The 109,956-nt window shown below is 71.6% G+C and carries 106 protein-coding genes, 1 rRNA gene and 3 pseudogenes (1 of these 110 only partly in view); 69 read left to right on the top strand and 41 right to left on the bottom strand.

The features are described from left to right. The 5 genes from BMY19_RS10905 to BMY19_RS10885 form a co-directional block, all read left to right on the top strand. A protein-coding gene (locus BMY19_RS10905; protein WP_100251716.1) for a VOC family protein crosses the window boundary here: on the top strand, nt 1–551 show its 3' portion. 241 nt of this gene lie to the left of the window's left edge; only the last 551 of its 792 coding nucleotides appear in the window; its start codon lies off the left edge, out of view; it ends in the stop codon at nt 549–551. Between the two features lie 13 nt (nt 552–564). After that, on the top strand, nt 565–1,065 hold the full coding sequence (locus tag BMY19_RS10900) for a VOC family protein (protein WP_100251715.1): 501 nt from the start codon (nt 565–567) through the stop codon (nt 1,063–1,065). Further along, nucleotides 1,058–1,723 carry a dihydrofolate reductase family protein gene (locus BMY19_RS10895; protein WP_100251714.1) on the top strand — a complete coding sequence of 222 codons (666 nt, stop codon included), beginning with the start codon at nt 1,058–1,060 and terminating at the stop codon, nt 1,721–1,723. Before BMY19_RS10900 ends, BMY19_RS10895 begins: the two co-directional genes overlap by 8 nt. Nucleotides 1,724–1,980: 257 nt before the next feature. After that, nucleotides 1,981–2,517 carry a glyoxalase superfamily protein gene (locus BMY19_RS10890; RefSeq protein ID WP_042670241.1) on the top strand — a complete coding sequence of 179 codons (537 nt, stop codon included), beginning with the start codon at nt 1,981–1,983 and terminating at the stop codon, nt 2,515–2,517. Between the two features lie 458 nt (nt 2,518–2,975). Continuing rightward, nucleotides 2,976–3,950, top strand: a complete 975-nt coding sequence (locus BMY19_RS10885; RefSeq protein ID WP_100251713.1) for a sterol desaturase family protein — start codon at nt 2,976–2,978, stop codon at nt 3,948–3,950. Between the two features lie 287 nt (nt 3,951–4,237). Here BMY19_RS10885 and BMY19_RS31310 read toward each other — a convergent pair. Continuing rightward, nucleotides 4,238–4,399, bottom strand: a pseudogene (locus BMY19_RS31310) (transposase); the annotation flags it as partial. A gap of 139 nt (nt 4,400–4,538) precedes the next feature. On the opposite strand from BMY19_RS31310, the gene BMY19_RS10875 reads away from it, so the two are divergent. Then, nucleotides 4,539–4,880 carry an MmcQ/YjbR family DNA-binding protein gene (locus BMY19_RS10875; protein WP_100251712.1) on the top strand — a complete coding sequence of 114 codons (342 nt, stop codon included), beginning with the start codon at nt 4,539–4,541 and terminating at the stop codon, nt 4,878–4,880. 84 nt (nt 4,881–4,964) lie between these two features. Here BMY19_RS10875 and BMY19_RS10870 read toward each other — a convergent pair whose 3' ends face one another. The 3 genes from BMY19_RS10870 to BMY19_RS10860 all read right to left on the bottom strand — a co-directional run bounded on the left by BMY19_RS10870 (nt 4,965) and on the right by BMY19_RS10860 (nt 7,137). Next, a complete protein-coding gene (locus tag BMY19_RS10870; RefSeq protein WP_100251711.1) occupies nt 4,965–5,444 on the bottom strand; it encodes a YidB family protein in 480 nt (159 codons plus the stop codon). 126 nt (nt 5,445–5,570) lie between these two features. After that, nucleotides 5,571–5,975: a nuclear transport factor 2 family protein gene (locus BMY19_RS10865; protein ID WP_244534892.1), complete on the bottom strand. Its 405-nt coding sequence runs from the start codon at nt 5,973–5,975 to the stop codon at nt 5,571–5,573. A 145-nt stretch (nt 5,976–6,120) separates the two neighbouring features. Continuing rightward, nucleotides 6,121–7,137, bottom strand: coding sequence for an LLM class flavin-dependent oxidoreductase (locus BMY19_RS10860; RefSeq protein ID WP_100251710.1), 1,017 nt, complete (start codon nt 7,135–7,137; stop codon nt 6,121–6,123). A gap of 226 nt (nt 7,138–7,363) precedes the next feature. Between BMY19_RS10860 and BMY19_RS10855 the strand changes: the two genes are divergently transcribed. Further along, nucleotides 7,364–8,650 (top strand): hydantoinase/carbamoylase family amidase, encoded by a 1,287-nt coding sequence (locus BMY19_RS10855; RefSeq protein ID WP_100251709.1) that lies wholly within the window; start codon nt 7,364–7,366, stop codon nt 8,648–8,650. Between the two features lie 192 nt (nt 8,651–8,842). Here BMY19_RS10855 and BMY19_RS31305 read toward each other — a convergent pair whose 3' ends face one another. Together BMY19_RS31305 and BMY19_RS31775 are read right to left on the bottom strand one after the other, a co-directional pair. Then, nucleotides 8,843–9,310, bottom strand: a complete 468-nt coding sequence (locus tag BMY19_RS31305) for a hypothetical protein (protein WP_244534891.1) — start codon at nt 9,308–9,310, stop codon at nt 8,843–8,845. A 17-nt stretch (nt 9,311–9,327) separates the two neighbouring features. Continuing rightward, nucleotides 9,328–9,888: pseudogene (locus tag BMY19_RS31775) on the bottom strand (glycosyltransferase). 69 nt (nt 9,889–9,957) lie between these two features. Here BMY19_RS31775 and BMY19_RS31770 point away from each other — a divergent pair. Further along, a pseudogene (locus BMY19_RS31770) lies at nt 9,958–11,115 on the top strand (acyltransferase). 141 nt (nt 11,116–11,256) lie between these two features. On the opposite strand, the gene BMY19_RS10830 reads toward BMY19_RS31770, so the two are convergent. The 5 genes from BMY19_RS10830 to BMY19_RS10810 form a co-directional block, all read right to left on the bottom strand. Further along, nucleotides 11,257–12,423: a M24 family metallopeptidase gene (locus BMY19_RS10830; protein ID WP_091978604.1), complete on the bottom strand. Its 1,167-nt coding sequence runs from the start codon at nt 12,421–12,423 to the stop codon at nt 11,257–11,259. A 37-nt stretch (nt 12,424–12,460) separates the two neighbouring features. Continuing rightward, nucleotides 12,461–13,141: a GntR family transcriptional regulator gene (locus BMY19_RS10825; RefSeq protein WP_100251706.1), complete on the bottom strand. Its 681-nt coding sequence runs from the start codon at nt 13,139–13,141 to the stop codon at nt 12,461–12,463. Nucleotides 13,142–13,208: 67 nt separating this feature from the next. Next, on the bottom strand, nt 13,209–14,018 hold the full coding sequence (locus BMY19_RS10820; protein ID WP_020094491.1) for a transporter substrate-binding domain-containing protein: 810 nt from the start codon (nt 14,016–14,018) through the stop codon (nt 13,209–13,211). Between the two features lie 64 nt (nt 14,019–14,082). After that, a complete protein-coding gene (locus BMY19_RS10815) occupies nt 14,083–14,766 on the bottom strand; it encodes an amino acid ABC transporter permease (RefSeq protein WP_100251705.1) in 684 nt (227 codons plus the stop codon). Between the two features lie 34 nt (nt 14,767–14,800). Beyond that, nucleotides 14,801–15,607 carry an amino acid ABC transporter ATP-binding protein gene (locus BMY19_RS10810; RefSeq protein ID WP_100251704.1) on the bottom strand — a complete coding sequence of 269 codons (807 nt, stop codon included), beginning with the start codon at nt 15,605–15,607 and terminating at the stop codon, nt 14,801–14,803. Between the two features lie 323 nt (nt 15,608–15,930). Between BMY19_RS10810 and BMY19_RS10805 the strand changes: the two genes are divergently transcribed. The 5 genes from BMY19_RS10805 to BMY19_RS10785 are packed head-to-tail and all read left to right on the top strand — an operon-like array spanning nt 15,931 to nt 20,204. Next, complete coding sequence (locus BMY19_RS10805; protein ID WP_100251703.1) at nt 15,931–17,187, top strand: Zn-dependent hydrolase; 1,257 nt, start codon at nt 15,931–15,933, stop codon at nt 17,185–17,187. A 26-nt stretch (nt 17,188–17,213) separates the two neighbouring features. Continuing rightward, nucleotides 17,214–17,987 (top strand): LamB/YcsF family protein, encoded by a 774-nt coding sequence (locus tag BMY19_RS10800; protein ID WP_100251702.1) that lies wholly within the window; start codon nt 17,214–17,216, stop codon nt 17,985–17,987. Further along, nucleotides 17,980–18,714, top strand: coding sequence for a 5-oxoprolinase subunit PxpB (gene pxpB, locus BMY19_RS10795; RefSeq protein WP_100251701.1), 735 nt, complete (start codon nt 17,980–17,982; stop codon nt 18,712–18,714). Before BMY19_RS10800 ends, pxpB begins: the two co-directional genes overlap by 8 nt. Next, nucleotides 18,707–19,741 (top strand): 5-oxoprolinase subunit C family protein, encoded by a 1,035-nt coding sequence (locus tag BMY19_RS10790; RefSeq protein WP_100251700.1) that lies wholly within the window; start codon nt 18,707–18,709, stop codon nt 19,739–19,741. Before pxpB ends, BMY19_RS10790 begins: the two co-directional genes overlap by 8 nt. Before the next feature lie 49 nt (nt 19,742–19,790). After that, nucleotides 19,791–20,204, top strand: coding sequence for a VOC family protein (locus BMY19_RS10785; RefSeq protein ID WP_020094484.1), 414 nt, complete (start codon nt 19,791–19,793; stop codon nt 20,202–20,204). 81 nt (nt 20,205–20,285) lie between these two features. On the opposite strand, the gene BMY19_RS10780 is transcribed toward BMY19_RS10785, so the two are convergent. The 10 genes from BMY19_RS10780 to BMY19_RS10735 all read right to left on the bottom strand — a co-directional run bounded on the left by BMY19_RS10780 (nt 20,286) and on the right by BMY19_RS10735 (nt 30,130). Further along, complete coding sequence (locus BMY19_RS10780) at nt 20,286–21,863, bottom strand: ABC transporter substrate-binding protein (RefSeq protein WP_100251699.1); 1,578 nt, start codon at nt 21,861–21,863, stop codon at nt 20,286–20,288. 132 nt (nt 21,864–21,995) lie between these two features. Continuing rightward, the gene (locus BMY19_RS10775; protein ID WP_100251814.1) at nt 21,996–23,519 is read right to left on the bottom strand and encodes a class I adenylate-forming enzyme family protein; all 1,524 of its coding nucleotides are present in this window, start codon (nt 23,517–23,519) and stop codon (nt 21,996–21,998) included. Next, nucleotides 23,516–24,325: a VOC family protein gene (locus tag BMY19_RS10770; RefSeq protein ID WP_100251698.1), complete on the bottom strand. Its 810-nt coding sequence runs from the start codon at nt 24,323–24,325 to the stop codon at nt 23,516–23,518. Before BMY19_RS10770 ends, BMY19_RS10775 begins: the two co-directional genes overlap by 4 nt. After that, nucleotides 24,322–24,741 (bottom strand): PaaI family thioesterase, encoded by a 420-nt coding sequence (locus tag BMY19_RS10765; protein WP_100251697.1) that lies wholly within the window; start codon nt 24,739–24,741, stop codon nt 24,322–24,324. The genes BMY19_RS10770 and BMY19_RS10765 overlap by 4 nt, the downstream gene beginning before the upstream one ends. A gap of 65 nt (nt 24,742–24,806) precedes the next feature. Further along, nucleotides 24,807–25,823: a quinone oxidoreductase family protein gene (locus BMY19_RS10760; RefSeq protein ID WP_100251696.1), complete on the bottom strand. Its 1,017-nt coding sequence runs from the start codon at nt 25,821–25,823 to the stop codon at nt 24,807–24,809. Between the two features lie 31 nt (nt 25,824–25,854). Next, complete coding sequence (locus BMY19_RS10755) at nt 25,855–26,835, bottom strand: ABC transporter substrate-binding protein (protein WP_100251695.1); 981 nt, start codon at nt 26,833–26,835, stop codon at nt 25,855–25,857. A 64-nt stretch (nt 26,836–26,899) separates the two neighbouring features. Further along, the gene (locus BMY19_RS10750) at nt 26,900–27,715 is read right to left on the bottom strand and encodes an ABC transporter permease (RefSeq protein WP_020094477.1); all 816 of its coding nucleotides are present in this window, start codon (nt 27,713–27,715) and stop codon (nt 26,900–26,902) included. Continuing rightward, nucleotides 27,706–28,476, bottom strand: a complete 771-nt coding sequence (locus BMY19_RS10745) for an ABC transporter ATP-binding protein (RefSeq protein WP_029358136.1) — start codon at nt 28,474–28,476, stop codon at nt 27,706–27,708. Before BMY19_RS10745 ends, BMY19_RS10750 begins: the two co-directional genes overlap by 10 nt. Next, nucleotides 28,473–29,237, bottom strand: a complete 765-nt coding sequence (locus BMY19_RS10740; RefSeq protein WP_100251694.1) for a GntR family transcriptional regulator — start codon at nt 29,235–29,237, stop codon at nt 28,473–28,475. The genes BMY19_RS10745 and BMY19_RS10740 overlap by 4 nt, the downstream gene beginning before the upstream one ends. 365 nt (nt 29,238–29,602) lie before the next feature. After that, nucleotides 29,603–30,130: a MarR family winged helix-turn-helix transcriptional regulator gene (locus BMY19_RS10735; RefSeq protein WP_244534889.1), complete on the bottom strand. Its 528-nt coding sequence runs from the start codon at nt 30,128–30,130 to the stop codon at nt 29,603–29,605. A 121-nt stretch (nt 30,131–30,251) separates the two neighbouring features. Here BMY19_RS10735 and BMY19_RS10730 point away from each other — a divergent pair, with 121 nt between their 5' ends. From BMY19_RS10730 to BMY19_RS10665, 13 genes are all read left to right on the top strand, one after another. Then, entirely contained in the window at nt 30,252–31,535 is a 1,284-nt protein-coding gene (locus BMY19_RS10730) for an amidohydrolase/deacetylase family metallohydrolase (protein ID WP_100251693.1), read from the top strand. A gap of 10 nt (nt 31,536–31,545) precedes the next feature. Continuing rightward, nucleotides 31,546–32,415, top strand: a complete 870-nt coding sequence (locus tag BMY19_RS10725; RefSeq protein WP_100251812.1) for an alpha/beta hydrolase — start codon at nt 31,546–31,548, stop codon at nt 32,413–32,415. Then, complete coding sequence (locus tag BMY19_RS10720; protein ID WP_100251692.1) at nt 32,412–34,766, top strand: xanthine dehydrogenase family protein molybdopterin-binding subunit; 2,355 nt, start codon at nt 32,412–32,414, stop codon at nt 34,764–34,766. The genes BMY19_RS10725 and BMY19_RS10720 overlap by 4 nt, the downstream gene beginning before the upstream one ends. After that, nucleotides 34,763–35,635, top strand: coding sequence for an FAD binding domain-containing protein (locus BMY19_RS10715; protein ID WP_100251691.1), 873 nt, complete (start codon nt 34,763–34,765; stop codon nt 35,633–35,635). Before BMY19_RS10720 ends, BMY19_RS10715 begins: the two co-directional genes overlap by 4 nt. Continuing rightward, complete coding sequence (locus tag BMY19_RS10710; RefSeq protein WP_100251690.1) at nt 35,632–36,825, top strand: xanthine dehydrogenase family Fe-S subunit; 1,194 nt, start codon at nt 35,632–35,634, stop codon at nt 36,823–36,825. Before BMY19_RS10715 ends, BMY19_RS10710 begins: the two co-directional genes overlap by 4 nt. Before the next feature lie 34 nt (nt 36,826–36,859). Further along, nucleotides 36,860–38,008 carry an ABC transporter substrate-binding protein gene (locus tag BMY19_RS10705; RefSeq protein ID WP_020094468.1) on the top strand — a complete coding sequence of 383 codons (1,149 nt, stop codon included), beginning with the start codon at nt 36,860–36,862 and terminating at the stop codon, nt 38,006–38,008. A gap of 83 nt (nt 38,009–38,091) precedes the next feature. Then, complete coding sequence (locus BMY19_RS10700; protein ID WP_100251689.1) at nt 38,092–38,964, top strand: branched-chain amino acid ABC transporter permease; 873 nt, start codon at nt 38,092–38,094, stop codon at nt 38,962–38,964. Beyond that, nucleotides 38,961–39,995 carry a branched-chain amino acid ABC transporter permease gene (locus BMY19_RS10695; RefSeq protein ID WP_100251688.1) on the top strand — a complete coding sequence of 345 codons (1,035 nt, stop codon included), beginning with the start codon at nt 38,961–38,963 and terminating at the stop codon, nt 39,993–39,995. Before BMY19_RS10700 ends, BMY19_RS10695 begins: the two co-directional genes overlap by 4 nt. Further along, entirely contained in the window at nt 39,992–40,810 is an 819-nt protein-coding gene (locus BMY19_RS10690; protein ID WP_100251687.1) for an ABC transporter ATP-binding protein, read from the top strand. Before BMY19_RS10695 ends, BMY19_RS10690 begins: the two co-directional genes overlap by 4 nt. Beyond that, nucleotides 40,803–41,507, top strand: a complete 705-nt coding sequence (locus tag BMY19_RS10685; RefSeq protein ID WP_100251686.1) for an ABC transporter ATP-binding protein — start codon at nt 40,803–40,805, stop codon at nt 41,505–41,507. The genes BMY19_RS10690 and BMY19_RS10685 overlap by 8 nt, the downstream gene beginning before the upstream one ends. Continuing rightward, the gene (locus tag BMY19_RS10680) at nt 41,500–41,898 is read left to right on the top strand and encodes a Rieske (2Fe-2S) protein (RefSeq protein WP_100251685.1); all 399 of its coding nucleotides are present in this window, start codon (nt 41,500–41,502) and stop codon (nt 41,896–41,898) included. The genes BMY19_RS10685 and BMY19_RS10680 overlap by 8 nt, the downstream gene beginning before the upstream one ends. A 665-nt stretch (nt 41,899–42,563) precedes the next feature. Then, complete coding sequence (locus tag BMY19_RS10670; RefSeq protein ID WP_056527077.1) at nt 42,564–43,160, top strand: response regulator; 597 nt, start codon at nt 42,564–42,566, stop codon at nt 43,158–43,160. Then, a complete protein-coding gene (locus BMY19_RS10665; protein WP_100251683.1) occupies nt 43,157–44,998 on the top strand; it encodes an ATP-binding response regulator in 1,842 nt (613 codons plus the stop codon). The genes BMY19_RS10670 and BMY19_RS10665 overlap by 4 nt, the downstream gene beginning before the upstream one ends. 81 nt (nt 44,999–45,079) lie before the next feature. On the opposite strand, the gene BMY19_RS10660 is transcribed toward BMY19_RS10665, so the two are convergent. Further along, entirely contained in the window at nt 45,080–45,523 is a 444-nt protein-coding gene (locus BMY19_RS10660) for a PACE efflux transporter (protein ID WP_020094459.1), read from the bottom strand. 89 nt (nt 45,524–45,612) lie between these two features. On the opposite strand from BMY19_RS10660, the gene BMY19_RS10655 reads away from it, so the two are divergent. After that, complete coding sequence (locus BMY19_RS10655; RefSeq protein ID WP_100251682.1) at nt 45,613–46,512, top strand: LysR family transcriptional regulator; 900 nt, start codon at nt 45,613–45,615, stop codon at nt 46,510–46,512. Between the two features lie 167 nt (nt 46,513–46,679). Continuing rightward, nucleotides 46,680–47,582: a LysR family transcriptional regulator gene (locus BMY19_RS10650; protein WP_100251681.1), complete on the top strand. Its 903-nt coding sequence runs from the start codon at nt 46,680–46,682 to the stop codon at nt 47,580–47,582. Nucleotides 47,583–47,763: 181 nt separating this feature from the next. Here the strand turns inward: BMY19_RS10650 and BMY19_RS10645 are convergent, their stop codons facing one another. From BMY19_RS10645 to BMY19_RS10635, 3 genes are all read right to left on the bottom strand, one after another. Further along, on the bottom strand, nt 47,764–48,456 hold the full coding sequence (locus tag BMY19_RS10645; RefSeq protein WP_100251680.1) for a helix-turn-helix domain-containing protein: 693 nt from the start codon (nt 48,454–48,456) through the stop codon (nt 47,764–47,766). Nucleotides 48,457–48,612: 156 nt separating this feature from the next. Then, on the bottom strand, nt 48,613–48,951 hold the full coding sequence (locus BMY19_RS10640; protein WP_091978655.1) for an SPW repeat domain-containing protein: 339 nt from the start codon (nt 48,949–48,951) through the stop codon (nt 48,613–48,615). A gap of 344 nt (nt 48,952–49,295) precedes the next feature. After that, nucleotides 49,296–50,969 (bottom strand): methyl-accepting chemotaxis protein, encoded by a 1,674-nt coding sequence (locus tag BMY19_RS10635; RefSeq protein ID WP_170862945.1) that lies wholly within the window; start codon nt 50,967–50,969, stop codon nt 49,296–49,298. Between the two features lie 408 nt (nt 50,970–51,377). Here BMY19_RS10635 and BMY19_RS10630 point away from each other — a divergent pair, with 408 nt between their 5' ends. The 9 genes from BMY19_RS10630 to BMY19_RS10590 all read left to right on the top strand — a co-directional run bounded on the left by BMY19_RS10630 (nt 51,378) and on the right by BMY19_RS10590 (nt 60,071). Beyond that, nucleotides 51,378–51,800 carry a response regulator transcription factor gene (locus BMY19_RS10630; protein ID WP_100251678.1) on the top strand — a complete coding sequence of 141 codons (423 nt, stop codon included), beginning with the start codon at nt 51,378–51,380 and terminating at the stop codon, nt 51,798–51,800. 249 nt (nt 51,801–52,049) lie between these two features. Continuing rightward, nucleotides 52,050–53,213 (top strand): allantoinase PuuE, encoded by a 1,164-nt coding sequence (gene puuE / locus BMY19_RS10625; protein WP_100251677.1) that lies wholly within the window; start codon nt 52,050–52,052, stop codon nt 53,211–53,213. A gap of 178 nt (nt 53,214–53,391) precedes the next feature. Beyond that, complete coding sequence (locus BMY19_RS10620) at nt 53,392–54,888, top strand: NCS1 family nucleobase:cation symporter-1 (protein WP_020094451.1); 1,497 nt, start codon at nt 53,392–53,394, stop codon at nt 54,886–54,888. Nucleotides 54,889–55,065: 177 nt separating this feature from the next. Then, nucleotides 55,066–55,803, top strand: coding sequence for an aspartate/glutamate racemase family protein (locus tag BMY19_RS10615; RefSeq protein ID WP_100251676.1), 738 nt, complete (start codon nt 55,066–55,068; stop codon nt 55,801–55,803). A 99-nt stretch (nt 55,804–55,902) separates the two neighbouring features. Then, nucleotides 55,903–57,270, top strand: a complete 1,368-nt coding sequence (locus BMY19_RS10610; protein WP_091682436.1) for an MFS transporter — start codon at nt 55,903–55,905, stop codon at nt 57,268–57,270. A 25-nt stretch (nt 57,271–57,295) separates the two neighbouring features. Then, nucleotides 57,296–57,850, top strand: coding sequence for a hydroxyisourate hydrolase (gene uraH, locus BMY19_RS10605; RefSeq protein WP_100251675.1), 555 nt, complete (start codon nt 57,296–57,298; stop codon nt 57,848–57,850). Nucleotides 57,851–57,885: 35 nt separating this feature from the next. Next, nucleotides 57,886–58,239, top strand: a complete 354-nt coding sequence (gene uraH, locus BMY19_RS10600; protein ID WP_100251674.1) for a hydroxyisourate hydrolase — start codon at nt 57,886–57,888, stop codon at nt 58,237–58,239. A gap of 5 nt (nt 58,240–58,244) precedes the next feature. Then, nucleotides 58,245–58,757, top strand: coding sequence for a 2-oxo-4-hydroxy-4-carboxy-5-ureidoimidazoline decarboxylase (gene uraD, locus BMY19_RS10595; RefSeq protein ID WP_100251673.1), 513 nt, complete (start codon nt 58,245–58,247; stop codon nt 58,755–58,757). Between the two features lie 93 nt (nt 58,758–58,850). Then, a complete protein-coding gene (locus tag BMY19_RS10590) occupies nt 58,851–60,071 on the top strand; it encodes an FAD binding domain-containing protein (RefSeq protein ID WP_100251672.1) in 1,221 nt (406 codons plus the stop codon). On the opposite strand, the gene BMY19_RS10585 is transcribed toward BMY19_RS10590, so the two are convergent. Then, nucleotides 60,068–60,496: a cupin domain-containing protein gene (locus BMY19_RS10585; protein ID WP_100251671.1), complete on the bottom strand. Its 429-nt coding sequence runs from the start codon at nt 60,494–60,496 to the stop codon at nt 60,068–60,070. The genes BMY19_RS10590 and BMY19_RS10585 overlap by 4 nt on opposite strands. A gap of 123 nt (nt 60,497–60,619) precedes the next feature. Then, on the bottom strand, nt 60,620–61,312 hold the full coding sequence (locus tag BMY19_RS10580) for a TetR/AcrR family transcriptional regulator (RefSeq protein WP_100251670.1): 693 nt from the start codon (nt 61,310–61,312) through the stop codon (nt 60,620–60,622). Nucleotides 61,313–61,410: 98 nt separating this feature from the next. On the opposite strand from BMY19_RS10580, the gene BMY19_RS10575 reads away from it, so the two are divergent. From BMY19_RS10575 to BMY19_RS10535, 9 genes are all read left to right on the top strand, one after another. After that, nucleotides 61,411–62,295 (top strand): FAD binding domain-containing protein, encoded by an 885-nt coding sequence (locus BMY19_RS10575; protein ID WP_100251669.1) that lies wholly within the window; start codon nt 61,411–61,413, stop codon nt 62,293–62,295. Beyond that, nucleotides 62,285–62,824 carry a (2Fe-2S)-binding protein gene (locus tag BMY19_RS10570; RefSeq protein WP_100251668.1) on the top strand — a complete coding sequence of 180 codons (540 nt, stop codon included), beginning with the start codon at nt 62,285–62,287 and terminating at the stop codon, nt 62,822–62,824. Before BMY19_RS10575 ends, BMY19_RS10570 begins: the two co-directional genes overlap by 11 nt. Continuing rightward, the gene (locus BMY19_RS10565) at nt 62,821–65,205 is read left to right on the top strand and encodes a xanthine dehydrogenase family protein molybdopterin-binding subunit (RefSeq protein WP_100251667.1); all 2,385 of its coding nucleotides are present in this window, start codon (nt 62,821–62,823) and stop codon (nt 65,203–65,205) included. The genes BMY19_RS10570 and BMY19_RS10565 overlap by 4 nt, the downstream gene beginning before the upstream one ends. A 218-nt stretch (nt 65,206–65,423) precedes the next feature. Beyond that, nucleotides 65,424–66,671: an ABC transporter substrate-binding protein gene (locus tag BMY19_RS10560; RefSeq protein ID WP_100251666.1), complete on the top strand. Its 1,248-nt coding sequence runs from the start codon at nt 65,424–65,426 to the stop codon at nt 66,669–66,671. 34 nt (nt 66,672–66,705) lie between these two features. Beyond that, nucleotides 66,706–67,605 carry a branched-chain amino acid ABC transporter permease gene (locus BMY19_RS10555; RefSeq protein WP_100251665.1) on the top strand — a complete coding sequence of 300 codons (900 nt, stop codon included), beginning with the start codon at nt 66,706–66,708 and terminating at the stop codon, nt 67,603–67,605. Next, entirely contained in the window at nt 67,602–68,642 is a 1,041-nt protein-coding gene (locus tag BMY19_RS10550; protein WP_100251664.1) for a branched-chain amino acid ABC transporter permease, read from the top strand. The genes BMY19_RS10555 and BMY19_RS10550 overlap by 4 nt, the downstream gene beginning before the upstream one ends. Next, complete coding sequence (locus BMY19_RS10545) at nt 68,636–69,454, top strand: ABC transporter ATP-binding protein (RefSeq protein WP_100251663.1); 819 nt, start codon at nt 68,636–68,638, stop codon at nt 69,452–69,454. The genes BMY19_RS10550 and BMY19_RS10545 overlap by 7 nt, the downstream gene beginning before the upstream one ends. Further along, nucleotides 69,451–70,203 (top strand): ABC transporter ATP-binding protein, encoded by a 753-nt coding sequence (locus BMY19_RS10540; RefSeq protein WP_100251662.1) that lies wholly within the window; start codon nt 69,451–69,453, stop codon nt 70,201–70,203. Before BMY19_RS10545 ends, BMY19_RS10540 begins: the two co-directional genes overlap by 4 nt. Nucleotides 70,204–70,250: 47 nt before the next feature. Beyond that, complete coding sequence (locus BMY19_RS10535; RefSeq protein ID WP_100251661.1) at nt 70,251–70,727, top strand: SRPBCC family protein; 477 nt, start codon at nt 70,251–70,253, stop codon at nt 70,725–70,727. A 76-nt stretch (nt 70,728–70,803) separates the two neighbouring features. On the opposite strand, the gene BMY19_RS10530 is transcribed toward BMY19_RS10535, so the two are convergent. The 3 genes from BMY19_RS10530 to BMY19_RS10520 all read right to left on the bottom strand — a co-directional run bounded on the left by BMY19_RS10530 (nt 70,804) and on the right by BMY19_RS10520 (nt 74,263). Beyond that, entirely contained in the window at nt 70,804–71,943 is a 1,140-nt protein-coding gene (locus tag BMY19_RS10530) for a hypothetical protein (protein WP_244534888.1), read from the bottom strand. 324 nt (nt 71,944–72,267) lie between these two features. Then, nucleotides 72,268–73,614 (bottom strand): MFS transporter, encoded by a 1,347-nt coding sequence (locus tag BMY19_RS10525; RefSeq protein ID WP_100251659.1) that lies wholly within the window; start codon nt 73,612–73,614, stop codon nt 72,268–72,270. 199 nt (nt 73,615–73,813) lie between these two features. Next, nucleotides 73,814–74,263: a winged helix-turn-helix transcriptional regulator gene (locus tag BMY19_RS10520; protein WP_100251658.1), complete on the bottom strand. Its 450-nt coding sequence runs from the start codon at nt 74,261–74,263 to the stop codon at nt 73,814–73,816. 101 nt (nt 74,264–74,364) lie between these two features. Here BMY19_RS10520 and BMY19_RS10515 point away from each other — a divergent pair, with 101 nt between their 5' ends. From BMY19_RS10515 to BMY19_RS10490, 6 genes are all read left to right on the top strand, one after another. After that, nucleotides 74,365–75,135 (top strand): SDR family oxidoreductase, encoded by a 771-nt coding sequence (locus tag BMY19_RS10515; protein WP_100251657.1) that lies wholly within the window; start codon nt 74,365–74,367, stop codon nt 75,133–75,135. An 85-nt stretch (nt 75,136–75,220) separates the two neighbouring features. Next, nucleotides 75,221–75,454 carry a tautomerase family protein gene (locus BMY19_RS10510; protein WP_020094429.1) on the top strand — a complete coding sequence of 78 codons (234 nt, stop codon included), beginning with the start codon at nt 75,221–75,223 and terminating at the stop codon, nt 75,452–75,454. 170 nt (nt 75,455–75,624) lie between these two features. After that, a complete protein-coding gene (soxC, locus tag BMY19_RS10505; RefSeq protein ID WP_100251656.1) occupies nt 75,625–76,869 on the top strand; it encodes a sulfite dehydrogenase in 1,245 nt (414 codons plus the stop codon). After that, nucleotides 76,856–77,398: a c-type cytochrome gene (locus tag BMY19_RS10500; RefSeq protein ID WP_244534887.1), complete on the top strand. Its 543-nt coding sequence runs from the start codon at nt 76,856–76,858 to the stop codon at nt 77,396–77,398. Before soxC ends, BMY19_RS10500 begins: the two co-directional genes overlap by 14 nt. Nucleotides 77,399–77,946: 548 nt before the next feature. Further along, nucleotides 77,947–80,064, top strand: a complete 2,118-nt coding sequence (locus BMY19_RS10495; protein ID WP_170862943.1) for a TonB-dependent siderophore receptor — start codon at nt 77,947–77,949, stop codon at nt 80,062–80,064. A gap of 186 nt (nt 80,065–80,250) precedes the next feature. Then, the gene (locus BMY19_RS10490; protein WP_091981621.1) at nt 80,251–81,315 is read left to right on the top strand and encodes a HoxN/HupN/NixA family nickel/cobalt transporter; all 1,065 of its coding nucleotides are present in this window, start codon (nt 80,251–80,253) and stop codon (nt 81,313–81,315) included. A gap of 88 nt (nt 81,316–81,403) precedes the next feature. Here BMY19_RS10490 and BMY19_RS10485 read toward each other — a convergent pair whose 3' ends face one another. Continuing rightward, complete coding sequence (locus BMY19_RS10485; RefSeq protein WP_100251654.1) at nt 81,404–81,652, bottom strand: DUF6894 family protein; 249 nt, start codon at nt 81,650–81,652, stop codon at nt 81,404–81,406. A 1,287-nt stretch (nt 81,653–82,939) separates the two neighbouring features. Here BMY19_RS10485 and BMY19_RS10475 point away from each other — a divergent pair. Beyond that, entirely contained in the window at nt 82,940–83,206 is a 267-nt protein-coding gene (locus BMY19_RS10475; RefSeq protein WP_100251652.1) for a GNAT family N-acetyltransferase, read from the top strand. Between the two features lie 58 nt (nt 83,207–83,264). On the opposite strand, the gene BMY19_RS10470 is transcribed toward BMY19_RS10475, so the two are convergent. Together BMY19_RS10470 and BMY19_RS10465 are read right to left on the bottom strand one after the other, a co-directional pair. After that, nucleotides 83,265–84,557, bottom strand: a complete 1,293-nt coding sequence (locus BMY19_RS10470; RefSeq protein WP_244534886.1) for a TAXI family TRAP transporter solute-binding subunit — start codon at nt 84,555–84,557, stop codon at nt 83,265–83,267. A 120-nt stretch (nt 84,558–84,677) separates the two neighbouring features. Continuing rightward, on the bottom strand, nt 84,678–85,175 hold the full coding sequence (locus BMY19_RS10465; protein WP_348529855.1) for a PAS domain-containing protein: 498 nt from the start codon (nt 85,173–85,175) through the stop codon (nt 84,678–84,680). 325 nt (nt 85,176–85,500) lie between these two features. On the opposite strand from BMY19_RS10465, the gene BMY19_RS10460 reads away from it, so the two are divergent. Both BMY19_RS10460 and BMY19_RS10455 read left to right on the top strand, forming a co-directional pair. Then, nucleotides 85,501–85,740, top strand: coding sequence for a type II toxin-antitoxin system Phd/YefM family antitoxin (locus BMY19_RS10460; protein WP_026605131.1), 240 nt, complete (start codon nt 85,501–85,503; stop codon nt 85,738–85,740). Nucleotides 85,741–85,744: 4 nt separating this feature from the next. Beyond that, nucleotides 85,745–86,191, top strand: a complete 447-nt coding sequence (locus tag BMY19_RS10455; RefSeq protein ID WP_100251649.1) for a type II toxin-antitoxin system VapC family toxin — start codon at nt 85,745–85,747, stop codon at nt 86,189–86,191. Between the two features lie 53 nt (nt 86,192–86,244). On the opposite strand, the gene BMY19_RS10450 is transcribed toward BMY19_RS10455, so the two are convergent. Then, nucleotides 86,245–86,856, bottom strand: a complete 612-nt coding sequence (locus tag BMY19_RS10450) for a TetR/AcrR family transcriptional regulator (protein WP_100251648.1) — start codon at nt 86,854–86,856, stop codon at nt 86,245–86,247. Nucleotides 86,857–87,215: 359 nt separating this feature from the next. Here BMY19_RS10450 and BMY19_RS31625 point away from each other — a divergent pair, with 359 nt between their 5' ends. Continuing rightward, nucleotides 87,216–88,238, top strand: a complete 1,023-nt coding sequence (locus BMY19_RS31625) for an alpha/beta hydrolase family protein (RefSeq protein ID WP_280141617.1) — start codon at nt 87,216–87,218, stop codon at nt 88,236–88,238. An 85-nt stretch (nt 88,239–88,323) separates the two neighbouring features. On the opposite strand, the gene BMY19_RS10440 is transcribed toward BMY19_RS31625, so the two are convergent. After that, the gene (locus BMY19_RS10440) at nt 88,324–88,887 is read right to left on the bottom strand and encodes a TetR/AcrR family transcriptional regulator (protein WP_026605129.1); all 564 of its coding nucleotides are present in this window, start codon (nt 88,885–88,887) and stop codon (nt 88,324–88,326) included. A gap of 102 nt (nt 88,888–88,989) precedes the next feature. On the opposite strand from BMY19_RS10440, the gene BMY19_RS10435 reads away from it, so the two are divergent. Continuing rightward, the gene (locus BMY19_RS10435; protein WP_100251646.1) at nt 88,990–90,195 is read left to right on the top strand and encodes an MFS transporter; all 1,206 of its coding nucleotides are present in this window, start codon (nt 88,990–88,992) and stop codon (nt 90,193–90,195) included. Between the two features lie 230 nt (nt 90,196–90,425). Beyond that, the gene (locus BMY19_RS10430; RefSeq protein WP_056531084.1) at nt 90,426–91,556 is read left to right on the top strand and encodes an epoxide hydrolase family protein; all 1,131 of its coding nucleotides are present in this window, start codon (nt 90,426–90,428) and stop codon (nt 91,554–91,556) included. A gap of 58 nt (nt 91,557–91,614) precedes the next feature. On the opposite strand, the gene BMY19_RS10425 is transcribed toward BMY19_RS10430, so the two are convergent. Further along, nucleotides 91,615–92,526, bottom strand: coding sequence for an MBL fold metallo-hydrolase (locus BMY19_RS10425; RefSeq protein WP_100251645.1), 912 nt, complete (start codon nt 92,524–92,526; stop codon nt 91,615–91,617). Nucleotides 92,527–92,704: 178 nt separating this feature from the next. Here BMY19_RS10425 and BMY19_RS10420 point away from each other — a divergent pair, with 178 nt between their 5' ends. From BMY19_RS10420 to BMY19_RS10385, 8 genes are all read left to right on the top strand, one after another. Further along, nucleotides 92,705–94,045 (top strand): sensor histidine kinase, encoded by a 1,341-nt coding sequence (locus tag BMY19_RS10420; RefSeq protein WP_100251644.1) that lies wholly within the window; start codon nt 92,705–92,707, stop codon nt 94,043–94,045. 8 nt (nt 94,046–94,053) lie between these two features. Beyond that, entirely contained in the window at nt 94,054–94,713 is a 660-nt protein-coding gene (locus tag BMY19_RS10415; RefSeq protein ID WP_100251643.1) for a response regulator transcription factor, read from the top strand. A gap of 411 nt (nt 94,714–95,124) precedes the next feature. Further along, on the top strand, nt 95,125–95,367 hold the full coding sequence (locus BMY19_RS10410) for a hypothetical protein (protein WP_020094409.1): 243 nt from the start codon (nt 95,125–95,127) through the stop codon (nt 95,365–95,367). Nucleotides 95,368–95,422: 55 nt separating this feature from the next. Next, nucleotides 95,423–96,313 carry an SMP-30/gluconolactonase/LRE family protein gene (locus tag BMY19_RS10405; protein ID WP_056531092.1) on the top strand — a complete coding sequence of 297 codons (891 nt, stop codon included), beginning with the start codon at nt 95,423–95,425 and terminating at the stop codon, nt 96,311–96,313. A gap of 77 nt (nt 96,314–96,390) precedes the next feature. Then, entirely contained in the window at nt 96,391–98,220 is a 1,830-nt protein-coding gene (locus BMY19_RS10400) for a glycoside hydrolase family 15 protein (RefSeq protein WP_100251642.1), read from the top strand. Nucleotides 98,221–98,279: 59 nt separating this feature from the next. Next, nucleotides 98,280–98,792, top strand: a complete 513-nt coding sequence (locus BMY19_RS10395) for a hypothetical protein (protein ID WP_100251641.1) — start codon at nt 98,280–98,282, stop codon at nt 98,790–98,792. 315 nt (nt 98,793–99,107) lie between these two features. Beyond that, the gene (locus tag BMY19_RS10390) at nt 99,108–99,332 is read left to right on the top strand and encodes a hypothetical protein (protein ID WP_244534885.1); all 225 of its coding nucleotides are present in this window, start codon (nt 99,108–99,110) and stop codon (nt 99,330–99,332) included. Nucleotides 99,333–99,801: 469 nt separating this feature from the next. After that, nucleotides 99,802–100,152, top strand: coding sequence for a hypothetical protein (locus BMY19_RS10385; protein WP_056531099.1), 351 nt, complete (start codon nt 99,802–99,804; stop codon nt 100,150–100,152). A gap of 95 nt (nt 100,153–100,247) precedes the next feature. Here BMY19_RS10385 and BMY19_RS10380 read toward each other — a convergent pair whose 3' ends face one another. Together BMY19_RS10380 and BMY19_RS10375 are read right to left on the bottom strand one after the other, a co-directional pair. Continuing rightward, nucleotides 100,248–100,541, bottom strand: coding sequence for a hypothetical protein (locus tag BMY19_RS10380; protein WP_020094403.1), 294 nt, complete (start codon nt 100,539–100,541; stop codon nt 100,248–100,250). A 129-nt stretch (nt 100,542–100,670) separates the two neighbouring features. Next, nucleotides 100,671–101,255, bottom strand: a complete 585-nt coding sequence (locus tag BMY19_RS10375) for a hypothetical protein (protein ID WP_100251640.1) — start codon at nt 101,253–101,255, stop codon at nt 100,671–100,673. 515 nt (nt 101,256–101,770) lie between these two features. Here BMY19_RS10375 and BMY19_RS10370 point away from each other — a divergent pair. Beyond that, the gene (locus BMY19_RS10370; RefSeq protein WP_100251639.1) at nt 101,771–102,967 is read left to right on the top strand and encodes an FAD-dependent monooxygenase; all 1,197 of its coding nucleotides are present in this window, start codon (nt 101,771–101,773) and stop codon (nt 102,965–102,967) included. A 193-nt stretch (nt 102,968–103,160) separates the two neighbouring features. Here the strand turns inward: BMY19_RS10370 and BMY19_RS10365 are convergent, their stop codons facing one another. Next, a complete protein-coding gene (locus BMY19_RS10365; protein ID WP_100251638.1) occupies nt 103,161–103,916 on the bottom strand; it encodes a DUF72 domain-containing protein in 756 nt (251 codons plus the stop codon). A gap of 66 nt (nt 103,917–103,982) precedes the next feature. On the opposite strand from BMY19_RS10365, the gene BMY19_RS10360 reads away from it, so the two are divergent. After that, complete coding sequence (locus BMY19_RS10360; RefSeq protein ID WP_100251637.1) at nt 103,983–104,345, top strand: DUF4186 domain-containing protein; 363 nt, start codon at nt 103,983–103,985, stop codon at nt 104,343–104,345. Nucleotides 104,346–104,440: 95 nt separating this feature from the next. Here BMY19_RS10360 and BMY19_RS10355 read toward each other — a convergent pair whose 3' ends face one another. After that, nucleotides 104,441–106,825 (bottom strand): type IA DNA topoisomerase, encoded by a 2,385-nt coding sequence (locus BMY19_RS10355; RefSeq protein WP_100251636.1) that lies wholly within the window; start codon nt 106,823–106,825, stop codon nt 104,441–104,443. A gap of 375 nt (nt 106,826–107,200) precedes the next feature. Further along, on the bottom strand, nt 107,201–108,967 hold the full coding sequence (locus BMY19_RS10350; protein WP_100251635.1) for a monovalent cation:proton antiporter-2 (CPA2) family protein: 1,767 nt from the start codon (nt 108,965–108,967) through the stop codon (nt 107,201–107,203). Between the two features lie 672 nt (nt 108,968–109,639). Between BMY19_RS10350 and BMY19_RS10345 the strand changes: the two genes are divergently transcribed. Further along, nucleotides 109,640–109,956: ribosomal RNA gene (locus BMY19_RS10345) — 16S ribosomal RNA — on the top strand; the annotation flags it as partial.

Genomic DNA, 109,956 nt, shown 5'->3' with positions numbered 1-109,956 from the left:
CCCTGGCTTCCCGCGCGGTCGATCTCGGCGGCGCGGTCCGGTTCGGGCCCGTCGACATCCCCCATGTCGGCCGCTTCGCCATGGTGAGCGACCCGCAGGGCGTGGTCTTCGCCGCGATGAATCCGGCCCATGCCGGCGCGAGCCGGGCCTTCGGGCCGGTGCCGCTCGAGACGGAGCGGACGCGCGGCCACGGCGTCTGGATCGAGCTCGCCACCCCCGATCCCGCGGCGGCCCTCGCCTTCTACGGGGCGCTGTTCGGCTGGGAGAAGCTCGGTGCCATGCCGATGGGCGACTTGGGCGAGTACGCCTTCATCGGGCGGGGCGACCTGCGCCCCGGTGCGGTGATGTCGAGCGCGGCCACCGGCGCGCCGGCCCGCTGGAACTGGTACATCCACGTCGCCGACATCGACGCCGCGCTCGCGACCGTCCTGGCGGCGGGCGGCACGGTCCTCCAGGGACCCGACCCGATCCCCGGCGGCAGCTACGCGGCCAACATCGCCGATCCGGCGGGCCACCAGCTCGGCCTCGCCGGCCCGCGGCAAGCCACGTGAGGAGCGTCCGGCCATGACGAGCGACAAGCTGACGACCTGCCTGTGGTTCGATCGCGGCGAGGCCCGCAAGGCCGCGGAATTCTACGCCGCGACCTTCCCCGACAGCCATGTCGGCGCGCCCATGAACGCCCCCTCGGATTTCCCCGGCGGGTCCGCGGGAGACGAACTCACGGTCGCGTTCACCGTCCTCGGCCGTCCGTTCGTCGGCCTGAACGGCGGCCCGGCCTTCCGGGCCAACCAGGCGGTCAGCTTCATGGTGCTGACCGACGATCAAGCGGAGACCGACCGCTACTGGGACGCCGTCGTGGGCCACGGCGGCGCGGAGAGCGCGTGCGGCTGGTGCACGGACCGCTGGGGCTTCTCCTGGCAGATCACGCCGCGCGCGCTCCTGCACGCCAACAGCCACCCCGACCGGGCTGCGGCCCGGCGCGCGTTCGAGGCCATGATGACCATGCGCAAGATCGACATCGCCCGGATCGAGGCTGCCCTCCGCGGGGACTCCGCCCATGCGTAAGATCACCGGCTCCCTCTTCCAGTCCCTCGACGGCGTGATCCAGGCACCGGGCGGTCCGGAGGAGGATCAGACCGGCTTCGCGCACGGCGGCTGGACCTTCCCTTACTTCGACGCGTCGCTCGCCGGGCCGATGGGCAAGCTGCTCGGCGGCGATTACGAGCTGCTGCTCGGCCGGCGCACCTACGAGATCTTCGCCGCCTACTGGCCGCACAACGCCGAGCAGCCGATCGGCGCGACCTTCAACGCGATCCGCAAGCATGTCGTCACCGGAAGCGACGCCGCGCTCGACTGGAACAACAGCCGCCGCCTCGCCGGCGACCCCGTCGCGGCGGTCACCCGCCTCAAGGAGAGCGAGGGCCCCGACCTCCTCATCCAGGGCAGCAGCAGGCTCTATCCGGCGCTGCTTCCGGCGGGCCTCATCGACCGGCTCGTCCTGATCACCTTCCCGGTCATGCTCGGCCGCGGCAAGCGCTGGTACGCGGACGACCCGGCGGCGGCCCGCACCTGGACGCTGGTCGAGCAGAGCCACTCGCCGAAGGGCGTCCACGTCGCGGTGCTCGCGCGGGACGGGGCGGTCCAGACCGGCAGTTTCGCCAGCAAACCACCCAGCGCGGACGAGATCGCGCTCCGCGAGCGCCAGGCGGCGGGTCGCTGGTAGACCGCCGCCTGCGGCAGCGACCGGCCGGCCGCGCGCGGCACGGGGTCGTGACCCGTCGGAAGCCGGCAGGTCCCGTGTCAGCCCTCCCCTCCCTTCACCCCTCTTGGCGGCCGCGCCGCGGCCGGGGTAGCCTGCCGCTCGCCCCGGAACCGGGATGGTGAACGCATCGCGGACGACCCACCCCCACCGTGTCCCTGACCGGCGCCGGGTCGGCAATGCGGGCACCGACGGACCGACGCCGGCTCGGGGAGAGGACCATGACGACCGTCGATCAGGCCAAGACCATGGCCAAGCGGCTGCGCGCCGCGCTGGCAGCCCGCGACCTCGCCGTCCCGCACGCGGCCGCCCTCGAACTCGTCGCCGCCGGGCTGGGCTACGACGACTGGAACACCGCCTGCGCCGTCCTGGACCGGGACGCGGATGACGGCCCCCGTTTCTTGGAGGCGGTGCCGGTTCTGCGCATCTTCGACGAGGCCAAGGCGCGCGCGTTCTACTGCGGCTTTCTCGGCTTCACGCCCGGGTTCGAGCACCGGTTCGAGCCGGGTCTGCCGCTCTACATGGAGGTCGCCCGCGCGGGATTGCGGTTGCACCTGACCGAGCACCACGGCGACGCCACCCCCGGCTCGACCGTGTTCGTGCCGATGCGCGGCATCCGGGCCTATCACCGGGCGCTCACCGACCAGCGCTACGGCTATGCCCGGCCCGGCATCGAGCAGGCGCCCTGGGGCGAGGTGCTGGAGGTGGCGGATCCGTTCGGGAACCGGTTGCGATTCTGCGAGCGCCGAACCGGGTGACCGGTCGGGCGGGCGGTCCGATCCGCCGCCGACCCAGCATCTGGACTCGATCGGCACCTGACGGCGACGACGGCGTTCAGAGCGACGCCCGAGGCGTGGTGTTGCCCTCGATCGCGAAGGCGGCCTGTGGGGAAAGGCCGATCCCGGGCGCATCCCCATCGCCGGCCGGGTCCCGATGCCGCCGGCGTGCTGGGCCCGCCTCCAGTCCGAAAGCGGATCGTAGGTGCCGGCCCGGAGCCCGTGCTGCAGCGCTCTCACCGCGACGGAGCCGCACGCTCGTATGGGTGCTCCCATAACGACCTTGACGTGGGTTAATAGGGGCGATCTGAAAAACTTATTGAACATAGACGCTGGGTCTAATATCTGACAATTTTTAGATCAATATTGGGAGAGTCGGCCACATCGCTTTGGTGCGCGCCTGCCTTTATGGAATCGATTGAATTGCGTTGGAGGGAGCAATGACTGATTTTTTCAAGCAAATCATTCATGCGCCACAGTTACTTATTACCTGGACAATGTTTTTCGGGTTCGGACTGGCATTTTATGTAGCTTATATTGCAAAGAACCGCGCGAAATTCTCATTCCGTGGACTTGCAAAGCACTGCGTGCCGTTCAATGTCCTCACGGAAAAAAGCTTCCACACAGATGTAAAAATATACATCATTGGAAAATTGACAGGCAGTTTCATCGTGATACCTGCCATATTTCTCACTGCTGTTTGCTGCAATGCATATAGTTCTCTCGCGCATCTAATTTTCCCGGATTTCAAGAACCTCGAGTTTAGTATTTTTTATGCCAGTATTTGCACGATCGTCGTGTTCGTTGTCGTAGAATTCTCGGATTTTATCTGCCATTATGTTGAGCATAAAGTGCCGTTCCTGTGGGAGCTTCATAAAGTCCATCATTCGGCGCAAACTCTGAACCCTCTGACATCGAAGCGAGGCCATCCCGTGGGGATGGCGCTCGAAGCCATCGTTCGAGGGCTTCTGACTGCCGTGCCCGGTGGCTTGTTCATGTTCCTGTTCGGTCTCAGCGTCATTGAGGCAACGTCACTATCTTGGGTCGCATCGAAAGTTTTTATTCTTCTCACTCTCGATCCGCTGAAGCATTCGCATCTTCCGATAAGCTTGGGGTTCTTCGATAAATTCCTGATCAGCCCGCATATGCACCAGATACATCACAGCAAGGTGCAGGCGCATTGGGACAAAAATTTCGGTACAAATTTGTCTATATTCGATTGGATGTTCGGGACTGCCTACAGACCGAGTCGGAACGAGATGCCGGTATTCGGCATCTCTGGCCTCAAAGAAGAAACGTTGATGAAATACAACTCTCTGTACGGGTCCTATGTCGCGCCTCTGACCAGGAGCTACAGAAAGATCCGGAAAATGTTCAATCATGAAACAGGCTCAACCGAGCGATCGGCATCCTAGCTGGGGGCTCATTCAGGCCCATGCGATGACACGGGAGACGAGCGCGACGGCGGCGAGATGATCATGGGTCAAGCGATCGTGGTGGGTTGTGACGGGCCGCCAGTTTCTGAGGTGTCCGCAAAGGCCCGCGATTCGATTGCGCCGCCGGTCGGCGATCCGGCTGTGCTTGTAGGGCACCGTCCGCGTGGCCGTGGACGGGATGGTGGCGATCAGTTCGGTGGCTCTTGAGCCAATCCCCCAGGCTCTGCGCGTCGCAGGCTCTGTCGGCCGTCAGAGCCCGCGATGAGCCACCTGTTGTAGCGGTTGTGGATCGTCGTGTGGGTGCCGTGGGCGGAGGGCGTGTCCTGCCAGCGGCAGCCGACCTTCGGGATGTGCCGGATGCCGCTGATCACCCGCCTGTCATCGATCCGAGGTTTACCCGGTTCGCCATGCGGCAGAAGCGGCTCGATCCGCGCCCAGGCGTCGTCCGAGAGCTAGAACAACCGCGCCATCGCGATCCTCTCGCGCGGAGAACTCCACAATCAGGAAGAGGACGCGAGCGGACGCAGATCGTTGTATGAGTGCCCGAACCAGAGGAGGAGGGCCGCGATGGGCGTCGATATCGCGCGCGTGAAGGCGCTCATCGCGACGTTGGAGGCGGTGACCTCCGCCCCCCATTTTCACAGGACGGCCTTCCGGACGCCGCGCAAGACCTTCGCGACGCTGGACGAGGTGGGCCACGACATCAACCTGATGTTCGACCCGGACCTGCGCGACTTCTTCTGCGAGCAGGTGCCGGCGGCTTTCAGCCCCGTTCCGGGCGGCTGGGGGCGGATGGGCGCGACGCGGTGCGACCTCGCGATCGTCGACGAGGCGACCCTGATGTCGGCCCTGACGGCGGCCCACCGGCTCGCCGCGCCGAAGCCGCGCACGCGGCGCGGCGGCGCCTGAGACCGGCGCCCGTCGCCCACGCCCCGCCGACTGTGACGGTCCCGACCCCCAAGGTTGGGCCGGGATCCGTCCGCCGGCCAGACCTCAGGCCGGGATCCGTCCGTCGGGCGTGTAGCGGTCGACGGCCCGGGGGAGCTCGCGGGACAGCCGGGAGAGCAGCTCATCGCGGGACAGTCCCGTCCGCTGGGTGAGAGCCGTGAGGACGTCGGGTCCGATCGCCTGTTCCAGGTGGTGCGGCGCGATTTCCTGGTTCGGTCCCGTCTTGACCCAGGACTGGGCGGCCGTCCCGTGACCGGCCTGCTGGAAGCGGTCCAGCATCTCGCCGAGGCCGCTGTGCAGGAACCCGCCGGGAGCCTCGCCGCGCCTGTCGCCCAGCAGGCCGCCGAGGAGACCGCCCAGGCCGGCACCGGAGCCGCTGTTGGAGCCGTCGGCTGGGCCGCCGGGGCCCGCCGGCGCGGTCTGACCGGCGCCGCCCAGCAGTTCCTCGAGCTTGTCGCGGTTCTGGTAGCCTGCCAGGGCGAGGAGGCCCAGGAGCGCCGTCATCGAAGGGTAGCCATCACTCATGGTTCGTCTCCCGCTGCGGGCAGCGGGCCCGCGCCCGTTCGCCACGCGACGCCAACCAACGCGCACGGACCCGATTGCGATGCGGGCGGCCCCGCCGAGGCCGGCGCGGCCGCATCGCGAACGGCTCTAGCCCGCCGCGGCACCGACGGGGTTGTCGACGCCGATCGGGTAGGTGCCGTGCCCCGCCCGCACGCGGCCGTCCTCGAAGACGAGCACCTCGCTGACGCTCACACCCTTCTGATTGCGATACTGGATCACCAGCGTGTCGATGCCCGCGAAGACCTGCTCCACCGCAAAGTGGAGGTCCGGGATCCGCCGCAGGGCCTCCGTCCAGTAGGCGCGCAGCGCATCCTTGCCCCGCACCGTTCCGCCCGAAGCGGGAACGATCCGCGCGGCGCCCGGCGAGGTGAACACGGCGTCGTCGTGGAAATGGGCCAGCACCCGCTCGACATCGTGCGCGTTCCAGGCGGCGCACCACGCATCGGCGAACGCGTTCCAGTCCAACGGGCGCGGCATCCCGGTGATCTCCATGCAAGTGCCGGACTCGGGCACCGCATGACGGGCCGACGGGAGGCTACCGCACGCTCGCGGCGATGGGTAGGCCGACGGGCCCCGGGACAGGACCGGCCGAGGGGCTGCATGCCCTCGGCGCCGGCGAACCCGGCCGGAGGTCGGCTCAGCGCCACCCGAGCGCGGGGGCCACGTGCGTGAGCAGGCTCTCGATGAGGTGGGCGTTGTAGGCGACGCCCAGCTGGTTCGGGACCGTCAGCAGCAGGGTGTCGGCCTCCGCGATCGCCGCGTCGGCGCGCAACTCGTCGACCAGCCGGTCCGGCTCCGCGGCGTAGGAGCGGCCGAAGACCGCCCGCATGTTGTCGATGATGCCGACCTGGTCGCTGCTCGTTCCGCGCCCGAAATAGGCGCGGTCGAGGTCGTTCACGAGCGCGAAGATCGAGCGCGAGACCGAGACCCGCGGCGTGCGGGCGTGCCCCGCATCCTGCCACGCCTGCCGGTAGCGGCGGATCTGCCTGGCCTGCTGGACGTGGAACGGCTCGCCGGTCTCGTCCGCCTTCAGGGTCGAGCTCTGCAGGTTCATGCCCTGCTCCGCCGCCCAGATCGCGGTCGCGTCGGAGGCCGATCCCCACCAGATGCGGTCCCGCAACCCCTCGGAATGCGGCTCCAGGCGCAGGAGTCCCGGCGGGTTGGCGAACATCGGCCGCGGGTTGGGCTCGGCGAACCCCGTTCCCTTCAGGAGGTCGAGGAAGACCTCGGTGTGCCGGCGCCCCATATCGGCGTCCGTCTCGCCCTCGGCCGGGGCGAAGCCGAAGTGCCGCCAGCCGTCGATGACCTGCTCGGGCGAGCCGCGGCTGAGCCCGAGCTGCAGGCGTCCGCCCGCGATGAGGTCCGCCGCGCCGGCATTCTCGACCATGGAGAACGGGTTCTCGTAGCGCATGTCGATGACGCCGGTGCCGATCTCGATGCGCTTCGTCCGGGCGCCGACTGCCGCCAGCAGCGGGAAGGGCGAGGCGAGCTGGCGCGCGAAATGGTGGACCCGGAAATAGGCGCCGTCCGCCCCGAGCTCCTCCGCGGCGACCGCGAGGTCGATCGACTGGAGGAGTGTGTCGGCCGCATTGCGCGTCGCCGACCCGCCGTTCGGCGACCAGTGCCCGAAGGACAGGAACCCGATCGTCTTCATTTGCAGAACCTCTGCGCGCCCGCCTGCCGGGACCGGCGATAGCCGCCGGAATCCGGCCGGGCAAAGATCCCGCGCCGCGGGGCTGACCCGCGCGGCTGGCCGCGCGCCCGGCGATCCGGCAGACTCGGTCCCGGTGACCGGGCCCGGTGATCCGGCGGGCCGGCACGAAAGTGGCAGGGGCACCGGCGGGCCCGTCCCGGGGACCGGCGCTCGGGGAGGCGTAGCGATGGACCGCGTGTCCGCCATCTCAGCAGCTGTGCGCGCGCAGCGCGGCCGGGTCGAGGCCCTGTTCACGGAGCTAGCCCGGTGCGGCCGGACGGAGCCCGGGTTCACCCGGCCCTCCTACAGCTCGGAGGAGACCGCGGCGCACGCGGCGGTGGCGCGCTGCGCCTCCGATCTCGGCCTCGCGATCGCCCGGGACGCTGCCGCCAACACCGCCATGACGCTGCCGGGGCGGGACCGAACCCTGCCTCCGATTCTGATCGGCTCCCACCTCGACACCGTGGCCCAGGGCGGCAACTTCGACGGCGCCGCTGGCGTGGTGGCCGGGCTCGCCGCCGTCGCGGCCATCCGCCAACTCGGCCTGGAGCCGGAGCGGGACATCTCTGTCCTGGGCATCCGCGCCGAGGAGAGCGTCTGGTTCCAGGTCTCGTATATCGGGAGCCGTGCGGCGCTCGGAGCCCTGCCGGACGGGGCGCTCGACGCGGCCCGGATCGACACGGGCCTCAGCCTCGCCGACCACATCGCCCGGGAGGGTGGCGACCCGGACGCGTTCGCCCGCGGCCCGGCGGCCTTCGACGCAGCCGCGATCCACGCTTTCCTGGAGGTGCATATCGAGCAGGCGCCGAGCCTCGAGGAGGCCGGGATCCCGGTCGGACTGTGCACCGGGATCCCCGGCAACGTCCGCTATCCCGACGTCCGCATCGCCGGCCGCTACGACCATGTCGGGACGCCGCGCCGCTTCCGGCGCGACGCGGCCATGGCCGGGGCCGAGATCGCCCTGGCGCTGGACCGGGTCTGGGCGGGGCGCGAGGCGGCCGGGTGCGCGATGGCCGTCACCTTCGGCCGGTTCCACACCGACGCCGCGGCGCACGGCCTGACCACGGTCCCGGGCGAGTTCCGGTTCAGCCTCGACATGCGGGCCTACGCGGCCGCGGTGCTGGCGGAACTGGAGGCGGCGTTCCTGGCAGCGGTGGCGGAGGTGTCCGACCGCCGCGGCGTGACGGTGACGCTGGGTCCGCGCGCCGAGGCGGGCGTCGGCGCCGTCGCGCCGCGGATCCGTGACGAGTTCGCGGCGGCCGCGGACGCCCTCGGCATCGCGACGCGGCCCCTCGGGAGCCCGGCCTCTCACGACGCCGCCGCCTTTGCGAAGGCCGGCGTGCCGATGGCGATGCTGCTCGTGCGCAACGCCAACGGCAGCCACAATCCCCGCGAGGCTATGGCGATCGACGACCTGCTCGACGCAGTGGCGATCCTCACCGCGTGGCTCGTGGCGGAGACCTGCGGCGCCTGACCGGATGCGCGTCGACCGGCGAAGTGCTCGTCGGGTCCGCCACCGCACCGACAGGTCCGAGGCTCCGCAGGACGTTCGCGGAGCGCCGGGAGGCGCCGCGCTGTACGCGGCGGGCCGTCCGATGCGGGCCCAGTCGTCTGGCCGGGCCGGCGATGAGGCCCGCTAGACCTGCCACACGGTCGGCGCGGGCCGTCAGCGTCGGACCAGCGTGAACGTGAGGTCCTTTGCGACCGACCACCAACGGATGTTGCCGTCGTGGACGGCCCGGTAGGTCCCGGAGGTCACCAGAGCGCAGAGGCGCTTGAGCGCCTCGAGGCGCGAGGCCGACCTGTAGACGGCTTCCCGCTCGTCGAGCTGGTGCAGCGCGCGCTGCAGCGACCCGACCGCGCGGTCCCGATCGAAGAGCGGGAAGGCTCCCGCGGTCGCGTCCGGCAGACGTATGACGATCCGGATCATCGCGGCGGTCGCGTACCGGGAGGGATCCGATCCGCCGGCCGCGCTCCTGGGCCTGGGATGCCGCACGCGCGTCCCGTCGCCGAACAGGTTGTTGCCGTGCTGGCGGTAGCGGACGAGCGGGACATCGATCTCCACGACTTGCCCGACGACTTGCCCGACGACTTGCCCGACGACTTGCCCGACGACTTGCGCGAGGAACGTCACCCACCGATCGTGCGCGATCATCGCGCTCGGCACGATGAAATCGATGAAGCGGTCTTCGATATCCCATAGGTCAGGAGATCGCGGCGGAAGACGATCGAGAAGCCGAAGAACGTCAGCCAGGGATCGTAGCTCAGCGGCGGCTTCACGCCATCGCGCTGGATCCCCTGCGAGAATAACCGGAGCGCGCGGTTGCCCGCGTCGACGCTCAGGGCTGTGTGGGCGATCATGGACACGGCGCGATCATCGATGTGGCGCGAGCAAAGCTCGATCTTCCTCGGGTCCCAGATGTCGTCCTGATCGCAGAAGGCCACGAAATGCCCGCGTGCGCGCAGCGCTTCGCACAAGAAACTGTCCCGAAAGCCCAGTGCGGGCGAGTTTCGGAATATTCGAATTGAAATCTTGCTTGAGGGCACAAATTATTGAACAATTTCAAGGGTATTCTCGGTCAATTTGTGGTCTGAGAGGATGATTTCCAGCGGGCGCACGGTTTGCGCGACGAGGCTGTGCAGCTGCTCGCGGAGGAACGCGGAACCATTATGTGTTGCGATGACGACCGATATACTGTGTTCGTATCGCATCATACCCTTTCAGATCGGAGAGCAAAGCAGTATCACCAAGTGATGAGGATAATATTGCCGCCACTGTGACTGCGCCTTCGAGCCTGCGCGACGGCAGAGAATGCGCTCCCGGGCTCGACCGCGCCATCGCCCGCTGACAAAGTTGAACATTGCGCGGCTCTGGACGGCACACGCGGTCTGTCCGCTCTCTACGTGCGCCTCTTTCATACCGGGCACTGGCTGGATGTGCCGTGGCTCGCCGTCAATGGAGGACTTTCCGTCGATACGTTCTTCACGTTGAGCGGCTTCGTCCTTGCCCGTGCTTACAAGGATCGAAGGGACCGGCTGTCCAACATGGACTTCCTTTTGCAGCGTCTCGTCCGGTTGATGCCCGTCATCGCGCTCTCGCTCCTCATCAGCGCGCCGTATGTCGCGCTGCGAAATTCCATGACGTCCGGCGCCACCTACGCCAGCCAGATCGTCGTCGCCGTCCTTCTCGCGCTCCTCAACATCCCCTACTTCCATGCCCCGCCGCGGATCGGCGGTCCTCAGGTCTTTCCATTAAACGGCCCACAGGTCTCGCTGTTCTTCGAGATCGTGGCCAACGCGTTCTGGTGGTCGATCCGATACCTCAAACCGGTTTACGCGTCGGCATCTCTCTACATCGTGTCCGCTTGCTTCGTCATGACCGTGTGAATCGACGGCGATCAGACGGATAACTTCATGGGCGGATTCGGCCACGTCGGGTGGTCCTTCTTCGTCGGTGTCTTCTGCTACCAGATCAAGGATCTGCTCGCTCGGCGGGCCAACCTGACGCCGGTCTTCTACGTCCTGCTCGTCGTGATGGTGATCATCTTCACCATGCCGTACGAACTGAACCACACGCAGCGGATGCTCTGGAAGCTGCTGCTGGCCCCCCTGCTCGTCGTCGGCGGATCGTCCAGCACCCTGTCGGACCCGCTGAAAGACCTCTCGACCCTCGGCGGAGACCTATCGTATCCGATCTACGCCCTGCATTTTCCGATCTTCTCGTGGATCCACGGCCTGTACCAGAAGCTGAGCGGCGGGAAGTCGGCCGCGATCGAGGCCGCAACGCTCTTCGCAGCGACGTTGATCTTGAGCTACCTGGCGCTGCGCTTATACGACCGGCCGATACGCACCTATCTCACGCGCCTGCTCAAGGCGTCCCGAAAGCCGATCATCCCCCGGATCGATCGCCGGTGTCGAGAGCGGCCTGATGGCCTCTGAAGGGGATCATCGTGGCTGCGGCGCAGGGCGCGGCGTGGCGGAAGCGCCGGTCACCTCCGGCGTGATCGAACGCGCGCCGCGTCCCTGAATACGGTCCCTCCCTTCGGACCGTCCCTGCAGGCCGCGGTTATCCGCGACGCCTCACCGCACCGACAGGGTGCGCGGCAGGTCGGACAGGGGCTCGACCCCGTCTGCGGTGACGATGACGGTCTCCGAGGCGCCGACCGTCCAGGCGCCGTAGCGGCGCAGGGTGGCCGGCAGGTGGAAGACCATGCCGGGCTCGATCGGCCGGTCCTGTCCGGTGAAGAGCGAGAGCAGGGCACCCTCCCCCCAGTCCGGCGCGAAGGCGACGCCCATCGAGTAGCCGATCCGCTTGCGGAAGGCCGGGCCGTAGCCCGCCGCGTCGATCACGGCCTGCGCCGCCGCGTGCGGGGCGGCGCAGGGATGGCCGGGCCGGATCGCGGCGAGCGCCGCGTCGAGAGCGCGCAGGGCGCAGTCCATCATCCGCGACGCCTCGATCGGCGGCGGACCGATCCAGACGCTGCGCATCAGCGCCGCGTGGTAGCGGGCGTGGCTGCCAGCGAGCTCGAGGAAGACCGCGTCGCCCGGCTCCAGCCGGCGCCGCCGCCACGTCATGTGCGGCAGACCGCTGCGCGGTCCCGACGCGACCAGGGGCTCCATCGCCATGGCCTCGGACCCGGCGACCGTCGCGGCCGCCAGCATGGCGGCGGCGACGGCGTTCTCGTCGGTGCCGGCCGCGCAGGCGTCGAGCCCCGCGGCGAGACCGGCCTGCGCGTACCGGGCGGCGGCCCGGATCGCCGCCAGTTCGGCCGCCGACTTCACTGCCCGCAGGGGCGCGAGCAGTCCGGATCCGTCGGGCAGCGGGCCGCTTCCGAGGGCGGCGTCGATCCGCGCCGCGAGCGCCGGCGCGACGAACCAGCCGTCCCGCTCCAGGGCCGGCCGGGCGACCCCGCGCCCGCGCACGAGGGCCGCCAGGGCCGCGGCCGGGTCGGCGCCGTCCGGGTAGGCCCGGATGTCGTCGAGCCACGTGTTGGCGGCCGCGCCCGGCAGTTCGAGCTGCCGGACCAGGAGGGCCGGGTCGCCGTCCACGGGCACGAGGAGCGCCTGGAAGGCGAAGTAGCCCGCCGTCTGGCGGCCGGTCAGCCAGTAGATCGTCTCCGGGCCGGTCACCACGAGGGCGTCGTGGCCGGCACCCGCGATGGCGGCCCGGGCCGCCGCCTGCCGGGCGGCGAACTCCGCCTCCGGGAAGGCCGCCTCGCGGCCGCGCAGCTCCGTGAACTCGTGCATCGCGCCGCCCTCGTCCCAGACTTCGCTCAGACTTCGCTCAGACTTCGCTCAGGCGCCGGATGATGCCCTGCTTGAAATTCTCGAGATGGGCCGCGATCGCGTCCGCCGCCGCCGCCGCGTCCTTGGCCCGCAGGGCGGCGACCACCGCGAGGTGCTCGCGATGGACCGCCTCGAACCGCTCGGGCATCCGGCTCAGGTTGAACATCTGCGTCTTGAGCCGCAGGTCCTTGATCGTCTTGGCGAGGGTCGCGTTCTGGCTGTGCTCCGCGATCAGGTCGTGGAAGCGCCGGTCGACCTCCCAGTTGCCCGGCGCGTCCGGGTCGCCCGCCGCCAAGAGTGCCTCCATCTGACGCTGCAGGTCCGCCAGCACCGCGTCGGCGATGCGGCCGGTGGCCAGCGAGACGCTCTCCCGCTCCAGCAGGCGGCGGACATGCAGGATCTCGATCAGCTCGCGCAGGGAGAATTCCTTGACCACGAGCATCCCGCCGGGTTGCCGCTCGATCAGCCCCTCGGTCTCCAGCCGCGACATCGCCTCGCGGGTCGGGGTCCTGGAGATGTCGAGCATCTCGGCGAGGCGGCGCTCGTGCAGCACGGTGCCGGCCGGAAGGTCGCGGCGGACGAGCATGTCGAGCAGGCGGTCGTAGGCCATCTGGCCGAGGCTCTGCTCGCGCCGTGCACTGAGCGCCGTCGTGTACGACGCGGCGTCGAGGGTCTTCATGGTGTCCTCCCGGAGCGGCCGGCTCAGCCGCTCCCCATTCTTGTTCTCGCGCGTCCGCCGTGCCCGCTCACATGGCGGGCGTGCGGATCGGCTCCTTCGGGGCCGGATCATAGCCGATCAGCGGGGTGACGAGCTTGGCGTAGGTACCGTCCGCGACCATCTCGCCGAGCGCCTTGTTGACGGCGGCGTGCAGGTTCGGCTTGCCCTTCTTGATAGCGAAGCCCTTCTGGACCGTGCTCAGCGGGGTCTCGATCATCACCAGGGGCAGCTTGCGCGCCTTGATGGCGTAGTTGCCGGCCACCGCGTCGTTGATCACCGCGTCGATGTTGCCGCCGACGAGGTCCTGCATGGCGTCCGCGGCCGTCTTGTAGCTCTTCAGGGTGGCGCCGTTCTCCTCGGCGAGCTTGCCGAAGGTCGAGGCCGAGAGGGCGCCGACGTTGCGGCCCTTGAGATCCGCCGGCCCCTTGATGCCGGTATCCTTGCGGGTGACGATCCGCGCGCCGGATTCGAGCCACCCGTCCGCGAAGGCGACCTGCTTCTGTCGGGCGGGGGTGATGTCCATCGACTCGCTGGTGATGTCGTACTGGTCGGCCATCAGGCCCACCAGCAGGGCGTCGAACTTGATGTTGACCGGGCTGTACTCGAGCCCGAGCCGGCGGCAGACCTCGCGCATGACCCGGACCTCCAGCCCGTCGAGCTCGCCGCTCGGCGTGCGCATGCTGAAGGGCGCGAAGGTGCTGTCCGTCGCCACGATCAGCTTGCCGGGCTCGATCAGCTCCAGCTTGCCCTCGGCCGCGCGGGTCGCGGGGGCGGCGAGGATCCCTGCGCCGAGGCTGGCGCAGAGGGCGGCGAGGGCGAGGACGTGGCGGCGGTTCATGGCGGTCTCCGGTCTCGGGACGGGGCGGGAAGGATCGGCCGCGGCCCGTCCCGCGGCGGGGGGCTCAGGACAGGCGGGCGTAGCGCCGCTCGAAATAGGCCGAGAGCTGCGACAGGATCGACGTGAGGCCGAGGTAGATCAGCGCCGCCGCGATGTAGAAATCGAACGGCCGGAAGGTCGTGGCGATCATGAGCTGCGCGTAGAGCGTCAGCTCCACCACCGTGATCGTCGACAGCAGCGAGGTGTTCTTCACCGCCGAGATCGCCTCGTTGGTCAGCGATGGCAGGATCATGCGGAAGACCTGCGGCAGGACGATGCGCACCATCATGATCCGCGGGTTCATGCCGAGCGCCAGCGCCGACTCGATCTGGCCCCTCGGGATCGCCGCGAGGCCGGCCCGGATGGTCTCGGCCACGTAGGCGCCGCTGCTGACGCCCAGCGCGATGATGCCGGCGGTCACGGGCGAGAGCTTCACCCCGATCTGCGGCATGCCGAAATACACGATGAAGACTTGCACGAGGGTCGGCGTGCCGCGGATGAACCAGACGTAGAAGCTCGCCAGCGCCCGGAAGGGCGCGAAGGACGAGCGCTTGCCCAGCGCCCCGAGCAGGCCGCAGGCCCAGCTCACCAGGATGCTCGCCACCGTGACGCCGAGCACCACTAGGGTCGCCGAGAGGAAGCCGGGGCCGTAGGTGACGACCTCGTCCGAGAGGGTGATCCACCACTCCTGCAACGCCGCGACGCTCATCGCTGTCCCTTCTCCCCGGTGATGGGCCGGCGGCTCACGCCGTCTGTCCCGGCGCGGCGGGCTGGTGCAGGACGCGCCGGAGGAACTGGCGCAGCCGCTCGCTCCGGGGCGCGCTGATGATGGCGTCGGGCGGCCCGTCCTCGGCGATCACGCCGCCGTCGAAGAACAGGGTGCGGGTGCCGACATCCCGGGCGAAGGCCATCTCGTGGGTGACGAGCAGCATCGTCATCCCGTCCGCCGCGAGGGAGCCCATCAGCGCCAGCACCTCGCCGACCAGCTCCGGATCGAGGGCCGAGGTCACCTCGTCGAACAGCATCACCTTGGGCGCCATCGCCAGGGCGCGCACGATCGCCACGCGCTGCTGCTGCCCGCCTGAGAGCTTCGACGGGTAGGCGTGCCGCTTCTCGTAGAGGCCGATGCGCTGGAGCAGCGCCTCCGCCTCCGCGACGGCCTGCCGGCGCGGCATCCGCCGCACCCGGATCGGCGCCTCGATGACGTTCTCCAGCACGGTCATGTGCGGCCAGAGATTGTAGCTCTGGAAGACCATGCCGATCCGCGCCCGCAGCTCGCAGAGCTGCTGCGGCGTCGGCTGGCGGCGGGCGCCCTGCTCGTAGTCGAAGGCGAAGCGCTCGAAATCCATGAAGCCGGAGGTCGGCGTCTCCATGAGGTTCAGGCAGCGCAGGAACGTGCTCTTGCCCGAGCCGCTCGCACCGATGATCGACACGACCTCGCCCTCGTGGATGTCGAGGGAGATGCCCTTCAGGACCTCGTTGGTGCCGTAGCTCTTGTGCAGTTTCCTGATCTTCAGGAGCGGGGGCGCGGCCGTCTCGATCTGAGCCATCGTCGAACCTGATATCGTGCGATCACGGCGCAGATCAATGCTTCGATCAGCGTGCAGAACGCGTTACGTGACTGTGTTATTGTGCATCAAATCTCTCAATGTGGAGATTTAATTTTTCATCCGGCGACGTTTTACATTGCCAAGCTGGATGGGATGCCTTAGCAGAGCCGGTATACCGCCGGCATTCAAGCGGTATTTTTGAGCATGGCTGCCTCCGACATGGTCATCGAGCTTCCGGACCCCGGTATTCCCTTCGCGACCGCGCCGGGCGCGTGCCTCATTGTTCAGCCGATGGACCGGGTCGGACCCGCGCGGCAGCCGGCATGACCCGGCTCGCGATCGATTCGGATCTCTGCGCGGGCCTGTTCGCCGAGCTCCTGAGCTTCAGCCAGGACGCGCCGGGCGTGACGCGGGCGGCCTACGGCGTCGGCGAGGAGCGCGCCCACGCCCTGATGCGAGCCACCGGGCTGGCACTCGGGCTCGCCGCCGAGACCGACGCGGCCGGCAACCTGTTCCTGACGATGGCGGGCCGCGACCCGGCACTGGCGCCCTGGATGGTCGGCTCGCACGTCGACACGGTGCCCCACGGGGGCAATTTCGACGGCGCGGCGGGCGTGATCGGCGGCCTCGCGGCCGTGGAGGCCCTGCGCCGGGCTGGGATCGTGCCGGCGCGTCCCGTGACGGTGGCGGTGTTCCGGGCCGAGGAGAGCGTGTGGTTCCCGGCCTCCTACGTCGGCAGCCGGGCCGCGCTCGGCCTGCTGCCGCCGGAGGTGCTCGACCTGCCCCGCGCCGATACCGGCCGGAGCCTGCGCGACCACATGGCCGAACTCGGCCTGTGGCCGGGGGCGGTGGCGCGGGGCGAGCGGCTCCTCGATCCGGCGCGGATCCACGGCTTCGTCGAGATGCACATCGAGCAGGGCCCGGCGCTGGAGGCGGCCGGGCTCCCCGTGGGCTTCGTCACGGCGATCAGCGGCAGCTTCCGCTACCGCAAGGCGGCCTGCTTCGGCCGCTACGGCCATTCCGGCGCCGTGGCGCGGGGCGAGCGCAGCGACGCCGTCTTCGCCCTCGCCGACCTGATCACCGGCCTGGACGCGCTCTGGGGCGCGCTCGAGGCGGAGGGATGCCCGGCCACGATCACGCTGGGCGAGGTCGCCACCGACCCGGTCCAGCACGCCTTCGCCAAGATCCCCGGCGAGGTCCGCTTCTGCCTCGACGTGCGCAGCACCGAGCCGGCCGTTCTCGACCGGGTCGAGGCGGCGCTCGCCGAGCATATCGCCGACATCGAGGCCGCCCGCTCGGTACGCTTCGTGCTGGGCGAGCGCACCGGCAGCACGCCGGCGCGGATGAGCGCCGCGCTGGTCGAGGCCCTGTCGGGCCACGCGCGCCGGCTCGGGACGCCGTTCCGCACGATGGCGAGCGGGGCGGGGCACGACACCGCGACGCTGGCCGGCCAGGGCGTGCCGAGCACGATGATCTTCATCCGCAACCAGAACGGCAGCCACAACCCCGACGAGGCGATGCGGATCGAGGATCTCCGCGCGGCCGCGACCCTGGTGGCCCACCTCGTCGCCGAAGCCTGACCCCGCGCGCGAGAAAGGATGCACCGATGATCGTCGATCTGAACTGCGACATGGGCGAGGGCTTCGGCGTCTACCGCCTGGGCGACGATTCCGAGATGCTGACCGTGGCGACCTCGGCCAACATCGCCTGCGGCTTCCACGCCGGCGACCCGCTGGTGATGCACGAGACCCTGAGCCGTGCCGCCGCGAACGGCGTGCAGGCGGGCGCCCACCCGAGCTTCCTCGACCTCTGGGGCTTCGGCCGGCGGCCGATCCACGGCGAGCGCCCGGCCGACATCGAGAAGGCGGTCCTCTACCAGGTCGGCGCCCTCCTGGCGCTGGCGCAGGATGCCGGCTGCCCGGTGCGCCACGTGAAGACCCACGGGGCCATGGGCAACATGGCCAACGAGGATGCCGACCTCGCCCTGGCGGTGGCCCGGGCGATCCGCACCCTCGACCGCGACCTGATCTTCGTGGTCATGCCCGGCCTGGAGACCGAGCGGGCCGGCGAGAAGCTCGGGCTGCCGATCGCGCGCGAGATCTACGCCGACCGCGCCTACGCGGATGACGGCACTCTGGTCTCGCGCAAGCTCCCCGGCGCCGTGCTGCACGATCCCGAATCCGTCTCGGCGCGCGTGGCGCGGATGCTGGAGGACGGGGCGATCACCTGCCTGTCCGGGCGGCGCATCCCGACGCGGATCGACACGGTCTGCGTCCACGGCGACACGCCCGGCGCCGTCGCCATGGCGCGCCGCCTGCGCGATGACTGCGCCGCCAAGGGGATCGCCCTGCGCCCGATGGCCGAGGTGCTCGATGTCTGAGGCCGGCTACCGCCTCCTCGATAGCGGCGACCGGGCGCTGACGGTGGAACTCGGCCGCGCGGTCGACCCGGCCGTCAACGCGCGGGTCATCGCCCTCGACGCGGCGCTCCGCGGCGCCGCCCGCCCCGGCCTCCTGGAGACCGTGCCGACCTACCGCTCGCTCCTCGTCCTCTACGATCCGGACCTGCTGCCCCGGGACGACCTCGTCGCGCTGATCGCCGCGCACTGGCCGCCACCGGACGGGGCGGCGGGGGCGCTGCGCCGCTGGCGGGTGCCGGTCCATTACGGCGACGAGCACGGCGCCGACCTCGCCGACCTCGCCGCCGGGGCCGGACTCAGCCCCGAGGAGGTGGTCGCGCTCCATGCCGGCCGCGACTACCGCGTCTACATGATCGGGTTCGCCCCCGGCTTCGCCTATCTCGGCGGCCTCGATCCCCGGCTCCACGCGAGCCGGCGCACCGATCCCCGGCCCAAGACCCCGGCGGGCAGCGTCTCGATCGGCGGCAACCAGACCGGCGTCTCGCCGCCCCTGGAGCTGCCGAGCGGCTGGCAGCTCATCGGCCGCACGCCCGCGCGCTCCTACGATCCGGCCCGGGCCGAGCCGTTCCTGTTCGCGGCCGGCGACCTGATCCGGTTCGAGCCGATCGACCGCGCCGCCTTCGACGCCCTCAGCGAGGCCGCCCGCGCCGGCGAGACCGTCGCGACCCTGGAGCGGATCGATGCCTGAGGGCCTGCGCGTCATCGCCCCCGGCGTGGCCTCGACCCTGCAGGATGCCGGGCGGCCGGGCTACCTGCGCTACGGCATCTCGGGGTCCGGCGCGATGGATCCCGACCTGCTGGCCCTGGCCAACGGCCTCGTCGGCAACCCGCTCGACGCCGCGGTGATCGAGATGGCGATGGTCGGTCCGACCCTCGCCTGCGAGACGGATATCTGCCGCGTCGCCCTCGCCGGCGCGCCCTTCGCGATGAGCCTGAACGGCCGCGCCCTCGACCCGTTCACCGCCCACGACCTGCGGCGGGGCGACCGGCTCGTCCTGGGCGGACCGCGGCAGGGCCTGCGCGCCTGCCTCGCGGTCGCCGGGGGCTTCGCCGTCGCGCCGATGCTCGGCAGCGTGGCGACGCACACCCGCACCCGCCTCGGCGGCCTCGACGGTCATCCCCTGGCCGCGGGCGACCTGCTGCCCCTCGCGGCGCCCGCGCCCCGCGACCGTCCGCTGACCCTGCCGCCGGCCCACCGGCCGACCTTCGGTGGCCCGATCCGGGTGGTGCTCGGGCCGCAGGCCGACGGCTTCACCGAGGACGGCCTGCGGACGTTCCTCTCCGAGCCTTACACCCTCACGGCGCGGGCGGACCGGATGGGCTGCCACCTCGACGGGCCGCCGATCGCCCACGCGGACGGTTTCAACATCGTCTCGGACGGGATCGTGAACGGCTCGATCCAGGTGCCCGGTCACGGGCGCCCGCTGATCCTGCTGGCCGACCGCCACACCACCGGCGGTTACCCGAAGATCGCCACCGTGATCTCGGCGGATCTCGGCCGCCTCGCGCAGGTGCGGCCGGGGGAGACGATCCGGTTCGCGGCCGTCGCTGTCGCGGAGGCCCACGCCATCGCCCACGCCGCGCGAAGCGCTCTGGCCGCGCGGCTGACGGCGCTGGTGCCGGCCGGCGGCGGCGATCTCGACAGCGCGTTCCTGCTGTCCTGCAACCTCGTCGGCGGCGTCGTCTCGGCGCGTGCCCCCGATCCGGCGCCCTGACGGCGCCGCAACCCCCTCTCAACCGAGCCCAGCAAGCAAGAGACCGTCGATGCTCACGCCGTTCCACCTCGCCTACCACGTCACCGACCTCGACGCGGCGCGCCGCTTTTACGGGGGCGTCCTCGGCTGCCAGGAGGGCCGCAGCACCGAGACCTGGGTCGATTTCGACTTCTTCGGCCATCAGCTGTCGCTGCACCTGGGCGAGCCCTTCGCCACCACCCGGAGCGGGAAGGTCGGCGACCACACGGTGATGATGCCGCATCTGGGCGTGGTGCTGCCGCTCGACGCCTGGGAGGCGCTCGCCGGCCGCGTCGAGGCGGCCGGCATCGCCTTCGACATCCCGCCCGTCGTCCGCTTCGCCGGCGAGCCCGGCGAGCAACGCACGATGTTCTTCTTCGACCCGAGCGGCAACCCGATCGAGGTCAAGGGTTTCCGGGATCTGGCCGGCGTCTTCGCGCACTGAGGCGCGTATCCGCGAAGCGGCCCGCCGCCGGAGCGGCGACGGGCGGCCAGGACGCGACGCCCGTCAGGCGCGGCGGGCGTTTTAGAAGACGAACTGGCCGTCGACCACGTCCCGGAGGTCGCGCCGGAAGGCCGTCCGGTAGAAGTACTGGCCGGTCGGCAGGTACGGCACGTCGCGCATCGCCAGGGTCTGCATCCGGGCCGCGATCGCCTGGCGCGCGGCCTGGTCCGGCGCCTCGATCCAGGCCTCGCGCAGGCTCTCCAGTTCGGGCAGGTCCGGCCAGCCGAAGAAGCCCTTCGGTCCGCCGCAGCGCAGGACCTGCTCCACGACCGGGTTCGCCATGTCGAGGCCGGTCCAAGTCGTGGTGAAGATGTTCCAGCCGCCCTGGTCGGGGGGCGCCTTGCTGGCGCGGCGGGTGACCAGCGTGCCCCAGTCGGACACGACGTACTGCACGTTCATCCCGAGGCGCTGGAGCAGGTCGTGCATGATCTCGCCGAGGGCGCCGAGCACGGGGTTCTCGCTCGTCGACATGAGCACGACGCGCTCGCCCTGGTAGCCGGCCGCCACGAGGTCGCGCTTGGCCTTGGCGAGATCGCGCGGCCGGGTGAGCACGTCGAGCCCGGCATCGGTGGCCATCGCGGTCCCCGGCGTGAACAGGCCGACATCCTTGCGCCACAGCTTGGGATCGTCGCCGGCGGCCGCCGCCATGAAGTCCGCCTGGGACAGGGCCTCGAGGACCACGCGCCGGACCGCGGGCTTGTCGAAGGGCGGGTGGAGATGATTCATCACGCCGGTGCCGAGATTGCCGAGCGGCGAGGCGAGCTGCGTGGCGATCTGCGGGTGCGCCTGAAGCGTCGGCACGAGATCGCTGATCGGGTTCTCCCACCAGTCGACCTCGCCGTTCTGGAGGGCGGCCGCGGCGGTGCCGGGGTCGGGCATGACCTGCCACTCGACCCGCTCGAAATGGACCCGCTTCGGCCCCGCCACCCAGGAGACCGGGCCGTCCTCGCGGGGCCGGTAGTCCGGGTTGCGGTCGTAGACCACGCGGGCGCCGACGAGCCGCTCCTTGGTGTTGAACCGGAACGGCCCGGAGCCGATCAGCTCGGGGATCTGCTGGGCCGGGTCGGTGGCGGCGAGGCGCTCGGGCATGATGACGAGGACCGGCGGACCGAGCTTCGCCAGCGTCTCGAGCATCAGCCCGTAGGGCCGCTTCAACCGGATGACGAAGGTGCGGTCGTCCGGCGCCTCCAGGGCGTCCGTGCGCGCCATCAGGGCCTGCCCGAGGCTGTCGCGTTGCGCCCACCGCCGGATCGACGCGACGCAGTCGCGGCCCCGCACCGGCTCGCCGTCGTGGAATCTCAGGCCCTCGCGCAGCCGGAAGGTCCAGCGCCGCCCGTCCTCCTCGACCGTGTGGCCCTCGACCATCTGCGGCTGCGGCGTGAACTGCGCGTCGAGGCCGTAGAGCTGGTCGAAGACCATCAACGCGTGGTTGCGCGTGACGTAGGCCGTGGTCGTCACCGGATCGACGATGGTGAGGTCGGATTGCGGCACGAAGCGCAGGACGCTCGCCCGGCCGCCCTGGGCGAGGGCCGGGCGGGCCGGAAGGAAGGGCGCGGCGGCCGCGACGGCGGCACCGCCGAGGAAGGTTCGTCGCAGCATGGGGTCACTCCTGGCGTTCCGGGGCAGGCGGGCGGGGACGGGTGCGCCGGGCGGGATCCCTAGCGAGGATGCCTTCTGCGGGCGCGCATTCCGCAGGAACACAACCTGCAAGCGCCATTCCGCCCGGCTCGGTCACGGGACGCGGACGGCCTCTTCGGCCCGCCGGCGCAGGGCCGCGCGGTCGATCTTGCCGGTCGAGGCGAGCGGCAGCGCCTCGACGAACCAGACCCGACGCGGGTGCTGGTAGGCCGGCGCGTGTTCGAGCGCGTAATCCTTGAGAGCGGCCTCGTCGACGGTGGCGCCGGGCCGGCGGACCACGAAGGCGACCGGCTTGGTGCCCTTGATGGCGTCGTCCACCGGCACCACGCAGGCTTGGAGCACCGCGGGGTGGCGCTCCAGCACCAGCTCGACCTCGCCCGGAAAGATGTTCTCGCCGCCGGAGACGAACATGTCGTCGGTCCGCCCGAGGAAGTAGAAGAACCCGTCCGCGTCGCGGCGGAAGACGTCGCCGGTGTCGTAGAACCCGTCCGCGGTGATCGGGACGGGCACGTCCGGCCGGTTGTGGTAGCCGAGCATGATCGCGGGGCTGCGCATCTGCAGGATCCCGGTCTCCGGGGCGTCCGGTCCGACGAGGCGCACCGCCACCTGGGGATGCGGCACGCCGACCGACGCGACCGGCGTCGGCAGGCCGTCCGGATGGTCGCCGAACACGACCGGGCCGCCCTCGGTGGTCCCGTAGGCGTTGAGGATGCGGGCGTTCGGCAGGAGGGCGCGTATCTGCCGGGCGAGGGTGTCGTTGACCGGCGCCGAGCCCATCCGGACCGTCCGCACGCCGGTGAGGTCGGCTTCCGCGAGGAGATCCGGCTCCCGCAGCATCATGGCGATCATCGGCGGCACGGCGGTGAGCCACGTGCAGCGGTACCGGTCGATCGCCGCGATGTAGGCCCGCGCCTCGAATTGCGGCAGCAGCACCATCGTGGCGCCGGCCGCGCAGACGAGGAGCGCCAGGGCGAGCGCATTCATGTGGTAGAGCGGCGCCGCCACGAGCAGCCGGTCGTCGCGCAGGTCCGTCTCCGCGGCGCGGGTCCGCGCCACCCAGAGGTGGCTGGCATGGCTCAGCCGCACGCCCTTCGGCCGGCCCGTCGAGCCGGACGTGTAGAGGAACAGGGCCGCCTCGTCGGGCTCGGGCACGACCGGCACGAACGGACCGGGGTCGAGCCAGGCCGCGAAGCCCTCCGGCCCGTCATCGTCGAACCCGGCGATCCGGATATCGGGGCCGAGATCGGCCAGCAGCGCCCGGCGCGGGCCGTCGCAGAGCACGAGCCGCGCCCCGCAATCGGCGAGCACGGCGGCGATCGTGGCCGGCGGGAACTTGTGATTGACCGGGACCGGGACCACGCCGGCGCGCATCGCCCCGAGCAGCGCCGCGATCGTGTCGGGCCGGTTGGCCGCGAGGATCGCGACCCGCGCGCCGCGGGCGATCCCGCCGCGCAGCAGGCCGCGGGCGAAGGCGTCGGCCCGGGCGTCGAGGCCGGCGCGGGTCATCACCGCGGGCTCGCCATCCGGGCCGACGCCGATGATCCGCGGCCTGTCCGGCGGCCCGGACCGGTCGACGAGGTCGCCAAGATTGGTCGGCCCCTTGGACACGCGCGTCATGGGGCCGCCCTGCACACGAGACGGAGGTCGAGGGCCGGTAGCGTCAGCGTGGCCGCGTCCGGCCCGTGCCGAACCCAGGCCGCCTCCGGGAGCGCGCCCGCGCGGGCTTCGAGGGCGTCGAGGTCGCGGAAGCGCAACGCCAGGGCGGAGAAGCGGGCGGCCGGCCCCGGCGCGATCGCGACCCGCGTCTCCCCGAGCCGGAGGGTCCAGCCGTCACCCACGGCCTCGGCCGGCGCACCGCTCGCGGCGGCGTAGAGACGGGCGTCGGCCTCCGGTGCCGGGCTCTCGATCGTCAGCGCGTCGAGCCCCGTGAAGCCGTTCGGATGGTCGAGCCATTCGGGGCGCCAGACGAGATCCGGGGTCAGGTGCTCGCAATGGTAGAGGCGCCCCGCCGGGAACCGGTCGGCCGGCACCCGCACCGTGCGGAACCGGGCCGTCGCCTCGCGGCCGTCGACGGTGACCGGGCGCGAGAAGGCGACGGGCGGTCCGGCCGCTAGCCCCAGAGCGGCCAGCCGCGCGTGGGTCGCGTCGGCGTCCCGGCTGGCGACGACGAGCCCGTTCAGGCCGAACGGGCTGTCCAGGACGTCCTGCCGCTGCGGACCGGTCTCGGGCACGCCCACGAGCTCCAGGTAGGGGCCCGCCGTCATCATCAGGTGGTTGATGGAGCCGAGCGAGTGGTGGCCGCGGGGCGTCAGCCGGAAGCCGAGGGCGGCGAACAGGTCCGCCGCCTCGTCCATCCGCCGCAGCACGTTGATCACGACGTGGTCGAGGGCCCCGTCCGCCGGGGCGACGGGGTGCGCGCTCATTTCGCCGGCGCGGTCATGTAGACGCCGCGGCCGCTCGCGAGCAGGCGTCCCGCGTCGTCGAGGATCTGCGCCTCCGCCACCGAGAGCTGGTTGCCGAACTTCACCACGGTGCCGCGGCAGGTGAGATCGCCCTGCATCGCGGCCCGGTGGTAGTCGACCCGCAGGTCCACGGTGGGGACGCCGCGGCCGGTCTTGGAGACCAGCGCCCAATCGGCGGTGAGGTCGACCAGCGTCGCCAGGATGCCGCCGTGGACGTAGCCGCGCTCGGCGTTGACGACCCATTCCGGCCGCCACGTCGCCTTCAGCTCGATCGTCCCATCGCCGACGGCGACGACGGAGAGGCCGAGCCACTGGTGGAACGGGCCGCGCAGCAGCAGCGCCTCGACCTGCTCCTTGGTAAGGGGGGTGTCGGACATGGCTTCGAGATCTCCTCGGGCGGGGCTGGGGGCGTGGACGCGCGGCGGACCGGCCTCGGGCGGTGTCAGGGGGTGACGACGATCTTGCCCATGACCTCGCGGTCGCGGATCATCCGCAGGCCCTCGGCGGCCTCCTCGAGGGGCAGGAGCTTGTCGATGGTCGGCTTCAGCGTGCCGGCCTGGATCATGTCCATCAGGGCCGACAGGTTGTCGTCGTAGAAGCTGTTCGAGCCGATCACCTTGAGCTCGAAGCTCCAGATGTAGCGGAGATCCTCCTTGGGATCGTGCCCCGCGGTGGCGCCGCAGACCAGCAGCGTGCCGCCGCGCTTCAGGCACTTGAGCGAGGGCACCCAGGTGTCGCCGCCGGTGAAGTTGATCACCACGTCGACCCCGCCCTCGTAGGTCCGGCGCTGCGGCTTGCCGTACTGCTGGATCGCCCACTTGGAGAAGTCGGTCTCGCGGTAGTTGACGACGTGGTCGGCCCCGAGGGCCGTCAGCGCCGCCATCTTCTCCGCGCTGCCCGCGCAGGCGATCACCTCGGCGCCGAGCTGCTTGGCCAGCATCACGCAGCCGGTGCCGACGCCGCCGCTGGCGCCCAGGATCAGGACCTTGTCGCCGGCCTTCACGGTGTTGTGGGTGATCAGCATGCGGTGGGCCGTGCCGTAGGCCACTGGCAGGGAGGCCGCGTCCGCGTAGCTCACGTCCGGCGGCATCGCGATGAGCTGGTCCGTCGAGACCCGGCAATACTCGGCCATGCCGCCGTCGAGCATCTCGCCCATCAGGCCCTTGGCCTTGTTGAGCGGGTTGACCAGCACCCGGTCGCCGACGCGCCACTCCGCGACGCCTTCGCCAAGCTCGACGATCTGCCCGGCCATGTCGAGGCCGATCACCACCGGCATCGGCACCTTGATGCCGGGCATGCCCTTCACGGTGAACACGTCGTGGTAGTTGAACGAGGACGCGCCGACGCGGATCAGGACCTCGCCCGGGCCGGGGGACGGCCTCGGATAGTCGTCGACCACCTTCAGCGTGTCGATGTCGCCGTGCGCCTCCAGCACGAGCGCCTTCATCGTCTGAGCCATCGTGGAAACCCTCTTCTGCAGGTCGGAAAGGCTACGGGATCGACTTCGACCGCTCGTAGGGGCCGGGGACCAGGGCCGTGTCCGGCAGGCTGCCCTGGACGGCGCCGACCGCCTTGAACACGTCGAATTCCCGCTTCAGCGAGGCGATGTCGGCGGGCTCCAGGCTGACCGTGTAGATGCCGTCCCAGAGGCCCGCGTAGGCCGCGGCGTCGGCGTCGCTCAGGTTCGCGGCCGCCTTCAGGATCTTGGCCACGCCGGGCTTGTCGGCCTGGCCGAAGGCGTAGGCCTTGCGCATCGCGGCCACGACCTTGGCGGGCGCGTCCGGATTCTGCGTCATCCAGGCATTGCGCATCAGGCCGACGCCGAGGACCGGCGGCGCGTCCTGCTTGGTGAGGCGCTTCCACTCCTCCCGGAAGGTGCCGAGCCGGCGCAGCTTCACGTCCGGCAGGAGCGCGAGGGTCACGGTGCGCAGGGCCGCGGCGTCGATGTCCTTCTGGACGAGGAATTGCGCCAGCCGGGAATCGTTGCCGGGGACGGCCTGGTAGTCGGCGGGCTTGAGGCCGTGATTGGTCTCCAGGATCGCCGCCGCGATGGCGGCGGTGCCGCTGCCGGCCGGCGAGGTGCCGATCTTCCTGCCCTTGAGGTCGGCCATCGCCTTGATCGGCGAGTCCTCCGGGACGACGAAGTCGAGGTCGGCCACCTGGGTCGCCAGGACGATGCTCATCGGCAGTCCATCGGCGGTGACGCTCAGCGCCGTGCCGGCGCTCGCCGCGATCGCGAAATCGATCGCCCCGGCGGCCATGGCCTTGGTCGGCGCGTTCACGTCCGGGAACTTGACGTACTCGGCCGTCAGGCCCTCCTTCTCCATGAACTTGCCGGCCTCCAGCACGGCGCCGAAGCCGAGGCTGATGCCCGAGCTCCAGTAGCCGATGCGCACCGTCTCGGCGCGCGCGAGGCCGGGCAGGCCGACCGCGCAGAGCGCGGCGACGGCGAAGGCGCGGATTCGTTTCAAGGCGTTCTCCAGGAGCTGCGATGGGAGGACGTGCGGCGGGCGTGTCCCCGGCTGGCGCCGGCCGTCACGGCTGCGCCACCTTCTTCCAGGCGAACAGGCGCTGCTCGGCCGGCTTCAGGACGAGCGTCTCGAGCCCGATCATCAGGGCGACGAGGGTGAGGGTCCAGGCGAAGACCTGGTCGGTCTGGACGAGGTCGGCCGCCTGCCGCAGGCGGTAGCCGATGCCGCTGCTCGCCCCGAGCGATTCCGCCACGAGGACGACCCGCGCCCCGAAGCCGATGGCGAGGCGCGCGCCCGCGAAGAAGGCGGGCAGGATCGTCGGCAGGTAGATCTTGGTCAGCACCTTGCGGCGCGGCATCCGGAAGGTCCGGGCGAGCTCGAGATGCTCGGCGCTGACCGTGCGCGTGCCCTGCCAGACGTTGGTCAGGATCAGCGGCATCGCGGTCATGAACACTACGAAGATCGTGGTCCAGTTCGAGAGGCCGAACCAGATCAGCGCGAAGATCGCCCAGATCGCGGAGGAGACGGTGTTGGTCACCGTCAGCACCGGCTCGAAGAAGCGCCCGAGGCGCGGGCTCGCGCCGAGCAGCAGGCCGAGCGGCAGCCCCACGAGGGCCGCGAAGGCGAGGCCGGCGCCGATCCGGCCCAGCGTGATGCCGAGATCGGCGGCGAAGCTCGGCGTGGCGACGAGGCCGAGCCACGTGTGCCAGACCCGCGCGGGGCTCGGCAGGACGAAGCTCGGCGCGTGCAGCGATCCGAGCTGCCACGCGGCCAGCGCCAGGGCGAGCAGGGCGAGCCGCTGGAGCAGCACGCCCGCCCGGCGGCCGGCACCGGACGTCCGCGTCCGCCGGATCAGGCGCGGCGGGGTCTTCACGAGCATCGCGCGCTCGCCGCGGAGAGGCTGATGCGCAGGCGCCGGACCTCCTCGGCGACCTCCGTCGAGAGCGGGTCGCGGGGGTACGGCAGATCGATCGCCCGGACGGTGCCGATCCGGCCCGGCCGCGGGTGCAGGACGACCACTTGGCTCGCCAGCACCACCGCCTCCTCGACGTCGTGCGTGACGAAGACCAGGGTCATCGCCCGCAGGCCGGCGATGCGCAGCAGCTCCGCGTGCATCTGCGCGCGGATCTCGGGATCGAGCTTCGAGAACGGCTCGTCGAGGAGCAGGATCTTGGGCTCGGTCACGAGGCTGCGCGCGAGCGCCACCCGGCTGCGCATGCCCCCCGACAATTCGTGCGGGTAGGCGTCGCGGAAGGCCTCCAGCCCGACGAGCCGCAGGGTCTCGTCGACCCGCCGCGCCCGCTCCGCCCGGCCCATGCGCCCGGCCTCGAGGCCGAAGGCGACGTTCTGGGCGGCCGTGCGCCAGGGCAGTAAGCGGTCCTCCTGGAACATGTAGGTCATGGCCCGCCAGTCGCGGAAGGCGTGCGACGGGATGCCGTTCAGGAGGACGGCGCCCTGGTCGGGCTCGACCAGCCCGGCGATCATGTTGAGGAGGGTGCTCTTTCCGCAGCCCGACGCGCCCAGGATCGCGACGATCGCGTGCTGCGGGATCGCGATGTCGACGGTGTCGAGGACGTGGAGCGGCCCGCCCTCGCGCCGGTCGAACCACTTGCTGACATGGTCGAGCTCGACGGCGTTCACGGCTCGCCCCCGTCGACCCGGGCCGGCCGCACCGGCGCCACCACCGCGGTGTCGCGCAGGCTGGCGATGACCTTCTCCAGCGTCATGTCGCGGAACGTCTCGACGTGGCGGCGGGCCACCAGGGCGGCGCTGTCGGCGTCGCCCGCCACCAGATGCTCGATCAGCGCGGTGTGGTCGTTCTCGATGTTCGGCCGCACCCCCTGCACGCCGAAGCCGAGGGCGACGAGGCGGGTCATCTCGTCGAGGAGGCCCGACAGCGTCCGGTACAGGCGCCCGTTCCCCGCGGCCGCGGCGATCGCGAGGTGGAAGCCCCGGTTGGCCTCCAGGAAGAAGTCGATCTGGTTGCCCATCTCCACCGTGATCTTGCGGCGGCAGGCCTGCTCCAGGCGCTCCAGATGCGCCCGGTTCACGCGGCCGGCGGCGCCCCGCGCCGCGAGGGGCTCGAGCTCCATCCGGAGGGCGAAGACCTCGTCGACATCCTTCACGGTCACCGGGCTGACCCGGTAGCCGTGCCGCGGCATCGAGCTGACGAAGCCTTCCTGGGCCAGGCGCTGGAGCGCGATCCGGCAGCTCGCCTTGCCGATCTCGAACCGCTCCATCACCTCGGCCTCGGTGAAGCGCGTGCCGGGCAGGAGGCGGCAGGCGACGATCTCGCGGCGCATCAGGTCGTAGGCCTGGTTGCCCTTGCGCGTGGCGTCGGGGACGGCGAGCACCGTCGTGGTCGGGCGAGCGGGTCGGGACCTGTCATCGCGGGTCGTCATCGCACCTCGCTGTTCGGGCATTGAGGCTCCCACAGCATGCTGTGAGCTGCTCACCGCACGCAGGACATGTGCCAACCCCGCGCCGGCCCGCCCGCGCGCGGCGCGCATCGGCGGGCGGAACGATGGTCGGGTGCCGGCATTCGTCGCGCGGTGGGAAGCTCAGATGCGACGCGTGATCAGCTCAGCGCGCGCTGTGGGCATTCCATGCCGTATTTATGCGCAACGTCTCCGCGTTCTGTAAATGGAATGCGCGTCCAATTTTCGCGAAGATATTGGAAGAAAGAGCTTTTCGCGGCGCTCCGACGCAGAACGATCTGTGTTTTCTTTGAGCAGTGAGGCGTTCTGCCTGCCGCGTCGGCGACGCCCTACAGGATGTCGGGCTGGCCGCGCCGGTGCTCGTGCCCCGCGATGACGCGGCGCAGGAGCCGGGTCAGGGTGTCCTGCTCCGCCGGGGTGAGGGCCTCGACGGTCGCGGCGTGCGCGGCCCGCGCCGCCGGCTCCATCGCGCCGTGGAGCGCGGCGCCCTCGTCCGTCAGCCGGCAGACCTGCGCGCGGCGGTCGAGGGGCGAGGTCGTGCGGCTCACCAGACCGCGGGCCGCTAGGCGCTTCAGGGCGCCGGTCGTCGTCGTCCGGTCGAGGGCGACCGCGCTCGCGAGCGTCGTCTGATCGGCCTCCCCTAGATCGCGCAGCAGCGAGAGCAGGCTGTACTGGAGCGGGGTGACGCGAAACGCGGCACAGCGTTCGGCGAAGAGGCTGACGTGGATCTGGTGCATGCGGCGGGCGAGGAAGCCCGGGCGCTCGGCCAGGGGCCAGTGCCGGGCGTCCGCCGCCCCTGACGCGGTCCCCGCTTCCGCCAATCCCGCCGCGCAGCCGGCATCCGGGACCTCATCCATCGTCCGCCTCCGCAGAACGGTTCCAGCCTTGGCACGCGGTGTGCAACGCCGGAATACGAAGCATGCTTCGCTTTTGGCAAGGGCGAGGCCGGCGCGCGCCGGCCGGGACCACGAGGTCGACATGGACAATCGCCGCTATGATCTGGTTCTGCGGGGCGGGCGGGTGATCTGCCCCGCCTCCGGCATCGACGGCATCCGTGACGTGGCGGTGCAGGACGGGCGCATCGCCGCCGTGGCGGAGACGATCCTGCCCTCGGCCGCCGCCGAGGTGGTCGACGTCGCGGGCAAGCTCGTCCTGCCCGGCATGATCGACACCCACGCCCACGTCTACCAGTACGTCACCGGCCGGTTCGGCCTGAACCCCGACATGGTCGGCGTGCGCTCGGGCGTGACGACGGTGGTGGACCAGGGCGGCCCGTCCTGCATGACCCTGCCGGGCTTCCGCCACTTCATCGCCGAGCGCTCGGAGACGCAGGTCCTCGCCTTCCTGTCGGCCTACCTCGTCGGCGGCCTGGAGGGGCATTTCTACCCGAACCTCTACAGCCCGGACGGCGTCGACATCGACGCCACCGTGAAGTCGGCCACCGAGAACCGCGACCTCGTGCGCGGCATCAAGGGCCACGCCGAGATCGGCGGCTTCGCCCGCTGGGGCATCAAGGTGATGGAGATGGCCGCCGAGATCAGCCGGCGCGCCGACCTGCCGCTCTACGTGCATTTCGGCCAGCTCTGGGGCCTGCCGGAATCGGGCGCCAACGGCGAGGATGCCGACACCATCGTCGAGCGGGTGATCCCGCTGCTGCGGCCCGGCGACGTGCTGGCCCATCCCTTCACCCGCCACCCGGGCGGCTTCATCAACGAGCAGGGCGAGGTCCACCACATCATCCGCCGGGCCATGGAGGCCGGGCTGAAGGTCGATGTCGGCCACGGCAGCCACTTCTCCTACCGCGTGGCCCGGGCGTCCCTGCCGGCCGGCGTGATCCCCTACACGCTCGGCGCCGACATGCACGGCTACAACACCGAGGTGCCCGAGGTGACGAAGCCCGCCGGCACTCCGGACGAGCACCACGACGACGAGAACCACCCCTTCCTCGGCCAGGCCCGGTTCAGCCTGACCCAGGCGATGAGCTCGATGATGGCGCTCGGCATCCCGCTGGAGGAGGTGGTGCCGATGGTGACGTCGCACCCGGCCGAGATGCTGCGCATGGGCGACCGGATCGGCGCCCTCAAGGTCGGCTACGCGGCCGACGTCTCGGTGCTGCACGACGATCGCGGCCGCTTCCTGCTGCGCGACAACGAGGACACGCGGGTGATCGCCGACCGCCTGCTGCGCCCGGCCTTCTGCCTGCGCGCGGGGAAGCGCTTCGAGGCCGACTCGCCGATCCTGCCCCAGGCGATCGCGGCCTGAGGTGGCGCCGGTGAACGCCTTCGTCCTCGACGACCCGACCCCGCCGGACCCGCGCCGCCGCTGGGACAGCCTGGACTTCGCGGCCCGGGGTGCCTGCTACGACAACAACGCGGGCGTGCCCGACAGCGCCGCGCAGGTCGCGGCCCGCAACGCGGCCTCCGCGACCTACCGCGCGGCGCACCCGGCCGGGCTCGACATCCCGTATGCCGCGGGGGACCGCACCGCCTTCGATCTCTACCCGGCAGCGGACGCGCGGGCCCCGTGCCTCGTCTTCGTCCACGGCGGCTACTGGCAGCGCAACGCCCGGGCCGACTTCGCCTGCTTCGCGGAGGGTCTGAACGCCGCCGGCTGGTCGGTGGCGATGCCGGGCTACACCCTGGCGCCCGAGGCGAGCCTCACCGGCATCGTCGCCGAGATCGGGGCCGCCCTCGACTGGCTCGCCGCGCACGGGGCGGCGCGCGGGATCGGCGGCCCGATCGTCCTCGCCGGCTGGTCCGCGGGGGCGCAGCTCGCCGCGCTCCATCTCGGGCATCCCGCCGTGGCCGCGGTCCTGGCGATCTCCGGCGTCTACGACCTCGCGCCGCTCCGCGAGACCTACCTGAACGAGAAGCTCGGCCTGACCGACGCGGAGATCGAGACCCTGTCGCCGCTGCGGCTGCCGGTCACGCCGAAGCCCATGACGGTCGCCTACGGCAGCCGCGAGCTGCCCGCCCTCGTCCGCGACGCGCGCAACCTCCACGCCCTGCGCAGCGCCGCCCACGCGCCGGGCGCTCTGCTGCCGGTGCCGGGCGCCGACCACTTCTCGATCCTCGACGGGTTCCGCCGGCCCGACGGCCTCCTGGTCCGCGCCGCGCAGGATGCTCTCGGAGGCGCCCGATGAGCCGCGAGGGTGTCGGGGCCTCCCTGCCCCGCAAGGAGGACGACCGCCTGATGCGCGGGCGCGGCCAGTATGTCGGCGATCTCCGCCTGCCCGGCATGCAGGACGTGGCATTCGTGCGCAGCCCGCTCGCCCATGCCCGGATCCGCGCCGTCCACGTGCCGGAGGCCTACCGCGACCGTGTCTTCACCGCCGCCGACCTCGACGGCGTGCTGCCGATCCGGGCGGTCTCGGGGCTGCCCGGCTTCAAGGTGTCCGAGCAGCCGGTGCTCGCCACCGGCAAGGTCCGGCAGGTCGGCGAATTGGTGGCGATGTGCGTCGCCCCGACCCGCGCGGAGGCCGAGGACATCGCCGCCGCCGTCGTGCTCGACTTGGAGGAGCTGCCCGCAATCCACGACATGCTGGCTGCCCGCGCGCCGGGCTCCGCCCTCGTCCACGAGCACTGGGGCGACAACGTCTTCCTGGAGACCCTGGTCGATATCGGCATCGAGAGTGCCCTCGACGCGCCGATCAAGGTGAGCCGCACCATCTCGACGGGCCGCCAGTGCATGGCGCCGATCGAGGGCCGCGGCACCGTGGTGAGCCTCGATCACCGCCTCGACCAGCTCGTCGTCCACACCGCGAGCCAGATGCCGCACATCGTGCGCAACGGCCTCTCCGAATGCCTCGGGATCGAGCAGGGCCGCATCCGCATCGTCTCGCCGGATGTCGGCGGCGGGTTCGGCTACAAGGCGATCCTGCTCGCCGAGGACGTGGCGCTGGCGTGGCTCGCGCTCCGCTGCGGCCACCCTGTCCGCTGGCTGGAGGACCGGCGCGAGCACCTGACCGCCAACGCCAATTGCCGCGAGCACCATTACCGCATCACGGCCTACGCGGAGCGGGACGGGACGCTGCGCGGCATCGACTGCGAGGCCACCGTCGATTCCGGCGCCTACTCGGCCTACCCGTTCTCGGCCTGCCTGGAGGCCGCGCAGGTCGCCAGCATCCTGCCCGGCCCCTACGACTTCCCGGCCTATCGCTGCCGCACGTGGTCGGTGGCGACCAACAAGTGCCCGATCCTGCCCTACCGGGGCGTCGCGCGCACCGGCGTCTGCTTCGCCCTGGAACTGGTGCTCGACGCCGTCGCCCGCGCGGCGGGGGTCGCACCCGAGACCGTGCGCGAGAAGAACCTCGTGCGGCCTGAGCAGATGCCGTTCGAGAACATCACCAGGAAGCACTTCGACAGCGGCGACTACCCGGAGGCGCTGGCCCGGGCGCTGAAGGCCGTCGACGTGGCGGCAATCCGCGCCCGCCAGCGTGAGGGCGAGGCGGACGGGCGCCGGATCGGCCTCGGCCTCGCGATCTACTGCGAGCAGGCCGCGCACGGCACCTCGGTCTATTCCGGCTGGGGCATCCCGATGGTCCCCGGCCACGAGCAGGCGAGCGCCCGCCTCACCCCGGACGGCGGCCTGGAATTGCGGATCGGCGCCCATTCCCACGGCCAGGGCCTGGAGACGACGCTGGCCCAGGTCGCCCACGAGATCCTGGGCGTCCCGGTGGCGCGCACCCGCCTCGTCCACGGCGACACCGCCATGACCCCCTACTCCACCGGCTCCTGGGGCTCCCGCGTGATGGTGATGGCCGGCGGCGCGGTCGCGGCGGCCTGCGAGGAGTTGCGCACCCGGGCCGTGCGGATCGGCGCCCACCTGCTCCAGGCGCGGCCCGAGGAATGCCGGTTCGAAGGTGGCCACGTCGTCGGCCCCTCCGGCGATGTCCCGCTCGAGGCGATCGCCCGCACCTGGTACCGCCGCCCGCAGGACCTCGCGCCCGACACCGATCCCGGCGGGCTCGAAGTCACCGCCGGCTACAAGCCGGTGCGCGATTCCGGCACCTTCTCGTACGCGGCGCACGCGGCCGTGGTGGCGGTCGATCCCGATCTCGGGGCGGTGGAGATTCTCGACTACGTCATCGTCGAGGACGGCGGCACGCTGGTGAATCCCCTCGTGGTCGACGGCCAGATCTACGGCGGCCTCGCGCAGGGGATCGGCACGGCCCTGTTCGAGGAGATGCGCTTCGACGCCCGCGGCCAGCCGCTGGCCTCGACGTTGGCCGACTACCTCCTGCCCGGCGCCGCCGACGTGCCGATGGCGCGCATCGACCACATGGAGACGCCCTCGCCCTACACGCGCTTCGGCCAGAAGGGCATCGGCGAGGGCGGCGCGATCGCGCCGCCGGCGGCGCTCGCCAACGCCGTGAACGACGCCCTCGCGCCGCTGGGCGTCGAGCTGCTGCACTCGCCCCTCACCCCCCGGCGGATCGTGGAGGCGGTGCTCGCCGCCCGTGATCCCGCCGAGACCGCGCGGGAGGCCGCATGAAGCCCGCCGCCTTCGCCTGGGAGCGCCCCGACAGCCTGCCCGCGCTGCTGGCACGCCTCGCCGAAGCCCCCGCGGGCGTGAAGCTGATCGCGGGCGGCCAGTCCCTCGGGCCGATGCTGAACCTGCGCCTCGTCGAGCCCACCCTGATCCTCGACATCACCGGCATCCCCGAACTCCGGGACGCGCGGGTCGAGGGCGACACGCTCGTCCTCGGGGCCTGCGTGACCCACGCCGATATCGAGGACGGGCGCGTCCCGGACCTCACCGGCGGCGCGCTGCGGCGGGTCGCGGCCGCCATCGCCTACCGGCCGGTGCGCAACCGCGGCACGATCGGCGGCAGCCTCGTCCACGCCGACCCGGCCGCCGACTGGGTGAGCGCCCTGACCGCCCTCGGCGCCGAGGTCGAGATCGCGGGGCGCAACGGCCGCCGCACCCTGCCGGTGGAGCATTTCGTGATCGGCGCCCTCGAAGTGGCGCTCGGCGCGGACGAGATCCTGGTCGCGGTGCGCGTCCCGGCGCTGCCGGCGGGCGCGGCCTGGGGCTACGTCAAGCACTGCGCGAAGATCGGCGAGTTCGCCCACGCCATCGGGGCCGTGCGCCTCGAGCCCGGCGCGGGCCGGGGCCGGGCCGTGATCGGCGCGGTCGAGGGGCCGCCCGTGCTCCTGGCCGATGCCCGCCCGCTCTTCGGCGGCCGCATCGGCGCCGACTTCGCCGCGCGCTTCGACCCCCGGGCCGCCGACCTCGCGCTGCGGGAGGCCGGGATGGCCGACGCGGTCGAGCGGCACATCCACGTCACCGTCCTGAGCCGTGCGGTGGCTGCGGCGGCTGCGCCCGATCCCCGATCCGACACCCTTCCGGAGGCCGCATGAGCGCTGCGCTGGCCGAACCCGGGCCGTCCCGCCTGGCGCTGACGGTGAACGGCCGCGCCGTACGGGTCGCGGCCGAGCCGCGCAGCCATCTCGGCGACGTGCTGCGCGACGGGCTCGACCTCACCGGCACGCATCTCGGCTGCGAGCACGGCGTCTGCGGCGCCTGCACCGTGCTTCTCGACGGCGAGCCGGCCCGCGCCTGCCTGACCTTCGCGGGTACCTGCGCGGGCGCCGCGGTCACGACGATCGAGGGCCTCGACGCGGACGCGATCGCGGGCGAGCTGCGGGCCGCCTTCAACCGCGAGCACGCGCTCCAGTGCGGCTACTGCACGCCCGGGATGCTGGTGGCCGCCCGCGACCTGGTCCTGCGGCTGCCCGAGGCCGACGAGCGGCGGATCCGCGTCGGCCTGTCGGGCAACCTGTGCCGCTGCACCGGCTATGCCGGCATCGTCCGGGCCGTGATGGCGGTGATCGCGGACCGGCGCGGGCGCGGCATCCCGCCCGAGACCGGCGCGGAGCGCGCCCTCGGCCCAGTCGGCGCCCGGGTCGGCGCGGCGCCGGTCGCGCCCCTAGAATCGCCGGCGGATCGGATCGCCCCGGCGGCGCCCGCGGCCGTCGCGGACCTGTCCGACGCGTTCACCCCGGCCCACGGCTTCACGCAGGTGCTCGACCTCCCCCACCCGCCGGAGGCCGTCTTCGCCCTGCTGGGCGACCTCGCGGCGGTCGCCGCCTGCCTGCCGGGCGCGGTGCTGACGGCGCGGCCCACCCCCGACACGGTCGAGGGCGGCCTGCAGGTGCGGATCGGGCCGATCGCCGCGACGTTTCGCGGCCGCGCCCGCCTCGAACGCGACGAGGCCGCGCGGACCGGGGCGGTCCACGGGGCCGGCAACGACGCGGGTGGCCGCTCGGCGACCGAGGGCCGGATCCGCTACCGGGTCGAGGCCGGGCCGACGCCCGGCACCGCCCGGGTCGACCTCGACGTCGGCTACACCCTGACCGGGCCGCTCGCGCAGTTCGGCCGGCCCGGCCTCGTGCGCGACCTCGCCGGCCGCATCGCCGCGGAGTTCACCCGCAACCTCGATGCCCGGCTCTCGGGCGTCGCGGCGCCGGCGCCCGCCGGCCTCAACCCGCTCCGCCTGCTCCTCGGCCTCGCCCGCGCGCGCCTCGCCGCGTGGTTCGGCCGCGCCTGATCCCATCCCGCCCCAACGCACCGGAGACACGCGAATGCTAGGCAGGTTCACCCTCACGACCGCGATCCTGCTGGCGCTGACGGCCACCGGCGCACGGGCGGAGGCGATCCGAATCGGCGTCAACGAGCCGCTGACCGGGCCGTTCGCGGCCTCGGGCACCTACGTGGTCAACGGCGCCAAGATCGCCGCCGACGAGATCAACGCCAAGGGCGGCGTTCTCGGGAAGAAGCTCGAACTCGTGATCGAGGACAACAAGAGCAACCCGACCGAGGCCGCCGCGGTCGCCGAGAAGCTGATCACCAGCGATAAGACCCCGGTGATGATGGGCGCCTGGGGCTCCAGCCTGACGCTGGCTGTGATGCCCAAGCTCGCGGATTACGAGACGCCGATGCTGGTCGAGACCTCCTCGTCCGGCAAGATCACGACCTCCGGCAACCCCTACGTGTTCCGGATCTCGCCGCCCTCGTCGCTCGAGGCCGAGACCTTCGCGCCCATGGTCGGCCGCCTCGGGCTGAAGAAGGTCGACTTCCTCGTCCTCAACAACGATTTCGGCCGCGGCGCCGCGACCGATTTCGGCAAGATGCTCAAGGACAAGGGCGTCACGGTCGGCCTCGTCGAGACCATGGACCAGGGCGCGCAGGACATGAGCGCCCAGCTCGCCAAGCTGAAGGCGTCGGATTCCGACACGATCATGATCACGAGCTCGGTCGATCAGCTCGTGCTGCTGTTCAAGCAGATGGCGGCGCTCGGCCTGAAGAAGCGGGTCATCACCACCGGCGGATCCCAGAACCCGGACCAGATCATCGCCCAGGCCGGCGCGGCCGCCGACGGCACGATGCACCTGACGACCTTCCTGCCCTGGTCGCCCGACAAGACGCCGGACCCGAAGGCTACCGAGGCCTTCATCGCCGCGTGGAAGACGCGCGGCTTCGACTTCGCCGGCGTCACCGAGAGCTTCCGCGGCTACGACGGCATCCGCGCGATCGCCCACGCCATCGAGAAGGCGGGTTCGGCCGATCCGTCCGCGATCACCAAGGCCTTCTGGTCGGTCGACTTCGTCGGGCTCAACGGGCCGATCCGCTTCGCCAAGGCCGGCCCCGCCGGGAAGGAGAGCGGCCAGAGCAAGCCCGACGTCTACCTCATCGAGATCAAGAACGGGACGGTGATCGTGCCGGCGCTGTGAGCGCCCCTGGGCCGGCGCTCTGATGCCGGCCCCCTCGCCCGTCCGCCGGCCTCCGGGCCGGGGCGCACCCTCGGAGGCCGCCCGTGAACGAACTGATCCAGCACCTCGTCAACGCCCTCATCCTCGGTGGCACCTACGCGCTGCTGGGGATCGGCCTTACGCTGATCTTCGGGATCATGAACGTCGTGAACTTCACCCACGGCGCGCTCTACACGGTCGGCGCCTACGTCATGTACCTCGCGGTCGCCGCGCTGGGACTGAACTTCTTCCTGGCGCTTCCTGTGGCGATCCTAGGCGGGCTCCTGCTCGGGGCCGCGATCGAGCTCGTGTTGCTGCGCCCGTTCCGGGGCTCGGACATCGACACCACCATGCTGGTGATGATCGGCGCCGGCATCGTCCTGCAATCGGGCACGCTCTGGACCTTCGGCGGCGTCGCCAAGGCGATCCCCGCGCCCTTCCCCGAGGCGCCGCTCCAGGTCGGCCCGGTCTCGGTGTCGTGGCTGCGGCTGTTCGTGCTCGGGGCGGCGCTGACCTTGATCGCCCTCACCTACGCGCTGATCAACCGGACCAAGCTCGGGCTCGCCATGCGCGCCGCGTTCCAGGATTCCGACACGGCGGCGCTGATGGGCGTCGACGTCCGCCGGATCTACACCGCGACCTTCGCGCTCGGCTCGTCGCTCGCCGCGGCCGCCGGCGCGCTCCTCGGTCCGGTCTACGTCGTGTTCCCGCAGATGGGCGGCCTCGCCGAGCTCAAGGCCTTCGCCATCGTCATCCTGGGCGGGCTCGGCAACGTCACCGGCGCGGCGATCGGCGGCTTCATCCTGGCGCTCGCCGAGGAGCTGGGCGCCGGCTACGTCTCCTCCGGCTACCGGGACGCGATGGGCTTCCTGATCATCATCGCGGTCCTGCTCTGCAGGCCGACCGGGTTGTTCGCCAAGGCGGAGCGCATCGGATGAACCGGCTCCTCCCCCTCGCCCTGCTCGCCGGCCTCGTCGCCCTGCCCCTGGGGCTCGGCGCCAACCCCTACCTCCTCAACGCCCTGATCGTGACCGGCATCCTGACGATCGGCGCCATGAGCCTGAACCTGCTCCTCGGCTTCACCGGGCAGCTCAGCCTCGGCCACATCGCGTTCTTCGGGATCGGCGCCTACGTCAGCGCGCTGACCAGCCTCGGCTTCGACGTGGATCTCGGCTTCGGCATCCGTGCGGTCCACGAGCCCTGGCCGGCGGTGGTCGGCCTCCTGCTGGCGACGGCGGCGGCGGGCGCTTGCGGCTACCTGATCGGGCGGCTCTCCTTCCGGGTGCGGGGCGCCTACTTCGTGATCGTGACGATCTCGTTCGCCGAGGTCGTGCGGCTCGTGGCGCTCAACTGGGTGGAGCTGACGCAAGGGCCGCTGGCGCTCACCAACATCCCGGCCATCACCCTCGGCCTGCCGGGCCTCGGGATGTGGACCCTCAAGACCAAGCTCCAGAACTACTACCTCGTGCTGGCCGTGGGGACGCTCTGCTACGCCGTGATCGCCCGCCTGGTCGGCGGGCGCTTCGGCCGGGCGATGCGGGGCCTCAAGGAGAACGAGCCGCTGGCGCTCTCGGTCGGCATCAACGCCACGCGCACGCTGACGGTGGCGGCGGTGATCTCGGCCGCCATGGCCGGCGCGGCCGGCAGCCTCTACGCCCATTACCTGCGGATCATCGATCCCGACGTGTTCCTGTTCGCCACCACGGTCACCATGGTCATCATGGTGGTGGCGGGCGGCAAGGGCACCCTGCTGGGCCCGGTCGTCGGCGGCCTGATCTTCGGCCTGCTGCCGGTGGCGCTCCGCCCGGTCATGGCGCCGGAGGCGCAGTGGATCGTCTACGGCCTCGTGCTGATCGTGATCCTGTTCGTGATGCCGCGGGGCATCGTGCCGGGATTGGCGGCGCTGATGGGCCGCCGGCCGGCCCCGGCCGCGCCGGTCCTCGAGGCCAACCCGGCGGTGCAGCGATGAGCGCGATCCTCTCCGTCGAGCATGTCGGCGTCCGCTTCGGGGGCCTCGTCGCCATCGCCGACCTGCATTTCGACGTCCACGCGGGCGAGATCATCAGCCTGATCGGCCCGAACGGGGCCGGCAAGACGACGGCCTTCAACGTGATGACGGGCTTCCTCAAGCCCAGCCAGGGCGCGGTCCGCTTCCGCGGCACGTCCCTGAAGGGCCTGCCGCCGCACGCGATCACGCGGCTCGGCCTCGCCCGCACCTTCCAGCGCACCAGCGTCTTCCCGGACGACACGGTGTTCGACAACGTGATGATCGGCCTGCACCAGATGGGCGCCGCGGCGGGCCGCGCGCCCGTTCTCGACGCGCTCCTCGGCCGCGCGGGGGCCGGCGAGAGGCAGCTGCGCGCCCGGGCCGCGGCGCTGCTCGACTGGGTCGGGCTCGCCGGACGGGCGCAGGAGAAGGCCGGCGCCCTCGCCTACGGGGAGCAGCGCCTCGTCGGCGTGGCGCTGGCGCTCGCCACCGAGCCCGCCATGCTGCTCCTCGACGAGCCGGTCTCGGGGATGAACGCCTCCGAGACGCGGGTCTTCGTGCGCCTGATCCGGCAAATCCGGGAGCGCGGCGTCACCATCCTGCTCGTCGAGCACGACATGCCGATGGTGATGGAGGTCTCCGACCGCATCGTCGTCCTCAACTACGGGCGCCTGATCGCCGAGGGGCCGCCGGACCGGATCCGCAGCGACCCGGCGGTGATCGAGGCCTATCTCGGCCAGGGCAGCGCCGCCCGGCAGGCCGCCGCGGCTGCCGCGCAGGAGGCGGTCCATGCTTGAGATCCGCGACCTCGTCTGCGGCTACGGCCACGTCACGGCTCTGAAGGGGCTCACGATCGACGTGCGCGCGGGCCAGCTCGTCGCCCTCGTCGGCGCCAACGGCGCCGGCAAGTCCACGACGCTCCGGGCGATCTCCGGCCTCGTCCCGCCGCGCTCCGGCGCGATCCGGTTCGCCGGCCGGGACATCGCGGGGGCGGAGCCCCGCCGGATTTTGGCGGCGGGCATCGCCCATTGCCCGGAGGGCCGGCGCGTCTTCCCGCAGATGACGGTCGCCGAGAACCTCGCCATGGGCGCCTACCTGCGCCGCGACCGGGCGGCGGTCGCGGCGGACCTGGCGCGCATCTACGGGGAGTTCCCGCGCCTCGCGGAGCGGCGCGACCAGGCCGCCGGCACGCTGTCGGGCGGCGAGCAGCAGATGCTGGCGATCGGCCGCGCGCTGATGGGGCGCCCGAAGCTCGTGCTGTTCGACGAGCCCTCCCTGGGGCTCGCCCCCAACATCGTCGAGCGGATGTTCGCGGTGATCGGGGCGATCCGCGACGCCGGCACGACCGTGCTCCTCGTGGAGCAGAACGCCTTCGCGGCTCTCGAACTCTGCGACTACGCCTACCTCCTCGAGACCGGCCGCATCGTCCTCGAGGGGCGCGGGCAGGACCTCATCGCCGATCCCCACGTTCGGGACGCCTATCTCGGTGGCTGAGCGGGATCTGCCGGGGCGGATCCGCCTCGGCCCGGTCGACCTTCTCGGCGACCGGGACCTGCTCACCGTCACCGCGGGCGGCCGCCGCCTGCTCCTCGTCCGGGACGGGGCCCGGATCGTGGCCGCCGAGCGCGCCTGCCCGCACGAGGGGGCCGACCTCGCCCTCGGACGCTGCGTCGCGGGCCGGCTGCACTGCCCCCGGCACCAAGCCTCGTTCGACCTCCGGGACGGTGCCGTCTCGCCGGGCTGGTCGTTCCGGGCCCTGCGCCTGTCCGCGGTCGACGCGGCGCCGGACGGGCTCTGGCTCAGGACCGGATCCGGCCTTCTCGCGCCGGACACCGCGTCGCCGGGCGGCCGCGGATTCCCCGCCGGCCCGGAGTTCCGACGGTAGAGCGACCGAGATCAGCCGATCCGTCTCGCTCTACGGCAGCGAGGTCGGGATCGCGGCGCTCACCGCCTGTCTCGTGCGGACGAACGGCCCGCACGCGCGCCTGCTCGCGCGGGGACGCATCGCGAGGACGGTCGCGGGTCCCTCCGACCGCTGAGGATCGGCGCTGATCGCCCGTCCGAAGGTGTCGGCCCAGGACAGCCTCGTCACGTTGTCCGGGGTCGGAGCGGGCGGAGCTTCCCGGTCGGCCGCCCGGCCGCGCTTGCGGGCCGCGGCACCGATCCACCGCACGATCAGGGGACCCTTCGCGTCGAACGTCGGATCGGACGCGGTCCGGCCGATGCCTCGTCTCTGACGGCGATGAACCATGGAATTCCCTCGAATCGACTTGGGAGGGCCGCGCGCGCGGTCCGACGGACGTCACCGCCCGCGATCACCGGACCGTCGCCGCGACGGCAGCGGTGTGAAGCGCGGGCCGCGCGGGATGGCGGACGCCCTCGCCCAGCATCCGATCCCGTCCGCGTGGTCTCCAGCTGCATGTCCGGGCGCGCGCGATCGAATTCCTCGACCCGTGGCTTAGCCGATCGGGATGGCTTCGTGGACCAGTCCACATGGACTGGTCCATGACCCGTGACGGCGCCTGTGCGGTTGCTCTAGACAGGATCCGCATGGCGCAGGAAGCAATCCTCATCATCGATGACCACGCGCTGTTCCGGTCCGGCATCGTCTCGATGCTGTCGACGGCGTTCGATGAGATCCCGGTTCTCGACAGCCCATCGCTGCACGAGGCGCTCGCCATCGTGGCCGTCGTCCCGACGATCGTCCTCCTCGACATCCAGTTGCCGGGCATCGGCGGGCTCGAGGGGATGGGCCTGCTGCAGCAACGCTGGCCGGCCGCCCGGATCGTCGTCGTGTCCGGCCTGGATCTGCCCGATACCGTCAGCACGGCGCTGGCGCAGGGCGCCTGCGCGTTCCTGTCCAAGACCGACCGCCCCGAGCGGATGATGACGGTCCTGCGCGAGATGCTCGCCCGGTCGTCCGCGGTCCCGCGGGTCGGGGGCGCCCTCTGCCCGACGCTCACGCCGCGGCAGGCCGAGGTGCTGACCCTCGTCGGGCGCGGATTGTCCAACAAGATGATCGGACGCAATCTCGGTCTGTCGGAACACACGGTCCGCGGCCACGTGCAGGGTCTGCTGTCGGTCCTGGGGGTGACCCGGCGCGCCGAGGCGGTGTTCAAGGCGCAGCAGTTCGGCCTGATCCGATGAGCCCGTCGCAGGAGGAGCGGATCGCGGCCGAGCAGTTGCGCCTCGTCCTGGACGGCGTCACGCAGTCGGTCGCCGTCGGTTTCCTCGTCTCGACGCTCATGCTGGCCGTGCTGTGGAGCCTGGTGCCCCACGCCGTCCTGCTGAGCTGGTACGGCGCGTTCCTCGTCGAGCGGTTCGGGGCGGCCGCCTACGCGCGTCGTGTCCGCGCCGCGATCGGCGAGCCCGACCGCGCCCGCCGGGTCGAACGGGTCATCTTCCTGAGCAAGATCGTCGAGGGCGCGATCCTGGGATCGCTGATCTGGATCGCGCTGCCGCTCCAGGTCCCGGCGGTGAGCATCCTGACCATGTCGCTGCTGGGCGCGACCTGCAGCAACGGCGTCTCGCTCCTGGCGCCGCGGCGGCACCTCTACCTCGCCCTCGTCGTGCCCGTCGCCGTCCTGGCCGCGGGAACCCTCTGGTCGCTCGGCGGCGCGCCCTACCGCGCCCTGGCTGTTTGCTCGATCCTCTTCGTGGTCGGGCAGTACGGTCAGGTCGTGCTCGCCAGCCGCCGCGTGCGGGAATCGATCGAGCTCCGCTTCGAGAACGCGGCCCTCGTGGAGCAGCTGCGCGCGGAGACCGCCGCGGCGCACCGGGCCCGCCGCGACGCCGAGCACGCCAACACCGCGAAGTCGCAGTTCCTCGCGGCGGCCAGCCACGACCTGCGCCAGCCGGTCCACGCCCAGGGCCTCTTCCTCCAGGCGCTGAGCCAGACGGATCTCGCCGCGCCGCAGCGGCGAATCCTGCAGAACGCCCAGACCGCGAACGTCGCGTCGACCGACATGCTCAACACGCTTCTGGACTTCTCGCGCCTGGAGGCCGGAGTCATCACGCCGCGGCCCCGCGCCTTCGAGCTCCAGCCGCTCCTCGACAAGATCGAGAACGAGCTGGCGCCGCTGGCCGACGCCAAGCGCCTGATCTATCGGACGCCCCAGACGGACCTGGCGATCGTCTCGGACCCGGCCCTGCTGGAGCTGGTCCTGCGCAATCTCGTCCTCAACGCCATCCGGTACACCGAGCGCGGCGGCGTCCTCATCGGCTGCCGGCGCCGGCGCGCGGGCGTGTCGATCGAAGTCTACGACACCGGGATCGGCATCCCGGTCGACAAGCGCGAGGACATCTTCCGGGAGTTCTACCAGCTCGGGAATCCGGAGCGCGATCGTCACAAGGGTCTGGGGCTGGGACTCGCGATCGCGCGCGGGATCGCCGCCTCGCTCGATCACTCGCTCTCCCTCTCGTCGAAGGTGGGGAGCGGCAGCGTCTTCCGCATCCTCGTCCCCCGGACGCTCGATGCCGGGCGGGACGCCAGGCTCGACGACGCGCCCGCGGCCGCCATCGCGGAGAGCGGCGGCCTGGTCGGCGCCCGCATCCTGATTGTCGACGACGATGCCATCGTCCGCGACGCGATGGTGGCGCTCCTCTCCGGCTGGGGTTGCCTGTGCTGGGCCTTCGAGGACCCGACCGACGTCACCGAACGGCCGCCGCAGGGGCCGCCGCCGGACGCGCTGATCTGCGACTACCGCCTGCGCAGGGGCCAGACCGGCGCCGAAGCCATCGCGACGCTGCGGCAGCATTGGGGACGGCCGATCCCGGCGATCCTCATCACCGGCGACACCGCGCCCGTCCGCATGCGGGAGGCCTTGGACAGCGGGGTCCCTCTGATTCACAAGCCGGTCCGGCCCGACCTTCTCCAGAAGGCGCTCGCCGCGCTGATCCCGCCGGGCCGGCCACCCGTCGGTCCCGTGGGCGCGGAGGTTCGGCGCGGACCGGAGACGACGGATCTCGTCCGCGCGGAGGGATAGCGGGCGCCTCACGCGGCGCCGCGGACCCTCGAACGCCCGCCGCGCCGCCGTCGCGGTCTCGCCGCGCGGCCGGCGCCAGCGTCAGCGGGACGGCTCGGCGGCAGCCTCGGTCCAGCTCGGGAGCGGGAAGGTTCGATCGTAGGCGAGATTGAACACGAAGGCGTAGGCCACGTAGAAGGCCGCGATCGCCAGATCCATGAAGAAGGCCTCCACGAGGCCGATGCCGAGATACCACGCGATCGGCGGCAGCAGGATCAGGAGCAGCCCCGCCTCGAACAGCACCGCGTGGGCGACCCGCAGGACGAGGCTCTTGCGCGTGTGCCCGGCGAGCCGCTGCATCGTCCGGTCGAAGCCGAGATTGTAGACGTAGTTCCAGCTCGTCGCGACGAGGGCGCTGCCGATTCCGATCACGCCCATGTCGGCGGCGTGCAGGCCGAAGGCCGCGGTCCCGAGCGGGACTATGAGGAGCAGCCCGATCACCTCGAACAGGATGGCGTGGCGAATGCGGTCGCGGGTGGTGCGCATGGTCTCGCTCTCGAGAGGCGGATTGGTCGGCCGCTCTCTATCTGCGATAAGGCGATCCACAAGTTAGGAAGTATCGGATAAACAGATAGATGGCGGTCTCGCTCGACCAGCTCCAGGCTTTCGTAGCGGCGGCCGAGGCCGGGTCGTTCTCGGGCGCGGCACGGGTGCTGCGGAAGGCGCAGTCGGCCGTCAGCACGCAGGTGGCCAACCTCGAGACGGATCTGGGGCTGGCGCTGTTCAGCCGCGCGGGCCGGAACCCCGTGCTGACCCCGGCGGGCGAGCGGCTGCTGCTGGAGGCGCGCGTGGTGCTCGACCGGCGGGAGCACCTGATCGGTGTGGCGAGCAGCCTGGAGCAGGGCGTCGAGAACCGGCTGGTGGTCGCCATCGACGAGCTCTACCCCGAGCACGCCCTCGGCGCCCTCTTCGCCAGCTTCGCCCAGCGCTTCCCCTTCGTGGAGCTCGAGCTGCTCTTCCCGCTGATGGAGGATGTCAGCCGCATGGTCCAGTCGGGCGCCGCCGACCTGGGCGTGATGTGGCGCCAGGAGGGGCTCCCGACGGAGCTCGGGTTCCGGACCATCGGCTGGGTGCCGCTCAAGCTGGTCTGCGGCCGCGATCACCCGCTCGCGAAGGAGCGGGTGGCGTGGGAGGAGCTGAAGCGCCACCGCCAGATCCTCGTGGCCGCCCGCGGCGACGGGGCGGAGAAGCGCCGTCTCCGGGTCGCCGCCGAGGTGTGGTGGGTGGAGAGCCACTGGGTCATCCTGGAGATGGTGAAGCACGGGATCGGCTGGGCCTTCGTCACCGACCACGTCATCGCCGCGTCCCTCACGGCGCCGTACCTCGTGACGCCCGACCTCCAGTTCGATGAGGGCGACTGGCCGATCGCCCTGGAACTGGTCTGGCACAAGCAGCGGCCCTGCGGCCCCGCCGCGGCCTGGCTCCGCGAGCGTTTCGCCGCGGAGCGCGTCGGGATCCACCCGGGCGGGACCTGAGCGCGGTGCGGGACGGACGCCTGCCGGGCCCCGCCTCGGCGATACGCCGCTGTCGACGGTCCTGACGGGCCGGCGAGATCCCGGCCGTCGAGGACGTCCACCCCGCGAGTCTAGACGCAAAAGACCTTCCGTGCTTCTATCCATTCGAAATTCCTATGGGTCGGCCCATGGAACTCCGGCATCTTCGCTACTTCGCCGCGGTGGCGGAGCATCTCAGCTTCACCGCCGCCGCCCAGAGCCTGGGCGTGTCGCAGCCGCCGCTGAGCCAGCAGATCCGCGATCTCGAAGTGGAGATCGGCGTCAACCTGTTCGAGCGCTCGAGCCGGCGCGTCGTCCTGACCGCGGCGGGCGAGGATTTCCTCGGGAACGCGCGGGCGGTCCTCGCGCAGGTCGCCGATGCCGTCGACCGGGCGCGGACGATCGGCACCGGAACGGCCGGCATCCTCAACATCGGCATGACGAGTTCCGTCCTCGCGGGGCCGGCCGGTTGCCTGATCCGGGCCTTCGAGCAGCGCTTCCGGGCGGTGGACGTGCGCATCCACGAGATGGCGCCGGCCGACCAGATCGCGGCCCTCAAGGCGAACCGGACGGATCTCAGCTTCCTCCGCAGCCCCCCCGAGGATCCGGATCTCGTCGCCCACCTGGCGTGGCCGGAGCGGCTCTGCGTGGCCGTGCCGCGCGAGCACGCCCTCGCCGCCGGTCGCAGTGTCGCGATCAACGTCTTCCGCAGCGAGCCGCTGATCTCGCTCGGCCTCGAGAGCTCGCGCTTCGCGGCGGATATCTACCAAGCCTGCATCGCGCGCGGGTTCACGCCGAGCATCTCGCAGCAGGTCCGCGAGGCCTCGTCGCTGATCAACCTGGTCGCGGCGGGCTTCGGTCTCGCCATCATCCCGGAATTCGTCGGCCGGCCGAGACATCCGGACGTCGTCGTCCTGCCGATCAAGCCGCCCTTCCTGTCGGCGGACGTCTACGCGCTGCATCATCAGCGCCGGAACCCGGTGATCGACAACTTTCTCGGGCTGATCCGCGAGGAGGCCCCGGGCTTGATCGCGCGCTTCCAGAGGCGGTGACGCCCTTCGTCTCCGCACCCGCTCGCCGGCGCCGTCCGCGACCGTCTCCGAGGGGGCGTCCTGCGCGCAGGCGCCATCCCGAAGGAACCCCGAAGCCACCCCAAAGCCACCCCGAAAGCCAACGCGAACCGCGCGACAGCCCGCAGCGGCGTTGCCGGTGGCGTCCCCGGCGGCGCCTGTCTCAATCCTCGACGAGACGGCGCAGCCGGGTCCGATGCAGGCACACCTGTCGGCCGCCGTCGCGTCGCAACGCCCCGTCCTCCTCCAGCTGCGAGAGGGTGCGCGATACGGTCTCGATGGTCAGGCCGAGGTAGTCGGCGATGTCGCGGCGGGTCATCGGCAGCGCGAAGGTGCCGGCGGCGCCGAGGCGGTCATCGACTTCCAGCAGGAAGGCGGCGACCCGCTCCTGGGCCGAGCGCCGTCCGAGCAGGAGCGCCAGGTCCTGCGCGTGTCGCAGGTCGCTCGTGGCCATGCTCCAGAGTCGGCAGGCGACCTCGGCCCGCCCGGTCGCGGCGCGCTCGACCTGTCGCCGCTTGAAGATCAGCACCTTGGTGCTGGTGAGGGCCTCGGCGGTCTGGCGATTGATCTCGCCCTGCCCGAGCCCGAACAGGTCGCCGGGCAGGTGGAAGCCCGTGATCTGGCGGCGCCCGTCGCTCAGGACCCTGTGGGTGCGCACCGCGCCGCTGACGACCTTGTAGACGAACTCGGCCTCCTCGCCCTCTCCGTAGATCTCCTCCTCGCGGGCGTAGGAGAACGGTGTCCCGACGACGTCGGGGCATCCCGCGAACAGGGTGCTCCCCTCGATCTCCGGGACGGGAGCGGGACGGGCTGCGGGCCCCTCCGGTGCTGTCCGTGCCGTGAACTCGGTGCTCATCGCTGCGCTCCTCGCCTGCGTCGGTCGGGACGAGATTGGCAGCGGGCGGGAGGCGGAGAAATTCCGGTCGGAGCCTTAAGGCGCGCCCCTTAAGGGCAATCCCGTAGTCGCGTGTGCCGGCCGGATGCCCGCGGCCGCGGCGGCGACGGGCGCGCCTCAGACGGAGCGCGCCTGGGGCGACACGAAGAGCCGCCACAGCGCGTACGCGGCCAGCGCGGCCACGGCGAGCCCGGTCAGGCCGTGCACCCACACGGGTGCCGTCGCGTCGGCGAAGCCGAGAACCCAGGGCGCCATGGCCGCCCAGAACCCGAGGGCGACGTTGAGGTATTCCTCCCAGGCGCAGGTCACGCCGAGGGCCAGGAGTGCGACCACGGTGATGGCGCCCCCGGTCACGAAGGCGTTGCGCGCGGCGGCCGTCTCGTAGCCCAGATTCAAGTACCACGGTGCGAGGAGGAGCGCGACGCCCAGGAGCATGTTGAGCGCGTTCGGGACCATGTCCGCCGTTCGGTTCTCGATCGTTCTCACCGGATTCCCCGCGCGAGCTGACGGCATCGGCGGCCCGATGTCCGGGCACCCGAGCCCTGAGCGACAGACGACCTGCCATCTTTCACGGCCCGAGCATCCGGTATCCGTGCGACCGGTCATTGATCTGGCTCAAGTCGATCGCGGCTTGCCCGCGTGTCGGGATCCGGCAAGCTTGGCGCGGCCGCGGATTTGCTGCGCGCTGTGGGTGGCAGACTCGATTGTCGAGATTGTCGTCGCCGATGGGACGCGCGCGTCGGCGAGATCCGCGTCCTCCCGTCGGACCGGGCGGACGCGGATCTCGGGCGTGGCCACCCTCAGGCGGCGCGGACGGTGGCGAGGAAGCGGGCGACCTCGGCACCGAGATGCTCGGATTGCCGCGACAGCTCCGAGGCCGCCGACAGGACCTGCGAAGCCGCCGCCCCCGTCTCCTCCGAGGCCTGCGCCACGCCGGCGATGTTGCCCGTCACCGCGTTCGTCCCCGCCGAGGCCTGGGCCACGTTGCGCACGATCTCCTGGGTCGCCGCCCCCTGCTCCTCGACGGCCGCCGCGATCGAGGTCGCCACGCTGTCGATCTCCCGGATCCGGCCGGTGATCCCGCCGATCGCCGTCACCGCCTGCGCGGTCACACCCTGGACTTCGCCGATCTGGCGCGCGATCTCCTCGGTCGCCTTGGCGGTCTGCTCGGCCAGCGCCTTCACCTCGGAGGCCACCACCGCGAAGCCCCGCCCGGCCGCGCCGGCGCGGGCCGCCTCGATCGTGGCGTTGAGCGCCAGCAGGTTGGTCTGGCCGGCGATGCCGGAGATCATCCCGACCATGTCGCCGATCCGCGCGGCGTTCTGGCTGAGCGCCTGGACGAGGTGGGCGGTCTGGTCGGCTTCGCCGACCGCGGCCTGGGCGAGGTGGGCCGAGCCGGTCACCTGCCGGCCGATCTCCTGCACGGAGGAGCCGAGTTCCTCGGCCGCGGCCGCGACCGTGTTGACGTTGGTGGACGCCTCCTCGGCGGCCGCGGCCACGGTGGTCGACTGGGATGCGGTCTCCTGGGCGGTGGCGGTCATCTGCTGGGCGGTGGCCTGGAGCTCGGTGGCCGAGGACGAGACCAGGCCGACGATGCCGCCGACGGCGCGCTCGAAGCCGTCGGCGAGCTCGACCATGGTGCGCTTGCGCTCGGCGGCGGCGGCCGCGTCGGCGCGGCGCCGGACCTCGGCCTCCTCGGCAGCCTTGCGGGCGACCATGGTCTTGATGCCCTCGACGGCCTGGCCGACGGCCCCGATCTCGTCGCCGCGGGTGGCCTCGCGGATCTCGGCGTCGACCGCGCCCTTGGCCATCCGCCGCAGGACGCCCACGAGGCTGCCCAGCGGCCGGGTGACCTGGACCACGATCACGTACACGCCGTAGGCGATGCTGAGCGCGGCGAGCGCGAGCGCGGCCAGGAGCGCGAGGCGCGACCAGCCGGCAATCGTCTCCGAGCGCCGGAACTCCGCCTCGGCTTCCCGGACCTGCAACGCGGTCAGCTTGCTCAGCGTGGCGTTGGTGGCCTGCATGCTCTTCAGCAGGTCCGTATGGGTGGTCTCGAAATCCGAGGCCGCGCCGGCGGCGACGCGCTTGAGGATCTCGGCCGCGATCGCGTCGTTCCGATCGACGCCCAGCTGCAGGTCCTTGGCGAGGGCCTCCTCCTCCGGGGTCAGGTAGGTCGCCAGATAGGCCGACCACTCCTTGTGGAGCTTCGACAGATCGCGCTCGATCTTGTCCTTGGCCTCTGCCGGCTCGATCTGCTTGCCGCGCAGCTGGCGCGAGGCGTCGAGCAGGTCGTCATAGGCGTCGCGGATGATGCTGAACTGCCGGAGACAGACGACGCGATCGTCGAAGACGGTCTTCAGGCTCTGATGGCTCCAGTGGAGCGAGAGATTTCCGAGCGCCGCCGTGGCGAGCAGCACCAAGCCGAGTCCGCCGAGCAGCGAGACGAGTCGCAGTTTGATGGTCATTTTCATGAGGCGGATGTCCAGGCGACGGAACCCAGGGCTGCGGACGCGTCAGCCAGGCTGAGCAGTCATGATCGGGTTGCGTAAAATATACACAAACTGATTAAGATTTATTCCGAAGAGTTTCCCGTTACGGGGTCTGTCATTCGGTCTCCGGCTCGCGATATCGTGCGTGCAAAGGCGGTTATTCAACTTCAAGATGAGGAATCGGAACTGAATCAATCGGAAAGGGCCTCCGGTGCGGACCGGAGCGTCACCGCTCGACGTGGCCGATCGCCGCACAGCGGGCGGCACGCGCAGGGCGGGATCGACCGGTTAGGAACGTCGCCGGTCTCGGGATGGCGGCAGTACGGGCGCGGCCCCGGTCTTGAGGCAGGTCAAGGTCGGCCGCCGCGGACCGCCCCTAAGCTCGGCACCATGACCTCACTGGACGCCCCGCTCCCGGCGAACACCACGCTGCCCGCCGCGTCGTGCCTCATCTACGTCGTGGACGATGACCCGGCCATCCTGCACTCGACCCGCTTCCTCTTGGAGAGCGCGGGCCACCGGGTGGAGACCTTCGCCGACGGACGCGCGCTGCTGGCCGCCTTCCCCGGCCCGCACCCGACCTTCGTCCTGCTGGACCACGTCATGCCGGGGATGGACGGGCTCGCGGTTTGGGGCCGGCTGCGCGACCTCGCTGCCGGCGTGCCCGTGATCCTGATCACCGGCCACCCCGATCCGGGCATCCGGAGCCGCGCCCGCGCCGCCGGCATACCCCTGGTCGAGAAGCCGCTGGCGTTCGACGCCCTGATGGGCATGCTCGCCGCCGGCCCGATCCCCGCCAGCCGCACCCGTTAGGGTCCGCGGTGCCCGCTCGGGACGCCCGACCGTCGGCCCGCCGACGCGGCGGCGGGTGTGGTCGTCGACCCGGCACGGGCAGGCTCCGCCGGATCGACGACAGGCCGGTGGCGGTCCGCCCGACGGCGCTCCGACACTCAGATCAATGATCGCACCATCTAAACGTGCAACCTATCAATCAAGCCGAACAAGATATTGGACCAACGGTCGGCCGTGCGTCTATCTCGCGTCGGAACGAGGGATCACGCCATGTTCGACCTCGACCAGGACTATCCCCGCGACATGGTCGGATACGGCCGGCATCGACCGGACCCGGCCTGGCCCGGGGGCAAGCGCGTCGCCGTCCAGTGCGTCATCAACTACGAGGAGGGCGGCGAGAACTGCATCCTCCACGGTGACGCGGCGTCCGAGGCCTTCCTCTCCGAGATCGTCGGGGCCCTGCCCTGGCCGGGGAAGCGCCACGCCAACATGGAGTCGATCTACGAGTACGGCGCCCGCGCCGGCTTCTGGCGCCTCTGGCGCGCGTTCACGCGCCGCAACCTCCCGGTCACGGTCTTCGGCGTCGCCTCGGCGATGCAGCGCAACCCCGAGGCCGTCGCCGCGATGGTCGAGTCCGGCTGGGAGATCGCCAGCCACGGCCTGCGCTGGATCGACTACCGCGACCACAGCCCGGAAGCCGAGCGCGCCGATATCGACGCCGCCGTCGCGCTGCAGGCATCGCTGACGGGCAGCAGGCCCCTCGGCCTGTACCAGGGACGCACCTCCGCGAACACGCTCGCCATCGGCGCCGCCGAGGGCGGATTCCTGTACCTCGCCGATTCCTACGCCGACGACCTGCCCTACTGGCTGCGGATCGGGGGGCGTCAGCAGCTCGTCGTCCCCTACACCCTCGACGCCAACGACATGCGGTTCGCCACCGCCCAGGGCTTCAACAACGGCGACCAGTTCTTCGGCTACCTCAAGGACACATTCGACGTCCTGTACCGCGAGGGCGAGGCGGGACGGGGCGGCATCATGTCGGTGGGGCTGCACTGCCGCTTGGTCGGGCGTCCGGGGCGGATGGCCGCGCTGGAGCGGTTCCTCGACTACGTGGGCGATCACCCCGACGCCTGGGTGACCACGCGGCTGGACATCGCCCGTCACTGGATCGCGGCCCACCCGCCGCGCGGCGGCTTCCGGCCGACCCGCATGGGCCGCGCCCTGTTCGGCGCGGTCTTCGGCCCGGTCTGCGCCGGGCTGGCCGACGCGTCGCCCGCGGCGGGCGTGGCGATGGCGGAGCGGGTCCACGCGGCCGGACTCCCCGCGGAGGCGGACGACCCGTCCGGCCTGGCCCGGCTCCTCGCGGAGGCCGCGGGCGCCCCGGCCGACGCGGGCGGCCTCCGGACCCGCCTCGCGGCGGTCGTCGCGGGATAGACAAGTCGACGTCGCGACCGGGACTTCGAGGTCCGAACTCGGTCGTGATCTGTATTCAGGTCGTGTTTTCAGCAGTCAGGAGACGGAGAGTTCCAGGTTTTGCATGGCGGTCCCAGCGGGTCGTCAGCGTCACGGAAAAAGCCCGGCAACAGGGCTGCGCCAGTCAGGGAGAAACGCCATGTACGCACAGGTTGAGGCCGCCGGCATCAGCACGGCCGTGTCGGACGAACGGGAAGCCGTCGTCATCAAGCCGAGCTACGATCCGGATCTCGTGAACAAGGATCTGGCCCCGCTGCGCAAGCAGACCTGGGGCACCTACAACATCTTCGCCTTCTGGATGTCTGACGTCCACAGCGTCGGCGGATACGTGACCGCCGGCTCCCTGTTCTCGCTGGGCCTCGTGAGCTGGCAGGTGCTGATCGCCCTGCTCGTCGGCATCGTGATCGTCCAGATCTTCTGCAACCTCGTCGCCAAGCCGAGCCAGCAGACCGGCACGCCCTATCCGGTGATCTGCCGCGCCTCCTTCGGGGTCAAGGGCGCCAACATCCCGGCGATCATCCGCGGGCTGATCGCGGTCGCGTGGTACGGCATCCAGACCTACCTCGCCTCGGCGGCGCTGACGGTGGTGGCGCTCCGCTTCTACCCCGAACTCGCCGTCTACGCCGACGTCAAGCAGTACGGCTTCGCCGGCCTGTCGGGTCTGGGCTGGGCCGCCTTCATGACGCTCTGGGTCCTGCAGGCGCTGGTCTTCTGGCGCGGCATGGAGGCGATCCGCGTGTTCATCGACTGGGCGGGGCCGGCGGTCTACGTGGTGATGATCGCGCTCGCCGCGTACCTCGTCGCCAAGGCCGGGATCGGCGAGATCGGGCTGACCCTGGGCACCGTGAAGTATACCGGCTGGGACGCCCTGCCGGTGATGATCAACGCCGTCGCCCTCGTGGTCTCCTACTTCTCCGGGCCGATGCTGAACTTCGGCGACTTCTCGCGCTACGGCGCGAGCTTCGAGGCGGTGAGGAAGGGTAACTTCTGGGGTCTCCCGGTGAACTTCCTCGGGTTCTCGCTCCTGACGGTCGTCACCGCCTCGGCGACGGTTCCGGTCTTCGGCCACCTGATCACCGACCCGGTGGAGACGGTGAGCCGCATCGACAGCACCTTCGCGGTCGTGCTCGGCGCCTTCACCTTCATGACCGCGACCATCGGGATCAACATCGTCGCGAACTTCGTCTCGCCCGCGTTCGACTTCTCGAACGTGTCGCCGCGGCGGATCTCGTGGCGCATGGGCGGGATGATCGCGGCCGTCGGCTCGATCTTCATCACGCCCTGGAATCTCTACAACAATCCCGCGGTGATCCACTACACGCTCGACGTCCTCGGCGCGTTCATCGGCCCGCTGTTCGGGATCCTGATCGCCGACTTCTACTTCGTGAAGAAGCAGAAGGTGGTCCTCGACGACCTCTACACGATGAGCCCCGCCGGGACGTACTGGTACAGTGGCGGATACAACCGCGCCGCGGTGACCGCCATGATCCCCTCGGCCCTCATCCCCGTGCTCTGCGTGATCCTGCCGGGCCTGGAGGGCGTGGCGAACTTCACGTGGTTCATCGGGTGCGCCCTGGGCTTCGCGATCTACACCGCCCTCATGCGCCGCCCCGCGGGCGCGGCCCGTCCTGCCTGAGGCCGTCCTGCCTGAGGCCGTCCGGACCTGGACCCGCCCCGGTCCGGATCGGAGACACGAACGGCCCGGCGGCGCGGCCTGACCCGCGCCGCCGGGCCCCCGACATCCCCATCCCCGGCCGGCTGCGTGCGGGCCTCTGCCCGGCCATCCGGCCGGCTCCCGCCACCCGAGGGCGCCATGCGGATCCTGCTGCTCAATCCGAACACCAGCACGTCTGTGACCGACCTCCTGGCCGGGCAGGTCGGGACGATGGCGGGCGCGACCGCGACCTTCGTCCCGGCCACGGCGCGGTTCGGCGCCGCCTACATCGCCAGCCGGGCGGCCCTGGCCATCGCCGGCCACGCCGCCCTCGACGCCTTCGCGGAGCACGGCCGGGACTGCGACGCGGTCTTCCTCGCCTGCTTCGGCGATCCCGGGCTGCTGGCCCTGCGCGAGGTCTCACCGGTCCCGGTGGTGGGGATGCTCGAAGCGTCGTGCCGCGAGGCCCAGCGGGTCGCCGGGCGCTACGCCATCGTGACCGGCGGGGCCCTGTGGAAGCCCATGCTCCGCGAGTGCGTCGCGAGCCTCGGCGTCGGTGACGGCCTCGCGGGCATCCGGACGATCGCGTGCACCGGCGGCGAGATCGCCAAGGACCCGGAGGCGGCGCTGTCCGACCTCGCGGCCGCCTGCCGGGCCTGCGCCGAGGAGGATCGCGCCGAGGCGGTGATCCTCGGCGGCGCCGCCCTGGTCGGCCTCGCGGCCCGCCTGCAGCCGCACGTGCCGGTCCCGGTCCTGTGCTCGGTCACGTCGGGGGTGAAGGCGGTCGTCGCCGCCGCGGCCGCGCCCTACCGGCGCCCGCCCGCCGTCGCCGCGGACAATGTCGGTCTCGGCCACGCCCTCGCGACGCTGCTCGCGCCGCGCGAAGCCATCGGCTGAGACGGGGCGGGCGGCCGCCGGCGCGAGACTGGCAGCCGTCCTGCATCGCTCGGAATTCCAACGCCCCGTTCCGGATGGGGCAACCTTGTGGGGCCAGCCATGACGATCCAGGCGCACCACGCGACCGACATGCCGGCCCTCGCGGCGCCCGCGCGCCTGGACGACGCCTACCGCCGGATCACGTGGCGGCTGCTGCCGTTCCTGATGGTCCTGTGGATCCTGTCCTGGATCGACCGGGTCAACATCGGCTTCGCCAAGCTGCAGATGCTGGCCGAGCTCCGGTTCAGCGAGACCGTCTACGGCATCGGCGCAGGGATCTTCTTCATCGGCTACTTCCTGTGCGAGGTGCCGAGCAACCTGCTGCTGGAGCATATCGGCGCCCGCAAGACGATCGCGCGGATCACCCTGCTGTGGGGGCTCTGCTGCGTGGCGATGATGTTCGTGACCACGCCGGCGTTCTTCTACGTCCTGCGCTTCCTGCTCGGCGTCTTCGAGGCCGGATTCTATCCCGGCGTCATCCTGTACCTGACCTACTGGTATCCGAGCGAGCGCCGGGCGAAGGTGTTCGGGCTGTTCATGTCCGCCTCGGCGCTGGCCGGCGTCATCGGGGGGCCGCTCGCGGGCGCGATCATGTCGGGGATGCACGGCGTCAACGGCTGGTCCGGCTGGCAGTGGGTGTTCCTGCTCGAGGGCATCCCGTCGATCCTGGCCGGGATCGTCACGCTGTTCTACCTCACGGACCGGCCCGCCAAGGCCGGCTGGCTGACGGCGGAGCAGAAGGCGCTGGTCGAGGCCGACCTCGCGCGCGACGCCGCGGCCCTCGGCCACCGCGAGCACCGCATCCTCGCCTCGCTGAAGGACGCGCGCGTCTGGCAGTGCATCGCGATCTTCTTCTGCATCGTCACGGCGAACTCGGCCCTGACCTTCTTCGGCCCGAGCGTGGTGCGCGACGCCGGCTTCACCGACCCGCTGACGGTCGGCTGGATCATGTCGGCGGCCTATCTCTGCGGCGGCGCCGGGATGATCCTGAACGGCCGCCACTCGGACCGGACCGGCGAGGCGCGGCTGCATTGCGGGGTCCCGGCCTTCGTCGGGGCACTGGCCATCGCGCTCACCGGCGTCTTCATCGCGGGCGCGCCGGTCCTCGCGCTGCTCATGCTCGGGGTGGCGATCGTCGGCACGATGAGCGCGATCCCGGTCTTCTGGCAGATCCCCGGCCGCTTCCTCGCCGGGTCGGCGGCCGCGGCCGGCATCGCGCTCATCAACTCGGTGGCCAATCTCGCGGGCTTCGGAGCGCCGGCGGCGATGGGTTACCTGCGCGAGCAGACCGGCTCGGTCGCGACCGGCCTCTGGCTGGTCGCCGCCGTCGAGGCCGCGGCGCTCGTCCTGATCCTGGCCTTCGTCCCGCCGGCGACGCCGGAGATGGGTCGGCGCGCCCGGGCCCGCGCGGCGCACGAGCCGGCGTGAACCGCAGCACGAGAGGGAGGCTTTCTTGGAACACGGACCCGAACGACACGCTCTGACGCGGCGCGGCCTCGTCGCGACGGGGCTCGGCGCCGCGGCCGCGGTCTCCGCGGGCCCGGCGCTGGCCCAGGGCACGCCCGCTCCGGCGGCGGCTCCGGCCAATGCTCCGGCCGGTTCCCCGACCAAGCCCGGCACGCTGAACACCGCGCCCGTGTCGCAGGCCGGCCTCTCGCCGCGGCTGACCCTGCACGCCATCGACAATTTCCACGGCACGCCCGGTGCCGGGATGGTCTGCGACCTCGCGATGCACGACGGCACCGGCTACCGGCCGATCCGGACGGTCACCACCGCGCCGAACGGCCGGACCGCCGAGCCGCTCCTGGTCGACGAGGCCTTCAAGGCGGGCCGCTACGAGCTGGTGCTGCACCTCGAGGCGTATTTCGCGAACCTGGGCGTGAAGCTCCCGACCCCGAACTTCCTCGGCCTCGTGCCGATCCGGTTCCGGATCCGCGACGCGAGCCAGCGCCACCACCTGCCGGTGCTGTTCACGCCCTGGGGCTATTCCTACTACCGCGGCAGCTGACCCGTCCGATCCCCGACGCGACAAGGAGACCCGGCATGGCGGGCATCACCACACACGTCCTCGACACCGATCGCGGCCGCCCCGTCGCGGGGGTCCGGATCGACTTCTCCGTCCTCGAGAACGGCCAGTGGCGGCTCGTGAAGAGCGTCGTCACCAACGCCGACGGCCGGACCGACGCGCCGATCCTCCCGGCCGACAAGGCCGAGACCGGCCAGTACCAGCTGGAATTCTTCGTCGACCAATATTTTCAGGGCCGGGCCGGCACGGCGGAGGCCGACATCTTCATCGACAACCCGGTCGTGCGGTTCGCCGTCTTCGACGCCAAGCAGCACTACCACGTGCCGATGCTGTGCGCCCCGTCGAGCTTCACCACCTATCGCGGAAGCTGAGTGGCATGATCGACCTCGACCGCCTCAACGCCCTCGAGCGCGACGCCTTCGTCGCGTATCTCGGCGGCGTCTTCGAGCACGCGCCCTGGGTCGCCCGGGCCGCCCACGGCGCGGCGCCCTTCGCCGACCTCGCCGCTCTCCACGGGGCGATGATGGCGGCCGTGCGCGCGGCGCCGCCGGACGTGCGTCTGGCCTTCCTCAACGGCCATCCCGAACTCGCCGGCCCCGAGGCCCGGGCCCGGGCGATGACCGCCGATTCCGCGCAGGAGCAGGGCAGCGCCGGCCTCGACCGGCTGACGGAGGCGGACGCCGCGGCCTTCGACCGGCTGAACGCCGCCTACCGGCACCGGTTCGGCTTCCCGTTCATCGTCGCCGTGCGCGGCCGGGACCTGCGCGAGATCCGCGCGCTGTTCGAGGAGCGCCTCGCGCGCGCGGTCGCGGACGAGGAGGCGACGGCCCTGGAGGAGATCGACGCGATCACCCGGATGCGGCTCGACCGGCTGGTGCGGCCGGTCTAGCGCGGCGCCCCGCGGCGATTTCGATCTTGGCCGGCCGGCCGGGCGCGTCCATGCTGGGCGCGGTCGGGACCGCCGTCCCGGTTCGAGGGCTGCATGAAGCGACTGGACGTGGCCGTCATCGGCGGCTCGATCGCCGGGCTGACCACGGCGTGCCTGCTCGCGCGGAGCGGCCACGCCGTCACGGTGTTCGAGCGGTCGGCGGCCGCGCTCACGGGCCGCGGGGCGGGGATCGTCACGCATCCCGGCCTCCGGGCGGTGCTGGCGCGCTGCGGTGCTCCGGCCGGGGCGGGCGATCTCGGCGTCACCGTCGAGGGCCGCCGGGTCCTCGACCGGGACGGGACCGTGATCGCGGAGCGGAGCCTGCCGCAGGTGCTCGCGAGCTGGGGACGGCTCTACGGCCTGCTCCTGGACGCCGTGCCCCCGGACAGCGTCCGCTACGGCGCGGCGCTCGCCGCGGTCGAATCCGACGGCGCGCGCGTCGTCGCCTTCTTCGAGGACGGCCGCCGGATCTCCGCGGATCTCCTCGTCGGCGCCGACGGGCAGTTCTCGACGGTGCGGTCCCGGTTCCTGAGCGGTGTCGCGCCGCGCTACGCCGGCTACGTGGCGTGGCGCGCCGTCGTCGACGCGGCGGCCCTCGCGCCGGCGACCCGGGAGGCGATCGGCGGGCATTTCGCGTTCTGCCTGCCTCCGGGCGAGCAGATCCTCGGCTATCCCGTGCCCGGGCGCGCGGACGAGGCCGCCGGGCTGTGCTTCAACGCGGTCTGGTACAGGCCGACCGAGAAGGGCGCGCTCGCCGCGCTGCTGACCGATGCCGGCGGCGTCCGCCACGCCCTCTCCATCCCGCCGGGCCGCATCAAGGCCGCGGTGCTGGAGTCGATGCGCGCCGACGCGGCGCGGATCCTCGCGCCGCCCTTCGCCGAGGTCATGCTGCGCGCCGAGCAGCCGTTCCTGCAGGCGATCCTGGACATCGAGACGCCGACCATGATCCCGGCGCGCGGCGTCGCCCTGATCGGCGACGCCGCCTTCGTGGCCCGGCCGCATGTCGGGATGGGCGCGACCAAGGCCATGGAGGACGCCGCCGCCCTCGCGGACGCCCTGGACGCGGCCGGCGCCGACGTGGACGCGGCGCTCACGGCCTTCGAGGCGCGCCGACGCGCCTACGGCGCGGCCGTCGTGGCGCGGGGACGCGATCTCGGCGCGTACCTGCAGGCGCAGCAGCGCGGCGCGGCCGAGCGGGCGGCGGCGGAGCGGTTCCGCAGCCCCGAGGCGGTGATGGCCGGGACGGCGGTGCCGCCCGATATCCCCCGCGCTTAGGCCGCGCGGCGGGTCGCCTCCGCGCGCACGGCGGCCGGGAGCGCGAGGGGCGGGTTCGCGCTGTCCAGGAACTCGACGGTGGTGAAGATCAGCTCCGTGTCGCCGATATTGGCGAGGTCGTGGGTCATCGACTCGCCCGGCCCGAACGACAGGTGCTGGATGTCGCCCGCGCGGTAATCGACCTCCGCGACCCGCCCGTCGCCGTAATGCGAGCGGGCCCGCCCCGCCGTCACCGCGGTCCAGAAATAGTCGAGCACGTGCGTGTGGAAGCCGATCCGGTCGCCGGGCGCCAGGACGATGGTCCAGACCCGGGAGCGGTGATCCTCCGAGAGCAGCCGGGTGCCGACGCAGCCGTTGTCCCGCGCCGCCGCGTATTCCTGCGCCAAGTGGGGCGGCAGCGCCGCCGGTTCCGTTCCCTGGGTCATGGCGTTCCTCCGGCCCGCGAGGCTAACGCAGTTCCCGCGAAAGTCATCGCCGCGGCGGCCCGCTTCGGTGACGCGGGCGGGCCGGACCGGCGTCTCCCGTGATCCGGGTATCCCGGGACGGCCCTACAGCGCGTCGGACGACCGCGCCGCCGTCACCACCCGGCGGTGGGTGGCGAGCAGCCCCGGAAGCGCGGCGTCGAGCATGGCGGCCCGGACCGCGTCGCGGTCCGCCGTGCCGTCCATGCCGTAGACCCGCGAGCGCAGGCCGACGTAGACCAGCGCGCCGTGGATGCCGAACAGGAGCTCGAACTCGTCCGCGGCGAGCGGCTGAACCTCCGGGTCCGGCAGGTTCGACTCGGCGCGCATCCCGGCGAGCAGCGGCGCGAAGATGCGCGCGCGGACCATGCCGAGGTAGCGGCTCGGCAGATCGAACCCCTTGAGGCCGGCCGACACGAAGATCCGCAGCCACGCGTAGTCGTCGATCCGGCGCTGGTAGTCGATCTCGAAGCGCCGGAAGCGCTCGAGGACGGGGAGCGCGGTGTCGCGCACCGTCGCCTCCCAGCCGGGATCCCAGCGCCTGAGATAGACCTCCTCGTAGATGCGCTCGATCAGCGCCGCCTTGGTCGGGAAGTAGCGGAACAGCAGCGGCTGCGTGATGCCCAGCCGGCGGGCGAGCTCCCGGGTGTGCCCGTCGAGGCCGACCTCGGCGAAGTAGGCGACCGCGCCCTCGACGATCTGGCGCTCGCGGGCTTCGGGCGTCAGCCGCCGGCCGGTCGGTACGCGACCGCCACTGTCCGCCGGCCTGCTTGACGCCATCTCGGTTTCGCCTTCTATTGAGCGAACGATAAATAGAGGCTTCCAGCCTGTCCCATCGGGGCGGTCATGGGCAAGCCCATCGGGAGGAGGACCAGGGCTTGAAGGCGCCCGACTTCGCCTACGCGCGTCCGGCCTCGCTCGACGCGGCGCTGGCCCTGCTCGCCGAGCACGGGGAGGACGCCGTTCCGCTGGCGGGCGGCCAGAGCCTCGTCACGGCCCTCAACATGCGGCTCTCGGCGCCCGGCCTGCTGGTCGACCTCAACGCGATCCCCGAACTCACAGGTGTCTCGGAGGTCGGCGACGAGGCCGGCGGCACTGTGCGGATCGGCGCCATGACGCGCCACCGCGACGTCGGGACCGCGGCGCTCGTGCGCGAGCGCCTGCCGCTGCTCGCCGCCGCCTTGCCCCACATCGCCCATCCGGCGATCCGCAACCGCGGCACGATCGGCGGCTCGGTGGCGCTGGCCGACCCGGCCACCGAGTGGCCCGCCTGCTGCCTCGCCGCGGGCGCCTCGATCGTGGTGCGCGGGCCCGGGGCCGAGCGGCGCGTCGCGGCGGACGATTTCTTCCAGGGCCTCTACACGACGGCCCTGGAGCCCGGCGAGATCGTCACGGCGATCGAGTTCCCGGTTCCGGGGGCCGACGCGGTCTGGGGCTTCGAGGAACTGTCGCGCCGCCACGGCGACTACGCCCTCGTCGGCCTCGCGGCGACCGGGCGGCGAGGCGAAGGCGGCCTGTCGGACCTACGCCTCGCCTTCTTCGGCGTGGCCGACCGGCCGGTGCTCGCCCGCGCCGCCGCGGCGGCCCTGGAGGCCGGCGACCTCGCGGGCGCCCAGGCGGCGCTCGCCGGTGAGCTCGACCCGCCGGACGACCCGACGACCAAGGCCGCGACGCGGCTCCACCTCGCCCGCGTGATCCTCGGCCGCGTGGCGGCGAGGATGCGCGGCGGCAGCGCGCAGGAGGGCGGTCCCGATGGCGTCTGAGAGCCCCGACCGCGCGCACGCGGTCGCCTTCACGCTGAACGGCGAGGCCGTGCGGGCGCATGTCCCCGCCCGGATGCATCTCGGCGACCTGCTGCGCCAGTCCTTCGGCCTCACCGGCGTGCATCTCGGCTGCGAGCACGGCGTGTGCGGCGCCTGCACGATCCTGGTCGACGGCCGGGCGGTGCGGTCCTGCCTGATGCTCGGCGTCCAGGCCGACGGCGCCACCGTCGAGACCGTGGAGGGCCTGACCGAGAGCGGGCGCATCCGCGACCTGCAGGACGCCTTCCACGCCCGCAACGCCCTGCAATGCGGCTACTGTACCCCCGGGATGCTGGTGACGGCCGCCGAGCTCCTGGACGACGCGGACGCGGCCACCTCGCGCGAGGCGATCCGCGCGGCGATCGCGGGCAATTACTGCCGCTGCACCGGCTACCACGCCATCGTCGACGCCATCGCGGCGACCGCCGAGGCGCGCGGGCAAGGTCGCCGGGATGCCGGCAGGGATGCCGGCCTGGAGGCCGCCGAATGAGCGCGGATCCGGGCGGCCTCACCTTCCTCGACCGGCCGAACAGCTATATCGGCCGCTCGGTCCCGCGGCCGAACGCGCGGCGCCTGCTCGAGGGACGGGGCGTCTACGTGGACGACGTGGCCGTCGCCCGCCTCGGCCACGTCGCCTTCCTGCGCAGCCCCCACGCCCACGCCCGCATCGTCGCCCTGGACACCGCGGACGCCAAAGCGATGCCCGGCGTGATCGCCGTGGTGACGGGGCCCGAACTGGCGGCCGTGTGCACGCCGTGGGTCGGCGTGCTCGGCCACTTCAAGGGCCTGCGCTCGGCGCCCCAGCACGCCCTGGCCCTCGACCGGGTGACCTGGGTCGGCGAGCCGTTCTGCGCGGTCGTCGCGCACGGCCGGGCCGAGGCCGAGGACGCGCTCGCGGCGATCACGGTCGAGTTCGACCCGCTCCCCGCCGTCGTCGACATGGAGACGGCGCTCGATCCCGCGACGCCCGCGATCCACGCCGAGCTCGGCGACAACCTCGCCTTCGAGCGCGTCCTCGACGTCGGCGACGTCGACGCGGCCTTCCGCGACGCGGCCCTGGTGGTCGAGGAGACCTTCCAGTTCGGCCGGCACACGGGCGTGTGCCTGGAGCCGCGGGTGATCCTGGCCGACTGGGCGGCGGCGGACGGGATGCTCACCGTCCACCACTCCTTCCAGGCGCCGCACATGATGCAGGACATCCTGTGCAAGCACCTCGCCCTCCCCGAGGGGGCGGTGCGGGTGATCTGCAAGGATGTCGGCGGGTCCTTCGGGATCAAGGTCCACATCTACCCCGACGAGATGGCGACCTGCGCGCTGGCGCTGATGCTCAAGCGCCCGGTCAAGTTCGTCGCCGACCGGCTGGAGAGCTTCCAGAGCGACATCCATGCCCGCGACCACCGGGTCACCGCCCGGATGGCCTTCTCGGCCGAGGGCGACATCCTCGCCCTCGACATGGACGACCTCACGGGCATCGGGCCCTACTCGGTCTACCCGCGCACCAGCGCGGTCGAGGCCAACCAGGTCGTCAACCTGACCGGCGGCCCCTACCGGCACCAGCACTACCGGGCTCGCGCCCGCGTCGTGCTCCAGAACAAGGCGCCGACCTGCCAGTACCGGGCGGTGGGCCACCCGATCGCCACGATGGTCGCCGAGGGGCTCGTCGATCTCGGCGCCGCCCGGCTCGGCCTCGACCCCCTGGCCGTGCGCGAGCGCAACGTCATCCCGGACGACGCCTATCCCTGCGCGGGCGTCTCGGGGATCAAGCTGGAGAAGCTGTCCCACCAAGCGGCGCTCGCCAAGCTCAAGGCGATGATGGATTACGACGGTCTCAGGGCCGAGCAGGCGAACCTGCGCGCGCGGGGGATCCACCGGGGCATCGGGCTCGCGGCCTTCATCGAGATCACCAACCCGTCGGCGGCCTTCTACGGGGTCGGCGGCGCGCGCATCTCCTCCCAGGACGGCTGCACGATCCGGCTCGATCCGCAGGGCGGCGTCGTCGCGTCGGTCAGCGTCACCGAGCAGGGCCAGGGCACCGAGGGCATCATCGCGCAGATCGTGGCCACCGCCACGGGCGTGCCGATGGACAAGGTCCGGGTGATCTCCGGCGACACGCAGGCGACGCCCTACGGCGGCGGGACCTGGGCCTCGCGTGGGGCCGGCATCGGCGGCGAGGCCGCGTGGCAGGCCGGCAAGGCGCTGCGCGGCAACGTCCTGGCGGTGGCGGGCGCGATCCTGCAGGCCGATCCGGAAAGCCTCGACGTCCGCGACGGCGCCGTGGTGGACGCAGGCACCGGGACCGAGCGCATGCCGCTCGCGGAGCTCGGCCGCATCGTCTACTTCCGCCCCGACACGCTGCCGCCGGGGGTGCAGCCCGAATTCGTGGCGACCCGGCACTACGTGCCCAAGGACTACCCCTTCGCCTTCACCAACGGCGTGCAGGCCTCCTACGTCGAGGTCGACACCGAGACGGGCTTCGTGCGGCTTCTCAAGCACTGGTGCGTCGAGGATTGCGGCACCGTGCTCAACCCGCTCCTCGTCGACGAGCAGATCCGCGGCGGCATCGTCCAGGGGATCGGCGGGGCCCTGTTCGAGCACTGCCTCTACGACGGCGAGGGCCAGCTGCTGAACGGGTCGATGGCCGACTACCTCGTGCCGATGGCCGGCGAGATGCCCGATATCGCGGTCGCCCACGTGGTCTCGGCCACCGCGTCGTCCGAGATCGGCGCCAAGGGCGCGGGCGAGGCCGGCACCGCCGGCGCGCCGGCCGCGGTCGTCAACGCCATCAACGACGCGCTCGCGCCGCTGAACGCCCGTGTCGCGCACCAGCCGGTGACGCCCGAGGTCGTGCTGGAGGCGCTGGGACTGATCTGATCACAGGACGGATAAAGCGGATAGGCTTCCCCGTCTTTGCGAGCGCAGCGAAGCAACCCAGGGCAGCGGGACGCTGCCGAACGTGGCGGATCCCTGGATCGCTTCGCTGCGCTCGCGAGGACGGATGACCCTTTCGGGTCAGGACACATCGACCATCACGGGGCACGGTCCGCCGAAGAGACCGGTCCCGACGAGGAAACGCCGACGGAGGGACGGGAATGGGAACGGGCTTCGACAGGCGCCGGCTGCTCCAGGGCAGCGCCGCCGCATCCGCGCTGGCGCTCGCCGCCCCGGCGCTCCTGCGCTCCGCGATCGCGCAAGGCGGTTCGACCGGAGGCCCGATCCGGATCGGCTTCCCGGTGCCGCTCACCGGCGCTTTCGGGGCCGAGGCGAACGACCAGGTCCGCGCCGCCCAGCTCGCCGTCAAGGCGTTCAACGAGGCCGGCGGCTTCCAGGGCCGCACGGCCGAGCTCCTCGTGCGCGACGACAAGCTCAACCCCGGCGAGGCGGCGACCCGGACCCTCGAGCTGATCGAGAAGGACAAGGTCAACTTCCTGGTCGGCGGCCTCTCGGCGGCCGTGACCCTGTCGATCAACAATGTCGCCCGCGAGCGCGGCGTGATCTACAACTCGATCAGCCAGTCCGACGCGATCAACGAGGCCAAGGATTTCGGCCGCACCACCTTCCACGAGGCCCTGAACCCGCACATGACCGCGGGCGCGGTCGGCCGCTACGTCTTCCCGAAATCGGGCAAGCGCGTCGCCTTCCTCAGCGCCGACTACGCGTACGGCCACGAGATGATGCGCGGGTTCAAGCGCGCCGGCGAGGCCTCGGGCATCGAGGTCGTGGCCGACATCCGCCACCCGATCGGCGCCTCCGACTACTCGGCCTTCCTGCCTCGGATCGCCGCGCTCAAGCCCGACGTGCTCTGCCTGTGCAATTTCGGCCGGGACCAGGTCGTCTCGATCCAGCAGGCGACCGAGTTCGGCCTGAAGCGCACCACCAAGCTCGTCGCGCCGGTCCTGCTCTTCACCGCCCGCAAGGCCGGCGGCGACGCCTTCGACGGCGTGATCGGCGGCACCTCCTACTACTGGCGCCTGGAGGACAGCGTGCCCTCCGCCAAGGCGTTCAACGACCGGTTCCGCGCCGCCTACAACGGCGCCGTCCCGTCGGATTACGGGGCGCTGGGCTATGCCGGCGTCCGCTCGGTGCTGGAGGGCGTGAAGGCCGCCGGGTCGGTCGAGACCGACAAGGTCGTGGCCGCCATGGAGGCCCTGCAGGCCGACTTCTACAAGGGTCCGCAGAGCTTCCGGAAATGCGACCACCAGTCGGTGCAGTCGGTCCTGATCGTCGAGGCGAAGTCGAAGGACATGAAGACGCCGGACGACGTCTTCACGATCCTCGGCACGGAGGGGCCCGACGAGCGCTTCCTGCGCGGCTGCGACGAACTCGGGCACAAGGCGTGAGGCGCCCCATGCGAACCCGCGGGAGGGCGCGGCCTTGAGCGCCATCACGATCGGCGGTTTCCCCCTCGATCTCCTCGCCCTCCAGCTCGTGACCGGCATCGCGCTGGGGGCGATCTACGTGCTTGTCGGCATCGGCCTGTCGCTGATCTTCGGGCTGATGAACGTCGTCAACTTCGCCCACGGCGCGTTCTTCATGGTCGGCGCCTATGTCGGCGTCTTCCTGTACGGCTACACCGGCAGCTTCTGGCTGAGTCTCGTCGCGGCGCCGCTGGCGATGGGGCTCCTCGGGCTCGCCGTGGAGCGCGTGCTCGTGCGCCCCCTCTACGGGCGCGGCATCGACGACCCGCTGCTCCTCACCTTCGGCCTGTCGTACGTGATGGTCGAGAGCGTGCGCATCGCCTTCGGGCTGACCGGCCTGCCCTTCGGGGCGCCGCCCGAACTGCGCGGCGCGGTCGACATCGGCATCGGCTACTTCCCCCTCTACCGCCTGTTCCTGATCGGGTTCGCGCTGGCGGTGGTGGGCGCCCTGTGGCTGTTCATCGAGCGCACGCCCTTCGGCCTCGTGATCCGGGCCGGCGCCCGCGACCCGCAGATCGTGCAGGTGCTCGGCATCGAGATCAGCAAGGTCTGGCTCGCGGTCTTCGCCCTGGGCTGCGCGCTCGCCGGGCTCGCCGGCATCCTCGCCGCGCCCCTCCAGGGCGTCACGCCCGAGATGGGGATCCCGGTGCTCGCCGAGGCCTTCGTGGTCACGGTGGTCGGCGGCATGGGCTCGCTGGCCGGCGCCGTGCTCGCCGGGCTGATCGTCGGGATCGTGGTGGCGATGACGTCGCTCGTTGCCCCCGACATGACCAAGATGGCGATCTTCGCCCTCATGGCCCTGGTGCTGCTCGTGCGGCCCCGGGGCCTCCTCGGCCGGGCTGGAGCCCTCGGATGAGTGCCCGCGCCCCCGCCTCTGCCGTCACGAAGGGCGGCGCCCTTCCGGCTACCTTGCCGGCGGCCCGGCCGGGCTCCGGCCGGGCCGGCCGCCGGCTGGCGTGGTGCGGCCGGCACCGCGTCGCCCTGACGCTCGCCTTCCTCCTCGTGTTCCCCTGGATCGCGCCCTACCAGGCCCTCGCCGTGAACATCCTGGTGCTCGGGCTCTACGCCCTCGGGTTCAACCTGCTGTTCGGCTATACCGGGCTCCTGTCCTTCGGCCACGCCGCCTTCCTGGGCGGCGGCGCCTACGGCTGCGGCATCGCCATCGTCCATTACGGGCTGCACCCGGCCCTGGCGCTCGTCGCCGGCACGCTGCTCGCGACACTCATCGCCGCCGTCATGGGCGTGCTGGCGATCCGCACCCGCGGCATCTACTTCGCGATGACGACCCTGGCGCTGTCGATGTGCGTCTACTACGCCTTCTACCAGGCGGAGGCCTTCACCGGCGGCGAGAACGGCCTGCGCGGCATCAACGTGCCGACGCTCGCCCTGCCGGGCTTCAGCCTCAATCTCCTCGACCCGGTGGTGAAGTACTACGCCGCGCTGGCGGTGGTCGGCGTCGCGGTCTGGCTGTTCTCGCGCCTCCTGTCGTCGCCCTTCGGGGCCGCCCTCGAGGCGATCCGCGAGAACGAGGGCCGGGCGCAGGCCTGCGGCTACGACGTGCGCCGCATGAAGCTCGCGGCCTTCGTGATCTCCGGGGCCCTGTGCGGCCTCGCGGGCGGTCTCCAGGCGATCCACCTCTCGATCGTGCCGATCGAGACGATGCACTATTCGACCTCCGGCCAGGCCGTGATGATGGCGCTGCTCGGCGGCATGGGTACCTTCTTCGGGCCCTTCGTCGGCGCCGCGACCTTCGCGCTCCTGCAGGACGGGCTCGCCACCGTGACGAGCCACTGGCAGCTCTTCGTCGGCGCCGTCTTCATCGCCTTCGTGCTGTTCCTGCCGCTCGGCATCTGGGGCGAGGCGCTGGCGCGCCTGAGGAGGGCCGGATGGTGAGCGCCGCCCCGGTCGTCGCCGCGCCCGCCACGGCGCCCGTGGCGGCGCCGCCGATCCTCGCCACGGAGGGCCTCGGCAAGCGGTTCGGGCATTTCCGCGCCCTGTCGGACGTGACCGTCGCGTTCCCGGAGGGCGGCATCACCGCGATCATCGGACCGAACGGGGCGGGCAAGTCGACCTTCTTCAACCTGATCTCGGGCGCCTTCCCGCCGAGCGAGGGCCGCGTGCTGTTCCGCGGGCGCGACATCACCGGGGCGGCCCCGCACGCCTTCGCCCGGATGGGCATCGCCAAGTCGTTCCAGATCACCAACGTCTTCCCGCACCTCACGGTGCGCGAGAACGTGCGGGTGGCCGCCCAGGCTCGGCGGGTCCGCTTCGCGTTCTTCCGGGACCGCGCGGCCTATCCCGAGCTGGCGGAGCGGGCCGAGGAACTCCTCGGCGAGGTCGGGCTCGGCGCCCGGATGGACCGCCTCGCGCGCGAACTCGCCCACGGCGAGCAGCGCGCCCTAGAGATCGCGGTGGCGCTGGCCGCCGAGCCGAGCCTCCTCCTCCTCGACGAGCCGACCGCCGGGATGAGCCCCGAGGAGACGCGCGAGATGATGGACCTCGTGCAGCGCCTCGCCGAGACCCGGACGCTGATCCTCGTCGAGCACAAGATGAAGCTCGTCATGGGCCTGTGCCGGCGCCTCGTCGTCCTCCACCAGGGCCAGCTCCTGGCCGAGGGCAGCCCCGACGACATCCGGGCGCATCCGGAGGTGCGCCGCGTCTACCTGGGCAACACGGCGGGCAAGATCACGGGCACGACCGCATGAGCGCCGCCGTCACGCAGCCGCTCCTGGCGGTCGAGGACCTGCGGGCGTGGTACGGCCACTCCCACATCCTGCAGGGCCTCTCGCTGGAGGTGCGCCCCGGCGAGATCGTCACGCTGGTCGGCCGCAACGGCGCCGGCAAGACCACCACGCTGAAGGCGATCATGGGCCTCGTGGCGAAGCGCGAGGGGCGCGTGACCTTCGCGGGCGCCGACATCCTCCACCGGCCGCCCCACGAGCGCTTCCACCAGGGCCTCGCCTACGTGCCGGAGGAGCGGCGCATCGTGCCGGGGCTGACCGTGGAGGAGAACCTGCGCCTCGGCATCCTGGCCGCCAGGGGGGCAGGACGGGGGGCGCGCGCGACGCGCCGCGACGAGGCGCGGCGGATCGAGGTCATCGCCGAGACCTTCCCGCGGCTGAAGCAGCGCCTGAAGCAGGAGGCGGTCACGATGTCGGGCGGCGAGCAGCAGATGCTCGCCATCGCCCGGGCGCTCATGGCCGAGCCCGTGATGGTGCTCCTCGACGAGCCCTCGGAGGGGATCATGCCGATCCTGGTCGAGGAGATGTTCGCGCAGTTCGTCGCGATGAAGCGGGCCGGCACCACGATCCTGCTCGTGGAGCAGAACGTCGAGCTCGCCCTCGACGTGTCCGACCGCGTCTACATCGTCGACGGCGGCGCCGTCGTCTACCACGCCCCCGCGGCCGCGCTGCGGGACGATCCCGAGATCCAGGCGCGCTACTGCGCGGTCTGAGCGCCCGCACCGGCCGGTGGGCGGCGCAGTGTCAAGAGGAGACCAGGATGGACATCACTGGCGCGTATCGGATCCCGGTCGCGCGGGAGGCCGTCTGGGCGGCGCTGAACGATCCGGAGGTGCTGGCCCGCTGCATCCCCGGCTGCAAGGAGCTGGTGCAGGCCTCCCCGGAGGAGATGACGGCCAAGGTCGCCCTCAAGGTCGGGCCGGTCTCGGCGACCTTCGCGGGCACGGTCCGCCTGGAGGACATGCGCCCTCCCGAGGGCTACAGCCTCGTCGGCCAGGGCAACGGCGGCATGGCGGGCTTCGCCAAGGGCCGCGCCGCCGTCAGCCTCGCGGCGGAGGGCGGCGAGACGCTCCTGACCTACACCGCCAAGGCCGAGGTCGGCGGCAAGATCGCGACGCTGGGCGGCCGGCTCATGCAGGCGACCGCGCGCAAGCTCGCCGACGAGTTCTTCGGCAAGTTCGCCGCCGAACTCGGGGCGACCGGCGACCCGGCCGCGCCCAGGGCGGCCGAGGCCTAGGAAAGCCGCGCCTCGACCGCGTCTCGACCGTGCCGGCCGGGACAGTCGTGCTCCGGTCCGGCGCGTCGGAGCCCGGTCATCGCTGCGACCCGATCTGCAGGACATTGAAGCCGCGCTGCAGGGAGGTCCCGAGGAACTCTCCGAACGGGGTGTTCGCACCCGCGGCACGATCGACGCGGAGGACGGCGGCACAGCCGCGCTGTGGGCTCTCGACCGAACGGCCGTCGACGGAGGCCGCAGGGGCCATGCCGGCTCGCCAACGCGCCTTCAGCGCGGAGACGGCCCTGTCGGCCGTCCGGCAATCGGGATAGGCGAGGGATACGAGCAGGGCCGGACCGTTCTTCCCTTGATAGTCCGCCACGATACCGCCGGCATAAGCCGGGACGCCGTCCCGTCCGCGCTCGCGCTGACCCTCGATCGCCTTCCTCTGCGCGGCCAGATCGGTCGTCGCCGACAGGAGGGCGGCAGGATCGTCGGGGGTGATCCCCATCAGCGGCGTCACGACGGCCGCTTGAAGGATCGCGCCCGGGTCGCGCTCATCCGCGGCGGCCAGACCCGTCAGCGCTGTGGCGACCGCCTCGTGATCCGCCGCGCTCCGGCCGCCCCCGACGCGTGTCTCCAGATCTGCGGCCGCGGACGCCTGCGCGATGACGCGATCGATCGCCAGGATCGCGCTGGTCTCGCCCATCGGGCCGGACCAGGGATCGGTCGGCTGCCGGGCCCTGAGATTCAGGGCGCGGGGCTCCCCGTTGGCGAGAATGCGCGGCGCGGTCGGGACCGGCCGGAAGTTCCTGTCCTTCAGTTTGGCGACCAGGGTGTCGGCTGCCGCCTTCGTCGCCAGACCCCAGTGAGTGACGCGCGCCGGAGGCTGGCCGAAGGCCGCGAAATAGGAGATGTCCTCGAACGGGATGCCGGCCTTCTCGGTCCATGTCTGCGCGCCGCCGTAGCTGAGGGCGTTCAGCGGGCGGATGCTCTGCGCGAAGGCCATGCGCCGCAGGCCGGCGTCGCTCAGCGCGCCGCCGGCGGCCCGGGACAGCGCCTGGACGTCCATGAAGACGATCGGCATCGGGTCAGGCGTCGCCAGGACGGAATCCGGCACCGCGCGGAGAGCCGCCTCCAGAGTGCTGGCCGCCCGCGCCGCCGGCGCGATCATCAGGACTGAGAAGGACACGACGACGAGGCGGGATGAGACTGAGCGCCAGAGAGGTCGTGTCACGTCGAATCCCATGCTCCAGGTCCCTCGGGAGCGCCGATGCCCGTCTGCCGGTCATGGCGATGACCGCGTCGAGCAAGAAGAGATCTCCGCAGTGCTCACCCGATCATTGCTGGACAGGCTCTCTTCTGTCTCCCTCAGTCGATTTTAGCTGAGCCGCTCTCGGCTTCCACTAGTGAGGGTGACCTATTGACCGCGCCGCCCGGATCGCCGCCGATCGGACGCCCGGCACCGTCGAGACGAGCGCCGACCGATGGGGGCGTCGGCTCTGTGAGAGCCGCAATGTGACTTCGGCCTCCGCGTGTCGCCCCCCGCGCGCCGATCCTCTCACGCGAGCGATTCTCCGGTCCGATCGCGCATCGTGAGGACTGCGGCGAGCGAGATGGCCGACAGCACGGCGACGTAGAGGCCCGGCCCCGTGGGCCAGGCCAGGTGGTGGACGATCCACGTCGCGGCCATCGGGGCGGTGCCCCCGACCAGCGCCATCGAGGCGTTGAAGCTGATTGCCAGGGCCGTGCAGCGCGAGCGGTGCTGGAACATCTCGACGAACGCCGTCGGCACGACGGCGGCGTTGCCGGCGATCAGGATCGCGAACGCGACCTGGCTCAGGACGATCAGAAGCGTGTCGCCGGTGGTCAGCAGCATGAAGAGCGGCCATGACAGGATTGTCAGGCCCGCCCCGGTCAGAACCAGAACACGCTTGCGCCCGAAGCGGTCGGACAGGGCTCCGGCGATCGGGATGCACACGGCTTGAACCACCATGGCGAGGGAGTTGATGAGAAACGCCGTGTGTTGCGGGAGGCCCGACACGGTGTGCATGAACGTCACGAGGTAGACGAACACCACGTAGAAGCCGCACGCCAGGCCGAGATTCATCGCGAAGGCGCGCAGCATGGCGGAGCCGTCGATCTCGACGGCCGTGCGCAGCGGTGAGCGCTGGTCCGTCGGTGTCCGATCTTCGCGAAACACGGTCTCGACGTGATCGTCGTCGATATGGCGACGCAGGGCGAAGATGAAGATGCCGAGCACGATCCCGAAGAGGAACGGCAGGCGCCAGCCCCACTGGTGCACGTCCTCCGGCGTGAGCAGGCCGGTGACGAGCGTCCCGGCAATGGAGCCGAGCAGGATGCCTCCGGCGGCCCCGATGCAGGCGAGGCTGCCGGTCAGACCGCGGCGCGCCGGTGCTGCGGTCTCGGACAGGAAGATGGCCGAGGAGGTGTACTCGCCGCCGACGGAGAGACCCTGGCCGAGCCGCAGCACCACGAGCAGGACGGGCGCGAGGAGTCCGGCCGACGCGTAGGTGGGCAGGCAGCCCATCAGGAAGGTCGAGACCGCCATGAGGCCCGCCGACAGCAGCAGGGCTGTCTTCCGGCCGTAGCGGTCGCCGATGTGGCCGAACACAATGCCGCCGATCGGGCGCATGAAGAAGGCGGCGGCGAACACCGCGAAGGCCGAGAGCAGCGACGTCGTGGGGCTGTCGGACGGGAAGAAGTTCCGGCCGATGACGGCACTGAAATACCCGTAGGTGGCGAAATCGTACCATTCGAGCGTGTTGCCGATGGCGCCCGCGACCACGGAGCGACGCCGCGCCGCGCCGGGGACCTTCGGGCCGTCGGCGATCGCGTCGGAACTGATCGGGAGCGGCGGCTCACCGTACGGAGGGGTGGATTGCATGATGCGCCCGCCTTGCCGCCGAATTCAGTCTAGACGCTAGACTGAAACGCCAAGCTTGGCGAGACCATTGGAGAAGGACGACATCGCTCTTCCGCTCGACAGTTAATAGGCGCGGGGCCGCCCCGCGCGGGCGAGCCCGCCAGGGCCGCACGCCCCTCCGTCCTCCGCGGCCAGACCGCGATCGGGAAGCCCTCCGTCCTCACGGTGCCTCGGCGTCGGCGGGAAGATCCGGAGCGTCGGCCGCCGCGGCGAACGCCCGCCGGGCCCGCTCGATCTCGGCGTGGTGCGTCTCGGCCCAGATCCACACGCCGCAGAACGCGGCGCCCAGGCTCCGGCCCAGCGGCGTCAGCGTGTAGTCCACGTGCGGCGGGATCACCGGATGCACCGTCCGCCGGACGAGACCGTCCCGCTCCATCTGGCGGACGGTCTGCGTCAGCATCTTCTGGCTGATCCGGCCCACGGCCCGGCCGAGCTGCGTGAACCGGAGGGTGCCGTGCTCCTCCAGGGCCTCGAGGATCAGCATGGTCCACTTGTCGGCCACTTGGCCGATGATGTCGTTCACCAGGGCCTCGATCGCCGGATCGACGTCCTGCGGGGGTGGCCCACGCCGCTTCGCCTCGATCGCGGGATCCGGGGCAGCCCTGCGCATTCGACACTCTCCTTTCGGTGCGTACAAATCTTTTCGGTGCCTACTTCAGGGCGGAGAGTGTCAACCATACTCTCTGCGGCGACAACAACGGGGTCGCCATCATGAAAACCTCCGGCAACACGATCCTCATCACGGGCGGCGGGTCCGGGATCGGAGCCGCGCTCGCCCATCGCTTCCACGACCTCGGCAACACCGTCATCGTCGCCGGTCGCCGCGTGGAGGCGCTGGAACGGGTCACGGCCGGCCGCCCGGGCCTGCACGCGATGCCCCTCGACATCGCGGATGCCGGAGACATCGCGGCGTTCGCCCGGCGCGTCACGGTTGAGCACCCGGCCCTGAACGTGGTGATCAACAACGCCGGCATCATGCGCTTCGAGGCGCTGGATCAGGCGCGCGACCTCTCCGACGCGGAGGCGACGATCACCACCAACCTGCTCGGCCCGATCCGTCTGACGGATGCCTTCGTCGCGCATCTGGTCACACGGCCGGACGCGGCGCTGATCAACGTGTCGTCCGGGCTGGCCTTCGTGCCCCTGACGACCACACCGACCTACTCGGCGACGAAGGCGGCGATCCACAGCTACACGGTCTCGCTGCGCGAGGTCCTCAAGGGCCGGGTCGAGGTGATCGAGCTGGTGCCGCCGGCGGTCCAGACGGATCTCACGCCCGGCCAGGCCACCCGTGCGGGCTACCTACCGCTGGCCGACTTCATCGACGAGGTGATGGCCCTGTTCCAGCAGCGGCCGACGCCGGCCGAGATCCTGGTGCAGCGCGTCGCCTTCCAGCGCAACGCCGAGGCCGAGCACCGCTTCGACGCGGCCGTCGCGACCCTGAACGAGGCCGCTCGCGCGGCCCGCGCGGCGCAGGAATGAGGTGCGCGCGGAGATCCGCGAGGAGATCCGCGTCGCCGCGCGCGGGCGCGACCCGTGTTTCATCAGTTCAGCCTGGAGACGATCGATGCCGTTCGCCAATTTCAAGATCCCGCAGGGCATGATGACCGGTCCGCAGAAGGCGGATCTGATCCACCGCACGACGGATCTGCTGGTCTCCTTCTTCGGGGAGGCCGCGCGCCCGCACACCATGGTCTTGGTCGACGAGGTCGTGGATGGCGGCTACGGGCGCGCCGACGAGGTCTTCGATCTCGAGGCCCTGCGACGCCTGCGGGCGCACCACGAGACGGGTTCGCGCTGACGGCCTCCACATCGTGCCGGCGGCCCTGCTCGGAGCCGTCGACGATCTCGTCGCGTGTGTCCGTCCCCGGACCGCGCGCCGGGCGCCGTTCCGACGGGACTAGGAGGGAGCGCCGTTGCGTGAGACTCTGGGCCTGCCCCGGCGGGCGGGGCGAGGCGGAGGGCCATGCGATGAGCCAGGACGATGAATCGCCGCCGGCGCGGCGCCGCTTCCTCGCACAAGGCGCGGCGGCGGCCGCGGCCGTCCTCGCGGGCGGGCCGGCCCGATCGGACGAGGCGGCGCCTCCGGCCGTGCCCGAATGGATGAAGGTCCCGGGCGCCGATGTCGGCAGCCAGACCTACGGCCGGCCCTCGCGCTTCGAGGAGGGCGTCATCCGCAACGTCCCGAAGGGTCTGAAGCAGTACATCTCGGCGTCGAGCCGCACGCCGCTGCAGGATCTCGACGGCATCCTGACGCCCAACGGCCTGTTCTACGAGCGCCACCACGGCGGCATTCCGGACATCGATCCCGCCCAGCACCGGCTGATGATCCACGGACTCGTCGAGACGCCGCTCATCCTGACGATGGACGACATCCGCCGCTTCCCGTCGGAGTCGCACATCTACTTCCTCGAATGCTCGGGCAACCCGGGCTTCGAGGCGATCAAGGGCAAGACGGCGTCGGACCTCGTCGGCCTCGTCAGCTGCGCCGAATGGACCGGCGTGCGCCTCGCGACGGTCCTGGCGGAGGCCGGGCTCAAGCCGGACGCGCGGTGGGTCGTGGCCGAGGGCGCGGACGCCGCCGCGCTGACCCGCAGTATCCCGATCGCGAAGTGCCTCGACGACGCCCTGCTGGTCTACAGCCAGAACGGCGAGCGGCTGCGCCCCCAGCAGGGCTACCCGCTCCGGGTGCTGCTGCCCGGCTACGAGGGCAACATGAGCGTGAAGTGGTTGCGCCGGCTCAACGTCACGGCGGAGCCGGCCTATTCCCGCGAGGAGACGTCGAAGTACACCGACCTGATGCCGGACGGCACGGCGCGGCAATTCACCTTCGTGATGGAGGCCAAGTCGATCATCACGCGGCCCTCGGGCACGCAGCGGATCGCCCCCGGTTTCCACGAGATCACCGGCCTCGCCTGGAGCGGGCGCGGGCGGATCCGCGGCGTGCAGGTCTCGACCGACGGGGGCGGGAGCTGGCGCGACGCCGCCCTGCAGGAGCCGGTGCTCAACCAGGCGCTGACGCGGTTCCGCCTGCCCTGGCGCTGGGACGGGACGCCGACGACCATCGCGAGCCGGGCGATCGACGAGACCGGCTACGTGCAGCCGAGCTTCGAGGACCTGACGGCGGTGCGCGGTTTCAAATCCTTCTACCACAACAACGCGGTCGTGCCCTGGCGCATCGCCGCGGACGGCGAGGTGGCCAATGGCTATGCGTGAAGCCCGCGCCGCCGCGGGGATCGCCCTGGTGCTCGCCTGCGCCGGGCCGGTACGGGCGACGGAGCGCCTCGGGATCGGGCGTCCGGCCACGGAGGCCGAGATCGCCGCCTGGAACATCGACGTCGACCGGGACGGCCGGAAGCTGCCGCCCGGACACGGCAGCGTCGCCCACGGCCGAGAGGTCTTCGAGACCCAATGCGCCTCGTGTCACGGCAGCCGGGGCGAGGGCGGGACCGGCGAGCGGCTGGCCGGCGGCCAGGGCACGCTCGCCTCGGCGAAACCGCTCAAGACCGTCGGCAGCTTCTGGCCCTACGCGCCGACCCTGTTCGACTACATCCGGCGGGCGATGCCGATGAACGCCCCGCAATCGCTCAGCGCCGACGACGTCTACGCGGTCTCGGGCTACGTCCTGTACCTGAACGGGCTCGTCCCGGAGAGCGCCGTGCTCGATGCCGCCACCCTGGCCGCCGTCCGCATGCCGAACCGCGACGGGTTCGTGCCGGATCCCAGGCCGGATGTGAGACCCTGACGGGAGCGGCGTACCCGATCAGGCCGCCCCGGCCCCGCTCGCCGCCGTGGCGCCACGGTGCTGTGGCCGTTCCGCCACTGTCGTCGCAACATTATTACATTCGGTTGCCGGGGCGTTGACCCGGGCGGTCGCCGCGGCAAGTATTTTCCTGCCAAGGTTATCCGGGCACGGTCCGGAGCCGGGGTGGTAATCCGGTGCGCGCTGCGCGGTGCGTCCGGATCTGCCCCGCACCTGTCGACTGGGCGCGCCCGTTCCCCGCGGCCGCCGGTGCCGCGCACCGGGACGGTCCGGCGGCGGCGATGACGCGCGTCACGGGAGGCGGCCTTCGGCGCGACGACGTTCCTCGGGCGCGGTGCCCCAGCGGAGCGCGCGGTGCCGCCCGTCCGGGCGTGACGCCGCCCGCCTCCGCGTGGCCGCGCGCCGGCAGCAGCGAGTGTGTGGTGGCGAGTTCTGGACGATTGTCGTTCCGCGAGAGTCCCAGGCCGCGCCGGGGATGCGCCCGCCCTGCCGGGGCGCGGCGCGGCAGCCCGCGCCTGGCCCTGGCGGCCATGCTGTCCGCCGGCGTGCCGGTCGGGGAGGTCCGCGCGCAGGAGAGCGTGACCCTGGAGGAACTGTCGGTCGAGCATGTCGGCGAGGGCGCCGCCCGGACGACGGCGTCCGGGCGCGGCAGCATCGGCCTGATCGGTCCGACACCGGGCTACGGCGCCGGCGCGGCGGTCAGCGCGACGCGCACGGCCACACCGCAGATCGACGTGCCCGTGGCCGTGTCGGTGGCGCCGCGCGAGACGATCACCGATATCGCCGCCACCCGCGTCGACCAGGTCTTCGACTACCTGCCCGGCGTCGCCCGCCAGAACAATTTCGGCGGCCTGTCGATCTTCAGCTACGCCATCCGCGGCGTGACCACCTCCGAGATCTACAAGAACGGCTTCCCCCTCAATCGCGGGACGCCGCCGCCGCCCGACGCCCAGAACATCGAGCGCATCGAGGTGCTCAAGGGGCCGGGAGCGGCCCTGTTCGGGCGCAGCGACCCCGGCGGGCTGGTCAACCTGATCACCAAGCAGCCGACCGCCGAGCGGTTCGTCGAGTTCGGCAACCAGGTCGACTCGTTCGGCCTGACCCGGGGCACGATCGATGCCGGCGGTGCGCTGAGCGCGGACGGCACGGTGCTCTACCGCTTCAACCTCGCCGCCCAGGGTGCGGGCAGCTTCCGCGACTTCGTCGACAGCGACCGGCTCCTCGTCGCGCCGGTGGTGAGCTGGCAGGTCACCCCGGACACGCGGATCACGGTCGAGACCGAGTTCGTGAAGAACCGGATCGTCTTCGACCGGGGCGTCATCGCGCTGAACCGGCAACTCGGGTTCCTGCCCGTCTCCCGCTTCCTCGGCCAGCCCGGGCAGAGCACCTATCAGAACAACAACACGCTGCAGGTCCGCGTCGACCACCGGTTCGACGAGAACTGGCAGCTTCGCTTGGCGACCTACTTCAACACGGGCGATCTCGCGGGCGAGTCGGCGGAGATCCGCGCCATCGCTGCCGACAACCGCACGGTCTCGCGCGACCGCAACGTGCGCGACTACCGCTGGGACGTGGCCGTCGGGCAGGCCGACCTCGTCGGGCGCTTCGATACCGCCGGCATCGGCCACACGCTACTGCTCGGCATGGACCGGGAGAGCACCGACAGCCGCACGCAGTACTTCCGCTCGAACTTCCGCACGAGCCCGTTCGCCCTGGACATCTACGCCCCGGTCTACGGGCAGGCGCTGCCGCCGATCACCATCCCGCGTAACAACCTGGAGCGGATCACCAACACCGGCCTCTACGCGCAGGACGAGATCGTCCTGAGCCCCGAATGGCGGGCGCTCGTCGGTGTGCGCCTCGACATCTTCGAGCAGAGCTTCCGCGAGCGTGCCGTCCGCAGTCAGGTCGACCAGTCGCGGGTCGCCGCGTCGCCCCGGGCGGGCCTCGTCTACCGGCCGATCCCGGAACTCGCCCTCTACACCAACGTCGGCACGAGCTTCCGGCCGAACATCGGCCCGGACGCCGCCGCCGTGACCCGCGGCACGGCCCTGCCGCCCGAGACCGGCCTCGGCTACGAGGTCGGCGCCAAGTCCGAGCTGTTCGGCGGCAGCCTGCTCCTCACCGCCGCCGCCTTCCGGGTGGAGCGGGAGAACGTGCTCACGCCCGATCCCGCCAATACCGGCTTCTCCCTCGCCGCCGGGGCCGTCCGCAGCCAGGGGTTCGAGCTGACGGCCCAGGGGCAGATCACGCCCGAGCTGAAGCTCCTGGCCGGCTACGTCTACGCCGACGCCCGGGTGACCAAGGACAACGTGCTCCCGGTCGGAGCCCCGCTCATCAACGTGCCGCGCCATTCCGGCAGCCTCCTCGCGGTCTACGAGCCGGAGGGTGCGTGGCGCGGCTTCGGCATCGGCGGCGGCGTGCGGGGCGTGGGCGCGCGCGCCGGCGACGCGGCCGGCTCCGGCTTCACCCTGCCGGCCTACGTCGCGGTCGACGCGCTCGCCTACTACCGCTTCGACAATGCCCGGATCGCGCTCAACGTCGAGAACATCTTCGACACCGCGTACTACGAGAGTTCGCTGAACGTGTTCCGGGTCTATCCGGGCTCGCCCCGGCGGATCACGGGCTCGGTGACGGTGCGGTTCTGATGGCGGGCCCGCGGCCCCCGTCCAGGCAGCCGCCGGGATCGTCGCTCCGGCGAGAGGGCGCGCCTGCGGGACTCCGCAGGCCGACCGCTTCTGCGCTATGTCGGATTCCGTGCTGCACGGCAGCAGCGACGCGACAGGCCCGGGCAACGGGGCCGAGGGGACGGTATTCGGGTGGGTAAGGCTTTGATGGAAGCGATCGTCCCGTCCGATGGCACGGCGCCCCGCGTCGTGCGGCGCCGCATCGTTCTGCTCTACCTCGTCCTGATCGCGGCCAACGTCGCCGCCTGGTCCTGGGCCTACAGCCTGTTCGCGGGGCAGCCGGCCCTGCTCTCGACCGCGCTGCTGGCCTACGTCTTCGGGCTGCGCCACGCGGTCGACCCCGACCACATCGCCGCCATCGACAACGTCACGCGCAAGCTGATGCAGGCGGGCCAGCGGCCGGTCTCGGTCGGCTTCTGGTTCGCCCTCGGCCATTCCACCGTCGTGGTGGTGGCCGCGGCCGCGGTGGCGCTGGCCGCCACCAGCCTGATCACGGCCTCGGAAGGCTACCGGGAACTCGGCGGCCTGATCGGCACAGGCGTCTCGGCCGCCTTCCTGATCCTCATCGGCCTGGTCAATCTCGTCGTCCTCGCGGGGGTCTGGCGCGCGTTCCGGCAGGTGCGGCGCACCGGCCGCTACGTCGAGGCCGACCTCGACATGCTGCTCGCCAACCAGGGCGTCCTCGCCCGGATCCTGCGGCCGCTGTTCCGCCTCGTGACGCGCTCCTGGCACATGTACCCGCTGGGCCTGCTCTTCGCGCTCGGCTTCGATACCGCCACGGAAGTGAGCCTGTTCGGGCTCTCGGCCGCCCAGGCGAGCCAGGGCATCGATCTCTGGACGATCCTGGTCTTCCCGGCGCTGTTCACCGCCGGCATGACGCTGGTCGACGCGACCGACGGCGTGCTGATGCTCGGCGCCTACAGCTGGGCCTATGTCCAGCCCATGCGCAAGCTGTTCTACAATCTCACCATCACCCTGGTGTCGGTGGTGGTCGCGCTGGTGGTCGGCACGCTGGAGGCGCTGAACCTCCTGGCGGACAAGCTCAACCTCCAGGGCTGGCTCTGGGAGCGGATCGCCGCGATCAACGACCATTTCGGCGTGCTCGGCTTCGGCATCGTCGGCCTGTTCGCGGCGGCGTGGCTCCTGTCGTTCCTCATCTACCGCCTCGGCCGGTTCGACCGGATCGACGTCAAGCCGGCCGACATCCCCTGACCGGCGTCGGCCGTGTCCACGCGGGACGTCCGGCGCCGGTGACCTGGGCCGATGTCGGAGCGCGCCGGATGCGCGCGGCGGGCTGAACCTACCCGGCCGCCTCGCTGAGCCTCAGGCCGGTGAACGTCAGCGTCGCCGTGTAGATCGGGGCGCCGGCCGCATCCCGGACGATCACCGTGTAGGTTTGCCTGTCCCCGTCGCTCGGGATCTCCCATCGCGCGACGTCCGGGAGGGAGATCATCGCTTCTCTGCGCGCAGCGTCGAAATCGGCGCACTCGGTCCCGTCCTCGTCGCGTTGCAACTGACCGTCGTGGATATCGAAGAAATAGCGCGGCACCCACGCCTCCGTGACTGGCTTCCCCTCACGAAAGCTAACTGGGATCGGAAACGCCGGTTCTCGGCGCGCGGCGCCCGATCCGCGCCGGTGACCGCGGCCGACGCCCTCGGATGAGCGGGCGTCGGCCGGGCCCGGCCGGCTATCCGTTCCGAGCCTTCCGGCGCTGGCGGCCGTGCCGTCGCGTCGCCGGATCGCGTCCCCGAACGGACACGTCGCGCGGGGCTGCGGATCGGAAGTGAGAGCGCCGCGCGACGGCGTGCGCGGCGTGACGGGACCGCTGTGGCCGTTCCGGCCGGGCCCGTGCCTCCGGACGGGCGGTCGCGGACCCGCGGTCTCTCAGCGGTCTCTCGTCTTCGTGGTACGGGAATCCTGCGTCTTGTTTCCGTCGTCGGCCGGCGAGGCGCCCGGAACGCCGGTGTTGCCCGAGCCCCCGCCCCTCTCTCCGCCCTTCATCTGATCGCCGTGCTGCATCCGCTGCCCGCCCGACCCGGACGGCGCTGGCCCGGACGTCGATCCTCCGGCGGCGCCCTGCGCCGTTGCCGCGCCGGCCGTGCCGAGAAGGAGCGACGACACGAGGACGAAGATCCGGATTGAGGTCATGATGTTCTCCCGAAAACTACCATTGGGCAAGGACAGAAAGCTGTCTGAGTTCCGGATTGTCGCAAAATATCGATCTTGAGCTCATAATGTTATGTTTTTCTTATTGAATACTGCGGATCGACGTGCCGAAATATCCGATGGCGGTCCGGGTGCGCGCGCATCGGCGGGCAAACCGCCCGGATCGCGCCTGAGCTGTGGGACGCCGACGTGGACCGGCCTCCCCGCCGGGAGCCCGCAGATCGGTCCGACACGGCGCGGCGGGCCGCGCTGAGAGCCGCTCGGAGGGCCGGAGGGGCCGGTCCGCCGACGATGCCGGCACGAAATGACCGCCGCGGCGTGAGCCGGGCGGTCCAGGTGGTCTCGGGATGTCCAGAGTTAGACGATCGCGGGCCGCGCTTAATCCGCGCCGCGCGGAGCGGACTGCCGTGCCGGCCGCGCCGGCCGCGTCGTCCGGCGGGTCTCGTCGTGCTGCGGCGCTCGCGCGCCATGTCGACGTCGTCGGCGGCGATGCCGACGCGTCGGTCCTGACCCGCGTCCGCGACGAGGACACGCGCCCCATATAACCGTCGCGGGAGCGCGGGCCTCCGGGAGGCCGTCCGTGGCGGCGCGGGATCCCGCAGAGCGCCGGGTTCGACGCGGTGCTTCCCGATCGGAGCCGCGCAAAGCCGGGGGACGAGGAGGACCGAGATGCTGCACGACAATGTCGAGCGAGGCCGCTTCGAGCTGCAGGTCGGCGGTGACGTCGTCTTCGCGACCTATCGGCGGGAGCCCGGCCAGCTCGTCATCAGCCACGTCTACGCGCCGCCGGTCCTGCGCGGCACCGGGGCGGCCGGCCGGCTCATGGAAGGCGTCGCGGCGCACGCGCGCGCCGAGGGCGATCGGATCGTGCCCCTGTGCGGCTACGCTCGGGCGTGGCTGCGCGGGCATCGGACGCATCGCGACCTGCTCGCGTGAGGCCGCGACCGGGCCGGGATCGGCCGCCGCCGGGGGCCGGTGCCGGGATCGCCTGGCGCTAGGTCATCCGTTGCGCCACGTGCCGCCGCCGGCGCTGGACGGCCTCGCGGATATGCGCGACGAGCAGGGCGACGAGGCGGATCTCGACGCTCTCCGTCCGCCTGTGGGCCTCCATCCGGATCGTCTCCGCCGCGAGCGCGTCGGCCTCCCGCTCCAGATGATCGAGCTCGACCGGATCGGCGCTCGACACGGACAGCCAGATCTCCAGGAGGCGCATGACCCGGGTGGGCGGCTGCAGCGGCCGGAAGCGCCGATACAGGCCGATGCCCGCCGCGCCGAGGGAGGCCAGCGCGCTGATCATGAGCCCGACCCAGTAGGCCGCGTTCTGCGCCTGATCGCTCAGGCTGGGCTGGTTCCCGGTCAGGTACGCCGTCGCGCCCGGGTGGATCGGGAGCGCCTGGACCTTGTCGTCGGTGTCGGGAGCCTCGATGCCGGCCAGATCGTCGTCGAGCGCGACGAGCCGCGGCTTGCCGGTGAGAACCTCGCGGGTGATCTCGCCGGCGAGCCAGTCCGGCATGGCGCCGCGGGCCACGAGCCGGTGGCTGACGGACAGCGTGGTGATGTCGTCGCCCGGGGCCGGCAGGGAGCCGAGGAACGCGCCCTTGGGCACGTCGATCGTGTCGAGCACGGGGTGCTCCTTGGCGATCGCCGCCGCCTCGTCGACCTCGAAAAGCTTCGCCGTCCCGGAGCCTTTGCGCAGCGCCGTGAACAGGGGCAGCCACAGCGCGCTCCCGACCGGAGCCACCACGAACACCGAACCGATCTGGCGGCTGCGGGCGGCCTCCGTCAGCTGGTCGATCCTCAGGATCCGGCGATGCACGCTGCTCGGGGGCACGCCGAAATGCGTCAGGATCAGGTCGAGCAGGAGCGGGTCGAGCTTCCGCCCGTCGAGGAGACCGACGGTGCTGCCCCGCAGCTTGGCCACGCTGTCGACGGGGCTGCCCCCGGGCGCGACGAAGACCACCGCGTCGCGGCGCAGGATGACCAGGGTCTGCCCGTCCTTCGGCGCGGCGTCGCTGCGCACCAGGGCGAGCTGGGTCTCGCCCTTGTCCAGGGCCGCCGAGGCGCCGAGGCGATCCGGCTCGAAGATCGTCCGGATGCGCACCCGCGGATGCTGGGTCTCGAAGAGCTGCGTGAGGGCCTGCGCGGCCTCCCGGTCCTCGGTGCTGGTCTTGGCGACCGCGATGTCGAGGGAGAGCAGGCCGAGGAGGAGATGGATGAGCAGAGCAGCGACGGCGGCCCCGGCGATGACGCCGAGGACGATGACTGTCGTTCTGGAACGCCGGATCATCCGTGCCGCGCTGACCTGCCGATCCGCCAGCATAGCGCGCGTGTCTGGCCCAGTCTCCCACTCCCGGACAGGATCGGTCGACGCTCCGCCCCATGCTGTATCTTGCTCGGGGCGCCGCGATCAGTTCATCTGGCGGTGCCGGTCCTGGACCTCCTGAAGGGCGAGCCTGCGGCCCAGCGTCATCAGCAACGCTTCGGCCTGCACCTTGAGCTTCGCGTCCCGCAACTCGCTGATCGCGTACATCGCCGCGATGGCGTGATCCGCTGCCAGCTCGAGAGGCGACGTCTCCGCACGCGGCACGGCCTCGTCGGCCATGTCCTCGAACATCCGCATCCGGGTGATGTCGAGGAGAATGCCGCTGCCGCCCTGGAGCCGCTCGACATGATCGCCGGTGAAGCGCCCGCGCACCAAGACCCAGCGCGTCCGACCGTCCGCCGAGGTCACCCGATGCTCGGCGAGGTACGGTGTCCCCTCGCGGGCGCTGCGCCGAATCAGATCATCGATCCGCTCGCGATCGTCCGCGTGGATGCTGCTCATGTAGCGGCCGAGCGGGACGCCTTCCTCGGCCTCGGCCGGATCGACGTTGTACACCAGGGCGACGAAGGCGTCGGCCCGCACCCGATCGACGCCCGCGTCCCATTCCCAGCGGCCGACGACGTCGAGCGCGTCCAGCGCCGTCTGGAAGGTTTCCGAGGCTGTTTGCCCGTCTAGAGGCTTAAAAGCTGCCACCCGAGCACCCGTATTCAGTTAACAGTAACATACGTTGGTCCTAAAGCGCTGCAACCGCAAGGGGCATAATCTGGTCTGCAATCAACTGTTGCGTGCCGGACACGGATCGGCTTCGGCGAGCCGCCGGGGCCGGGTGCCGACGACGGGCCGCGGGCGGTCCTTGCGGATCGGAACCTGGACACCCATTATGACTACAGTGGTCACGGAGGGCGCCATGCAGGAGATCCAGCTTCGGGACGCCAAGGCGACGCTGTCGGCCGTCATCGACCAAGCGAAGCAGGGCGCGCCCTCGATCATCACCCGCCACGGCCGCCCCGAGGCCGTGCTGCTCAGCTTCGAGGACTGGCAGCGGCTGTCCCGCGTCCCGTCGTTCGGCCGCCTGCTCATGGCCGCGCCCGTCGCGGCGGACGACCTCGCCCCCCCGTCCGGCGGGCTCAGAAGCGCCGAGCTGTGAGGCGGTGTACCTCGTCGACACCAACGTGCTCTCGGCCGGCGCGCCGACCAAGGCCGTTCCGGCCGTCGCACTGATCGACTGGATGGACCGGAACAGCGCGGGGCTCCACCTCTCGGTCGTCACGATCGCCGAGATCGAGGACGGCATCGCGAAGAGCCGCAGGGACGGTGCCGCGTGCAAGGCCGAGCGCCTCGCGGCGTGGCTGGAGACCTTGCTGCACCTGTACGCCGCCAAGGTCCTCCCGATCGACCTCGCCGTCGCGCGCCAAATCGGCGGGTTGTCCGATCTGGCGCGCGGACAGGGGCACGCGCCCGGCTTCGCGGATCTCGCGATCGCCGCCACCGCGCGCTGCAACGGCTGGACGGTCTTGACCCGGAACGTGCGGCACTTCGCGCCGCTCGGCGTTCCCGCCTGCGATCCCTTCGTCGCGCTGCCGGCCGATGGGCGGTGATGGCGTCGCGCCCGTCACCGCGGGGCCGCGGCGGCGTGCCGATCGCGGCGGGACTATCGGGACGGTGCGCAGAACTCGGCCGTGAGACCGGCGAAGGCCGCCCGCAGGAAGGCGTCCACGGGACGGTCACCGTCCGCCTGGATCCAGGCCTCGATCGCCAAGCGCATCGCACCGAGCGACGCCATGGCGACGAGGCGCAGCGGGGCGCTGCGGACGGGATCCGGCCAGCGCTCGATCAGCGCGGCATGCAGGGCCTGCTCGTGCAGGCCGTAGGCCGCCTGCTTGCGGGCCTTCAGGGTCTCGCTGGACCGCATGACGCGATCGATACTGATGAACTCCTGGGTCCGGAAACCTGTCGACAGCGCCAGCAGGGCGTCCCGGACGGCCTCGACCGGGACCTTGCCCTCCGGCTGGGCCAGGACGGCCTTGCGCAGCGCCGCGCCGAAGCCGCGCATCTGCCAGTCCAGCAGGATCTCTTCCTTTGACTTGAAGTAGTAGAAGAAGGTTCGACGCGAGATGCCGGCCGCCTCGGCGATCGCGTCCAAGGTCGTCGCCTCGTAGCCGTGCCGGCTGAACAGCAGCAGGCCGGTCTCGGCGATCCGTTCCAGTGTCTCCTGCCGTTTTCGCGCGCGCAGGCTGCCGGGCTTCGGTGGCGGGCTCCCCATGCCGGCGTTGTGACATGCGATTCCGCACTTGCAAAGTTGCACGCGGTGCAATTATATTTTTTACACCGAGTGCGATTTTGATGCGCGGTCTCGGGATGCGGTGCGGAGTCCGGTCGGGCGCCCGCCCCTTCCTGCCGATATCGGCAGCCTCGTTCGCCGTCGGGGCCTCCGTCGGCGAACGGAATTCGGTTGGCGCGCGCCGGGGGGGGCGAGGGCGCGTCGTGATCGGGCTGCGGCCGGCGATGCGCGGCTCTGCGAACCCTCCTGGCTCCCCTCCTCTCGCGAAAGCCCTCCCCATGCTCGAGTCTTCCGGTCCGACAGCGGCACGGCCGTTGCCCAACCGTCGGCAGGTCGGCGCCATGCTGCTGGGAACCCTGGCCGCGGGTGTGACGCGGCCGGCCATGGCGGAGCCCGTCGTCGAGGACGTCCGGATCGTCGACTTCGACTGGGTCGACGGCGCGCGCCAGCGACCGGTGCCGGTACGCCTGTACTGGCCGAACACGTCGTCGCTCCGGCGCCGCATCCCGCTGGTCGTGTTCTCGCACGGTCTCGGACAGTCCCGGACCGGCTACAGCTATCTCGGTCGGCACTGGTCGTCCCACGGGATCGCGAGCCTGCACCTGCAGCACGTCGGCAGCGACAGCTCCGTCTGGACCGGCAATCCCCTGGCCCTGCTCGACCGGATCGAGCGGGCGGCGCAGGAACGGGAGGCGATCGCCCGGGCGCGCGACCTGCGCTTCGCCCTGGACCGCCTCCTCGTTCAGGACGGGGGCGCCTTCGGAGACCGGATCGACCCGCGACGGATCGTGGCGGCCGGCCATTCCTACGGCGCCAACACGACTCTGATCGCCGCGGGTGCGCGCGTCGTCCGCGACGGGCACGCCCTTCAGGCGCGGGATCCGCGGATCGCGGCCGGGATCGTGATCTCGGCGCCGCCCTTCTACGGCGAGCGCGACCTCCGGGCCGTCCTGGGCGCCGTCGAGATCCCGACCCTGCACGTGACGGCGACCGAGGATGTCATCCAGCTGCCCGGTCGCACCTCGCCGTTCAGCGACCGCCTCGCCGTGTACGAGGCGATCGCGACGCCTCGGAAGTCCTTGGCGGTCTTCCAGGGCGGCTCGCACAGCATCTTCACCGACCGTCCCCTCACGGGCGGTCTGAACCTGAACCCGCAGGTCAAGGCGGCGACCGCCGCCGGGACGCTGGCCTTTCTCGACCTGGCCTTCCGCGGCGATCCGGAGCCGCTGCGCGCGTGGTCCTCGACCTGGCGACCGATCCTCGCCGTCGCGCCCGCGGGCTACGCGAGCGCGTCGCTGGCGCAACCCGCGATAGTGACCCGCGGAAAGGACCGGACGCGCGCCCAGCCCGTGGAGCCGCTCTGACGGGCCGCTCGTCGCGCCCCCTGGCGGCTGAGGTCAGGAGCCCGGCCTCCTCCGCGAGGTCGGTGCACGGGGTCGGCGCCTCGGGTCAGGTCGCTTCGCGCGCCGTCAGGGTGCGGTCGACCAGCTCGAGGATCCGTTCCCGGTCCAGCGCGGTCCCGAACAGGATCCGGTAGAGGATCGGCGAGACGACCCCGTCCAGCACCGCCTCGGGGTCCGGGAAGGCCTCGCCGCGGGCCACGGCCCGATCCGCGATGATCGCGATCTGATCGCGGGTGAAGCTGCAGCATCGCTGGGCACAGTTCGCGTCCGCCGCCGCCAGGACGTCCCGGATCATCTCCCGCCCCGGTGCGGACGACATCTCGTCCGCGTACTGCTCCGCCCACGCCTCGAGATCGGTCCGGCCGCTCCCGGTATCGGCCGGCTCGCCGTCGGGACGGAGCCGCTCGACCGCGACATCGGCCAAGAGCTCGGCGAGCGTGCCCCACCGGCGGTAGATCGTCGACGGCGTCACGCCGGCCGCGGCGGCCACCAGGGGCACCGTGATCTCCGAACGGTCCGTCGTGGTCAGGAGCGCGCGCACCGCCGCCTGAACCGAGGTCTGCACCCGCGCGCTGCGGCCGCCCGGACGCGGCCCTTGCCTCGTCGTCATCCTGCACTCTGCCATCTGGGGCGCCACAAACGCAAAGATATTGCGTTTGTGGCGCGAAGGGCCTACGCATCAAACGCAACGGATTAGCCTTTAGGTTCGCCAATGACCAGGGACCGCAAGCTGAAAGTTGTGGCTGTCGCGGGCAGCGGCACGCTGTTCTTCCACGCGGCGGTGCTCGGCACCTTCCTCGCCGCGTCCGCCGCTCCGACGCCGCTGTACCGGTTCTACCAGGAGACCTACGCGCTCTCCCCCGTGCTCACGACCGCGGTGTTCGCCGTCTACGCGCTGGCGCTCCTCAAGGCGCTCCTCGTCGCCGGGTCGATCTCGGACCATCTGGGCCGACGGCCGGTGATCTTCGGCGCGCTGCTCCTCGAGCTGGTGGCGATGGCCCTGTTCACGACGGCCAGCGGGGCGTGGGGACTCATCGCGGCGCGTTTCGTCCAGGGCGTGGCGACCGGCATCGCGGCGAGTTCGCTGGGCGCCGCGCTCGTCGACGTCGACCGGGCGCGGGCCCAGCTCGTGAACGCGATCATGCCGCTGATCGGGATGGCGGCGGGCGCGCTCGGGACCAGCGCCCTCGTGCAGTACGGCCCGCACCCTCTCCACCTCGTCTACGCGATCCTGGGCGCGGTGTTCGCCGCGCAGGCCGCGCTCCTCTGGCTCACGCCCGAGACCGGCGAGCGCCGCGCGGGCGCCCTGCGGGCCCTGAGGCCGCGCGTCGTGGTTCCGCCACAGGCCAGGCGGCCGCTGGCCGCAATCACGCCGACCAACATCGCGACCTGGATGCTCGGGGGCTTCTATCTCTCCATCGTTCCCTCGCTGGTCGTCGCCGCGACGGGCAGCCGGACCCCGTTGACGAGCGGCGTCATGGTCGCGGCCCTGATGGTCGCCGGCGCCTTCGCGGTCCTCCAGCGGCGCGGCCGGGACGCCGCGGCCAACCTGACGATCGGGACGCTCGCCATGACCGCCGGTCTCGTCATCGTGCTCGCCGGCATGCACGGCGGGAGCGTGCCGGTCCTGATCGGCGGGACCCTGGTCGGCGGGGCCGGCTTCGGGACGAGCTTCCTCGGCGCCCTCGGCACGATCGTCCCGCTGGCGAAGCCGAGCGAGCGGGCGGAGCTCCTCGCGAGCTACTACGTCGAGAGCTACCTGGCGTTCAGCCTCCCGGTGATCTGTGCCGGGTATCTCGTGCGCCGGATCGGCTACGTGACGACCGCCGACCTCTACGCGGCCGCGATCCTCGCCATGAGCGCGGCCGGGTTCCTGGCGCGGCGGGCGCTGACGTCGCGACGCGTCTCGGCCGGCTGACGTACCCTGCCTGCGGCGCTCCGGTCGGGTCCGCGTCCCGGACGGTCACCGAAGCCGGCCGCCGGGCGCCGGGGGCCCTCGCGCGATCGCGCCGCCAATAGCCGTCGTGCCGGCCGGGGCGATCCCGGCGCGACCGTCCCGGCCCGGCCGCGTTGACCCGGATCAACGTCGCGCGAACGGGACGGCCGGTATCGGCACGCTCCCGGGACGCGGAGCCGAGCGGAGGCATCATGCGAGACTTCACCGTCGCCTGGGACGCGAACCGGCTGGCCTGGGTGCGGGAGCGCGTGCGGGCCTACCGCATGCCGCGCCTGCCGACGGGGGCCGGCTGGCGCTACGGCTGCGATCCGGACGTCCTGGCCGACCTGTGCGCCCACTGGCTCGACGGCTTCGACGAGGCCGCGGCCGCGGCCGAGCTCAACCGCTTCCCGCAGATCCTGGCCCGTGTCGAGGATCTCGACCTGCACGCCGTCCACGTCGTCGGAGAGGCGGAAGGCCGGCGCCCGCTGCTGCTGATCCACGGCTGGCCGGGTTCGATCTACGAGTTCTGGTCGGTGATCGAGCCCCTGGCCTTCCCGTCGCGCCACGGCGGGCGGCCGGAGGACGCGTTCGACCTCGTGATCCCGGCGCTGCCCGGCTTCGGCTTCTCGGGCAAACCCGCCGCGCCGATCGGCGCGCGCAGCACGGCGCGGCTGTTCGACCGCCTGATGCGCGAGACTCTGGGCTACCCGCGCTACCGGGTTCAGGGCGGCGACTGGGGCGCCGGGGTCGCGGCCTGGCTCGGTCTCGACCACGCCGCGTCGCTGGAGGCGATCCACCTGAACTACCTGCTGGTGCAGCCCGATGCCGAGCCGGAGAGCGCCGCGGAGCGGGCTTGGCAGAAGCAGGCCGGAGCCACCCAGCAGGCGCTCGGGGCCTACGCGCAGCTGCAGGGCACCAGGCCGCTCTCGCTCGGCTACGCCATGGCGGACGAGCCGGTGGCGCAGCTGGCGTGGCTGGTCGAGCGCTTCCACGACTGGGCCGACCTGCGGGAGCGGCCCTTCGCGCAGGTCTTCACGAACGATCAGCTCCTGACCAACGCCCTGCTCTACATCCTCACCGATTCCTTCGCGACGGCGACGTGGTTCTACGCCGGCGCGCAGCAGGAGGGCGTGCGCCGGATGCCGCCGGGGCGGCGCGTCACGGTGCCGACGGCCTTCGCGGCCTACCCGGATCCGCGCACGCCCGCGCCGCCGCGAGAGTGGCTGGAGCGCGGCTACGCGGTCTCGCGCTGGCAGACGATGCCCCGCGGCGGCCATTTCGCCGCCATGGAGGCGCCGGACCTGTTCGTCCGGGACCTGCGGGACTGGGGCCGCGGCTGACGGTGTCGTCCCGCCGCATCGCGGGCTCAGCCGGACCCGGCGGCACGAACCGGATCTTCTAGATCAGCGCGTAACCCGCCCCGTCCCGCTCGATCCGTCCGCGGGCGGCGAGGTGCATCCCGGTCACGCTCAGGCCCTCCGCCGCCGCGCGGTCGAGGATGCGCCGGCGGGTCGCGATCGCCTCCCCCGGATCGGTGTCCCAGATCACGGTCCAGTCCGGGTGCGGCATCTGCAGGAGCCGCGAGTGGATGACGTCGCCCCAGATCAGCAACCGGTCCGCGCCGTCCGCGATCAGCACGCCCATGTGACCCGGCGTATGGCCGGGGAGCGGCATCGCGCGGATGCCGGGGGCGAGCTCGGCCTCGCCCGAGAGGCGGCGGATCCGATCGGGGTAGGCGGCGAGCACGGCCTGCGCCGTCTCGAACATCGGCCGCAGGGCGTCGGGCGCGGTGGCCCGCGCTCCCGCATCCGACCAGTAGGCGACCTCGCGCTCCTGCACCACGAGCTCGGCGTTCGCGAACCGCGCCAGGCGGCCCGGCGTCAGGAGACCGCCCACGTGGTCGGCGTGGAGATGGCTCAGCCAGATGGTCTCGACCTGGTCGGGCCGCACGCCCTCCGCCGCCAGCGCGGCGGTCACCCGGTTGAAGTCCGGTCCGAAGACCGTTCCGCAGCCCGCGTCGAGCAGCCAGTGGCGCGCGCCGCGCCGGATCAGGAAGGCGTTGACCGGCTCCGGCGACGGGCCGTCCCCGGAAAGACCGGCCCCCGTCAACAGAGCCCGTCCGGCCGGGCTCTCGGCCGCGGGCATCATGCGCGGCTCCAGCGGGAACAGCCCGTCGCGCAGGGGCGTCACGGTGAAGGCGCCGACCCGGTAGGGCGCGGCTCCGGTCGCGGCCGCGCCGGGGCGGTGCAGGCCGAGCGGCAGCAGGGCGGCGGCGGCGAGCAGGCTGCGGCGGGACAGGTGAGAGGCCATGGCGGGCTCCGCGGGAGACGGGACGCCGCCATCCTGCGGGGCGCGTGGGGCGCGGGCCAGGGACGTCCTCCCGCCCGCGACCGGGCATTCTTCCCGCGCTGGCTCGGCGCGGCTTGCGCGCCGGGACGTTCCCAGTGCCAAATCGCCGCGTCGCTTCGAGCCCGGCCGTTTCGCCCCCATGAGCCTGCCCGCGCATCTCGGCCTACGCCTCCTCGTGGTCGCCCTCCTGTGCCTGGCCGGAGCGGTCGCCTGGACCGGCTTCGCGGCCCAGGCGAGCCTGCAGCGGGAGGCCGCGACCTCGGCGGAGCGGATCGCCGCGCAGCTCGCGCGTCAGCCGGGTCTCGGCAGCGCCGGTCCGGTCGCGATGCCCGCCGCGCCGCCGCAACCCGCACCGGCCCTCCTCACCATCCTCCCGGGGATCTGCGCCGACATCCAGCTCGGCGTCGAGTTGCCGCGGCGCGTCTGCGGCGACTGGGACGGCCTCGATGCCGCCCCCGCGTGGTTCCGGGAGGCGGTTACGGGGGACGCCGCGGCCGCGCCGACGATCCGCGCGATCGTCTTCCGCGAGCGCACGATCGGCAGCGTCACCGCTTGGCCCGATCCGATCGCCGCGGCGGCCCGCGTCTGGCAGCGGGTGCGTCTCGCGGGCGGGCTCGCGCTCGCTCTGACAGCGGCGACACTGCTCCTCAACTGGCTCGCGGTCATGCGCCTCGTCGCGCCCGCCGGGCAGATCGTGCTCGGGCTGGCGAGGCTCGACGCGGCCCGGACCCGGTCGCCGCTGCCGCGCTTCGCCGCCGCCGAGTTCGACCGGATCGCACGCGCCTGCGATGACCTCGCCGACCGGCTCGCCCGCGCGGAGGCCGCGCGCGCGGAGCTGATGCAGCGGCTCGTCACGGTGCAGGAAGAGGAGCGGCAAGCGCTCGCGCGGGACCTGCACGACGCCTTCGGCCAGTGCCTCGCCGCCGCGGGTGCCCGGGCGGCCGCGATCGAACTCGCCGCGCCCGACGACCGCGAGGATCTGCGCGCGGACGCGCGCGGCATCGAGGCCGTCCTCGCCACCATGCGGGAGAGCCTGCGCGGGGCGCTGGCGCGCCTCGAACTGCCCGACCTCGCCGAGACCGGGCTGGAGGACGCGCTGCGGGGCCTCGTGGCGGATTGGCGGGCGCAGCTCAGGTCCGGCACGGCCCTCCATCTCGACGTGGCCGGCGACCTCGCCGACATGCCCGTGACGGTGTCGGCGAGCCTCTACCGCATCGCGCAGGAGCTCCTGACCAACGCCCTCCGCCACGGGCGTCCGAGCCGGATCTTCCTGCGGGTCGTCCGGACGGAGACCGGAACGCGGACGGTGACGCTCACGCTGGACGACGACGGCAAGGGCGATGTCTCTCGCACGGCCTCCGGCACCGGCCGCGGCCTCGTCGGCATCCGCGCGCGGCTCGCCGCCCTCGGCGGCAGCTTCACGCTGACGGGTACCGGCAGCGGGATCCGCGCCTGCGCGACCGTCCCGACCGCGGTCTGAGGCGTCTCATGCCCACGTCCATCCTCCTCGTCGACGACCATCCGGTGGTGCGCGAGGGCTATCGCCGCCTGATCGAGCGACAGCCGGGACTCGTCGTGACGGCGGAGGCGGCGAGCGCGGCGGAGGCCTACCGCCAGTACAAGGCGCACGGGCCGGATCTCGTGATCCTCGACCTGTCGCTCCCGGGGCCGAGCGGCATCGAGGCCATCCGGCACATCCGTCAGTGGGACGGGGCGGCCCGCATCCTGGTCTTCAGCATGCGCACCGGAGCCGTCGTCGCGCGCCGAGCCTTCGCCGCGGGGGCGTGCGGCTACGTCACCAAGGCGAGCCCGCCGCGCGCGTTGCTGGCGGCGGTGGCGGCCGTGCTGCGCGGCGAGCGGGCGATGAGCGCCGACATCGCCCACGCGATCGCCCAGGACGAGGTGGCGGGCGGGCGCTCGGCCGTCGACGCGCTGAGCCCGCGGGAAGTCGAGATCCTGAGCCTGACCGCGGGGGGGATGACGGCGCAGGCCGTGGCCGAGGCCCTCTGCTTGAGCCTGAAGACGGTGCACAACAACCTGTCCGGGATTCGCGCCAAGCTCGGTGCCCGAACCGATGCACACCTCGTCTGGATCGCCGTGGGCGTCGGGCTCGTGTGCCCGCCCGAAGAGCTGGCCGGCAGGGCGTGACGGGGACCGAGCGCATCTGTCTGAGTGACGGATGATCCTTCCCGACATCCATCGCTGAACTGCGCGCCGCGTTTAATCCGCGCCGATGCGTGCGTGAGGGCACTCCGCGATTGCATGTCACCATCTATTTTGCCATCGCGGCACGAAATGATGCGTGAAGTCACGGTTGGTGATTTTGCCGAGACTGCGGATTAAATGACGATTACATGGAGAGGGCGTCGCTCCTCTTGGTTGGCGAGGTGCGCCGGTCGCGGGCCGGCGGGGAATAACCGTGCGCCGATGGCCGTGTGGTCGATCGTGGATCTCCCGTCGGTCGTCTTCTCTCGCCCCGCGGACGAGGCGCGCATCACCGCGCAGGCAGATCGGATCGGAGATTGAATCGGGAGGCTCGCCATGACTGTCGGACAAGCGATGACTCGTGGAGCGATCATCGGCCTGATCGCGCCGTTTATCTGCATCCATGCGGCGCTGGCAGCCGCGTTCACGGGGACGGGCGGCGGCCCTGAGACCACGATCAACGCGCCGTACCGCTCGTCGGTGGGGCAGACGGTGCCGCCCGGCGCGGGGGCCGCGCCGCTGCACGATCCGCGCGAACGGACGCGACGGCAGAAGGACCTCGACGCGGTCCTCGGCAGCGTCTGCGACAAGTGCTGACGCCGTCGCGACAGGTCCGCCTCGAACATCGACCGACACGAACGGGAACGAGCATTTGCGTCCTCCGCACGACATCCGAATTCTCAGCCAGGTGCGCTGCCACCTCGGTGAAGGACCGAGCTACGATCCGCGCACCGGGACGGCGTGGTGGGTCGATATCCTGGAAGCGCGCCTGTTCGAGAAGCCGATCGCGAGCGCCCAGAAGGCGCTCGTCCACGTCCTGCCCGTCCAGGTCAGCGACATCGCGGCGATCGACGGCGCCCACCAGTTGCTCTCGGCGGAGGACGGTCTCTACGTCCGGTCGATCCGGGACGGGGATATCCGGATGCTCTGCCCCCTCGAGGAGGATCTGCACGACAACCGGTCCAACGACGGCCGCGTCCATCCGAGCGGCGCGCTGTGGATCGGCACGATGGACCGCGACGCCACCAAGGGGCGCGGCTCGATCTATCACGTGGCCGGCACGAAGGTGCACCGCCTCTTCGGCGGCCTGACGATCCCCAACGGCATCAGCTTCTCGCCGGACGGCGCCACCGGCTACTTCGTCGATACCGACGTCGGCGTGCTTCACCGCGTCCCGCTCGATCCGAGGACCGGGCTGCCGCGGGGACCGGTCGAGATCCATTTCGACCACCGCGGTGGCGAGGGCGCGATCGACGGCGCCGCCGTGGATGCCGAGGGGCTGATCTGGACGGCGCGCTTCGGCGCCGGCTGCCTCGACGCCTACAGCCCCGCGGGCGAGCGGGTCCGCACCGTGTCGGTGCCGATGCGGCAGCCGACCTGTCCGACCTTCGCGGGACGCGATCTCGACCGCCTGCTGGTCACGTCCGCCTACGAGGGCATGGACGTGGCGGACCGCGCCGAGGATCCGGAGCATGGCCGGACGATCCTGATCGACGTGGGCGCGCGGGGGCTGCTGGAGCCGGCCTTCCGGCTCTGCGCCTGACCAGGCCGGACCGCAATTCTCGCCCGCCCTCGCCGGACCTCAGCCGGCGCGTCGAAGCGCAACACCCAGGAGACTCCATGACCGACGCGGGCGAGCGCCCCTATCAGCCGATCGAAGCCTACGCCCTCCTGAGCAACTGCGAGGGGTGCGCGCTCGTCGCCCGCGACGGATCGATCGACTGGGCCTGCCTGGAGCGCTTCGACGCCGACCCGGCCTTCTCCCGGCTGCTCGACCGCCGGCGCGGCGGCCATTTCTCCATCCGCCCCGAGGGGCGGTACGAGACGGCGCGGCAGTACCTGAGCCGCAGCAACATCTTGGAGACCACCTTCACCACCCCGGACGGCTTCGTGACCCTGCACGACTTCATGGTCGGGCCGGAGGGCGGCCCGCACCGGCCGCTCCTGGTCCGGCTCGTCAGCGGCGTGTCGGGCCGTGTCCCGATGGTGGTCGCCTACCGGCCGCTGGCGGGCTTCGCCGAGTCCTTCGCGCCGCCGGAGATCGCGGGCGGCCGGGTGACGGCACCGGGATGCCCGGGCCTCGTCGCGGATGTCGAACTCGTGCGGGACGGCGCCGGGGCCGCCGCGCGGTTCGTCCTCGAGGGCGGGCAGGCGCGGAGCTTCAGCCTCTACGGCGATGCCCAGCCGGACGCCCCGCCGGACGCGCGCGCCCTGATGGAGCGGACGCGCAAGGCTTGGGTGCTGTGGACGCAGGACGCCGCCTACACGGGACCGCTCGCCGATGAGGTGATCCGGTCGGCGCTCGTGCTCAAGGCGCTGACATACGCGCCCACCGGCGCGATGGTCGCGGCGGCCACGACCTCCCTCCCCGAGGAGATCGGGGGGATCCGCAACTGGGATTACCGGTTCTGCTGGATCCGCGACGCGTGCCTGTCCTTCTACGTTCTGAAGAAGTTCGGCATGCTGCGTGAGGCCGAGGCCTTCTTCGGGTTCGTATCCGACCTCTGCGCGCGGGCGGAGGGGCGGCTGCGGCCGCTCTACAGTGTCTCGGGCGAGGCCGACCTCGCCGAGACCACGATCGCGCATTTCGAGGGCTGGCGGGGCAGCGCGCCGGTGCGGGCCGGCAACGAGGCTGCCGAGCAGCATCAGGCCGACGCGTACGGGCAGGTGCTCGACCTGCTCTACCTCTACACACGCCTGGGCGGCACGCTCCCGGAGGCGATGCTCGGGCACGGCGCCCGGCTGGCCGACATCTCCGCCGCGCACTGGCACCGCCCCGACGCCGGTCTCTGGGAGCCGCGCAAGCCCGAGCAGCGCTACCTCCACGCGGCGATCATGAACTGGGTCGCCCTGGACCGGGCGATCCGCCTGTTCGGCCAGCGCGAGACGTGGTGCCGGGAGCGCGACCGTATCGTCGCCTGCGTGAACGGCCCGGGGATCCACCGGGACGGCTACTACCCGCAATATCTCGGCGGTGACGACGTCGACGCCGCCCTGCTGATGGCGCCCCTGGTCGGCTTCCCGGTCGACGAGGCCGCCTTCGCCCGGACCGTGGACGTCGTCATCGAGCGCCTCGGGCACGGCCACCTCGTCTACCGCTACCGGAACGACGACGGCCTGCCCGGCCACGAGGGCACCTTCCTGCTCTGCGCCTTCTGGCTGGTCGACGCGCTGCTCTGGCTCGGCCGGGACGCGGAGGCGCGGCTGCGCTTCAACGCCCTGCGCGCCCTCCAGAACGACGTCGGCCTCTACGCCGAGGAGGTCGCGCCGGACGGCGCTTTCCTGGGGAACTTCCCCCAGGCCTTCAGCCATCTCGGCTTCATCCACAGCGCCCTGATGCTCGACCTGTTCGACCACGGCGGTCGCGCGGCGGTGCAGGGCACCTACGCCGACCGGTCCCTGCGCGAGACGGCGCTGCGCCGGACACCGACCCTGGGCGGCCCCGACTGATCGCCGCCCGCCATCCGCCCGTCCGCTGTCGCCACCCCTCATTCAGCACAGGAGTGCCCATGTCCCGATCGAGCCGTCACGAAGCCCGTCTCCTGAGCGTGGACGAGGCCGATCTCGTCGCGCGCTCGCATCACCCCAGGCTCGGTGAGGCCGATGACGGCGGCTTGGCGGAGCTGGTCGCGCGTCTTCGGGCAAGCCGCGACCGTGCGCGGGATATCTCCCGCCGGCAGCGCCGCGAGCTGCGCGGCAAGGCCGCCCCGTCCGGGGCGCGCGCCGCGACCGACAATACCGGGACCCGCCGGAAGGCCGCGGTGCTGGCAGCCGCGGTGAAGCGCGCCAGCAAGGAGAGCGAGCGCAGGCGGAACGCCCGGGCGCGCGGTCGCCTGATCACGAGCTCCCGCAGGGCGCTGGCGATGAAGCAGGCCGCCGGCGATCACGGTCTCGCGCGACCGACCTCGCGCACCGCGCACGATGGCATGCAGGCCGTTCCGAACGACAGCCTCGCGCCGTCGGGCGCCCTCGACAGCGCGGGACACGAGATCGCGCGGCGGCGCGGCGGCGGTCCGCGGTAGCGCCAGGCCCGGACGGCCGCCGCGGGCGCTCCGGGCTCGCCCCCTTCCCAACCCGGCGTCCGCCTCCGCGGCATCTCACCGGTAGCGGACCGGCCGGATCCGCGGCGCGCCTCTCTTCCGGCCGCGGCCGGTCACGGGCGCGTGGCCCCGGCCTCGCGGTGCGCGCCGGCGCGGATCCCGCGAGATCCCTGTCGCGGCTCTCACGCGGACCTCGCGGACGCGCCCGTCATGGAGCGACAGGAGACGTCGGTCCTGGCAGGGTGGGATCCGATCGTGGCCCCGGGCCGTAGCGGAGCGCGCCCGGACCAGGCGCGCATGAGGATGTTGTCGATGCGGGGCGCCGCGCTGATTTTCGGGACACTTCTCGTCATCGCGACCTTCGTGTGGTTCATGTACTTCGTCCCCCTGGGATGTGCGATGAACACGACGGGGTGCCGGGAGACCTTCTCCGTCTGGAGCGGCGGCGGCCTGGTCCATTTCTGGGCGCCGCTCCTTTTCGCGAGCGCGGCGATCCTCTTCGGATTGTCCGGCTCCAGGTAGATCAGCGGTATTCGCGCATTGCGAGGCAGGGCCGCCGACGCTCCGGTCGTCGACGGATCTGGTCAGCGGCGACGAGAGGGTCGTCGATGAACGTCTAGACGGCCGTGCAGCCGTTCCGGTGATCCTGCCCCTCGGTCACGGGTCAGCTTGCCGGCTGGACCGGGCCGTGCGAGGTGTCGCCCGCGACGATGCCTGACGTGAGTTGATCCGCCGATCGCATGAGCCTCGCCGTCCACCCGACCCGCGCCCGAACCCCGATGACCGCCGATCTGCACCGCGGCTATCGCGGCCGGGAGGGCGACCGACGGGCCGCGCGGGATGCCGGTCGATACCAGTCTCGGCGTCGGACAATCCCCGCGACCCGGCGAAAACGCGACTGGGCCGCCCATTGCAACATCGTGCCGGCGCCTGCCGGAGGAACCGCGTCCCGCGAGGCGGGACCGTTCGCCAAGACAGGGGATGTCCGGGAATGATCATCTGGTCCGGCTGGGGAATGCTGACGGCGCTGATCGCGGCGGCGGGCCTGATCGGCAGCGTGCTGCTCGATCCGGCGCTCGCCCGCCTGGGCGTCCCGACGCCCACGGGCGTCATCCTGGTGTGGGTGGTGGCGGCCGGCTTCAACTGGTGGCTCGGCACCCGGCTGAACGGCCGGCCGGGCCGCGAACTGCTCGACCCGCGCACGGGGCAGACGGTGATCCTGCGCCCGCGCCACACCCTGTTCTGGATCCCGATGCAGTACTACTCCGTGCTCATGGTTCTGCTCGGTCTGCTCGCCGTGATCGGCGCGATGCACGCCGGCTCGCCGGGCCGGCCTGTCTGATGGGTGAGCGCCGCGCCGCGGGTGCGCGGCCGCGACCTCTCCGAGGCCTCTCCGGCGCTCGACGCCGCGGCGCAGGGATGAAGCCCGTGGCGGTTTTAGGGGCAGTCCGGAGCGTCCGGAATCGCGTCGAAGGCCTGCGGTCCCGGCTGTGCTCGGGGGCGGACGACGACGCGGACCGTGACCCGGCAGTCACCCGCCCGGACGCGGTAGCGCTCCCCGTCGACGCGCTCGACTGCATCGATCGGACGCGATCCCAGCACTCGCGCGGCCGCCTCCGCGACGGCCTGGACTTCACGCACGCGTTGCCAGGACGGCGGCAGGGCGGCCTGGGAAGTCGTCGGAAGCAGCGCGAGCCCCGTCGCGCTTAGCCAGCGCCGCGCGGCCATCATGCCCGAGCCTCCCGGGTCCTGGCGGGAGCCGACACCGGCGCCGGGACAGCCGCCCGGATCGGCCGGACCGCGAAGAGCCGAAGGCGTCGGCGCGTGGGCGTCTCTCCGTTCATGCAGCGGGGACGAACCTCAGCGGACCGCGAAGACGGAGGCCGGCGCCCCGTAGCGCCGGTCCCAGCCTTCCCACGCGACGTCGGTCGGTCCCACGGCGAAGTCGACGACCCGCCAGCCGTTTCCGTCCTGGCGCAGCAGCGCGGCGTAGTCGTTCGAGTCCAGATCGTCCGCGGCGCGAGGGAGGGGTCGGCCGTCGGGCCGCTGCATCCGCGCGAAGAGGAAGGCCCAGGGGCCGACTTGGTTCAGGGCGTGCACGACGAACTGCACCGGCTGTCCCCGCCCGGCCTCCGCGGGGCCCCGGGCGACATCGAGCAGGGCGCGCCGCGCCGCGCCCTGCGGGGTCTCCGTCCCGGCCTGTGCAGGCTGTCGCGTGCCGTCGCCGCAGGGCTGCCAGGTTCTCTGGGCGCCGGTGTCGGCCGGGCGTCCGTGGCACCAGCCCGCGGCGGCGAGCCGGCGATCGAGGCCGTCGCGCCGTTCGCAGGCCGCCTGCGTGCGCGGATCGTCGCCGGAGCCGCCGCGGCAGAGGCCGTTGGCCGTGGTCCAGTCCCGGAGAAGCGCCGCCACCGGCTCGGCGCGCGTCGCCGTCGGCGCCGCGATCATCAGGGCGCAGAGCGCGCCGACGCGCCGTGTTCGCCGGGTCCGGTCTTTCCGGCTCGCGCAGGGCGCGCGGCCATCACCGGGGAGGCCGCCATCGGCCCGCGCGACGGCGTGGCGGGCCGGAGCAGCGGATCCGCGCGTCTCCGCACCGGCGTCACCCGACCGCGCGCCAGTGCCCGGACCGCCGATGGACCTTCCGTGTCCCCCTGTCATGCCCTGAAATCCCTGCCTGCGCCGGTCTCACGTCAGCCTTGAGCAGACCAGACCGAGTTCCGCGCGCGTCCCGCGCGGGATGATCGGCACGATCGTTGCGCTCATGTTGGGCACGCGGCGAGACCTGTCGAGGGGATCGGCGCCGCCGCGGGTCGGAGCGGGTGCGCCTCCGCGGCGCTGCACGGCCGGGTGGCGATCCCACCGCCGGCACCGCCGAGACGGGAGCGTCCCGCCGCGGAGAGCCGCGCTCTTCGCCGGCAACCCGTCGCGCCGGACGCTGTTGGGTCCCCGGGAGTGGTTTCCGTATGGCGCGTCGCATCCTGATCACCGGCGCCAGCATCGCCGGCAATACGGTGGCCTGGTGGCTCGGCCGCAGCGGCTTCGACGTGACCGTCGTCGAGCGCGCGCCCGCCTTCCGGGATGGTGGGCAGAACGTCGATGTGCGCGGCGTCGGTCGCACGGTGCTGCGCCGGATGGACCTCGAACGGGCCGCCCTCGCCAGCGGCACCGGCGAGGAGGGCACGGCCTGGATCGACGGCCGGGGACGGGTCGCCGCGCGGTTCGACGTCGCCGGGGCCGAGGGTGATGGGCCGACCGCCGAGATGGAGATCCTGCGCGGCGACCTGGCTCGCCTTCTCTACGAGCCGGCCCGGGAGCGGGCCCGCTACCGCTTCGGCGATCGCGTGGCCCGCGTCGCGGAGGACGGGGACGCGGTCGCCGTCACCTTCGCGGGCGGCGAGACGGAACGCTACGACGCGGTGATCGTGGCGGAAGGTGTCGGCTCATCGACCCGCGAGCTCGTCTTTCCCGGAGAGTACGCGCCGCGCTGGATGGATCTGACCATCGCCTACTTCACGATTCCCCGAATCCCCGACGACGACCGGATGTGGCGCTGGTTCAACGCCACGGGCGGCCGCAGCATCTCGCTGCGGCCGGACCGGCACGGCACGACGCGCGCGATGCTGACGCTCCGTCAGCCGCCCGGCGGCGAGCAGGACTGGGATGTCGCCCGTCAGAAGGCGTTCCTGCGGGCGCGGTTCGCCGGCGCCGGGTGGCAGGCCGGGCGCGTCGTGGCGGGCCTGGACGCGGCGGACGATTTCTACGTCGACGTCCTGCGCCAGGTGAGGATGAAGCGCTGGTCGTCCGGACGCGTCGTGCTCACAGGCGACGCGGCCTGGTGCGCGACGCCCCTCGCGGGCATCGGCACGACGCTGGCCGTCACCGGCGCCTGCGTGCTGGCCGGTGAGCTGGCGCGCACCGACACGGTCGCGGCGGCCTTCGCGACTTACGAACGGGTCATGCGCCCCTATGTCGAGAAGGCGCAGGGGGTCCCGAAGCTCGCGCCGAAGCTCATGAATCCGCGCACGCGGATCGGCATCCGTCTCCTTCACGCGGCCCTGAACGTCGCGAGCAGGCCCGCCGTTCGCCGCGTCACCGCGAAGCTGTTCGATGGGCGCTCCGAGGAGCCCGATGTCTCCGCTTACGTCGGTCGATCGGCCTGAATCGGCTCCTCGGCACACACGCTCCGGGCGGTTCCACATCGAGCGCTCGGATCGCCACGGCTCGGTTCACTGCGGGGTCTGACCTTGGCTCAGGAACGACGGCGTCCGTTGTCGGGGCCGCCTCTCCTGACAAGACCGGCTGTGCCGGCGGGGGAAAGTCCTCCCTAGAATTGTGAGATCAATGTCTGTTGTTTCATGAATCGGATCCCTGTCGGGTCTCGACGCGCGCGAGCATGTCGAGGGCATCACCGATCGCGGCGAACTCCGCGGTGTTGTCGAAGATGCACCACGCGCGTCGGCCGAGGGCCTTGTGCGCTCCGAGGCGCTCGGCCATCCGGGACAGGACGCGCGGTTCGTACGCCGAGTAGTACATGCGCGGCGAGCCGTGGAGCCGATAGTAGACGAGGTCCGGCCAGCCACCGGGCATGCCGGCGTTCCGGACCGGCGCGGGGTCGGCCGCGACACGGGCGATCGCGAGGCCGACGAGCAGGCGGTCGACATCTTCTGTGAACCACGTGGCGTGGCGCGGCTCGCAGACGATGTCGCCCGGGAAGCGCCGCCGGAATCCCGATAGGAAGGTCGCCGCGGACGGGCTGTCGAAGGCCAGACTCGGTGGGAGCTGGAGCAGCAGCGGCCCGAGTTTTGTCCCGAGGCCCGTGACCTCCCCGAGGAAGCGCGCGAGGGGCTCATCCACGCCGATGAGGCGCCGCTCGTGCGTGATCGATCGCGGCACCTTCACGGCGAAGCGGAACCCGTCCGGCACCGCCGCAGCCCATCTCGCGTAGGTCGTCGCCCGATGGGGCCGATAGAAGGCGGTGTTGATCTCGACCGCGGAAAAGCGCTGTCCGTACCGCTCCAGATGGCTGCCCGCCTCTGGGAACTGCGGCGCGTAGGCCTTGGGCAGGCTCCAGCCCGCGGTCCCGACGGCGATGGTGTCTGATGGATGCATGGAATACCGCTCGGGGCCGAAGCCATGCCGGCCCGACCGGCGATCGGTAGACCGGGATCTGCGCGCATGCGAGCGCTCGACGAGGTGTTCGACCGTCTCCCGCAATCCGCGTTCCGGCGACGCTTCCGGCTGGCGATCGCCGATCGGGTCTACTTGCGAGAGAAGGGGCTTCCGACGGTCTTGGACCACGCGCGGGACTTCGTGCGGCGACGCCTCGCGTCCGCCGAGCCGAGGAACGACGGCAAGCAGACGCCCTTTCGCGGTCATCCCGTCTTCACGGCGCAGCACGCGACGGCAACCTGCTGCCGCGGTTGCCTGGCCAAGTGGCACGCGATCCCCGCCGGCCGGGCATTGACCGCCGTCGAGCAGGCCCACGTGGTCGCCGCGATCGCGCGCTGGCTGCGCTCCGAGGACCCCAAGGCCGCCTGAGGCGCGCGCCAGGCCGGGCGGCCGGCGCCACCGAGACGGGGCAAAGTCGGCGTCGCGGACGAACGCCGCGATCCGGTCACTCCCGCCGGGGCGCCTCAGGCCCGGCGGCGTGCCGCTGCCAGTCGCGGCGTCCGGGCCACACGGCCCCGCCGCTTCTCCCGCTCCGCGGGCCGCTTGGCCTTCGCCCCTCCGGAACTCGCCTCGTCCCTTCCCTGCCGCGGCTGCGCGGCGTGCGCGTCGAGGAAGCGTCGGCACGCGTCGAAGTCGGTCTCGGCGTCCGGAGGGCACGGGACGCCGCGCCGCTGGGCGAGGCTGCGCGCGTAGCCGACCATCGCCGCGCTCGGGCTCCGCCGGCCGTCTGCGCGGCCGGCGTCGTCCTCCTGTCCGCCACGCGGCCCGGCATGGGTGTCGAGGAACGCGCGGCAGACGCTGATGCTGCTCCTGCAGCCACGCGGCAGCGTCACGCCCTTCCGCTCGGAAAGGCTCACGGCGAACGCCACCATGGCCGGCGTCGGCGGCCGCTGGTCGCCCTGACCGGCCGGGATCAGGCTCGGATCGAGGCTGACGGTCGGCGCCTGCGCGATCGCGGCGATCAGGTCGTCGAGGCGGGCGCGGGTGCGCTGGCGGAAGGCGGTCGCGCGCGCGACCGCCTCGGCGCGCGTGGCCGCCCGTCCGATCTCGGCGAGCTCCGCCTCGAACATGGCGCGCCCGACCGGATCTCCGTAAGCCGGGAACACGCTGCGCACCGCGCGGACGAAGGTCAGGCCGACCTCGGTGACCTCGATGGCCGGATCCTTGCCGGTAGACAGCGTGATGTAGCGGCTCTTCAGGAGCTTGGGCAGGATCGTGTCGCGCGTCGCGGCCGTGCCCAGACCCTTCGGCTCGTTCGGGTTGGCGGGGTTCTCCAGGGCGCCCTTGGCGGCCGGATCGTCCACTTGGTCGATCAGCCGGCCCATCACCACCGGCAATTCGCCTCGGGTGATCCGCCGTGGCGGCTCGGTCTTCGCGGTGGCGATCTCCGCCGTCGCGGCGGAGGCGCCCTCGCCGTCGGTCACGAGCGGCAGGCGGGTGGCGGTGGCTTCCGCCTCGCGCTTGGTCTTGCCGGGCACGGCATCCGTTTCGAGCTCGGCCTCGCTGCCGTAGAGCGCGCGCCAGCCCGGCGCGCGCACGACGCTGCCGGAGACGGCGAACCGCCTCACGCCCAGCGGTGTCGCGACATCCGCCGTGACGCTCGTGCGCGCGTCGACCCCGTCGGGCAGGTGCGCGGCGAGATAGGCCTTCGCCACGAGTTCCCACAAGCGGAACTGATCGGTGCTGAGACGGCCGCGCTCGGGCGCCTTGCGCAGGGGCACGATGGCGTGGTGCTCGCCCGGATCCGCGACGTAGTGGCCCTTCAGGCCGCGACGGATCAGCGGCGCAGCGTCGCGCGGAACGACTGTGCTCAGGTCGGTCAGGACGGTCGTGACGGCCGCGATGATCGCGGCGGCATCGCCGGCCTGGCCCTCGGGCAGGTGCTCCGACTCCGTGCGCGGGTAGCTGAGGTACCCCTGATCGTAGAGGTCCTGAGCGATGCCGGCCGTGTGCTGCGGGTCCCAGCCGAACCGCTTGGCGCAGCGTCGCGCCAGGGTGTCCTTCGAGAACAGCCGGGGCGGCGCGCGCCGGACATCCCTGTGCGCGACCGCCAGAGGGCCCGACCACGTCGCCGCGGCGGACCGGATCGTCTCAGAGATCGCCGCATCGAGGATCCGCTCCTTCGGGGCGTGCCAGAGGGTGATCTCCGCGCCTGCATGGGTCCTAAGGTGCAGCGCGACCTTGAAGAAGTCCTGCGGCACGAAGGACCGGATCCGCTCCTCCAGGTCCGCCAGGATGGCGAGGGTCGGCGTCTGGACGCCGCCGAAGCGCCAGGGCTCCCGGAAGGCGGGCGGGCGCAGGCGCAGCGAGATCGCCCGCGTGCCGTTCAGGCCGAGATGATAGTCCTCGTACTGCCGGCAGAGCGCCTCGAGATAGGCGGCGTAGTCGCGCTCGCCCGAGGCGGGATCCTTAGCCAGGGCCGCGAAGGCGCGTCGGATCGAGACCTCGTCGAGCGCGCCGAGCTTGAGCCGGTCGACCCGGCCGTTCCAGCCGAGATGCTCGAGCACTTCCCACGCGATCATCGAGCCCTCGCGACCCGGATCCGTGGCGATGACCACGCGGTCCACGCCGCTCAGCGCCTGCCGGATCGCGGCGATCTTCGGCGCGTGCGACTGCCCGGACCGGTTCGTGCCGTAGCCGACGGGGATCGTGGGAAGGACGATCGGGAGGAGGTCGAAGCGCCAGGGCTTCCACTCGGGCCGGATGCTGCCCGGCTCTTCGGCCGACAGCAGGTGTCCCTCGGCGGCCACGCAGACCGTGCTCGGCGAGCGGAAGAAGCGCTGCAACTGGCGCATCGCCGAGGGCTTCTCGAAGAAGAACAGCGTGCGACCGGAGTTCGGAGATGACATGTCGCTGACCGCTCCGGCTGTCGCCGCGCCTGACCCGGGGTTCACATTTTGTTCCAGACGGGCTCGGGATGCAACTGGCGCCGCGAGAGGGGAAGCCGTGGGGAAGCCGGCGGCGTGTCGCCCTCCCCAGGCACACCGGCCGGCGCCGCGATGCTGGAGCGGCGCTCGTACCCGTGCTCCGGGCTCGCCCGCGGCGGCGACCCGGGATGCCTCCGTGGCCGGATCCCCGCCTGTGGCTGGCGCGCTGCCGTCGACCCGCGCACCGTCCTCCGAAGGCTCCGGGCACGCGCTCGCGCGCTGAGGGTTGCCCGCCCCGGCTGTCTGCCGAGACCAGCAAGCCTTCAGCGGGCACGGCACCGAGGCCCGGTCGCCGGCCTAGCCGGCCGCATGCGCCGAGCCGGGCTTGTTGCCGTGAATGAGGTCCCGACCCGCGTAGATGCCGCCCAGGACCTGCAGATCGAGACGCTCCGCATCGCGGCGCCGGACCTCCGCCAGGATCGCGCTGGCCGCTTCCGGCTCGGCTCCGGTCGTCAGGAGCGCCTGCTCGCCGAGGAGCAGAGCCGACTCGACCGTCTCGCGGATCTGGTAGGCCACGCCCGCCTGGATCAGCTCGACCGCGTGTTCGCGATCCCGGGCGCGCGCCAGCACGGGCACCAGGGGGAACTCCGCCTTGGCGATCTCCGCGACGCGTCTGGCCATCGCGGTGTCGTCGACGCAGATCAGGATCGCCCGCGCCGTCGCGGCGCCGGCCGCGTGCAGAATGTCGAGGCGGGTGCCGTCACCGTAATAGACCTTGAAGCCGAATCCCTCGGCGAGACGGATGTTGCTCGGGTTCGTGTCGATGATCGAGACCGAGCAGCCCTGAGCTATGAGCGGCTGACTGGCGATCTGGCCGAAGCGGCCGAACCCGACGATCAGGGCGCTGCCCACGAGGTCCTCGGGCGCCTCGACGCCGTCGATGGACGGGACGGCCTTGGGACCGAGACGATCGAAGGCGACGACCATCAGCGGCGTGATCGCCATCGACAGGATGATGGTGGCTGTCAGGACGGCGTTGGTCGTGCCGTCGATGATGCCCGCGCTCGCGGCGGCCGCGTACAGCACGAAGGCGAACTCGCCGCCCTGCGCCATCAGGGCCGCGCGTTCCAGCGACTCGGCGTGCGAGGCGCGCAGCACCCGGGCCACGCCGTAGATGAGCAGGCCCTTCACGGTCATGTAGGCGGCGACGCCCGCCAGGATCAGGCCGGCATTCGCGGCGATCACCGTCAGGTCGAGGGACATCCCGACCCCGAGGAAGAACAGGCCGAGCAGGATGCCGCGGAACGGCTCGACATCGGCCTCCAGCTGGTGACGGAAGCTCGACTCCGAGAGCAGGACGCCGGCCAGGAAGGCGCCCATCGCCATCGAGAGGCCGCCGAGCTGCATCGCGAGGGCCGAGCCGAGCACGACGAGGAGGGCCGCGGCCGTCATGACCTCGCGCGCCTTGGCGGCGGCGAGGAGGCGGAACAGCGGGTTGAGCAGCCAGCGCCCCGCGGCGACGAGCGCGCAGACCGAGAGCAGGGCGATGGCGGCCGTGACCGCGCGCTCCGTCGCGCTCGCGGCGCTCCCGCCCGGCGCCAGAAGCGCGACGGCGGCGAGGAGCGGCACGATGGCGAGATCCTCCAGCAGCAGGATCGCCACGATGCGCTGACCCTTCGGCGTCGAGAGCGCGCCGCGCTCTTCCAGGAGCTGCATGACGATCGCGGTCGAGGTCAGCACGAAGCCGGTCCCGGCCACGAAGGCGACGGTGATCGAGAAGCCGAGGGCGAGTCCGACCAGGGTGAGGGCGGCGATGCAGGCGCCCACCTGGGCGAGGCCGAGCCCGAAGATCGCGCGGCGCATGCCCCAGAGCCGGGACGGCTCCATCTCCAGCCCGATGATGAAGAGGAACATCACGACGCCGAGCTCCGCCACGTGGAGGATGGCGTGGGCGTCCGTGAACAGGCCGAGCCCGAAGGGCCCGATCGCCAGTCCTGCCAGGAGATAGCCGAGGACCGATCCGAGGCCGAGCCGCTTGAACAGCGGGACGGCGATGACGCCGGCCGCCAGGAGGGAGACGACCTGAACGAGTTCGCTCGCGGCACCGGATGCTTCGACAGCCATGGCGGGGTCCTTCCGTGGGTGCACTGGCGCCCCGCGGCCCGTGCAAGGCCCCGACGTCGCGCCGATGGATCCATCTTGAGCGAAGCACGCGCAATCAGAAATGGAAACTATCGAAACGGATCGTTTCCATGAACACTCATCGTGCGGCTTGCTCTGACGCGCGATCCGGAGCGTGGCCCCTCGTCCGGATCACGGAGGGGTGTGCTGGCAGGCTGGCGCGGCGACGGGTCTCTGCGCGCGGGGCCTCTGCCGGATCCGGGAGCGGTGTCCGCACAGGCGGACGACCGCGCCCGTCAGCGTCCGGCGGTCGACGAAGAGGGGCGATTGACAGCCGATTTCTGGCGCCCTATACGGCGCCTCCCGACGCGGTGCCCGGCCAGGGCGGGCCGCTCGGACGGACTTCCACTGAAGACTCCAAGCAACGTTCGGCGAGCGCCGAGTAGTTCTTTGTTGATCTTCAAATGGCACTTGTGTAAACAGGCGCCGTTCTTTGACAAGTGAATACGGGAAAGAGAAGCGTGGACGGCGCTTGTCCTTGCGGGTCCGGCGAGAGCCGGATCAACGAGAGAAGCGAGCTGTCTAACGCTTCGGAAGCTCACACATCCGGGCAGTGATGCCGGGATGATTGTGAGCCTCTGTCAAGTAGTTGTGATCAGCTTAGATCAATCTCTTCAACGTGAGAGTTTGATCCTGGCTCAGAGCGAACGCTGGCGGCAGGCTTAACACATGCAAGTCGAGCGGGCCCTTCGGGGTCAGCGGCGGACGGGTGAGTAACGCGTGGGAACGTGCCTTCTGGTTCGGAATAACCCTGGGAAACTAGGGCTAATACCGGATACGCCCTTATGGGGAAAGGTTTACTGCCGGAAGATCGGCCCGCGTCTGATTAGCTAGTTGGTGGGGTAACGGCCTACCAAGGCGACGATCAGTAGCTGGTCTGAGAGGATGATCAGCCACACTGGGACTGAGACACGGCCCAGACTCCTACGGGA

Origin of the sequence: Methylobacterium sp. UNC300MFChir4.1 (assembly GCF_900110155.1) — a bacterium.
Lineage (GTDB): Bacteria > Pseudomonadota > Alphaproteobacteria > Rhizobiales > Beijerinckiaceae > Methylobacterium.
Note: the sequence above shows the minus strand (reverse complement) of the source record. Positions and strands in the feature narration are given on the sequence as shown.

What these genes read in the sequence shown, in the direction of transcription:
- BMY19_RS10900 (WP_100251715.1), top strand. Translation starts at nt 565, where the DNA reads ATGACGAGCGACAAGCTGACGACCTGCCTGTGGTTCGATCGCGGCGAG.
- BMY19_RS10895 (WP_100251714.1), top strand. Translation starts at nt 1,058, where the DNA reads ATGCGTAAGATCACCGGCTCCCTCTTCCAGTCCCTCGACGGCGTGATC.
- BMY19_RS10890 (WP_042670241.1), top strand. Translation starts at nt 1,981, where the DNA reads ATGACGACCGTCGATCAGGCCAAGACCATGGCCAAGCGGCTGCGCGCC.
- BMY19_RS10885 (WP_100251713.1), top strand. Translation starts at nt 2,976, where the DNA reads ATGACTGATTTTTTCAAGCAAATCATTCATGCGCCACAGTTACTTATT.
- BMY19_RS10875 (WP_100251712.1), top strand. Translation starts at nt 4,539, where the DNA reads ATGGGCGTCGATATCGCGCGCGTGAAGGCGCTCATCGCGACGTTGGAG.
- BMY19_RS10870 (WP_100251711.1), bottom strand. Translation starts at nt 5,444, where the DNA reads ATGAGTGATGGCTACCCTTCGATGACGGCGCTCCTGGGCCTCCTCGCC.
- BMY19_RS10865 (WP_244534892.1), bottom strand. Translation starts at nt 5,975, where the DNA reads ATGGAGATCACCGGGATGCCGCGCCCGTTGGACTGGAACGCGTTCGCC.
- BMY19_RS10860 (WP_100251710.1), bottom strand. Translation starts at nt 7,137, where the DNA reads ATGAAGACGATCGGGTTCCTGTCCTTCGGGCACTGGTCGCCGAACGGC.
- BMY19_RS10855 (WP_100251709.1), top strand. Translation starts at nt 7,364, where the DNA reads ATGGACCGCGTGTCCGCCATCTCAGCAGCTGTGCGCGCGCAGCGCGGC.
- BMY19_RS10830 (WP_091978604.1), bottom strand. Translation starts at nt 12,423, where the DNA reads ATGCACGAGTTCACGGAGCTGCGCGGCCGCGAGGCGGCCTTCCCGGAG.
- BMY19_RS10825 (WP_100251706.1), bottom strand. Translation starts at nt 13,141, where the DNA reads ATGAAGACCCTCGACGCCGCGTCGTACACGACGGCGCTCAGTGCACGG.
- BMY19_RS10820 (WP_020094491.1), bottom strand. Translation starts at nt 14,018, where the DNA reads ATGAACCGCCGCCACGTCCTCGCCCTCGCCGCCCTCTGCGCCAGCCTC.
- BMY19_RS10815 (WP_100251705.1), bottom strand. Translation starts at nt 14,766, where the DNA reads ATGAGCGTCGCGGCGTTGCAGGAGTGGTGGATCACCCTCTCGGACGAG.
- BMY19_RS10810 (WP_100251704.1), bottom strand. Translation starts at nt 15,607, where the DNA reads ATGGCTCAGATCGAGACGGCCGCGCCCCCGCTCCTGAAGATCAGGAAA.
- BMY19_RS10805 (WP_100251703.1), top strand. Translation starts at nt 15,931, where the DNA reads ATGACCCGGCTCGCGATCGATTCGGATCTCTGCGCGGGCCTGTTCGCC.
- BMY19_RS10800 (WP_100251702.1), top strand. Translation starts at nt 17,214, where the DNA reads ATGATCGTCGATCTGAACTGCGACATGGGCGAGGGCTTCGGCGTCTAC.
- pxpB (WP_100251701.1), top strand. Translation starts at nt 17,980, where the DNA reads ATGTCTGAGGCCGGCTACCGCCTCCTCGATAGCGGCGACCGGGCGCTG.
- BMY19_RS10790 (WP_100251700.1), top strand. Translation starts at nt 18,707, where the DNA reads ATGCCTGAGGGCCTGCGCGTCATCGCCCCCGGCGTGGCCTCGACCCTG.
- BMY19_RS10785 (WP_020094484.1), top strand. Translation starts at nt 19,791, where the DNA reads ATGCTCACGCCGTTCCACCTCGCCTACCACGTCACCGACCTCGACGCG.
- BMY19_RS10780 (WP_100251699.1), bottom strand. Translation starts at nt 21,863, where the DNA reads ATGCTGCGACGAACCTTCCTCGGCGGTGCCGCCGTCGCGGCCGCCGCG.
- BMY19_RS10775 (WP_100251814.1), bottom strand. Translation starts at nt 23,519, where the DNA reads ATGACGCGCGTGTCCAAGGGGCCGACCAATCTTGGCGACCTCGTCGAC.
- BMY19_RS10770 (WP_100251698.1), bottom strand. Translation starts at nt 24,325, where the DNA reads ATGAGCGCGCACCCCGTCGCCCCGGCGGACGGGGCCCTCGACCACGTC.
- BMY19_RS10765 (WP_100251697.1), bottom strand. Translation starts at nt 24,741, where the DNA reads ATGTCCGACACCCCCCTTACCAAGGAGCAGGTCGAGGCGCTGCTGCTG.
- BMY19_RS10760 (WP_100251696.1), bottom strand. Translation starts at nt 25,823, where the DNA reads ATGGCTCAGACGATGAAGGCGCTCGTGCTGGAGGCGCACGGCGACATC.
- BMY19_RS10750 (WP_020094477.1), bottom strand. Translation starts at nt 27,715, where the DNA reads ATGCTCGTGAAGACCCCGCCGCGCCTGATCCGGCGGACGCGGACGTCC.
- BMY19_RS10740 (WP_100251694.1), bottom strand. Translation starts at nt 29,237, where the DNA reads ATGACGACCCGCGATGACAGGTCCCGACCCGCTCGCCCGACCACGACG.
- BMY19_RS10735 (WP_244534889.1), bottom strand. Translation starts at nt 30,130, where the DNA reads ATGGATGAGGTCCCGGATGCCGGCTGCGCGGCGGGATTGGCGGAAGCG.
- BMY19_RS10730 (WP_100251693.1), top strand. Translation starts at nt 30,252, where the DNA reads ATGGACAATCGCCGCTATGATCTGGTTCTGCGGGGCGGGCGGGTGATC.
- BMY19_RS10720 (WP_100251692.1), top strand. Translation starts at nt 32,412, where the DNA reads ATGAGCCGCGAGGGTGTCGGGGCCTCCCTGCCCCGCAAGGAGGACGAC.
- BMY19_RS10715 (WP_100251691.1), top strand. Translation starts at nt 34,763, where the DNA reads ATGAAGCCCGCCGCCTTCGCCTGGGAGCGCCCCGACAGCCTGCCCGCG.
- BMY19_RS10710 (WP_100251690.1), top strand. Translation starts at nt 35,632, where the DNA reads ATGAGCGCTGCGCTGGCCGAACCCGGGCCGTCCCGCCTGGCGCTGACG.
- BMY19_RS10705 (WP_020094468.1), top strand. Translation starts at nt 36,860, where the DNA reads ATGCTAGGCAGGTTCACCCTCACGACCGCGATCCTGCTGGCGCTGACG.
- BMY19_RS10695 (WP_100251688.1), top strand. Translation starts at nt 38,961, where the DNA reads ATGAACCGGCTCCTCCCCCTCGCCCTGCTCGCCGGCCTCGTCGCCCTG.
- BMY19_RS10690 (WP_100251687.1), top strand. Translation starts at nt 39,992, where the DNA reads ATGAGCGCGATCCTCTCCGTCGAGCATGTCGGCGTCCGCTTCGGGGGC.
- BMY19_RS10685 (WP_100251686.1), top strand. Translation starts at nt 40,803, where the DNA reads ATGCTTGAGATCCGCGACCTCGTCTGCGGCTACGGCCACGTCACGGCT.
- BMY19_RS10670 (WP_056527077.1), top strand. Translation starts at nt 42,564, where the DNA reads ATGGCGCAGGAAGCAATCCTCATCATCGATGACCACGCGCTGTTCCGG.
- BMY19_RS10665 (WP_100251683.1), top strand. Translation starts at nt 43,157, where the DNA reads ATGAGCCCGTCGCAGGAGGAGCGGATCGCGGCCGAGCAGTTGCGCCTC.
- BMY19_RS10660 (WP_020094459.1), bottom strand. Translation starts at nt 45,523, where the DNA reads ATGCGCACCACCCGCGACCGCATTCGCCACGCCATCCTGTTCGAGGTG.
- BMY19_RS10655 (WP_100251682.1), top strand. Translation starts at nt 45,613, where the DNA reads ATGGCGGTCTCGCTCGACCAGCTCCAGGCTTTCGTAGCGGCGGCCGAG.
- BMY19_RS10650 (WP_100251681.1), top strand. Translation starts at nt 46,680, where the DNA reads ATGGAACTCCGGCATCTTCGCTACTTCGCCGCGGTGGCGGAGCATCTC.
- BMY19_RS10645 (WP_100251680.1), bottom strand. Translation starts at nt 48,456, where the DNA reads ATGAGCACCGAGTTCACGGCACGGACAGCACCGGAGGGGCCCGCAGCC.
- BMY19_RS10640 (WP_091978655.1), bottom strand. Translation starts at nt 48,951, where the DNA reads ATGGTCCCGAACGCGCTCAACATGCTCCTGGGCGTCGCGCTCCTCCTC.
- BMY19_RS10635 (WP_170862945.1), bottom strand. Translation starts at nt 50,969, where the DNA reads ATGAAAATGACCATCAAACTGCGACTCGTCTCGCTGCTCGGCGGACTC.
- BMY19_RS10630 (WP_100251678.1), top strand. Translation starts at nt 51,378, where the DNA reads ATGACCTCACTGGACGCCCCGCTCCCGGCGAACACCACGCTGCCCGCC.
- puuE (WP_100251677.1), top strand. Translation starts at nt 52,050, where the DNA reads ATGTTCGACCTCGACCAGGACTATCCCCGCGACATGGTCGGATACGGC.
- BMY19_RS10620 (WP_020094451.1), top strand. Translation starts at nt 53,392, where the DNA reads ATGTACGCACAGGTTGAGGCCGCCGGCATCAGCACGGCCGTGTCGGAC.
- BMY19_RS10615 (WP_100251676.1), top strand. Translation starts at nt 55,066, where the DNA reads ATGCGGATCCTGCTGCTCAATCCGAACACCAGCACGTCTGTGACCGAC.
- BMY19_RS10610 (WP_091682436.1), top strand. Translation starts at nt 55,903, where the DNA reads ATGACGATCCAGGCGCACCACGCGACCGACATGCCGGCCCTCGCGGCG.
- uraH (WP_100251674.1), top strand. Translation starts at nt 57,886, where the DNA reads ATGGCGGGCATCACCACACACGTCCTCGACACCGATCGCGGCCGCCCC.
- uraD (WP_100251673.1), top strand. Translation starts at nt 58,245, where the DNA reads ATGATCGACCTCGACCGCCTCAACGCCCTCGAGCGCGACGCCTTCGTC.
- BMY19_RS10590 (WP_100251672.1), top strand. Translation starts at nt 58,851, where the DNA reads ATGAAGCGACTGGACGTGGCCGTCATCGGCGGCTCGATCGCCGGGCTG.
- BMY19_RS10585 (WP_100251671.1), bottom strand. Translation starts at nt 60,496, where the DNA reads ATGACCCAGGGAACGGAACCGGCGGCGCTGCCGCCCCACTTGGCGCAG.
- BMY19_RS10580 (WP_100251670.1), bottom strand. Translation starts at nt 61,312, where the DNA reads ATGGCGTCAAGCAGGCCGGCGGACAGTGGCGGTCGCGTACCGACCGGC.
- BMY19_RS10570 (WP_100251668.1), top strand. Translation starts at nt 62,285, where the DNA reads ATGGCGTCTGAGAGCCCCGACCGCGCGCACGCGGTCGCCTTCACGCTG.
- BMY19_RS10565 (WP_100251667.1), top strand. Translation starts at nt 62,821, where the DNA reads ATGAGCGCGGATCCGGGCGGCCTCACCTTCCTCGACCGGCCGAACAGC.
- BMY19_RS10560 (WP_100251666.1), top strand. Translation starts at nt 65,424, where the DNA reads ATGGGAACGGGCTTCGACAGGCGCCGGCTGCTCCAGGGCAGCGCCGCC.
- BMY19_RS10550 (WP_100251664.1), top strand. Translation starts at nt 67,602, where the DNA reads ATGAGTGCCCGCGCCCCCGCCTCTGCCGTCACGAAGGGCGGCGCCCTT.
- BMY19_RS10545 (WP_100251663.1), top strand. Translation starts at nt 68,636, where the DNA reads ATGGTGAGCGCCGCCCCGGTCGTCGCCGCGCCCGCCACGGCGCCCGTG.
- BMY19_RS10540 (WP_100251662.1), top strand. Translation starts at nt 69,451, where the DNA reads ATGAGCGCCGCCGTCACGCAGCCGCTCCTGGCGGTCGAGGACCTGCGG.
- BMY19_RS10535 (WP_100251661.1), top strand. Translation starts at nt 70,251, where the DNA reads ATGGACATCACTGGCGCGTATCGGATCCCGGTCGCGCGGGAGGCCGTC.
- BMY19_RS10525 (WP_100251659.1), bottom strand. Translation starts at nt 73,614, where the DNA reads ATGCAATCCACCCCTCCGTACGGTGAGCCGCCGCTCCCGATCAGTTCC.
- BMY19_RS10520 (WP_100251658.1), bottom strand. Translation starts at nt 74,263, where the DNA reads ATGCGCAGGGCTGCCCCGGATCCCGCGATCGAGGCGAAGCGGCGTGGG.
- BMY19_RS10515 (WP_100251657.1), top strand. Translation starts at nt 74,365, where the DNA reads ATGAAAACCTCCGGCAACACGATCCTCATCACGGGCGGCGGGTCCGGG.
- BMY19_RS10510 (WP_020094429.1), top strand. Translation starts at nt 75,221, where the DNA reads ATGCCGTTCGCCAATTTCAAGATCCCGCAGGGCATGATGACCGGTCCG.
- soxC (WP_100251656.1), top strand. Translation starts at nt 75,625, where the DNA reads ATGAGCCAGGACGATGAATCGCCGCCGGCGCGGCGCCGCTTCCTCGCA.
- BMY19_RS10500 (WP_244534887.1), top strand. Translation starts at nt 76,856, where the DNA reads ATGGCTATGCGTGAAGCCCGCGCCGCCGCGGGGATCGCCCTGGTGCTC.
- BMY19_RS10495 (WP_170862943.1), top strand. Translation starts at nt 77,947, where the DNA reads ATGCTGTCCGCCGGCGTGCCGGTCGGGGAGGTCCGCGCGCAGGAGAGC.
- BMY19_RS10490 (WP_091981621.1), top strand. Translation starts at nt 80,251, where the DNA reads ATGGAAGCGATCGTCCCGTCCGATGGCACGGCGCCCCGCGTCGTGCGG.
- BMY19_RS10475 (WP_100251652.1), top strand. Translation starts at nt 82,940, where the DNA reads ATGCTGCACGACAATGTCGAGCGAGGCCGCTTCGAGCTGCAGGTCGGC.
- BMY19_RS10470 (WP_244534886.1), bottom strand. Translation starts at nt 84,557, where the DNA reads ATGATCCGGCGTTCCAGAACGACAGTCATCGTCCTCGGCGTCATCGCC.
- BMY19_RS10460 (WP_026605131.1), top strand. Translation starts at nt 85,501, where the DNA reads ATGCAGGAGATCCAGCTTCGGGACGCCAAGGCGACGCTGTCGGCCGTC.
- BMY19_RS10450 (WP_100251648.1), bottom strand. Translation starts at nt 86,856, where the DNA reads ATGGGGAGCCCGCCACCGAAGCCCGGCAGCCTGCGCGCGCGAAAACGG.
- BMY19_RS31625 (WP_280141617.1), top strand. Translation starts at nt 87,216, where the DNA reads ATGCTGCTGGGAACCCTGGCCGCGGGTGTGACGCGGCCGGCCATGGCG.
- BMY19_RS10440 (WP_026605129.1), bottom strand. Translation starts at nt 88,887, where the DNA reads ATGACGACGAGGCAAGGGCCGCGTCCGGGCGGCCGCAGCGCGCGGGTG.
- BMY19_RS10435 (WP_100251646.1), top strand. Translation starts at nt 88,990, where the DNA reads ATGACCAGGGACCGCAAGCTGAAAGTTGTGGCTGTCGCGGGCAGCGGC.
- BMY19_RS10430 (WP_056531084.1), top strand. Translation starts at nt 90,426, where the DNA reads ATGCGAGACTTCACCGTCGCCTGGGACGCGAACCGGCTGGCCTGGGTG.
- BMY19_RS10425 (WP_100251645.1), bottom strand. Translation starts at nt 92,526, where the DNA reads ATGGCCTCTCACCTGTCCCGCCGCAGCCTGCTCGCCGCCGCCGCCCTG.
- BMY19_RS10420 (WP_100251644.1), top strand. Translation starts at nt 92,705, where the DNA reads ATGAGCCTGCCCGCGCATCTCGGCCTACGCCTCCTCGTGGTCGCCCTC.
- BMY19_RS10415 (WP_100251643.1), top strand. Translation starts at nt 94,054, where the DNA reads ATGCCCACGTCCATCCTCCTCGTCGACGACCATCCGGTGGTGCGCGAG.
- BMY19_RS10410 (WP_020094409.1), top strand. Translation starts at nt 95,125, where the DNA reads ATGACTCGTGGAGCGATCATCGGCCTGATCGCGCCGTTTATCTGCATC.
- BMY19_RS10400 (WP_100251642.1), top strand. Translation starts at nt 96,391, where the DNA reads ATGACCGACGCGGGCGAGCGCCCCTATCAGCCGATCGAAGCCTACGCC.
- BMY19_RS10395 (WP_100251641.1), top strand. Translation starts at nt 98,280, where the DNA reads ATGTCCCGATCGAGCCGTCACGAAGCCCGTCTCCTGAGCGTGGACGAG.
- BMY19_RS10390 (WP_244534885.1), top strand. Translation starts at nt 99,108, where the DNA reads ATGAGGATGTTGTCGATGCGGGGCGCCGCGCTGATTTTCGGGACACTT.
- BMY19_RS10385 (WP_056531099.1), top strand. Translation starts at nt 99,802, where the DNA reads ATGATCATCTGGTCCGGCTGGGGAATGCTGACGGCGCTGATCGCGGCG.
- BMY19_RS10380 (WP_020094403.1), bottom strand. Translation starts at nt 100,541, where the DNA reads ATGATGGCCGCGCGGCGCTGGCTAAGCGCGACGGGGCTCGCGCTGCTT.
- BMY19_RS10375 (WP_100251640.1), bottom strand. Translation starts at nt 101,255, where the DNA reads ATGATCGCGGCGCCGACGGCGACGCGCGCCGAGCCGGTGGCGGCGCTT.
- BMY19_RS10370 (WP_100251639.1), top strand. Translation starts at nt 101,771, where the DNA reads ATGGCGCGTCGCATCCTGATCACCGGCGCCAGCATCGCCGGCAATACG.
- BMY19_RS10365 (WP_100251638.1), bottom strand. Translation starts at nt 103,916, where the DNA reads ATGCATCCATCAGACACCATCGCCGTCGGGACCGCGGGCTGGAGCCTG.
- BMY19_RS10360 (WP_100251637.1), top strand. Translation starts at nt 103,983, where the DNA reads ATGCGAGCGCTCGACGAGGTGTTCGACCGTCTCCCGCAATCCGCGTTC.
- BMY19_RS10355 (WP_100251636.1), bottom strand. Translation starts at nt 106,825, where the DNA reads ATGTCATCTCCGAACTCCGGTCGCACGCTGTTCTTCTTCGAGAAGCCC.
- BMY19_RS10350 (WP_100251635.1), bottom strand. Translation starts at nt 108,967, where the DNA reads ATGGCTGTCGAAGCATCCGGTGCCGCGAGCGAACTCGTTCAGGTCGTC.